The sequence below is a fragment of the Caulobacter sp. 05T431 genome (assembly GCF_056665975.1).
Window position 1 is genome coordinate 1 of the sequence record NZ_JBFTKU010000025.1, and the last position, 81,015, is coordinate 81,015.

Genomic DNA, 81,015 nt, shown 5'->3' on the forward strand with positions numbered 1-81,015 from the left:
ATCGCGGCGGGCGTCGCGGTCGGCGAGGGCGCGCTGGGCGGCTCGGTCGGCGTGGGCGGCGGCGGCGACGGCGGCGGCGACGCCGACATCGTCACCATCGACAGCGTGGGGACGATCCACACCGTCGGCGACCGTTCGGCGGGCGTGTTCGCCCAGAGCGTCGGCGGCGGCGGCGGCAATGGCGGCTGGAGCGGCTCGCTAGCCATCGCGGCCGGCCAGACGGCGGGCGCGGTCGGCGTCAGCGTCGGCGGCGCGGGCGCCATGGGCGGCGACGGCAAGCAGGTGACGGTCACCAGCACCGGCGGGATCTTCACCGAGGGCCACGACGCCGCAGGCGTGCTGGCCCAGTCGGTCGGCGGCGGCGGCGGCACGGGCGGCTTCTCGCTGGCGGCGGGCGTGGGCGCGGGCCAGACGGCCGGCGCGGCGACMGTCAGCGTCGGCGGCAACGGCGGCGCGGGCAACGACGCCGCGTTGGTCAAGGTCACCAGCACCGGCGTGATCAGCACCCGGGGCGACCGGTCCTACGGCGTCCAGGCCCAGAGCATCGGCGGCGGCGGCGGCAGCGGCGGCTTCACCGGCGCCCTGTCGGTGGGCGCGGGCCAGTCCACGGCGGCCATCGCGGTCGGCGTCGGCGGCTCGGGCGCGGGCGGCGGCAAGGGCGGCGATGTCGAGGTGGACGTMATCGACCTGATCCTGACCCTGGGCGACGACGCCACGGCGGTGCTGGCCCAGTCGATCGGCGGCGGCGGCGGCAGCGGCGGCTTCTCGCTGACCGGCTCGGCCGGCATCGGCCAGACCTCGGGCTCCGGCTCGCTCGGAATCGGCGGGTCCGGCGGGGCGGCGGGTAACGCCGGCGACCTGGTCACGGTGACCAGCCACGCGAACATCTCGACCACGGGCGACCGGGCCCATGGCGTCCAGGCCCAGAGCATCGGCGGCGGCGGCGGCGCGGGCGGCTGGACCGGCGCCCTGGCCATCGCCTCGGGCAACACCAGCGGCGCGGTCTCGGTCGGCGTCGGCGGCAGCGGGGCCGGCGGCGGCGACGGCAAGGAGGTCAAGGTCGACAGCTTCGGCCAGATCGAGACCCACGGCGACGACGCGGTCGGCATCCTGGCCCAGTCGGTGGGCGGCGGCGGCGGCAGCGGTGGCTTCTCGATCGCGGCGGGCGGCGCGGCCGGCCAGAGCACCGGCGCGGGCAGCTTGAGCATCGGCGGCGGTGGCGGGGTCGGCGGCGACGGCGGCGTCGTGACCGTCCACAGCCGCGACCTGATCGAGACCCACAACGACCRGGCCTACGGCGTCCAGGCCCAGAGCATCGGCGGCGGCGGCGGCGCGGGCGGCTTCTCGGCGGCGGTGACGGCGGCCCTGTCGTCCGGCGCGCCCAAGGGGATCAGCGCGGCGATCGGCGGTTCGGGCGGCGCGGGCGGCGACGCCGAGACCGTCACCGTGATCAGCGACGTCGGCGCGGTGACCCACGGCGAGGAGGCCCACGGCCTGATCGCGCAGAGCATCGGCGGGGGCGGCGGCAGCGGTGGCTTCTCGATCAGCGGCACCCTGACCCAAGGCACCAGCACCATCGGTCTGTCGGCCAGCATCGGCGGCGAGGGCGGCTCGGCCGGCGACGCCGGCGAGGTCCACGTGACCACCGACGGCGTGACCACCACCGGGGGCGATCGCGCCTACGGCGTGTTCGCCCAGAGCGTGGGCGGCGGCGGCGGCGACGGCGGCCTGGCCGGCGCCCTGACCGGCGGCCTCTCGTCGACGGACAACATCGCCATCGGCGTGTCGATCGGCGGCTCGGGCGGCTCGGCGGGCATCGGCCGCCTGGTCGAGGTGACCAACAACGGCAAGGTCGGCACCACCGGCGACGGGGCCACGGCCATCTTCGCCCAGAGCGTGGGCGGCGGCGGCGGTACGGGCGGCATGGCCGTCTCGGCGGCCCTGGGCGGCGCCAAGTCCAAGAACGTCTCGCTGGCGTTCGGCGGCTCGGGCGGCGGCGGCGGCAAGGGCGGCGACGTCAAGGTCACCTCCACCGACCTGGTGGTCACCGAGGGCGACGACGCCACGGCCATCTTCGCCCAGAGCGTGGGCGGCGGCGGCGGGGCCGGCGGCGCGGCCGGGGCCCTGGCGGTGTCGGGCGGCGAGTCGACCAACCTGTCGATGAACATGGGCGGCTCGGGCGCCACGGGCTCGATCGGCGGCGACGTCACGGTGCTCAACAGCGGCACGGTGGTCACCCACGGCGAGCAGTCGCACGGCATCTTCGCCGAGAGCATCGGCGGCGGCGGCGGCCACGGCGGCATGGCCGGCATCGACGAGAACCAGTGGTCCGACTACATGGCCGGCGGCGCCGGCACGGTCAGCCTGGGCTCCAAGAGCAACAACATCTCGGTCGCGCTTGGCGGCGACGGCGGCACGGGCAATGACGGCGGGATCGTCAGGGTCACCAACAGCGGCGTGGTGGCCACGACCGGCGAGTCCCAGGCTAACGCCATCTACGCCCAGAGCATCGGCGGCGGCGGCGGCGACGCGGGCGTGGCCACGGCGGCGTCCGGCAGCTTCGGCCAGGGGCAGAACGGCACCTACGCCATCGCCCTGGGCGGCACGGGCGGCGCGGCCGGCGACGGCAAGCTGGTCGACGTCAAGAACAGCGGCTCGCTGAGCACGGTCGGCGGCAATTCCAGCGGCATCGTCGCCCAGTCGGTGGGCGGCGGCGGCGGCTCGGGCGGCGACGCCCGCGGCTTCTCGTTGAGCTTCTCCAAGAAGCCGGCCGGCACCAGCAAGGCCACCTCGGTCAACGTCTCGATCGGCGGCCAGGGCGGTGCGGCGGGCGACGGCGGCGAGGTTTGGGTCGACAACAGCGGCCAGATCCTGACGCAGGGCAGCGACTCGCACGGCGTGTTCGCCCAGTCGGTGGGCGGCGGCGGCGGTCGCGGCGGCCTGATCTCGACCCAGGGCGAGGAGGTCGTCACCTTCCTCGACATGGCCAACAAGGGCGAGGCCAAGGGCGGCCAGATCGCCATCGGCGGCTCGGGCGCGGGCGGCGGCGACGGCTTCCTGGTCAAGGTGGTCAACAGCGGCCTGATCTGGACCAAGGGCAACGACTCGCACGGCGTGTTCGCCCAGAGCGTGGGCGGCGGGGGCGGCGACGGCGGCTCGGGTCTGGCCGGCGAGGTCAGCATCGGCGGCCAGGGCGGCGTGGCCGGCGACGGCGGCGAGGTCCGCGTCACCAACAACGGGACCATCGTCACCGAAGGGGCGCTGTCGCGCGGTGTCTTCGCCCAGAGCGTGGGCGGCGGCGGCGGCACGGGCGGCGCCACCGACTACGACGGCGACGACACCTATTCCTACAGCAAGGGCCTGTCGGACACGATGAAGGTGGTGGGCAACCTGACCGCCACCAAGGACCTGATCGACTCGTTCAGCGAGCCGGCCTGGGGGATCAGCATCGGCGGCACGGGCGGTTCGGCCGGCGACGGCGGGCTGGTCACGGTCACCAACAACGGCGCGATCTACACCTCGGGTCGCCTGTCGCACGGCATCATGGCGCAGAGCGTCGGCGGCGGCGGCGGCACGGGCGGCGAGGGGACGATCACGGCGGTCGGCCAGATCGTGTTCTCGGGCCTGGGCGGCACGGCCGGCGACGGCGGCGACGTCGTCGTCACCAACAACGGCCTGATCCAGACCTCGGGCTACGGCGCCTACGGCATCTTCGCCCAGAGCGTGGGCGGCGGCGGCGGCGTGGCCGGCGACACCTCGCTGGGCATCGCCTCGTGGGGTGACTTCGGCCCGTTCGGCGGCGAGGACTACAGCGACTACGGCAAGCTGAGCCTGAACCCGCTGGACGGCTACGGCGGCGACGGCGGCGATGTGAAGGTGGTCAACACCGGCGACATCATCCTGCTGGGCGACGGCGCGACCGGCATCTTCGCCCAGTCGGTGGGCGGCGGCGGCGGCCTGTTCGGCAGCGGCCTGGGCCTGTCGTTCGCCGGTTCGCTGGGCGGCGCGGGCGACGCGGGCACGGTCACCGTGATCCAGAACGGCAACATCTGGGCCGGCGGCAAGAACGGCGTCGGGGCCTTCTTCCAGAGCCAGGCGGGCGACGTCCCGGCGGCCGGTTCGCACAGCCTGTCGGCCTCGGCGGCGGCGACCCCGACCTATTCGGCGGCCGACATCAACGCCACCCTGAACGGCGACGTCCACGGCGGCGCGGTCTACGGCAAGGGCGTGTTGGTCGACGGCGGCAAGAACAACACCATCACCCTGAACGGCGTGGTGTCGGCGGACTCCAACCTGGCCATCCTGGCCACCACCGGCAACGACACGTTCATCAGCAACAAGGGCGTGATCGGCAACATCGACCTGGGCCGCGGCCTGAACGCCTTCCGCAACACGGCGACCTCGACCCTGGTGTCGCTGGACTATGTGAAGCTGAACGGCGGCCTGCTGACCAATGACGGGATCTTCACGCCCGGCGGCAACGGCCACGTCCAGACCACCAGCGTCGAGGGCGACTTCAAGCAGACCGCGACCGGCGTGTTCCTGACGGACCTGGACCTGGGCAAGACAGGCAAGGCCGGTGAGATCGATCGCCTGGACCTGACCGGTTCGCTGGACCTGAAGGGCAAGTTCGTCCTGCAGATCGCCGACCCGGGCCACATCCTGCCGGGCGACCACACGGCCACGATCCTGAACGGCTCGGGCACGGTGACCGCCTCGGGCGTGCAACTGGTGGCCCCGACCTCGTCGATCGCCACCTTCGAGCTGAAGACCACCAAGGACGACCTGAACCTGCACTATGTGGTCGACTTCTCGCCGGCCGGGTTCAACGTCAACCGCACCTCGGTGGGCGATCACATCAACAACATCCAGCTGGCCGGCAGCACCGACAAGTTCGCGCCGGTGGCGGCCGAGCTGTTCTGGGAGCCGTCGCAGACGGCCCTGGCCAACTACTACGACAGCTTCAGCGCCGAGACCTACGCCGACCAGGTGGCGGTGACCAACTTCGCCATCGCCGGCTTCACGGACTCGATGATGACCTGCCCGACGACGCCGGGCGGAGACGAGGCGGACGACTGCGTGTGGACCAAAGCCGGCGGGCGCGAACTGACGCTKGACGCCACCACGCAGGACATGGCCTACCGCGAACGCTCCGCCGGCCTGCAGGGCGGCTTCGAGCGCGCCGCGGGCCCGCACTGGCGGTTGGGCATGGCGCTGTCGGGCGAGAGCCTGCGCACCGGCGTGCCGACCCGCACCCAGGGCGACGGCGACCGCTATCAGCTGGGCGTCGTGGCCAAGGTGGTCGACGGTCCGGCCGCGTTCGCCATGGCCTTCACCGCAGGCACGAGCTCGGTCGACACCCGCCGCGCGGTCCTGCTGCCGTCGAGCCTGCGGATGGCCCAGGCCAAGCAGGAGCAGACCTTCCAGGCGATCACCGTCCGGACCGGCTATCGCTTCGGCACGGACAAGGCCTACGCCAAGCCGATCGCCGAGCTGAACTACGCCCGCATCCAGACCGACGCCTTCGCCGAAAAGGGCGCGGGGGCCCTGAACCTAGTCGCGCCCAAGCAGGTGGACCAATCCACCCGGGCCAGCGTCAAGCTGGAGGTGGGGGCTGAGTTCATGCAGGGCGTCACGGCCATCCGGCCCTACGCCCGCATCGGCGCCAGCCACATGCTGTCGGGCAGCGCCCCGCTGTTCCAGACCGCCTTCGAGGGCGCGCCGCCCGTGGCGGGCACGTACGGCGTGGCCTCGCGGCTGGACAAGACCACGGGCGACGCCGAGCTGGGCGTGTCCCTGGTCAACGCCAAGGGCGCCAGCGCCAAGCTCAACTGGTCGGGTCAGTTCGGCGACCGGGTCAGCAACCAGGCCCTGGCCGTGAAGTTCACCCTGCCGTTCTAGGGCGGGTCGCGCGAACGCGGGGAGGGGCGCGCTTGCGCGCCTCCCGCGAAACTTGATACTTCCAACCCTGAAACGACGGGGCGGGCTTGTTGGCTCGTCCCGTCGTCGCTATTTCGCGCTCTCAATTCCCCCCAGACTCTTCTCTTCCCCCAAGACAGACGAGACCCGCCCGTGGCGAAACCGGCCAAAGCCATCATCCTCAGCGMCGGCCAAGGCAAGCGCCTGTCGCCCCTGACCGACACCCGTCCCAAGTGCCTGGTCGAGCTTTCGGGCCGCACCGTGCTGCACTGGCAGCTCAAGCACCTAGCCGAGGCGGGGATCACCGAGGCGGTGGTGGTGACCGGCTTCGCCGCCGACACTGTTGAGAAAGAAGTCGCCGGGCTCGACATAGCGGGCCTGAAGGTCCGCACCCTGTTCAACCCGTTCTACGCCCTGACCGACAACCTGGCGACCTGCTGGCTGGCGCGTGGCGAGATGCAAGGTGACTTCCTGCTGCTGAACGGCGACACCCTGTTCGAGCGCGCGATCGCCGAGGCCCTGATCGGCGCGCCGTCGGCCCCGATCACCGTCACCATCGACCGCAAGGCCGCCGGCTACGACGCCGACGACATGAAAGTGCTGACGGAAGGTCTTTCGCTGCGGGCCATCGGCAAGACGATCGAGCAGTACGACGCCGAGTCGATCGGCTTCCTGCGCTTCGATCCCGAGGGCGCGGCCCTGTTCACCCGCATCGTCGAGCAGGCCCTGCGCACGCCGGAAGGCCTCAAGCGCTGGTACCTCAGCGTGATCAACCAGATCGCCCAGGAACACGACGTCGTGCGCACCCAGTCGATCGAGGGCCTGCAGTGGGCCGAGATGGACTTCCCCGAGGACGTGCCGAAGAACCGCGAACTGGCGGCGGCCTGGGTCGCGGCGGGCGAGTAGGGCGCCCCGGGGGGCCGTCGTCCCGACGAAAATCTGTGAACGGACGACTGCTCGCCGGTGTGGCATAGCCGCATCGGCGATGCGCGTTTCCGCGTCTCATCCACAAACAAAGTAAGCTGCTTCTTACTCTGTCATCGACCAGTCACAGGCGACTCCTATAGCCGGGTCCGCTCAACCTGGAACGGTGGCGACGCTTGTGGGGGACAGGGCCGAGGCCCGATACCTTCCGGCGTACCGATCGATACAAGGCCTGCACGGCCGGAAATGGGGATCTCATGCGGAAGTTCGGAATTCAGAAGGTCAGCCTGCTGACGGGCGCGGCCCTGTCGGCGCTGTCGTTCGCCACGGCGGCCCTGGCCCAGGAGGCCTCCTCGACCGCCCTCGACGAGATCGTGGTCACGGCCGAGCGCCGGTCGGAGAACCTGCAGAAGGTGCCGGTGTCGGTGGCCGTGGTCGGCGGCGACCAGCTGCGCGCCGTCAACGCCGACGGCAGCGACATCCTGGCCCTGTCGGGCAAGGTGCCCAGCTTCTACGCCGAGACCACCACGGGCCGGATCTTCCCGCGCTTCTACATCCGGGGCCTCGGCAACATCGACTTCTACCTGGGCGCCTCGCAGCCCGTGTCGATCATCCATGACGACGTGATCCTGGAGCACGTGGTCCTGAAGTCGAACCCGCTGTTCGACATCAAGCAGGTGGAAGTGCTGCGCGGCCCGCAAGGCTCGCTGTTCGGCCGCAACACCACCGCCGGCATCGTCAAGTTCGACACCAACAAGCCGACCCAGACCCTGGAAGGCCGCGCCAGCGCCTCGTACGGCACCTACGGCACGACCACCTTCGACGGCGGCATCGGCGGCCCGATCGTGGCCGACAAGCTGGCCTTCCGCGTCTCGGCGCTCTACCAGCACCGCGACGACTACGTCGACAACACCTTCGCCGGGACCAGCGCCGACGGCACCGTCACCCCGAAGAAGAACGCCATGGGCGGCTTCGACGAGAAAGACGTGCGGGTCCAGCTGCTGGCCACCCCGACCGACCAGCTGACGGTCCTGGCCTCGGCCCACGCCCGCAACTACGAGGGCACCTCGACCCTGTTCCTGCGCCAGGCGCTGAAGAAGGGCTCGAACAGCTCGTCGGCCCCGCGCGACAGCGTCGCCTTCGACGAAGCCAACAACAACCCGCAGGCCTACGACACCCAGGGCGCGTCGCTGAACATCGCCTACGACTTCGGTCCGGTGACCCTGACCTCGATCAGCGCCTATGAGACCACCAACGGCTACAGCCGCGGCGACACCGACGGCGGCGCGGCGGCCAACTATCCGGTCGCCGGCCTTCCGAACGGCTTCGGCCAGTCGATGGGCCAGATCCGCGACCTGGACCAGCTGACCCAGGAAATCCGCCTGGCCAGCAACGGCGACGACCGCCTGAAGTGGCAGATCGGCGCGCTGTACTTCGACTCGCGCGACACGACCGACTTCTACCAGCGCGGCTACTTCCTGCTGCCCACCTCGACCGGCTACAACCCCAACAACTGGGTGCGGCTGAACAACCTGAACACCTCGTGGGCGGTGTTCGGCCAGGTCAGCTACAAGCTGACCGACGCCCTGACGATCACCGGCGGCCTGCGCGACACCTACGACGCCAAGAAGACCGTGCTGGTCAAGACGTCCAACAATGCCGCCAACGTGTCGACCTATACCGGCCGCCGCTATGTGCGCCTGGCCGACGAGCAGGTCAGCTGGGACCTGTCGGCCAACTATGAGGTCAATCCCGACCTGAACCTCTACGCTCGCGTGGCCAAGGGCTTCCGCGGACCGACCATCCAGGGCCGTTCGGCGGTGTTCAACAGCGACTTCACCACCGCCAATTCGGAAACGATCCTGTCGTGGGAAGCGGGCCTGAAGAGCACGCTGCTGGACAACACCCTGCGCTTCAACGCCTCGGCCTTCACCTACGAGGTCAAGGACATCCAGCTGAACGGCAACGACTCCAACGGCAACGGCGTGCTGTTCAACGCCGACAAGGCCAAGGCCTACGGCCTGGAAGCCGACGCCGAGTGGCGTCCGGTCACCAACCTGACCCTGACGGCTGGCCTCAGCCTGCTGCACAGCGAGATCGACGACAAGCGCGTCTACGCCCAGGTCTGCGCCCTCAACGGCGTGGTGGTCTGCACGGTCAAGAACCCGACGATCAAGGTCGGCGCCAACACCTTCGCCCAGATCGACGGCCAGCCGCTGCCCAACGCGCCGAAGTACAACTTCAGCTTCACGGGCCGCTATGACCTGCCGGTCGGCGCCGACGGCAAGCTGTTCGTCGCCACGGACTGGAACCTGCAGGGCTATACGAACTTCGTGCTCTACAAGACCGACGAGTTCTACTCGAAGGACAACTTCGAAGGCGGCCTGAAGCTGGGCTACGAGGGCAACAACGGCGGTTATGAAGTGGCCCTGTTCGGCCGCAACATCACCAACGAGAAGAACCTCAAGGGCGTCATCGAGAACTACATGGCGGCCGTCTACAACGAGCCGCGCATCGTCGGGATCTCGGTCAGCGCCAAGCTGAAGTAACCGCCTCCCGCCTTTTCGAGGCCTCAAGCTCCCCGTCGTCGACGCCGCGCCCGCGGTGTTCGACGGCGGGGTTTTTCGTGCCCGCGCGCGATCGCCGCTCTACGGTTGCGCTTAAATGCATACTCTCTCGTCGATTGCGTTCGCGAGCGACTTCAGTCACGCTCGCGCGGGGCGTCTCGTGGATGACTCAGTATCGCGTCGGAAAGTCGCGACGTCGGCGTCCTGCTTCGAAGAACCGTTTTGAAGAGAAGAGGGAGCATCCATGTCACTGAGAGTTAACGGCCCGCCGCTGTCGCCGGGCGACAATCCACCTCCGCAGGACACCAACACCGACGGCTGGGCCTCGCGCCTTGCCAAGCTGATCCCCGCCGAGGCGTTGGGGACCTATGCCGCGGTCGTGGCGCTGATCCCGGCCTCGGTCTCGGGGACGGTCAGGTTGATCGGCCTGATCGTGGTCGCCCTGGCCTGTATCGCGATCCTGGTGGTGGTCCGTGTCAAGTCCACGTCGAAAGGCGGGGTCAAGCCGCAGGTGCTGGCGATCGTGATCTCGGCGATTTCGTTCGTCATCTGGACCGCGACGCTTGGGGCGAACTCGCCCATTCCGCTGCCGGAGGCCGCCGCATGGGTTCCCACGGCTCTGGCGGCGCTGTGGGTCGCGGGCGTCGGGGTGTTCTATCGCGGCGACGAAGGCAACGCGCCCGAGCCCGCGGCGACGAGCTGAGCCTAAGCCGGCGCGAGGGGGATCACCCCTCGACCAGGGACCGCACCAGGTCCAGGTCGGCCGGCTTGTCGACGTCCACCGCCGCCAAGCCGTGCCGCGCCCGGACGGCCGCCGCCCTGACCCCCGCCAGGCGGCCGATCCGCGCCACCATCTCGTCCAGGGTCATCAGGCCCAGCAGGTAGCGCACCAGCATGACCGGTCCGAACAGGGCCGCGATCTTCCACGGCTGCTTGCGGTGCTTCTCGACCGTGCGCCACAGGTCGATGGCCTTCAGCGAGGCCGGGGTCCTCAGGTAGAACAGGTTGCAGCCCGAATAGCGTCCGTCGCGGAACGCCAGATAGGTGCGCTTGGTCGTCGGGGCGGCGGCCTGCACCAGGTGCTCCTCGCCCAGCAGGATGGCGATGTCGGCGTCGGCCGGGGTGTCGGCCATGAAGTCGGTCACCCACTCCGGCTGGAGCAGGGCGTGGTCGACCGTGGTGACCAGCAGCGGCGTGCCCATGGCCTCCGCGCCCTCGTGGACGCTCTGGCTGGGCCCGGCGGCCGACGGCAGGTGCGACAGCGCCGCGCGCGTCTTCTCGGCCTCCAGGGCCGCCTGCAGGGCCGTATCGTTGGTCGAGACCGCGATGCGCTGGGCGCCGGCCTGGTCCAGGGCGGTCAGCACCCGGGTCAGCAACGTCTGGCCGCCCAGGACGATCAGGCCCTTCTGGCTGACGCCGGCGTATTCGGCGACGGGGTCGACCCCGCCGCGCGAACCGGCCAGCACCAGGGCCTGGAAGGGCTGGCTCACGCCTGCAGCGCCTTCTCGTAGATGCGGTAGGTCTTGTAGATCTCGGCGCCCATGGCCTCGGAGATCCGGCGCATCGGCGTGTTGTCCTCGAGGATCCACGAGAACTCGAACTTGTCGTAGCCCAGGGCGATGCCGGCGTCGCGGCCGGCGTTCATCAGGTGGAACGGCACGACCTGGCCGCGCAGGCTGTCGGCGAACTTCTTCTTCAGGCCCATCAGCGGGATGCGGATCGACTTGACCCGCTTGACCTTCAGCCGCCACAGCAGCTTGGCCCAGCCGAAGGGCAGCAGTTTGCCGTTCAGGCCCTCGATGGCCTCATTGACGTTGGGCAGCAGCACGATGAAGGCGGCGACCTCGCCGTCGATCTCGGCGAACAGCACCAGGCGCGGGTCCAGCACGTCCTTCAGGGCCTTGCCCAGCTGGGCGGTCTCGGCCTCGGTGGTCGGCACGAAGCCCCAGTTCTCCGACCAGGCGTCGTTGAGGATCGAGGTCAGGGCTTTGACCTCGTCGTCGTAACRCTTCATGTCCAGCTGGCGCAGAACCACGCCCTCGGGCAGGCCGCGCTTGACCCGGCGCACCACCACGGGGGGCAGGGCGGCGCGGGGATCGCAGACATAGGCGTAGACGTCCTTGGCCTTGGTGTAGCCCTGCTCCTCCACCCGCGCGGCGGTGTAGCGGGGGTCGTGGCCCATCATCACCATCGGCTTGGTGTCGAAGCCGTCGACCAGCAGGCCGACCTCCTCGTTGATCGACAGGTTGAACGGGCCCAGGGCGCGGGTGCAGCCGCGGGCCTTCAGCCAGTCCTCGGCGGTGCGGAACAGCACCTTGAAGATCGCCGGATCGTCCTCGGCGGCGATCATGCCGAAATTGCCGGTCTTGCCGGCGCCGACCTCGGTGGCCAGGTGGTCGATCGTGGCGCTGATCCTGCCCACGTCGCGGCCGCCGCGCACGGCCAGCCACAGCTGGACGTCGGCGTGCTGGAAGAACGGGTTGGTGGCGGGCGTCAGGGCGGCCATCCGCTCGTACATCAACGGCACGACCCAGTTGGGGTCCTTGGCGTTGAGGCGGTTGGCCAGGTCGATGAACCGCTTCAGTTCGGCCTTCGAGCTGACGGGGATGATCTCAAGACCGGATTCGGTGGTGTCGAACGGCATTCAGCCCTCCAGGACAACGAGCGCGTAGATCGCGAGGGCCGCGAAGATGACCGGACCGCCCCAGACGGCCAGGATGGGTGAGAGCGAGCCGCCTTCGCCGAGCGCCGACAGCATGCCGTTGACGACCAGGAAGATCAGGCCGGACGCCAGGCCGCCGGTCAGCAGCACCGCGCCCTGGCCGCTGCGGAAGTTGGCCAGGGCCACCGGCGCGCTGAGCAGCAGCATCACCAGGGACACCACGGGCCCGGCGAAGGCGCTGAGCAGGCGGGTCTCGTAGAACGAGGCCGGGCGGTCGCCGCCGCCGTTCAGCAGCGCGCGGCGCGCCGTGGCGGCGGTCGGGACGGGGCTGTCGGCGAACAGGGCCTGGACGTCCTGGCGGTGCAGGGGCGAGKGCCAGGTCATGCTGGCGGCGGGGGTGACGTTCACCTGCTCGCCGTTGAACCGCACGATCACCGGCTGGATCAGGGTCCAGCCCTTGGCGCGGGCGTAGGTCGCCGACGGCGCCTCGATGCGCTCGATCAGCCGGCCGGTCTTGTCGCGGCGATAGATCTTCACCGCGTTCAGGGTGCGGCCGTCGGCCGAGGCTCCCGCGGCGATCACCAGGTCGTCGCCGGCCCGGAAGCTGCGCGGACCCGGGACCTTGCGGTCGGCGACCGGCGTGGTGGCCTGCCACMAGTCGGCCAGCACCGGATCGGTGCGCGGCGCGATGACCTGGGCGCAGGTGAAGTCCAGCGCCATCACCAGGAACGCCACGGGCAGGGCCATGGCGACGATGCGATAGGCAGAGATGCCGGTGGCGCGCATGGCGATGATCGCGCTCTCGCGGGCCAGCTGCGAGAAGGCGAACAGCCCGCCGGCCAGGGTGGCGATCGGCGCCACCTGCTCGATCAGGCGCGGCGAGCGCAGGGCGGCGTAGTACAGCACCCCGGCCGTGCCCAGGCCCCGGTCCAGGATGTCGGTGGTCACTTCCAGCAGGTCGAGGATCTGCAGGATCGAGAACAGGATCAGGGCCGCGCCGAGCACGCGCGTGCCGACCGTGCGCAGGACGTAGAGCTGGATCTTCATGCGTCGGCCTGCTCGAACTTGTCGCGGAACATGCGCCGGAAGCGCTTGATGCCCACGCCGAACCGCCGGATCAGCTCGGTGACCGGGGTCTGGCCGGGCCGCTTGCGGCTGCCGATGAACATCCACAAGCTCAGGCCCGTGAAGATCAGCCATGGGACGCCGATGGCCGCCAGCGGCATGGCCTTGCCCGATTCCGCCAGGCTCTGGCCCAGCTGCAGGCTGTGCTGGAAGGCCAGCAGCAGCACGCCGGCGATGATCAGGCCGGGCGTGCGGTTGCCGCGCTTGGCGGCCAGGCCCAGCGGGAAGGCCAGCAGCGGCAGGAAGGGCAGGAAGGCGGCCCGGGCCAGGCGCCCGTACAGCTCGGCCAGCAGGGTGGGGCGGGGCACGACCGGATTGGGGCTGTCGGCCTGGCGGGCCAGCTCGCCCAGGGTCAGCTCGCGTTCGTCGCCGCCCCGGTCGCGCAGCAGGGCCGCCGCGCCGGCCAGGGGCACGTTGGTGGTGAACTGGTCGAAGACCAGGGTGCGATATTCGCCGCGGGCGTCGACAGCGATCCGCTGGCCCTTGCGCAGCAGCATGGTGACGTTCTTGCCGTCGGCGTCGGCCCGCAGATCGGCGGTGGCGGCGGTGATCACCTCTTCGCGGCCGGCGGCGTCCTGGCGGCGGATGAAGACCCGTGTCAGCTGCTGGCCGGCCGGGTCGGCGCCGTCGGCGGTCATCAGCAGCTTGGGCTGGTCGATGAAGGAGCCGCCGTTCAGCTTGCCGTTCCAGCCGGCGTTGATCGCCTCGTGCATGACGGCGCGATAGGCGTAGCGGCTGTAGGGCTGCATGTAGCCGAAGACGATCAGGCTGAAGACCATCAGGAACAGGCCGACATAGACGAACGGCGCGGCCACGCGGGTCAGGGACTGGCCGCTGGCCAGCAGGGCGTCGATCTCGGACCCGTCGCTGAGCTTGGTGATGACGATGAACAGCGCCACGAAGAACGCCACGGGCAGGGCCAGGCCCAGATAGTGCGGCACCAGGTTGGCGGCCAGCTGGGTGACGTAGCCGAAGCGGGCGCTGCTCTGCGACAGCACGTCTAGCAGGCGCAGGACGCGCTCCAGCAGCAGGGCGATCACGGTCACGCCCAGGCAGCCGATGATCGGCCAGGTCAGCAGGCGCAGCAGATAGGCGTCGATCAGCCGGAAACGCGACGTGCCGTGCGGCGTGGGGATGGGCTTCTTCACGCGGCCGACCAGACCTGGGCGAAGCTCTGGGCCAGGCGCTCGGCGGCGTCAGGGTCCAGGTCGACGGTCGAGCCCAGCGCCGGGACGGCGGGCCAGCCGGCGTCGGCGAAGGTGCGGCCCTCATGCTCGCGCGTCCCGGCGTAGCGCGGGATCACGTGGAAATGCACGTCCTTATCGACCATCATCAGCATCAGGTAGTTGATCTTCTCGTACGCCACGACCTTGCCCAGCAGGCGCTCGACGCCCTCGGTCGCCGTCTTGAGGTCGGCGAAGGCGGCGGGACTCAGCTGGGAGAAGGACTCGACCGATTCCTTGCATACCAGCACCAGCGATCCGAAGGTCGGCTGTTTGGGGCGCACCAGGACCAGCCAGCTGTCGGTTTCCGCTACCTTGGTGCGCGGATACCCGAAATTCTCTGCGGTGGGATTGGTCATGTCGGCCTCGCCTCGGGGCGTTCGCCGCCGTCGCATACAATAGGGACGCGGCCTTTTCCATGGAAGTCCGAACGGTACGGTTCGTCCCGGTTCCGGCCTTTTCGCGCTAGGCGTGTCCGGCGGGCGGTCGACCGGCCTGGAGCAGCACGTAGCGGCTCAGTTCGACAGGCTCACCGGTCTTGGGATCCAGGCCGCGCGCCACCACCCTGACCTCGACGCCGCCCTCGGCCTGGCGGTCGATTTCGACCCCGTGCCAGCGCGCCGCCGGATGGCCGCGTTCGCCCATGGCCGAGGCCGAGGGCACGCCCAGAACCGGGATCATCGCCCCGTCCGGCCCGGGGGCCGTCGCCACCATCGCCTCGTGGGCGTGGCCATGCAGGACCAGGTCGGCGCCGTGGCGGGCCAGCAGGGCGCGCAGGGCGTCCTGGTCCTCCAGGGCCTTGCGCTTGGCCACCGCCCCCGGGACGGGCGGATGGTGGATCAGCAGCACGCGGAAGGCGTCGCGATAGGCCGGGTCGGCCAGCAGGGCGTCCAGCCGCTCCAGCTGGGCCTTGCCCAGACGGCCCGTGGCCAGGTGCGGGGCGGTCGGCACGGCCGAGCACAGGTTGAACAGCGCCACTCCGTCGCGCACCCGCACCTGGGGGAAGGTTACTTCGTCGCCTTGACCCAGCCCTTCGTCGCCCAGCCAGGGCGTCCAGGAGGCGAACGGCCGGCCGCCCTTGGTCTCGACCAGGGCGTCGTGGTTGCCGGGGCTGACGGTGACGTCGCGGGCGGGGGCCAGGCCTTCCAGCCAAACGCGGGCCGCCTCGTACTCGGCCGGAGCGGCGTAGTTGGTCAGATCGCCGGTGATGGCGACGTGGTCGGGGGCGTGGGCCTTGAGGTCGGCGATGATCGCCGCCAGCACTTCGGGCCGATGTTCGCGATGCTTGCGCCGCCAGGCGATCCGGCTCAGCAGCCGCTTGGACAGCAGGTCCCGCCAGCCGAACGCCCCCTGTGGCGGCGGCAGGTGCGGGTCGGAGAGGTGGGCCAAGCGGAATATCGACAAAGTTTGGTTCACGGATTCTGGCGGAAGGGGCCGAAGCTGCTTATCAATCGCCCCAGGTTTCAAGGGGTTGTCTATCGTGAGCGTGGAAAATCGTCCAAATGACGCTGCCGGCCCGTCCGCCGTCACGGTCGGACAGGCGAAAACGCGCCTCTGGGGGATGACCTCGGCCGAGCGCCTCTCGCGCATCTATCGTCGCCTGGGCCTGGTCGAGGCCGGACACGAGACGGTCTTCGTCAGCGGCGATGTGGTGGTGGTCGACGCCGGCTGGGTGTTCGACGAGTCGCTGATCAAGGCCCTGGCCGGCCGTCCCGGCGTGGCCCTGGTCGACGACGCCGGCCGCATCGTCGCCGTCAACGTCCCCGCCGCCCGGGCCCGCGAGGCCATCGTGCGGCTGGATACCGGCGAGGACGTCACCGCCCTGGTCGAGACCCGCCTGACCGCCGTCGAGCTGGGCTCGGCCTACAACCACGCCCTGCGCAAGCGCGAGCCGCCGGTCCTGGAGCGCCTGACGCCCGAGACCCGCGTGGCGGTCGAGAAGCGCCTGTTCCAGGGCTCGTACAAGGGCGTCACCGACCTGGTGACCAAGCACGTGTGGCCCGTGCCCGCCCGGATCGTCACCCGCTGGTGCGCCCTGGCGAAGATGACGCCCAACCAGGTGACCCTGATCGGCTTCCTGCTGGTGCTGGCGGCCTTCTGGCTGTTCTGGAAGGGCGAATTCGGCTGGGGCCTGGTCTGCGCCTGGATCATGACCTTCCTCGACACCGTCGACGGCAAGCTGGCCCGGGTGACCCTGACCTCGTCCAAGTGGGGCAATGTCTTCGACCACGGTATCGACCTGGTCCACCCGCCGTTCTGGTGGTGGGCCTGGTACGTCGGCGTCGGCGCCCTGGGCTTCACCATGCCGCACGGCCATCTGGCCTTGGCGTTGATCCTGGCCGGCTACGTCCTGCAGCGGGTGGAGGAGGGGATCTTCCTGGCCCTGTTCAAGGTCGAGATGCACGCCTGGCGGCCGTTCGACAGCTTCTTCCGGCAGATCACCGCCCGTCGGAACCCGAACCTGATCCTGCTGACCCTTGCGGTTCTGGTCGGTCGTCCCGACATCGGGTTCCTCGCGGTGGCGGTCTGGACGGGCGTCTGCCTGGTCGTTCACGCCGTGCAAATCCTGCAAGCCCTGGCCGCCCCGAAAGGGGCCGTCGTTTCCTGGTTGTCGCGCTGATGCGAGTAGGCGTCGTCCGCAATCCGATGAGCCACGCCAATATCGGGCGCTCGGAGTCCGATGCGGGCGACGCGTCGACGACCGACGCGGTGCTGCTGGTCGAGCCGGCCACGCCCGAAGCCTTGGAGCAGGATCTGCAGGCCTTCGCCCAGTGCGGCGTGAAGATGCTGGTGATCGACGGCGGCGACGGCACGATCCGCGACGTCCTCAGCCGCGCGGCGACCATCTTCGGCGACGCCATGCCGCTGATCGCTCTGATCCCGTCCGGCAAGACCAACGTGCTGGCCATCGACCTGGGCGTGCCGCGCGACTGGACCCTGGCCAAGGCCCTGGCGGCCGCCAAGTCGCCCGACGCGGTGATCAAGCACCGCGCGCCGCTGGAGGTGCGCTGGGACGACGGGCGACCCAGCCTGCGCGGCTTCGTCTTCGGCCTGGGCGCCTTCGTGCGCGCCACCAGCCTGGCCCAGACCGTCCACAAGACCGGCGCCTTCCACAGCATCGCCGTGGCGATGAGCGTGCTGGGCGCCCTGGTCGGCACGGTCATGGGCGGCAAGCGCGACCAGTGGCGGGCCGGCGTGCCGCTGTGCCTGGCCATCGACGGCGAGGAGACCCGCACGGCCGACCGCTTCCTGGTGCTGGCCACCACGCTCAAGCGCCTGCCGTTCGGGGTCAAGCCGTTCGGCCCGCCGCGCGAGGGCCTGAAGTTCCTGGACGTCGACGCGCCGCCCCGCCGCCTGCCGGGCGCCTTCCCGGCCCTGCTGGCCGGCAAGGAGTCGGCCTGGTCGGGTCGCTACGGCTACCGGCGCGGCGACGCCGACAGGCTGCGGATCACCACCAACCAGCCGCTGGTGGTGGACGGCGACGTCTATGACGGCTCCGGCGGCCTGACCGTGGTCCTGGCCCCGACCCTGAAGTTCCTGGCGGCATGACCGGGTCCGTCGCAAGCCTGGTGGGCGAGGAGCTGCTGGCTCCCGCCCCGCCGCAGGCCGTGGCCCTGGCGGCCAGACTGCTGGACCGCTTCCAGACGCCGCTGGCGGTGCTGTTCTACGGTTCGATCCTGCGCACGGGCGACCTGGACGGGGTGCTGGATTTCTACGTGCTGACCGAGCGCGTCCGTCCGGGCCCGCGCGGCCTGGTCACGCGCCTGCTGTGGCCCGACGTCAGCTATCACGAGATCGCGCTGGACGGTCAGGTGCTGCGGGCCAAGGTGGCGACCATGACCCTGGCCCAGTTCCAGTCGGCGACGCGCGGGCGGGGGATCGACACCACCATCTGGGCCCGCTTCGTCCAGCCTGCCGGGCTGGTGTGGAGCGCCAGTCCGGCGGTCGCCGAGCAGGTGGTCGAGGCCGTGGCCGACGCCGCCCGCACCGCCGCCCGCTTCGCCGCCGCCCTGGGCCCCGCCGAAGGGCCGCCCGAGGCCTATTGGACGGCTCTGTTCAAGGAAACCTACGCGGCCGAGTTCCGGGTCGAGAAGGGCGGGCGCGAGCGCTCGATCCTGGGCTTTGACGTGGCCCGCTATGAGCGTCTGCTGCGCGCCGCCTGGCATGAGGAAGGCTTTCTGGACCTCGAGGCCGACGGCGTCGTGCAGCCCGCGCTGACCCCGGTAGGCCGGAAGCGCCTGCTGGCCGCCTGGCGCCTGCGCCGGCGGATGGGACGGCCGCTGAACTACGCCCGGCTGATCAAGGCGGCCTTCACCTTCGACGGGGCCGCGCGTTACGCCGCCTGGAAGATCGAGCGCCACACCGGCATGCCGGTCGAGGTGACGCCCTGGCGCGAACGCCATCCGGTGTTGGCCGCCCCGGGGGTGCTGTGGGGCCTGTGGCGGCGGCGACAAGCTCAGGACCGGGCGAAGGCGGGGAACGGGGCTTAGGTCCGGGCGATGCCGGGGACATGCCCTCGCGGCGTGTCCCCCAGACTTGGCTCCGTGGATGCTGATGGGGACACGCCGCAAGGGCATGTCCCCGACCCAAAAGAAAAGGCCCGAGGTTTCCCTCGGGCCTTTTGTCTTTCGGAAGCTGTCCGGCCTTAGGCCGAGACGCGCTTCAGCGGGCCTTCGATCAGGCCCATGGCGGCGCCCAGCTCGGCGAACACGGCCAGGACCTGGTCGATCTGCTCTTCGGTGTGGGCGGCGCTGACGCTGGTGCGCAGCAGCGGACGGCTGTCCGGCGTGGCGGGCGGCAGGGCCAGGTTCAGATAGACGCCGTTCTGCAGCAGGGCGTTCCACATGCCGATCGCACGCTCGGTGTCGGGCATGGTGATCGCCACGATCGGGCTGGAGGTCGGGCCGGTGACATAACCCATGCCCGACAGGCCGTCGTACAGGCGGCGGGCGTTGGCCATCAGCTTGTGGCGCAGCTCGGGCTGCTCTTCCAGGCGGCGTAGGGCGGTCACGGTCGAGGAGACCACGGCCGGCGGCAGCGAGGCGGTGAACATGTACGGACGGCAGGTGACGCGCATGACGTCGAAGTCGTCCATGTCCGAGACGCAGAAGCCGCCGATGGCGCCCAGGCTCTTGGAGAAGGTGCCGACCACGAAGTCGACGTCGGCCTCGACGCCGGCCAGTTCAGCCAGGCCGCGGCCGTGCTCGCCCAGGACGCCCATCGAGTGGGCTTCGTCGACCAGCAGGTAGCCGCCCAGCTCACGCTTCACGGCGGCGATTTCCTTGAGCGGCGCGGTGTCGCCGATCATCGAATAGATGCCTTCGACCACGATCAGGCGCTCGCCGGGCACGTCCTTCATGCGGCGCAGGCGCTTGTACAAGTCTTCCGGGTCGTTGTGGCGGAAGCGGATGACCTCGGCGTGGCCCAGGCGCGCGCCGTCGTAGATCGAGGCGTGGCTGTCGGCGTCCAGGATCAGGTGGTCGCCGCGGCCGACCAGGGTCGACAGCACGCCCAGATTGGCCTGGTAGCCGGTGGTGAACACCATGGCGTGCTTGCGCTTGTAGAACTTGGCCAGGGCTTCTTCGAGCTCGACGTGGGCTTCGAAGCTGCCATTGGCGATGCGGGAACCGGTGGTGCCGGTGCCGCGTTCCTGCACGGCCTTGACCGAGGAGGCGATCGCCTGCTCGTCGAAGGTCAGGCCCAGATAGTTGTTGGTGCCCAGCAGGATCGTGCGTTTGCCGTTGATCACGCCTTCAGTCGGCGAGACGACGGCGTCGAAGCGCACGCTGAAGGGATCGGCGCCGGCTTGCCGGATCGCATTGTAAGCGTCGCGATACGCGAGATGCTTGTCGAACAGCCCCATGGCTTAGGCCCTATTCCGAAGATCTTTAATCAGGGAGGCCAGGTCTCCGGCGGTTTCCACCGAAGCCAGGCGATCCAGAGGAATGGAGATGTCGAAGGTGTCTTCGAGCTCCATGATGATGTTCATGAGAGCCAGGGAGTCGACCGCCAGATCGCGGCCGATATGAGTATCGTTCGCCACATCGACCGAGCGCCCGAGCACCTTGCTCGTCGCTAGTCCGATTTCACGTAGAGTGAGATCCGTAACAGCTTCCATCGACCCGACAGTATCCCCGACCACAGTCTTACATAACCGAATTGTAACAGCAGTCCCGCCAGAAAATCGCCGTATTCGGCTATTTTCGAGACTTTTCTTCCTTCAACCAGCCTTCCGAACGATACCAGCGCACGCTTTGCGCGAATCCCGCTTCGAGAGGGTATCTCACTGGGGGAAAGTCCGGAATCGGATCGTTGCTAGATAGGGCCCAATCGCCGTGAAGCAACTCCCGAGCCTTGCCGGGTGTGAGAATTGTATCCTTCCCAGTTGCGGCGGACGCCCATTTTGACAACACCGCCAAAGCTTTGATCGCCCCCGAGGGGATACGCACCAGCCTTGGCGACGCGCCGACCGCTTTGGACGCGGTCCGCATGAGTTCGACCCAGCCATACCCCTCCGGACGGTTGTCGGACAAGCTGAGCAGCCCGGGGCGCGGCGTTTTGACCAAGTCGGCGATTCGGGCCGCGGCGTCGTCGACATGGATCCACGCCATGCGCGCTTTCGGGTCCAAAACGGGCAAAAAGACCGCTTTCGAGGCCATTTTGAACAGTCTGAGCGTCTCGACGTCGCCCGGTCCGTAGATCGCCGGAGGGCGGACGATGGTCAGATCACCGCCGAAAATCTCGCGGGCTGCGTCTTCTCCGCCACGTTTGCTGCCCGCGTAATCGGACAATTGCGGCTCGCGCGCGGCCAGGCTGGAGACCTGGATGAGTCGCGCGCCGGCCGCCTTGGCCGCCTGGGCGACCCGCCGCGTCCCGTCGACATTGCCGCGGTCGAAGGCCGCCCGGTCCCGCGCCTTGATCAGGCCGGCCACGTGGACGACCGCCTCGGCGCCGTCGCAGAGCGTGGCCAGGGCGGCGGTGTTAGCCAGGTCGCCGATCACCAGCTGGGGCTCAAGGCCGTGCCACGCCGGATCGGTGATGTCCCGGCGGGCCAGGATGCGGACGGTCCAGCCTTGGTCGGCCAGGACCTTGACCAGCCGGCGGCCCAGGAAGCCCGTGGCCCCGGTGACGGCGACCACGGGCCCCTTGGGGGCCTGCGTCATGTCAGGCGCGCTGGCCATAGGCGCCGGCCAGATAGGCGGCCTTGGCCTTGGAGCGGCTGAGCTTGCCCGACGAGGTCTGGGGCAGGGCGTGGGCGCCCACCAGCTGGACCTGGGTCTCGACCTGATGGCGCAGGCGCAGGACGCCCTGGATCTTCTCGATCAGGGCCGCGCGGGTGTCGGCGTCGCCGCCGCGCGCCTGGACCAGGATCACCACGACCTCTTCCTCGTCGCCGGGCACCGAGAAGGCCGCCACGTCGCCGCTGCGCAGGCCCTCGACCTCGGCCTCGGCGGTCCATTCCAGGTCCTGCGGCCAGATGTTGCGGCCGTTGAGGATGATCAGGTCCTTGCCGCGGCCGGTGATGACGATCTCGCCGTCGATCAGGTAGCCCAGGTCGCCGGTGTCCAGCCAGCCGTCGGCCGACAGCACGCGGGCGGTCTCCTGCGGCTGCTCGAAGTATTCGCGCATCAGGCTGGGGCCGCGGGCGTAGATGCGGCCGACGCCGCGCTCGGGCAGCACCGCGCCGTTCTCGTCGCGCACTTCCAGCTCGTGGTGGGGCAGGGCGGGGCCGTTGCGGGCGAATTCGCGCGAGCGGTCCAGGTCGTCGGTGAGCACGGCCTCGTGCTGCTCCAGGCGCTCGACGTCCAGGCGCTCGGTCTTCAGGCCGCCGCCCAGCGGGGCCATCGACAGGGCCAGGGTCGCTTCGGCCATGCCATAGCTGGCCACGAAGGCCTTGTCCGAGAAGCCGACGGAGGCGAACCGCTCGGCGAAGGCGCGCAGCGGGCCGGTGCGGATCATATCGCCGCCCAGGCCCGCGCTGCGCCACTTGCCGAGGTCCAGGTGCTCGATCGAGGCCACCTCGGCGCGACGGGCGCACAGCTCGTAGCCGAAGGTCGGGCTGTAGCTGATGGTGCCGCCGTTCTTGGTGATCAGGTCCAGCCACAGCAGCGGCCGGCGCACGAAGGCGCCGGTGGGCAAGAGGTCGACCGTCATCTGGCTGGTCATCGGCGACAGCAGGAAACCGATCAGGCCCATGTCGTGATAGAGCGGCAGCCAGGAGACGGCGCGGTCGGTCGGCAGCACCTGCAGGCCGTCGCGGGTGATGGCCACGGCGTTGGCCATCAGGGCCCGGTGGGTGACCAGCACCCCGGTCGGGAAGCGCGTGCTGCCCGACGAGAACTGCAGGTAGCAGGTGTTGTCCGGCTTCACCTCGGGCAGGGCGTCGCCCTTAGAGTCTGGAAGGTCCGCCAGGACGCCGGCGAAGTTCAGCGTGGTCTTGGCGGCGATCTCGACTACCCAGTCCTTCATGCCGGCCGGACCGATCAGCAGCTTGGCATGGGCCGAGTCCAGCATCCGCGCGATCTGCTCGACATAGGCCTCGCGGCCGCCCAGCGGCGCGGGCAGCGGCAGGGGCGCGGGGACCAGGCCGGCGTATTGGCAGGCGAAGAAGGCGCGCACGAAGTCGCCCTCGGTCTCGGCGATCAGGCCGACGCTGTCGCCCGGCTTGGCGCCGGTGGCCAGCAGGCGCGGGGCCAGGTCCAGGGCCTGCTCACGCAGCTTGGCGTAGGGCAGGGCCTCGACCAGCTCGCCGCGCAGCGAATAGAGGTTGATCCCGGTCTCGCCGGTCGCGGCGAAGTCGAGCGCGGCCGTCAGGGTGGGGAAATCGGCGAATCTCACGGTTCGCGAAGAGGACGTCGGAGTAATCATTGCGGAAGGCCTTTGGCGCCGTTTTGATCCTCGGCGCAAGTTTGTTCGTCTTTGGCGGGGGCCGTTTCCTGAGCCAGGCTACGCTTGAGCGCGATGTACATGCCGATGGCCAGGGCGGCGGCGACGCCCACCAGGGCCGCCCCGGCGCCGTCCAGGCCGGCGGCGCGGATCAGCGGGACCAGGCAGGCCAGGTAGATCGCGCAGACCACGGCCCGCACGCGCAGGGCCAGGCCAGCCTTGCCCAGCGAGACCAGCATCGGCTCCAGCGGCATGGCCAGGACGCCGATGGCGGCGGCGGCCACCTGCCAGTTCATGATGCTGGCGCCGGCCGCGAAGGCGGGACCCATCACCAGGGTCAGGATGTGGGCGCCGAACAGGATCGAGACCAGCAGCAGCAGGCCCGCCACGCCGCCGCCGATCAGGCCGATCTGGCGCGACAGCTTGCGCATGGCGGCCTCGCCGCCAGTGGCCCGCATCTTGGCCAGTTCGGGATAGAGGGCCGGCACCAGCAGCTTGGCTGGCTTGGCCATGCCGTCGGCCACCTGACGGCCCACGCGCCACATGGCCGCCTGGCCGGGGCCCAGCACCGAGCCGACCACCAGGGTGATCACCTGGCTGAAGGCGGTGTCGATCGTGCCGCTGAAATTGGTCGCCCAGGCGAAGCGCCAGATGCCCGGCAGGCCTTCGGACAGCGGGCCGCGGAAGGTGAAGCCCTTCAGCAGCTGGCGGCGGTTGAGGTCCCACAGGGCCACGCCGTTGACATAGATGAAGGCCGCGACCGTCCCGGCCGCCCAGGAGGCCAGATAGGCCTCGATCGGGGCGTGCAGGGTGAAGCACAGGGCGCAGCCGACCAGCCGGACCGCCGAGCTGACGGCCTGCTCGGCCGCCAGGAAGCGGAAGCGGTCGAACAATCGCAGCAGGCCGACCGAGGTGGCCGAGTCCATGACCGCGATCGACAGGGCGTAGCAGGCGGCGGCGGGCGACAACTCGGCCGGCCAGCCCAGGAAGTGGCCGAACAGCAGGGCGCCGACCACGCCCAGGGTCACGCCCACGGCGGCGCCCAGCGAGTCGAGCAGGATGGTGAAGCGCAGCACCTGCTGGAAGCGCGGCCGGTCGTTCTGCAGCAGGGCCGAGGCGCCGTACTGCAGCAGGGTCTGCCAGGACTGGAACTTGGCGACCTCGCCCAGGAACTGCGAGAAGGCGTTGATCAGCACGATCACGCCCATCAGATCCTTGCCCAGGCCGCGCGCGGTCAGGGCGATATAGGCCAGGCCGACCACGGCGTTGACCGTACGTCCTCCGAGCAGGGTCCCGGCATTGGCCAGGACCCGATGCAAGACCTTGGTTTCCTTGCTCATCGCGGACGTCGGCGTCCCGTTGGCAGGCGGTCGACGATCGCCTGGGCGGCGCGGACCGACGAGGGCGTCTCGCGCAGGTCGAAGCTTTCGGCGAAGCCTTTCCGCTGGGCCTCGACATAGTCGCCGTGCCCGCGCTGGGCCGAGGCGACGGCGTCGACCAGGCCCTCGACGTCATCCATCACCGGCCCGTACAGCCAGTGATGGAAGCTCTCGTCGCCGCGCCAGTCGGCGTGGGTGGGATTGAGGAACAGGCAGGGCTTGGGCGTGCGCAGGAACTCGTAGACCTGGCTGGAGACGTCGCCCAGGTAGATGTCGGCCGCGCGCGTGTAGGTCATGTCGATCGCCGCGGGCCCCCCCAGGTCGAGATGGATGCGCGGATGGTCGACGAACGGGGCCAGGGCCTCGATCGAGCGGGGATCCGCGCCTTCGAAGAGGCGGATATGGGGCGCGAAGATCAGATTGTAACGCTCGTCCGCCGCGAACCGCTCGAGAATCCGCCGGCCCCACTTGGGCCAGGAGCCCAGGGTCGGGTGGAAATGCGGGTTGTACAGCACCAGCGGCTTGGCTTGCGGGAACACCGGCAGGGGCGAGGGCGGCAGGGCGTCGATGATGTCGAACTTGGGATAGCCGACCATGGCGCAGGTCTTCGGCGTGACCCAGCCCTCGTCCAGCATGCGGTCGCGCTGCTTGKGGCCGGCGGCCATGACCAGGTCGAACTGCTTCAGGCGCGGCTCGAACGGGCCGCCCCGGTCGCCGGCGCCGTGCTGGGTGTAGACCAGCTTGGTGTCCTTGACCCCCAGCTTGCGCAGCAGGGCGGTGGTGCGTTCGGGCGTGACCACGGCGTCGTAGCGGGCCAGGCGGCGGACGTTGGCCGCCAGCATCAGGGCCTTGGGCGGCGTCGACGAGCCCTTCAGCCGCAGCTCGCGCAGCCAGGTCGGCGGCAGCAGCCGCATGGGGATCGGCGGGGCCTTCAGCGTCTCCAGCAGGTCGCGCACATAGTCCAGGTGCTCCTGGGCGGTGGCGGCGATGTGCACGTCGACGTCGGGCCAGCCCTTTGCGAGGGCGATGGCGATCGGCAGGCTGTGCAGGATCTGGTGCGTCTGGGCGATGTAGAGGAAGCAGACGCTGGGCCTGACTTCGCCGCCTTTTGGGCCGCCCTTCGGGTCGGTCGCGGTCACTGTTGCGGCGTGAGGCGCGTGCGCACCCGGCCCTTGAACACCACCCGATCGCCCTTGTCGCTGACCGAGTAGTTGTCGGCCCGGATCGAGCCGCTGTTCGGGCCGGCGCCCTCGACCGCGGCGCCGCCGACCAGGTCGCCGGTGTGGGTGTCGATCAGCGCCTTCTGCGAGGCGAACTGGTAGCCCTGCCCGTTGTCGATCTTGACGTCGCCGGTCAGCAGCAGCGAGCCCTTCTCCTCCTGGTAGGCCCCGTCCTTGGAGACCACGTGGGTGGGGGTGTCGGTGCCGTAGCCGCGGGTCAGCTGCGGGTTCTTCAGGAACACCTGGTCGGCGTTGCTGAGATCGCGCGTGGCCGAGGTGGCGGTGATCAGGAAGGCGCGGCCGTCCTTCAGCGTGCCGGTGAACCGCGGGTTCTCCATGCGCAGCGGCGCGGCGGACGCGGGGGCGGCGGGCTTGACGGCCATGGCGCGGATCACGCCCTGGCCGACGATCGCCACCGCCATGCCGACGGCGATCGTCGGCAGGATGGTCCGCAGGGCGCGCACCGGCTTGCGGTGGCGGTTGCGGTTCTTCTTGCGGACCGGCGCGGCGGCTGCGGGCGTGATGGCGATCATGGCTGTACGAACTGAATGCGGCTGCCGGAGGGGACAGGCGACCGGCTTAAGCCCACCGGCCCGATCCCCCAAGCGGTATTGCGAACCTGCCCCCGCCCGGGGTGGCGGTCAACGTCGGGTTTATCCGCCGGCGGGATGGATCAGGCCGGCCCGCTCGTCGGCGGTCAGGGGCCGCCAGCGCCCCTCGGGCAGGTCGCCCAGGACCAGGTCGCCGATGCGGATGCGCAGCAGGTCCGTCACCGTCAGCTCGACCAGCTCGCACATCCGGCGGATCTGGCGGTTGCGGCCTTCCTTGAGCACGAAGCGCAGCTGCTGGCGGCCCACGACCTCGACCTCGGCGGGGCGCAGCTGGCGCTCGTCCAGCTCCAGGCCGTGGCGCAGCAGGGCCAGCTTCTCGTCGGTGATCCAGCCGTCGACCCAGACGAGGTATTCCTTCTCCAGCTCCGAGGCCGGGCCGATCACCGCCTTGGCCACCACCCCGTCCTCCGACAGGATCAGCAGGCCGCGCGAATCCATGTCCAGCCGGCCCACGGGAGCCAGCTTGTTGTCGAAGCCGGGGATGACCGGGCTCTGGCCGACCAGGGCCTCGCGGGTCAGCAGGCGCACGGCCGGGACCTGGCCGGGATCGGGCTGGGACGACACGATGCCGACGGGCTTGTGGATCATCACCGTCAGCGCGCCMTCCAGCTTGGCCTGGGCGCGGTCGGACAGCACCAGGGTCTGGCCGGGCTCGATCTTGCGGCCGACGTCGTCCACGCGCTGGCCGTCTATCGACACTAGGCCCTGGCTGATCAGGGCCTCGGCCTCGCGGCGGGAGCAGACGCCGTTCTGGGCCAGCCAGCGATTGACGCGCTGCGGCTCGGCTTCGTCGTAGAGGCGGGTCCAGGCCATGGGATCGGGTCCGAAGAGGTGAGGGGCCTGTCTAGGGCCAGCCGGGGGCGCTCGGCAACCGTCGTGGCGGCCAAGCCGTTGGATCGGCAGTGCGAACCGCCTTGGAGACCTCCCATGACCGATCACGTCGACAACGACACCGCGCTCGAGGAGGTCCTGGAATTCCTGGCCGATCCCCCCGCGCCGGGCACGCCTGAAGACGCCCGCTTCGGGTCCCGCCTGCGCCAGGTGCTGTCGGCCTCGATCGTCGACGATCCGGTCGACGAGGACGACCCCACGCCCAAGCCCGAACTGGCGATCGACGACGACCTGCGCCGCAAGCTGGAAGCGGCGGCCAAGCGGCGGTCGTCCAACCCGTTCGGCGAGCATCCCGAGGGGATCGGGCCGACCCTGGGGATGGATCTGAGCAAGTCCTGAGGCTTGCCGTCGGGGACAGGCGCATGCGCCTGTCCCCAGCTTCAGCCGAGGCCTAGGCCCGCCCGCCGGGGCTGTTCTTGAACGTGTCGCCGATCTCGCGGGAATCGCCGCCATCGGGTCCGGCCGTGCGGCGTTCCTTCTGGCCGGTCTTCCTGGTGTCGGCGTCCGAAACCAGTCCCGGACGTTCGCCGGCGGGCAGGGCCTCGTTGGCCTCGCGGCCGGGGCTGTTGATCTTGTCGGTCATGAACGTTCCTAGTGATGAGCGTGATGTTCGGCGTTGCGCTTGCGCGTCGCAGCCGCTTTCTTGGCCGATGCCGAGCGTTCGGCCGCCGTGCGCGAGGCCGAGGCCTCGCCGCCCTTCTCGCCGCCTTTGTGGGCCGCCGGATGGCCGGTGGATTTGCCGCGCCCGGAGCCGCCGGGCTTCTTGCCGCCGCCGTCGTCCTTGTTGACGGTCGCCCAGGCCCGCCGCTCGGCCTCCTTCTCGGAGACGCCGCGCGCCTCGTAGCCTTCGGCGATGTGATCGGCCTTGCGTTCCTGCTTGTCGGTGTATTTCGACTTGTCGCCCTGGGGCATGGTCGTCCTCCATTTCTCGTGGAGGGAAAATCCGCCGTCGGCGCCTGAGGTTCCTACAGCCAACCTCCGGAACAAGCTGAACAATCCGGCCGTTCGTGAGGCATGGCGCGCAAGCTCAAGGTGTTCTCCTGGTCGGACGGGCTCCACGACTACACCGTGGCCGCGACCTCGCGCGCCAAGGCGCTGGAGGCGTGGGACGTCGGCCGCGACCTGTTCAAGGACGGCACGGCCCGTGAGGTCGCCGAAGGGCCGGCCCACGACGCCGCCCTGAAGGGGCCGGAAACCGTGGTCACCACACCCGCCGGCGGCCTGGGCGCGGCGCTGAAGGGACTGCCCGCCAAGGCGCGGCGCAAGCCGTCCAAGGCCGAGACGGCGCGGGCCGAGAAGCTGGCCGCCCTGAAGGCGCGGCTGGACGCCCTCGAGGACGAGGCCGAGGCCTCGGAGCTGGCCTTCGCCGAGCGCCGCGCGGCGCTGGACGCCGAGGAGGCGGCGGCGACGGAGGACCTCCAGGCGCGGCGGGCGGACCTGGAGAAGGCGATCAAGGCCGCGCGGAAATAGCCGCTACTTGCCCGCGCTCTCCTGGAACCGCAGCCGCGCGATGTCCGGATCGTCGACCAGCCGCGTCTCGGGCCCGATCAGCATCTTCTTCGGCGCGGCGGGGTCGTAGGGCCTCCAGGCCGGCAGGCCGGGGCCGTTCGGATCGCCCGAGCGCGCGAAATTGATCCAGTAGGACGACATCTGGTCGGCCACCCGGCGGTCGACCGCGTCGGTGGTCCAGGCCTTGAGGATTTCCGGATGGTCGAACACATAGACGATGTCGGCCGAGTGGAAGGCCCCGAAATCCTTGCCGCGATTGGCCGCGCCGAACCAGCCGTCCGGAATCTTCGGCGCATGGTCGAAACGGTAGACATAGACGGGCGACTTGCCGGCCTGGGTCTGGGCCACGGCCCAGCGCCAGGTGGGCAGGCCCATCCACAGGTCGCCGGCATAGGTCTGCTGCGAGGCGCGGGCCACGGCGGGCGGATCGGCGGGATAGAGGGCCAGGGCGTCGCCCACACGCGGACCGAAGCGTTCGGCCAGCACCGGTTGCAGCGCCCGGTCGCCGAAGACCGCGCCCTGGAACAGGCTGCCCTCGTCGCGGTTCCAGCCGACCAGCAGCGGCACGTCCGACTGCGCCCGCGCGGCGAAGGTCTGGGCGGCGGTGGCGGGCAGGATCCAGCCGTCCAGGTTCGGGCGGAAGGCGAAGCTGGCGTTCGGGGCCATGCTCGCCGCCAGGATCTCGGCCGAAGACCGTTCGCGCAGGCGCTTGAGATCGTCGCCGCCCAGCGACCGGGCGAAGGCCTGGCCCACCGCCTCGGCCTGGGCCAGGGTCTGGTCTTCGCCCATCATCGAGAAGGCCGAGCCGCTCTCGCCGATGGCGCGATGGAACAGGCCCTTGGCCTCGGGCGAGATCATCATCCGGCTGACCGCGTCCGAGCCGGCCGACTCGCCGACGATGGTGACGTTGTCCGGATCGCCGCCGAACGCCGCGACATTGGCCTTCACCCAGCGCAGGGCGGCGACCATGTCGGCCAGGGCCTGGTCGCCGCTGGCGTGGCGCGGGCTTTCGGCCGTCAGTTCGGGATGAGCCATGAAGCCGAAGACGCCCAGGCGATAGTTGATCGTCACCACCACCACGCCCTTGCGGGCCAGGGCCTGGCCGTCGTGGCGCGGTTCAGACCCCGAGCCGGCGCCGTAGCCGCCGCCGTGGATCCAGAAGAACACCGGCAGCTTCTCGGTCGGCTTGGCGGCCGTGGTGACGTTCAGATAGAGGCAGTCCTCGCTCATCGACGGGGTGAACGGGTCGATGTCGTCATAGCGCTTGGGCTGCAGGCAGTTGGGCGCGTAGGCGTCGACCGGGCGCACGCCGGGCCAGGGCTGGACGGGCTCGGGCGGCTTCCAGCGGCGCTCGCCCACCGGCGGGGCGGCGTAGGGCAGGCCCTTGTAGACCCGCACCCCATCKTCGGCGGCCGGGACGGCGGCGATCTCGCCGCCGGTGATCCTCAGGGTCTGGGCGGCGACGGGCGTCGCCAGAAGGGCCGCCGCGACGAGCGACAGGGCGAGGGCGCGAAGGGTCATGGGCGGGCTCCGACGATGCGGCGCCGATCATGGATGATTCAGCGCGGAGGTCACGCTGCGGCGCGGTAGGGGGCGGCCCTAAACCCGCTCCACCACCATCGCGATCCCCTGGCCCACGCCGATGCACATGGTGGCCAGGCCATAGCGGGCGCCGCGCCGGTGCAGTTCTTCGACCAGGGTCAGGCCCAGGCGCGCGCCGCTCATGCCCAGCGGGTGGCCCAGGGCGATGGCGCCGCCGTTGGGGTTCACGTGCGCGCCATCGTCGGGCAGGCCCAGGTCGCGCAGCACCGCCAGGCCCTGGGCGGCGAAGGCCTCGTTCAGCTCGACCACGTCGATGTCGCCGATCGACAGGCCTAGGCGCGCCAGCAGCTTCCGGGTGGCGGGGACCGGGCCGATCCCCATGACGCGCGGCGCGACCCCGGCGGCGGCCACGCCCAGGATGCGGGCGCGGGGCGTCAGGCCGTGGGCCTTGGCCGCCGCCTCGGAGGCGACGATCAGGGCCGCGGCCCCGTCGTTGACGCCCGAGGCGTTGCCGGCGGTGATCGTGCCGCCCTCCTGGACGATGGGCTTCAGCGCCGACAGGGCCTCGATCGTCGTGGCGCGCGGGTGCTCGTCCTTCGAAACAATGACCGGGTCGCCCTTGCGCTGGGGCAGGACGACCGGGACGATCTCGGCGTCGAACCGGCCGGAGGCCTGGGCCGCCGCCGCACGGGCCTGGCTGCGCAGGGCGAAGGCGTCCTGGTCGGCGCGGCTGACCTTCCAGTCGTCGGCGACGTTCTCGGCGGTCTCGGGCATGGAATCGACGCCGTAGGCCTTGCGCATGGACGGATTGACGAAGCGCCAGCCGATGGTGGTGTCGAAGATCTCGGCGTTGCGCGAGAAGGCGCTGTCGGCCTTGCCCATCACGAAGGGCGCGCGGCTCATGCTCTCGACGCCGCCGGCGACCATCAGCTGGGCTTCGCCGGCCTTGATGGCGCGGGCGGCCACGCCCAGGGCGTCCAGGCCCGAGCCGCACAGTCGGTTGACGGTCGAGCCCGAGGCGGTGGTCGGCAGGCCGGCCAGCAGGGCGGCCATGCGCGCGACGTTGCGGTTGTCCTCGCCGGCCTGGTTGGCGCAGCCCAGCACCACGTCGTCCAGCGCGCCCCAGTCGACGCCCGGGTTGCGTTCGGCCAGGGCCTTGATCGGGATCGCCGCCAGGTCGTCGGCCCGCACGCTGGACAGCGCCCCGCCGTAACGGCCGATCGGCGTGCGGATCGCGTCGCAGATGAAGGCGTCGGCCATGGCGCGGGTGTTCCCAAACGTTTGTTTGAGCGCAAACTAACGGTCCGGTCCCCGCGATCAAGGGCCGTTAGTTCTTGATGTCGATCGTCTCGATCCGCGACTGGGTGGCCTCGGCCTTGCGATGGCCGGGCACGGGCATCAGCAGGCCGACCAGGATGGCGGCCAGGACGGCGAGGGGAATGAAGGCCTTGAGGGCCATGACGCACACGAACTTGCTGTTGATCCGACACGGAAACAGCGTCCTGGGCGGCCGCCGGGTTCCAGAGTCGGGACCTCGACCCTGCCGGTCGCCCAGGGTTTCGCGGGCGTGGCGAAAGCGGGCTAGGCTGGCGAGATGAGCTTCGAGATCCACCAGACCGAGACGCCGTCGCTGGAGTCCTACCAGCAGGGCCTGGCCGTGCTGCGCGCCTTCACCGGCCAGGCCGTCGGCCCGCCCGACAATCGCGACTTCGCCCTGCTGATCCGGACGCCGGGCGAGGCCGCGGTGCAGGGCGGCCTGTGGGCGCAGTCGCGGTGGGGCGCCTTCTATGTCGACATGATCGTGGTGCCCGAGGCGCTGCGCGGGACGGGCGTGGGGACTGATCTGATGACCCGGGCCGAGGCCGAGGCCCGGGCGCGCGGCTGTCATCTGATGTGGCTGGACACCTACGCCTTCCAGGCCCGGCCGTTCTACGAGCGGCTGGGCTTCGAGGTTTTCGCCGAGATGGACGGCCCCGAGCCGTTCTATCCGCGCTGGTTCATGCGCAAGACCCTGGCCTAGAGCGCGACCGCCGCGACCGCTCGGGTGGCGGGGCAGGCGCGGGCGATCGCCGAGATCAGCGCGGCCGGCTGGATCGGCTTGGCCTGCACCGCGTCGAAGCCGCAGGCCAGCAGGTCGCCTTCGTCGCCGTGCATGACGTCGGCGGTCAGGGCGATGACGGGGATGTCGCCGGCCCCGGCCGCCCCGGCGCGGACCCGGCGCAGGGCTTCCAGCCCGTCCATGTCGGGCATGTGCACGTCCATCAGCACCGCGTCGTAGGCGTGCTCGCCCAGGCGCTGGAGGGCCTGGCGGCCGTTGTCGGCGACCTCGACCCGGGCGCCGGCGGCTTCCAGGATGGTGCGCGCCACCAGCTGATTGATGTGGTTGTCGTCGGCGACCAGCAGCCGAAGCCCGGCGATGCCCTCGCACGGCGCGCCCGGCGCGATCTGCGGCGCCGCGACGGCCGGCAGCGGGAGGGCYAGGGTGAAGGCCGAGCCCTGGCCCGGCGCGCTGCGCACCGTGATGGCCCCGCCCATCAGCTCGGTCAGCTGCTTGCAGATGGCCAGGCCCAGGCCCGTGCCGCCGAACCGCCGGGTGATCGAGGCGTCGGCCTGGGAGAAGGCCTGGAACAGCCGCGCCTGCTGCTCGGCCGACATGCCGATGCCGGTGTCGACGACCTGGATCTCCTGGAAGGCCGCGCCGGCCGGGCCGACGCGCAGGGTCACCGCGCCGCTGGCCGTGAACTTCAGGGCGTTGGAGATCAGGTTGGTCAGGACCTGGCGAAGCCGGGTCGGATCGCCGCTGACCCAGGTCGGGGCCAGCGGGTCCACCACGCTGGTCAGGCGCACGTCCTTGGCGGTCGCCGCCTCGGCCCACAGGCCCACGACCTCGTCGACCAGGTCGCGCAGGTCGAAGGCCAGGGTCTCCAGCTCCAGCTTGCCCGCCTCGATCTTGGAGACGTCCAGCACGTCGTTGAGGATGGTCATCAGGCCTTCGCCCGAGCGGATCAGCATGTCGACCTGGCGCGCCTGCTGGCGGTCCAGCGGGCCGGCGGTCAGGGCGCGGGCCATGCCCAGGACGCCGTTCATCGGCGTGCGCAGCTCGTGGCTCATGGTGGCCAGGAACACCGACTTGGCGGCGCTGGCCGACATGGCCGCGCGCTCGGCGGCCTCCAGGGCGGCGAGGCGGCGGGCGTTCAGGGTGGCGCTGGAGACGGTGTAGAGCAGGACCAGGGCCACGGCGATCAGCACCGTCAGGGTGGACCAGCCGCCGTAGCCGCCCAGCAGCAGCGGCATGCCGGCTAGGGCCAGGGCGGGAAGCCCGGCGTCGAAGGCGAACACCGTCGGCGAGCGGAAGGTCACCGCCTGGGCGTGGATCAGCTGTCCGGCGGTCAGGCAGACGGCGGCGAAGCGCAGGGCTGGGTGCTCGGACAGCCACAGCACCACGGCCAGGGAGGTCCAGACGCTGACCATCACCACCACGGCCGAGACATAGCCGGCGCGGCGGACCTTGGGCCCGGCGTCCCGTTTGGCGGCCAGGCGGGTGAYGGCCAGTCCGTACAGGTCGGCGAACAGCACCGCGGCCAGCCAGGCGAACGCGGTGCGGAAGCCCAGGTTGAACAGCAGGAAGCCGGTGATGCACACGGCCATGATCAGCCGTTGCGGACGCGCGCGCCGGCTGGCCGCGGCGACCTCGTCGACCCGCTCGTCCAGAATGCCGAGCCTGTTCGGCCCGGGCGAAGGCGCCTGCCGCGTCATGCCGCCGGTCTAGCGGAAAACCGTTAGGAATATGCTGCGCAGGGCCGCGCCTCGTCGGGCTGCGACATTTGGCCGTGGGCGGGACAMGCGCGAGAAGCGCGCGTGTCCCGGTCCGGTCTAGGCCGTGATGTAGCGGATCAGGGCGGCCATGTTCTCGATATAGGCGCCGGTCGAGATGCCCGGCTTGGGCACGTCGGCGATGTAGGGCGAGGTGTCGGTGGGGTCGCCGACGCGGGTCGCCGAGAATTCGCCCGGGGTCACCGTGGTGGAGCCGTCGCCGATATAGGGGTTGCTGACCGCCTTCATCGGGGTGGGCCACCAGCCCTCGGCGTTCAGGCCCGCCATCAGGCCCGCGACCTCGGCGTCGGTGGTCTTCTCGCTGGTCTTCAGGGCGCCGACGTTCAGGTCGGAGACCGAGATCGTCTTGGTGGTGAAGTAGCGGGGCAGGGGGCGGCTGCCGCCCTTCACCTTCAGCGGCGAGTCCTTGCTGACCACCTCGGGCGGCGTGGCCTTCAGCGCCGCGTAGCGCTTGCGCAACTTGTCGATGTTGACCGCCCGGAACGACGAGTAGTGGACGATCGTGTTCTCCCAGTGCTTGTCGATGAAGTACTCGCCGTTGAAGACGTTCGAGCCGCGACGGTGCACGTAGAGCGGCTCGTTCGTGCCGATCTCGATGAAGGTGGGATAGCGCGGGCGGCCGGGGGCGACGTTGTCGGGTAGCTTCAGGCTGGCCAGCCAGTCGATGGTCTCGGGAATGCGGTCCAGGTACTTCGGGTCGCCTGTCAGCTCGTAGTAGTCCATCAGGTTTTCGAGGTTGCCGGCTGTGGTGTGGCTGGCGAAGGCCTTGGGCTCGTAGGTGCGCGCGCCGGCCGGCTTGAGGTCGGCCACGGTGTGCTGCAGCCCCCAGCCGGGCTGCGGCATCGGCTGGTGGGCGGCGATGTAGACGTCCATGGCCCGCTTGATCGGGTCCAGCACGCGTTTGTCGCCCAGGGTCTGCCAGACCATGATCAGGAACTTGACGTTCTCGTCGACCACGCCGTCGTTGAAGGTGATGTAGCCGGTGTAGTCGGGGTGGCCCTTGTTCTCGAAGCCGCCCGACAGCGGGAAGCGCTGGGGCCAGCCGCCGACCGGATACTGGCTGTCGAGGACGAACTGGATGGCCTTGTCCAGCGCCGGCTTGAAGGCCTTGTCCTTCTTTTCCAGATAGATGCGCAGCATCAGCTGGCAGCTCTCGGCCGTGCCCTCGTCGTCGAAGGTGGCGTTGCCGTAGTAGTGCTGGAATTCCTCGAGCCGCCAGCCGTTCTTGCCGATGGTGTCGTACCACTTCTTCAGCGACTCCGGCCCGGCCAGGTCGCCCATGTAGTTCCAGCCGCCCGCGGGGTGCTGGATCTTGATCAGCGCTTGAGCGGCTTTGCGGGCCGCCTCGTAATAATATTCGTCGCCGGTGGCGTGATAGGCGTCGAGGAACAGGTGGCCCATGGTCGCCGTGCCCGGCGGCTGGACCCAGATCATGGTCGGGAAGGCTTCCATCTCGCCGAACCGGCGCGAGAAGTCGGGCAGGTAGCTCCAGACATAGCCGCCCTCGTACGCGGCCTTCTCGGCCATGAAGGTCGTGGCCTTCTTCATCGTCGCCAGGACCTGGTCCTTGGACGGGGCGGCGCCTTGGGCCAAGGCCTTCAGCGGGGCCATGGCCGCGGCGGCGGCGAAGCTGGCGGTGGTCGTCGCCAGCAGGCGGCGGCGGGTGAGGGGGCTAAGCGGCATGACGACGAGACTCTCCCTGGGACTTCACGTCCGGACCCCGCGACGCAAGGACGCGGCGCGGCGGCCGGGGGGAGAAGCGGGAGGGGCCTTACCACCCTCGCGTTCCTGGTCGTCCTCCCGATCGGTCCTTGCCAAAACCTTGTCGCCGTTGGGGCGGCGTGTGTTGGGCATAGGTATGATACCGGTGTCATGACTTGACCAGCGCCTTTTGGTAAAGCTTTGTTATGTGACGCTGGCGTCATTCTCCTGCGACAGGCCGTCACGTTGTGTGGGAACGGCCGTCGAGCGAGAACGGGGCATCGGTTTTTGAGGCGACGCCGCCGCGCCGGGTTTGGTAGCGCGCGACGCCGTCCTGTTGGGGAACAGGACGACGGCCCCGGGTCAGGAATGACTCGGGGCCGTTTTCAGTTCTGACACCGGTGTCCGCCATAAGCGCTTGATTTTACGTGATGTTACACCGTTCTGCGACCAGCGGTCACATGGATGGCGTCGTTCATCTCCCGTAAATGTTCAGCATGCCCAGCCAACTCGACCATTTGAACGAAGCCGAGCGTCTCGAGCGACAAGCCGAGCTCGCCGACAGCGATCACGCCCGCGAGGCGCTGCGCCGCATGGCCCAGACGTCACGTCTGTCGGCGGCCCTGGTCGGCATGCTGGAAGCCAGCCGTGAAGAACTGCCGGGCTGAGGTTGGATCGGTCGTTTCCCAAGAAGCTCGTCCCCAAAATACACGCATCGCTTGAATTGCTGCGCGGCTCGGTGAACATGGTCTTCAGCAAGGAGACCCTGGTGTCGGGCGAGGGATCGGACAAGACCGTTCTGGAAGGCGCCGGCGCGTACTTCCTCAGCGTCGTGGAGGCCAGCCGCGACTGCATCCGGGTGATCAGCCCCGAAGGCTTCGTCGAATACATGAACGCCCGCGGCCAGGCGCTGTTCGAGATTGAGGACTTCGCGGGCCGCAACCGCAACCGCTACTGKCCCGACATGTGGCCCGCCGAGAGCCGCGTGGCCGTCGAGCAGGCCTTGCAGACCGCCCTGGCCGGCGAGGCCTCGGCCTTCCGCGCCCAGTGCCCCACGGCCAGGGGCGAGCCGCGCTGGTGGGACACCACGGTGTCGCCGATCCTCGATGAAGGCCGGGTGATCCGGGTCCTGGCCACCTCGCGCGACGTGACCGGCGAGGTGCGCGCCGAGGCCCATCGCCAGCTGCTGGTCAACGAGCTGAACCACCGGGTGAAGAACACCCTGGCCACGATCCAGTCGATCGCCAGCCAGTCGCTGCGCAACGCCGGCGTCGACCTGGCCGTGCGCGGGGCGTTCGAGGGGCGGCTGATGGCGATCGCCGCCACCCACAACGTCCTGACCGACGAGAACTGGTCGGCCGCCAGCCTGCGCCAGATCATCGACGGTTCGGTCACGCCCTATCGCGCCAATCCCGGCCAGCTCACGATCAGCGGCCAGGACCTGATGGTCTCGCCCAAGCCCGCCGTGGTGTTGGCCCTGGCCTTCCACGAGCTGGCGATCAACGCCCTGAAGTACGGCGCCCTGTCGTCGGCTGGCGGCCATGTCGACATMGGCTGGTCGGTAGCGGACGGCGACCGGCTGGACATCACCTGGACCGAGCAGGGCGGCCCCCCGGTCCGACCGCCCGAGCGGCGCGGGTTCGGCTCGCGCATCGTCGAGCTGGCCCTGCCCAACGAACTGGGCGGCGAGGTCGACATCGACTACCGCCCCGAGGGCCTGCGCTGCCGCATCCATGCGCCGCTGGCCGCCCTGGACAAGATCGACGCCTTCATGCCGCTGGCCTAGGCGCCGCGCCGCCAACGTCCTGACACGGTGAACCCCGATCCTCCTGGGCCGTTGTGCAAGCTTGAGCGGCGTTGAGGTCGCGGAGGCGCGTCGCTGATGATCCCTGGGAGCGTGAAGGCAAGGCTGGCGTCCGCCTGGACGGTCTCGCGCGCCTTCGTCGTCCGTCATCGGCTGTGGTTCGGGGCGGGGATCGGGGCGCTGCTGCCGCTGGTGGTCCTGCTGGTCTGGCTGGGCGCCAGCCTGCCGATCTCTCGCGCCCTGGAGCCCTTGCCCAACCGGGCGCTGATCCTGCTGGACGACCAGGGCCGGCCGTTCGCCCGCCGCGGGGCCTACAAGGAGGCGCCGGTGGTCATCAAGGCGCTGCCCAAGCACGTCCCGGCCGCCTTCATCGCCATCGAGGACCGGCGGTTCTACCACCACCTGGGCGTCGACTTCGGGGGCATGGCCCGGGCCCTGGTGGTCAACGCCAAGGCCCACCGCACCGTGCAGGGCGGCAGCACCATTACCCAGCAACTGGCCAAGAACGCCTTCCTGAAGCCTGAGCGCAGCCTGCGCCGCAAGGGTCAGGAGGCGATGATCGCCGTTTGGCTGGAACTGCGGCTGTCCAAGGACGAGATCCTGTCGCGCTATCTCTCCAGCATCTATTTCGGCGACGGGGTCTACGGCCTGGGCGCGGCGGCGCGGCACTATTTCGGCAAGCCGCCCGAGCAGCTGTCGATCGGCGAGGCGGCGATGCTGGCGGGCATGGTGAAGGCCCCGGTCGATCTGGATCCCGTCGACCATCCCCAGGCGGCCGGGGCGCGGGCCCGGCTGGTGCTGGACGCCATGGTCGACACCAAGGCGATCACCCGCCAGCAGGCCGACGTGGCCGGCCACGTCGTCGTCACGACCACCCGGGCCGACCTGCCGGTGGGCGGCTATTTCGCCGACTGGATCTCGCCCCAGGTGAAGTCGGCCTTCGACGGGCCCGGCTACGGCGAGGTGCGCGTGCCCACCACCCTGGACAGCCGCCTGCAGCGCATCGTCGAGCGCGTCGTGGCCGCCGACTTGAAGGGCGCGGCCAAGCGCAAGGTCGGACAGGTGGCCGTGGTCGCCATGCGTCCGGACGGCCGGGTCGTGGCCATGCTGGGCGGGACCAACTACCGCCAGACCCCGTTCAACCGCGCCGTCCAGGCCCGGCGCCAGCCCGGCAGCGCCTTCAAGCTGTTCGTCTACCTGGCCGCCCTGCGCGACGGGGCCACGCCCGACAACCTGGTGATCGGCGACCCGGTGACGATCGGCGGCTGGACGCCGGCCAACTACGAGGGCGGGGGCGGGCGCGACCTGACGATCCGCGACGCCTTCGCCCAGTCCAACAACATCATCGCCGCGCGGGTCTATCAGCAGGCCGGCGGACCGGCGGTGGTCCAGGCGGCGCGGGACCTGGGGATCGTCTCGCCCCTGCGCCAGGACGACGCCACCCTGGCCCTGGGCACGGCCGAGACCAATCTGCTGGAACTGACGAGCGCCTATGCGGCCGTCGCGTCGGGCAAGACGCCGGTGCGGCCCTACGGGCGTCCGGACACGGCGGCCGCCTCGGTCCAGGACCTCAATCCCGACCAGCGCGCTGAACTCCTGGACCTGTTGGGGGCGGTGGTCGAGGAGGGGACGGGCCGCGCCGCCCGCCTGGGCCAGAAGGCCTATGGCAAAACCKGCACCACCCAGGACTATCGCGACGCCCTGTTCGTGGGCTTCACCGGCGACCTGGTGGTGGGGGTCTGGGTCGGCAACGACGACCATTCACCGATGAGCCGCATGGTCGGCGGCGACCTTCCGGCCCGCATCTGGCGCGACGTGATGACCGCCGGCCTGAAGGCGGGCCTGGTGGCGCGCGACGCCCCGCCCGAACCGCGCTACCGCCAGGTCGAGCCCGAGGCGGTCGAAGACGCGCCGCGTCCCAGACACGTGCCCAAGTGGCTGCGGCGGATCTTCGGCCTCTGACCTCCGGTTTGGTCCGGGCCTTGCTGCCAGACCAACGCCGCGACCCAGAATGGGACGCTTTTCGACCGCGTTCGGGGGAGCGGTCGGTGGGCGGCTGGGCGGCGTAGTCGGAAAGGCTTTTACGATGAACCCGAAGGCAGCGCTCCTGATCGGAGCCGCGACGATGACGCTCGCCGCGTTGGGACCGGCGGCCGCCGCCCTGGCGGACGGCTATCCGGCCCGCGCCACCCCCATCGTCCAGGCCGCGCCCAAGCCGGCGGCCAAGCCCGCTCCGAAACCTGTCGTCAGGACCCGGGTCAAGGTCGTCGAGCGCCCGGTCTATGTCGAGAAGGTCGTCAAGCAGCTGGTCTATGTCGATCACCCGGTGGACAGGGTCGTCGAGAAGCGGGTCGAGGTCCCGGTGATCGTCGAGAAGACCGTCGACCGCCCGGTGTATGTCGACCGCCCGGTGGACCGGATTGTCGAGAAGCGCGTGGAAGTGCCCGTCGAGCGTATCGTGGAGAAGCGTGTCGAGGTGCCGGTGGTCAGGATCGTGGAAAAGCCGGTCGACCGCATCGTCGAGAAGCGGGTCGAGGTGCCGGTCGAGAAGATCGTCCGCGTGCCCGTCTATGTCGAACATGACGAGCGTCGGGGCTGCGACTGCGACGACGACCGTCGCGGCTATCAGGAGCACGCCGACCAGGATCGCGGCTATCGCGAGCAGGGCCGCCAGGTCGAGCGGTCGGAAGAGACCTACGAGTCCGAAAGCTCGCGCTACAGCGAGGAAGGCCAAGGCTGGAGCTATCAGGGCAGCTACATGGCCGGCGACGGCTACGCCCAGTCGCTCGAAGGGGCGGCCGGCGGCGGCTACTACGGCTCGTCCACGGCCCGTTACGGCGTCGGCGGCGGATGGATCGGCGGCCAGGCCTATGGACGCTCGGGCTACGCTCGCGGCTGGTCGGGCGCGGCGGCGTCGTCCAGCGCCCAGGCCAGCTCCAGCGCCAGTTCCTCGGTCAGCGTGTCGGTGTCGCGCGGCGGCCGTTATGGCGGCGGCGGTGGCCACGGTGGCGGTTCCACGGGCGGCCACGCCGGTTGCTGCGGCCGTTAACCGCGTTCCAGCAGAAACCCGGGTGCACGGAGCGAAAACGCGCCGTTCTGCATAGTCTGGCCCTTGGAATCGGTCATCATTCGCCCCCTGGGGGATCACGCGCGACGCGAGTCGCCTGATCGGGAGCGGATCGTGGACTTGATCCTGGTGGTCACCAAGCCGTTCGACTGGTGTGTCGAACGCAAGGGGCAGACCCTGTCGCGCCATTCCAGCCAGGAAGCCGCCTACAAGGCCGCGCTCGACTACGCCAGCGCGCTGTTCGAGGAAGGCATCCGCACCCAGGTCACGATCAAGCCCGAAGCCCGCACCTTCGCCGGCGTCACGGCGGAGTGACCTCCGCACGAAAGCGCTCTAAGACCCGGGTCGGGTTCGACGTCCTGGGGAGCAKAAGCTCGTGCAGATCGCGGTTCTGACGTTCGACGGTTTCAACGAGCTGGACTCGTTCATCGCCGCGGCGATCCTCAACCGCATGAAGCCCCACGGCTGGAAGGCGCACATCACCGCGCCGACCGACGAGGTGACCTCGATGAACGGCGTGGTCGTGCGTCGCCAGAAGCCGCTGGCCTTCGCCGCCGAGGCCGACGCGGTGATCGTCGGCAGCGGCGTGAAGACGCGTGAAGTCGCCGCCGACGCCGGGCTGCTGTCCCAGATCGGCCTGGACCCGGCGCGCCAGCTGATCGCCGCCCAGTGCTCGGGCACGCTGCTGCTGGCCCGCCTGGGCCTGATCGACGGCGTCCCCGCCTGCACCGACCTGACGAGCAAGCCCTGGGTGGTCGAGGCCGGAGTCGACGTCATCGACGCGCCGTTCTTCGCCAGGGGCAATGTCGCCACGGCGGGCGGCTGCCTGGCCTCGCAGTACCTGGCCGCCTGGATGATCCTGCGCGGCGCCGGCCGCGAGGCGGCCGAGGCGGCGATCCACTATGTCGCGCCGGTGGGCGAGAAGGGCGCCTGGGTCACGCGGGCGATGGACGTGGTCGCCCCGTTCGCGGACGAGGCGATGGCCGCCGAATAGGTCCGGAGCCGTGCAATTCCCGCGGTTTCAAGCTATGAGGGAGTCGCTAGATTTCGCGGGGGCAGTCGTTCATGGAAGATCCGCCGAAGCGTTCCTTCATAACCGGCGAAATTGACGTCAAGGCCCTGATCGCCTTCGTGTTCGGCGCGATCTTCATCATCACGATCCTCGCGTTCGCGACGCTGGTGAAAGATCCCAGCTCGACCGCGATCTGGACCTATCGGGTGATCCTGGCCCTCGCCGCCGGCGGTGTCGCGGCCATCCTGCCCGGGTTCATCGACGTCAAGTACAAAAGCTTCGTCCAGGCCGGCGGCGCCATCGGCGTGTTCGTGCTGGTGCTGATGGCCTTTCCCACGCCGAGCCCGGCGCCCGAGAAGCCGGCCGCGCCCGAGAAGGCCGCCGAGGCGGCGTCGCAGGCGCCCGCTCCGGCGGCCTCCTCGCAGGAAATCGTCTGGCCGACCGAGGATCCAGACTTCGTGGCCCGCAAGTACGTCGAGCTGGTCGACAACGAGAAGTACCTGGAAGCCTACGAGCAGATCGACAAGTCGATCGGCATTCCGTGGGCCACCTTCGAGGCTACCTACAAGGCCGGTCACAAGCCCCTGGGCGCGGCGGAGGACCGGCGGCAGACCGGAGCCAAGCGCGAGATCGACCCGCCGGGCAAGGCCAAGGGCGCCTATGCGCTTATCACCTTCCAGACCAAGTTCGCCAAGGAGCCCAAGTGCCGGGAGGAGGTCGTCGAGCTGCGGGCGATGCCCGACAACAGCTGGCGCGTGGCCAAGCACGAAAGCTCGCCCCAGCTGGTCGATTGCATCGGCCTGTAGGGCCGCCGCTCAAACGGAGAGGCAGACCTCCACGCACCGCTTGGCCAGGGCTTCGGTGGCGTCGATGAAGGGCACGGTCAGGTCGGCCGCGCCCATCACCAGCGGCACCTCGGTGCAGCCGGCCACCACCACCTGGGCGCCCTTGCCGACCAGCCGGTGGGCGAGGGCGGCCATGGTCTCGCGGCTCTCCGGTCCCACGTCGCCGTGCTTGATGCGGTAGAGCAGGGCCATGAACTCGACCTGCTCGTGGTCGTCCAGGGTGACCGCCTCGATCCCCAGGTGCGAGAAGGTTCGGCGATAGAGGGCCAGGGCCCCGCCGGTGCCCAGCACGCCCACGCGTTCGGCGCCGTCCTTCTTCGCCGCCAGGCCGGCCGTCTCGATCAAGTCCACCAGCGGCAGGCCGCTGGCCCGGACCTGGTCGGCATAAGCGTGGGCGGTGTTGCAGGCGATGGCCAGCACCTGGGCGCCGGCCTCGCGCAGGCCCACGGCCATCTCGGCCAGGACAGGACCGGCCGCGTCATAGCTGTTGTTGCGGTCGGGGACCTTGGGGTTGATGTCGACCAGCACCCGCAGATGGTCCTGCTCGCGGCTGACCGGCGTGGCCGCCTGCAGCTTGGACAGGAAATCCAGGGTGGCGGCGGGCCCCATGCCGCCCAGGACGCCCAGAACCTTAGACAAGGGCGGCCTCCAGTTCGCTCTGATAGCCGAACAGGCCCTGGGCCCCGCCGGTGTGCAGGAACACCACCCGCTGTCCCTTGAACGCGCCCTTGCGGGCCTGGTCGATCAGGCCCTTCATCGCCTTGCCCGAATAGACCGGGTCCAGCAGCAGGCCTTCGGTGCGGGCCGCCAGGGTCAGGGCGTCGATCACCCCCTGGTCGACCAGCCCGTAGCCCGCGCCGACATAGTCGCAGTCGGCCACCACCATCTCGCGCTTCACGCGGCCGGCCGCGCCGATCGTCTCGGCCGTGGCGACGGCCAGGTTGAAGACGTTCTCCTCCTGCTTGGCCTTGGGCGCGCGGACGCCGAAGCCGAGGATCGGGATGTCGACGCTGAGGGCGGCGAAGCCGGCGACCAGGCCCGCATGGGTGCCGGCGCTGCCGGTGGCGGTGACCAGGCGGTCGATCTTCAGGTCCAGGGCGTCGGCCTGGACCACCAACTCGCGGGCGCAGTCGACATAGCCCAGGGCCCCGACCGTGTTCGAGCCGCCGCCGGGGATCACATACGGCTTGCCGCCGCGCTGGCGCACCGCCGCGGCCGAGGCCTCCAGTTCGGCGACCATGTCGGTCCCGCCCGGCACGAAGCGGATCGACGCGCCCATCAACCGGTCCAGCAGGACGTTGCCGTTGCCGACATAGTCGCTGGCCTTCGAGCCCGTACGCTCCTCCAGGATGATCTCGCTCTTCAGCCCGAACCGGGCGCCGGCGGCGATGGTCTGGCGCACGTGGTTGGACTGCACCGCGCCCTGGGTGACCAGGGTGTCGGCGCCTTGGGCGAGGGCCTCGCCCAGCAGGAACTCCAGCTTGCGGGTCTTGTTGCCGCCGCCGGCCAGGCCGGTGCAGTCGTCGCGCTTGACCCACAGGTCGATCCCGAGCTCGGCGCCCAGGCGGGGCAGGGGCTCGAGCGGCGTCGGCAGGTGGGCGAAACGGGCGCGGGGGAAGCGGGCCAGATGCATCGGGCGTCTCTCGGTACTGGAGGGCGGACGTTCGCCGATTCCCTACAGGCTCGGGCGCGGTCGTGCTATGGTGACGGTCAGAAAAGCACGACCCGGCGCGTTCTCCGCGCGACTGCCTCAGCCGCGCCGCGTCGCCAAGAGCCGCGTCCTCAAAAGTCGCGTGGCTGGCCGCGCTGGGGAGAGGCGCATGGCTTCGATCAGGATCATCCTCTGCGCGGCGGCGGGGCTGCTGCTGTGCGGCGCGCCGGCCGGGGCCTCGACGCTGATCATCGGCGGCGGGGCGGCCAAGGAGTGCGCCGACGCGGCGCTGGACGGGCGCTCCGACAACGCCTCGATCACCACCTGCACCCTGGCCCTGGAGACCGAGATCCTGAACTTCCGCGACCAGGCCCGCACCTACGTCAATCGCGGCGTCCTGCACCTGCGGCAGCACGATTTCGACGGGGCGATCAGCGATTTCGACCAGGCCTCGAAGATCGATCCCAGCCTGGGCGAGGCCTATGTCAATCGCGGCGCGGCCTATGTCGGGTCCAGCCGCTACGGCGAGGGCCTGGCCCAGATCGACCAGGGCCTGGCCCTGGGCGTCAAGGATCCGCAGAAGGCCTATTTCAACCGCGCCATCGCCCACGAGAACCTCGGCGACGTGAAGGCGGCCTATCTCGACTTCAGCAAGGCGGCCGAACTGGATCCCGATTGGCAGGCCCCCAAACAGGAGCTCACGCGTTTCACCGTCAAGCGGCCCTGAACGCGACGCATTGGACGCGTATCCAGGGGCCATGAAACGGAGCCCTGACGGCATGAGCACGGTTCGGACGATGATCGCGGCGACGGGGCTGGCCCTGGCCTTCGCCGCCTCGGCCTCCGCCCAGGTCGACCCGCGCGCCCAGCGCGAGCGCAACGCCTTCTACCTGCAGCAGGACACGGCCCGCCAGAACGCCCTGGCGGCCCAGCGCGAGCTGTCGGCGGCCCAGAGCCGCTACAACACCCAGCTGACTCTGCGGTCGCTGGACGAGGCGGCGCATCCGCCCACCCAGCCGACCTTGCGCACGACCCCGTCGCCGGTCCCGCCGCGCGGCGCGGGCGCCGAGGCCATGGCGTCCGACATCGAGCGGATGGAGCGGCTGACCGACGAGGCGCTGGCCGCCAGCAACGCGCGCCTGCGCAGCATCAAGCCGGCGTCCTGACGCCCTTTCCGGACAAAACCAGGAGACCAAACGCATGGAGTGGGGTGGCGGACGCCGCGAGGGCAATATCGAGGACCGTCGCGGCATGGGCCCGGTGGGGCTGGCCGGCGGCGGCATCGGGGCGGTGGTGCTGGCCGCGATCGGCTATTTCGTCTTCGGCATCAGTCCCGACACCACGATGAGCGTCGTCAACGGCGCTCAGCAGCCCGCCGCCCAGGAGGGCGCGCGCGGTTCGGTGAGCGATCGCGAAGGCCAGTTCATCGACGTGATCGAGACCTCCAACACCGACGTCTGGGGTCCGCTGCTGGCCAAGCACGGCGTCACCTATCGACCGCCCGCGGCGGTGGTGCTGTACACCCAGGCCACCGGCACCGGCTGCGGCACGGGCCAATCGGCCATGGGCCCGTTCTATTGCCCGGCCGACAACAAGGTCTATCTGGACACCAGCTTCTGGAGCGAACTGGAGACCCGGTTCGGGGCCAAGGGCGAGTTCGCCCGCGCCTATGTGATCAGCCACGAGATCGGCCACCACATCCAGAGCCTGACCGGCGCGGCCGACGAGGCCCGGCGGCTGGGCGCGCGCGGGGCCGAGAGCGGCTCGGTGCGCCTGGAGCTGCAGGCCGACTGCTACGCCGGCGTCTGGGCCCGCCACGCGCCCGAGGCCTCGAACGGCGGCATCCAGATCACCAAGGCCGACATCCAGGACGGCCTGGGCGCGGCCTCGGCGGTCGGCGACGACGCCATCCAGGAACAGGCCCAGGGCCGCGTCATGCCCGACAGCTTCACCCACGGCACCAGCGCCCAGCGCATGCGCTGGTTCGGCAAGGGCTACGACGCCGGCGATCCCGGCGCCTGCGACACGTTCGGGGCGCGGACGCTCTAGCCGCCCGCCCATCTCTAATCGCTTGATCGGGCGGCGCGTTCGATCAGGTCGGCGATCGCCTGCGGGTGCGAGATCATCGAGACGTGGCTGGACGGCAGCTCGATGGTCGTCGCCTTCATCCGCTGGGCCAGGAACGGCTCCAGGTCCGGCGCGATGGTCTCGTCATGGGCCGAGACGGCGTAATAGCTGGGCTTGTCGCGCCAGGCCGCGACCGTGGTCTTGCCGGCGAACAGGGTCGAGGCGATCGGTTGCTGGGCGGCGTACAGCGCTCGCGCCCGGGCGGCGGGCACGTCGCCCGCGAAGTGCTTGAGGAAGGCGTCTTCGGTCAGCCGCGAATAGCCGTCGGCCGCCACCACCCCGGCGCGGGCCGGCGTGGTCGGGTAGCGCGCGGCCAGGGTGGCGACGGTCTCGCCCGCGTCGGGCGCGTGGGCGGCCACATAGACCAGGGCCGTGACCTTGGGGTCGAGGCCCGCCTCGGTGATGACCACCCCGCCCCAGGAATGGCCGACCAGCACGGTCGGGCCGTTCTGCAGGGCCAGGGCGCGGCGCGTGGCGGCGACGTCATCGACCAGCGAGGTCAGGGGGTTCTGGACGGCCGTGACGTTGTACCCGGCCGCCTGCAGGCGAAAAACGACGTCGGTCCAGCATGAACCGTCGGCCCAGGCGCCGTGGACCAGCACCACGTTGCGGACAGGTGCGCGGGCCAAGGCGCGGGTCGCGCCGACGGTGGCGACGGCCGCTCCGAGCACGGCGCGACGAGTGGCGGCTGAGCCGCCTTCGGGCTTTGAGGGCATGTGGGATCCTCCAGGTGATGGAGCCTAGCACGCCGCCCGAGCGGGTGGAGGCGAACCCTACGCCKCCGATCCGAACGGCGGGCGATTGCTCAGATATTCGGCCGGGTTCACCGCCGTCGGGGGCGCGATTGAGCTGGAGGCCCGTGACGTCCTGGCGGCGCTGGACCGGCTGGAGGCGGCGCTCGACCGGTCGTCGATCCTGGAGCGGAGTCGGCGCATCCTGGACGCCGCCGCGCTCAACGCACTCGCCCTTGACCCGCGCGTCAGTCGGTCTAGGGTCGCCCCGTTCACCGGGGGGCCGCTTCGCGCGGCTGAGATTGGGCTTGGCCCTGACCCGTCGAACCTGATCCGGGTCATGCCGGCGAAGGGAGGGAACGCGGTCGGAACGCTGAAACCCCGTCCGTAAACCGACTTAAGCGCGACACGTCCGGGTCTCCTTGAAGCTGAAGGAGCGCCCGAAATGAACATCCAGTCCACCATCAAGGCCGTGGCCGAGACCCTGTCGACGGGGCCGATCCCCGGCTCGCGCAAGGTCTATCAGGCCGGCGAACTGTTCCCCGACATCCGCGTGCCGTTCCGCGAGGTGGCCGTCCACCCGTCGGCCAACGAGCCGCCGGTGACGATCTACGATCCGTCCGGTCCCTACAGCGATCCGTCGGTGGCCATCGACATCGAGAAGGGCCTGCCGCGCTCGCGCGAGGCCTGGGTCGTGGCGCGCGGCGACGTCGAGCTGGTCACCGATCCCCGCCAGGTGAAGCCCGAGGACAACGGCTTCGCCGCCGGCAAGCACCTGGCGCCGGAATTCCCCGACGCCTCGCGCAAGATCTACCGCTCCAAGCCCGGCAAGCTGGTCACCCAGCTGGAATACGCCCGGGCCGGGATCATCACCGCCGAGATGGAATATGTCGCCATCCGCGAGAACCTGCGCCGCGAGCAGACGCGGCCCTGCGTGCGCGACGGCGAGGACTTCGGCGCCTCGATCCCCGACTTCGTGACGCCCGAGTTCGTCCGCCAGGAAGTGGCGCGCGGCCGGGCCATCATCCCGGCCAACATCAACCACGGCGAGCTGGAGCCGATGGCGATCGGCCGCAACTTCCTGGTCAAGATCAACGCCAACATCGGCAACTCCGCCGTGCTGGGCACGGTGGCCGACGAGGTCGACAAGCTGGTCTGGGCCACGCGCTGGGGCGCCGATACGGTCATGGACCTGTCCACCGGCCGCAACATCCACAACATCCGCGACTGGATCATCCGCAACAGCAGCGTTCCGATCGGCACGGTGCCGATCTATCAAGCGCTGGAGAAGGTCAACGGCGTGGCCGAGGACCTGAACTGGGAGGTCTTCCGCGACACCCTGATCGAGCAGTGCGAGCAGGGCGTCGACTATTTCACGATCCACGCGGGCGTGCGGCTTCCCTTCGTGCCGATGACGGCCAAGCGCGTGACCGGCATCGTCTCGCGCGGCGGCTCGATCATGGCCAAGTGGTGCCTGGCGCACCACAAGGAGAACTTCCTCTACGAGCGGTTCGAGGACATCTGCGAGATCATGCGCGCCTACGACGTGTCGTTCTCGCTGGGCGACGGCCTGCGTCCGGGMTCGACCGCCGACGCCAACGACGAGGCCCAGTTCAGCGAACTGCGCACCCTGGGCGAGCTGACCAAGGTGGCCTGGAACCATGGAGTCCAGGTGATGATCGAGGGGCCCGGCCACGTGGCCATGCACAAGATCAAGGCCAACATGGACGAGCAGCTGAAGCACTGCCACGAGGCCCCGTTCTACACCCTCGGCCCGTTGACCACCGACATCGCGCCTGGCTACGACCACATCACCTCGGCGATCGGYGCGGCSAWKATCGGCTGGWTYGGCACGGCCATGCTSTGCTACGTCACGCCCAAGGAACACCTGGGCCTGCCGGACCGCGACGACGTCAAGACCGGCGTCATCACCTACAAGCTGGCCGCCCACGCCGCCGACCTGGCCAAGGGCCATCCCGGCGCGGCCATGTGGGACGACGCCATCAGCCGGGCGCGGTTCGAGTTCCGCTGGGAGGACCAGTTCAACCTGGGCCTCGATCCGGAGACGGCCCGCAAGTTCCACGACGAGACCCTGCCCAAGGAGGCGCACAAGACCGCGCACTTCTGCTCGATGTGCGGCCCCAAGTTCTGCTCGATGAAGATCAGCCAGGAGGTCCGCGATTTCGCGGCCGGCAAGGCGCCGAACAACGCCGAGCTGGGCATGGCCGAGATGAGCGAGAAGTTCCGCGAGCAGGGGTCTGAGATCTATCTGAAGACGGAGTAGCCGGAATGGGGGACACACGCTCGCGGTAGAGGTCTTGCCAGGTCGGCCAGGGCGTGTGAGCGAGTGTGTGTCCCCGCCTTCGGGCGTGAACGGAGAACCCGAGCGTGCTGTCCCTGATCCTGGCCGCGACCCTGCAGGCCGCCGCGCCGACCGCCATGGCCGATCCGCTAGGCCCCGCCCGCATCGGCGACCTGCAGTGCTATCGGCCCGATCCGGTGCGTAAGACCTGCCGGTCGATGGCCGGCTACGCCTTCGCGGCCGACGGCAAGATCACGAACAGGGCCGAGGTGCTGCTGCAGGACTCGCCGCCGGTGACTATGACCACGGTCACGCCGGTGACGGTGAGGGACGGGGCGGTCTGCGGGCCGATCTCGGGGATCGACAAGGCCCAGATCGCCTTCCGCGGCCGCCGCGTCCCGGAGGCGGACGCGGTCTCGATCCGCGCCCAGATCCAGGAGTCGATGGCCTCGGTCCTGGGCCAGGAGGTCTGCACCACCTATCGCCGCAGCGGCGACTGGTGGATCGCCGAGGTCAAGCTGAACGGCGTGGCGCGGCCGGACATGGGCGACACCCTGATGTGGGTGCCGGCCGCCGCCGGCTACACGGTCCAGCCCTAGCTGCTGGCGAACCGGGCGCGCATCGCCTCGTCCTTCTGCTCGCGCCAGTAGAAGTACAGCAGCACGGCCATGGCGCCCGACAGGGTGTGCCACAACAGGCCGTGCGGCTGGAACTTGCTGGTCGCGCTGCACATCGGTCCGCCGGTCTGCGACAGGATCTGGAACATGGTGGCCAGGCCGAAACAGCCCGCGCCGACCCACCAGAAGATCGTCGCGCGCTTGGACCAGCCGTCGTCCCAGTCGGCCTTGACCTGGTTCTTCCAGGCCGTCCAGCAGCCCAGGCGGACCATGTCGTAAATCTGCAGCGCCAGTTCGGTCAGGAAGTAGAGGCCGACCAGCGAGGCGATCAGCTTCATCGAGATCAGGTGCACGTCGTCCAGGATGCGGCTCAGCATGGTGAAGAGGATCACCAGCACCGCATAGGCGCAGTAGAAGAACACCCCGATGTTGAACCGCCGCCTGACCGTGATGACCGGCAGGAACGAGGCGAAGACGTACATCGACATGCCGTCGAACCAACTGACCGTGCTGGACAGCGAGGCGTGGAACCACATGCTGCCCAGCCCCAGGAACAGCACGGCGAAGACCCACACCTCGGGGACCCAGCTGTCGGAACTGTAGAAGACGTTCCTGACGTCGGACTCGCCTTCCAGGGCCTTCTTGCGGTCCCAGCGGATGAAGAACACCACGGCCAGCGAGGTGAACAGCGCGTAGTAGTTGCTGTTGGTGTTGATCGGCTGGCGAATGCCCGGCGCGCCGTGGGCGACCTGGTCGACGTCGAAATGCTCGCAATAGCAGCTGTCGGGATGGTCCACGTCGGGCGTGGTGGTGCCCTCGATGAAGGGAATGACCTGTACGCCCGCCGCATTGATGTTGGTGCAGGAGTCCGGGTGGGCCGGCCAGCCCGCCAGCGCGAAGATGTAGAACGGGATMAGGACCAGCAGCGCGCCGCCGCCCCACACGAAGAAACCTCTGATCGGCGCCATGGCCTGCCTCCGGGTTCTCGACCGTGGAGCGTCCGTCGTAAGGCGACGCTCCGATCGGTTGAGGAGAATGACACGGTCGCGCTTAAGTGCAATGACGTTGGTCGGCGATCCGACCGAAGGGCGATCGTGGTCCGATCCGGAGCGAAGGCGCGGGCGGCGACGATTTTTCCGGCGTCATGTCGGAACGCCGCGCCGTCGCGCGTCCTTTGGGAGGCAAGCAACCCAGGGAGGACGTCATGTCCTATGTCGATGGTTTCGTGATCGCGGTCCCCAAGGACAAGGTCGAGGACTACAAGGCGATGGCCCGGCTCGGGGGCGAGGTCTGGATGGAGTTCGGCGCGCTGTCCTACGTCGAATGCCTGGCCGACGACGTGCCCTACGGCGAACTCACCTCGTTCCCGCGCGCCGTCCAGGCCAAGGACGACGAGATCGTGGTGTTCTCGTGGATCACCTACAAGGACAAGGCCTCGCGCGACGAGATCATGGCCAAGGTCATGGCCGATCCGCGCCTGAAGCAGGACCCCAAGGACATGCCCTTCGACGCCAAGCGCATGATCTTCGGCGGGTTCGCGCCGTTCCTGGAACATTGAAAACCCTCTCCCATGGGAGAGGGAGGGGCCCAGGCGAAGCTTGGGAGGGTGAGGGCGTAAGACGTCAGCCGGCGCGCCGGCAGGGCGTTTGCATGACGAGCGGGTGAGGGCGTAACCCCTCACCCTCCCACCGCTACGCGGCGGGTCCCTCCCTCTCCCTCAGGGAGAGGGTTTCACCCTCAATAGAAGAACCGCTCCTCGGCGATCTTGCCGTCGCGGATCGTATAGAGGCCGACCTCGTCCAGGGTTGTGCGCTCGCCCGTGGCCTTGGGCGTCACGTCCATCTTGAAGCCGACCACGAACTGGTCGCCGTTGACGAACGGGCCGGTGATCGTGAAGCCGTGGACCTCGTTGTTGGCGGCCCACCATTCGCCCTTGCCGCGCACGGCGGCCTTGCCGGCGATGCGGGCCATGTCGCCTGGCATGGCCTCGATGCTGACGACGTCGTCGGCCCAGTATTTCTCGCCGGATTCGTCGAACTTGCCTTGCTTGCACAGGGCGACGAGGTCGTCGGCGATCTCTTGAACGGTCATGATGGTGCTCCGGGGTGAGGGCGTTTGCGGCGGGACCATCGACCCACGCGGCGGCCCGCGCAATCGCGGCGGCGCCGGTTGATGACAGGGGGTGTCAGCAGACAGCCGGCGGGCTTTCGGTCTAGCCTCGCGCCATGACTCGCACGCCCTTTTCCGGCTTCGCCGCCGCCGACCTGGCCTTCCTGACCGGCCTGGCCGCCCACAATGACCGCGAGTGGTTCACCGCCCACCGCGCCGTCTATGACGACCGCCTGAAGCCCACCCTGTCCGCCCTGATCGACGCCCTGAACGGGGCGCTGGCGGCGCGCGACCTGCCGCTGGCGGGCGATCCGAAGAAGAGCGTGTTCCGCATCCACCGCGACGTGCGCTTCTCCAAGGACAAGCGGCCCTACAAGACCCACGTCTCGGCCACCCTGACCCGCGACGGCCAGAAGCTGTCGCCGGGCTTGGTCTATGTGCACATCGAGCCCGAGGGCGGGCCGGCGCCGGCCTTCGATCCCGAGACCATCGACCCGCTGGACCCCTCGACCCTGCCGTCGGCCCAGGAGGAGCAGGCGGGCTACGCCGGGAACGGGCCGTTCGCGGCGGCGGGCTTCTACCTGTCGGAACGCCCGCACATCGACGCCTTCCGCCGGGCCATTGTCGCCGATCCGAAGGCCTGGCTGGCGGTCGAGAAGCATCTGGCCGCCAAGGGGCTGCCGCTGGAGCCCGGCGAGCCGACCAAGCGCATGCCCAAGGGCTTCGAGGACCATGCGGGCATGACGCTGGAGGCGGGCCTGAAGCGCACGCGCTGGCTGGTCCGCCGGCCGTTCACTGGAGCCGAGATCGGCGACGACGAATTGCCCGAGCTGATCGCCGACTTCGTGGCCGACGCCCGGCCGCTGCTGGCGTTCGGTTGGAAGGCCCTGCACGGCGTGAGGACGGATTAGGCGGGTTCGGCCCGGAAGCGACGCCGCGTCGGCTGGGCGGCCGCCTGGCGTCCGGCCAGGCGCGCTATGCCGCGGAAGCGCGGGCAGTCCATCAGGCTGGGCGCGGTGCAGGCCACGGCGTGCAGCAGGCCGTCGCGCAGGCGGGCCAGGTCGTCGATGCGCCGGTCCAGCTCAGCGGCCTTGGCCCGCAGCTGGCCCTTGTCGATGGCCGGGCCGTCGCTGAGCATCACCGCGATCTCGTCCAGCGAGAAGCCGGAGGCCCGGCCCAGGGCGATCAGCGACAGGCGCTCCACCGTCGAGGGGGCGAACAATCGCTTCAGGCCATGGCGGCCGGTCGAGACGATCAGGCCCTTCTCTTCGTAGTATCGCAGGGCCGAGGCCCGCACGCCGGTCCGGCGCGCCAGTTCGGCGATGTCGATATCGAACATGCTTGACCTCAAGTCGGCTTGAACTTGCAGGATGCGTCCACGACCTCGAAACCGCAACGATCGGAAGACCCGCATGACCGCTCAAAATCCGCCCGGAACGATGACCGCCGAATTCTGGAACGCCGAGGGCGGCGAGGTCTGGGTGCGCCAGCAGGACCTGCTGGACCGCCTGAACGCCCCCATCGGCGAGGCCGTGGTCGCCCGGGCCGATCCGGGGCCGGGCCGGCGGGCGCTGGATGTCGGCTGCGGGGCGGGGGCCACCACCCTGGACATGGCCCGTCGCCTGGGCCCGGACGGGTGCTGCGTCGGGGTGGACGTCTCGGGCCCGCTGCTGGACCTGGCGCGCGAGCGGGCTCGGGGCGAGACCTTCGGCCGGGCGGAATTCGTCCAGGCCGACGCCCAGGACCACGCCTTCGCGCCGGGCGCGTTCGACGTGATCCTGTCGCGGTTCGGGGTGATGTTCTTCACCGACCCGGACGCGGCCTTCGCCAACCTGCGGCGGGCGCTGAAGCCCGGCGGCGCGCTGGTCTTCGCCTGCTGGCGGGGCCCGGCCGACAATCCGCTGTCCCAGGTCCCGCTGGAGGCGGCCGCGCCCCTGCTGTCGCAACCGCTTCCGCCGCCGCGTGAAGGTCCGGGCCGTTTCGCCTTCGCCGACCCGGCCCATGTCCGGGGTATCCTGGCGCGCAGCGGCTGGCGCGACGTCGAGATCGCGCCTCTGGACGCGCCCATGCCCGCCAGCCTCGACGAGATGATGGCCCTGAGCCTGGAGCTGGGGCCGCTGGGCCAGATCCTGCGCCGCGAGGACGCGGCGACCCGGGCCAAGGTCACCGAGGCGGTGGCCGCCCGCCTGCGCCAGGAGATGCGCGACGGCGTCGTGCCGCTGAGCGCGGCCTGCTGGCTGGTGACGGCGAAGGGGTAGGGCCTTAGTCCTTGCGGGCCTTGGCCTTGTCGCCCGTATAGACGTCCACGGCCTGCTTGGCGCCGCCCGCCTTCAACTTGCGGATATAGGCCAGCTCGGCCTTGGCGCCGCCGTGGTCGGGCTCCAGTTCCAGCGACTTCAGATAGGCGGCCTCGGCCTCGTCCAGGCGGTTGAGCTCGGTCAGGCAGAAGCCCCGGCTGCGCTCGATCCGCGCCTCGCCGTCGGGATTGGCCAGGTTGTCCAGCAGGTCCATCGGCGGCCGGGCGTCGTAGAAGGCCAGGGCCTCGGCGAAGCGGTGCTGCAGGATCAAGGCCGAGCCCTTCTCGGTGACCAGCATCAGGTTGTCGGGCTGGAAGCCCAGGCCGCGATCCAGCCAGACCAGGGCCTCCTCGGGCTGGCGATGCTCCACCGCCAGGGTGCCCAGCAGGAAGGCGGCCGTGCCATAGGTGTTGAACACCGCGACCACCTGGCTCGGCCCCTGGCCCGCTTTGCCGGCGGCGCCCGCCGCGGCCACCGTGGCGATGAGGGCGGCTTGGGAGTCGTTGACGCGGATCGTGGTCACGCCGGGCTGGCGGTCGACCACCGGCCAGCGGGCCGGCGCGTTGGCCACTACCTTTTGCAAGTCCGCGACCATCGGCTCCAGCTCGGCGAAGGAGGTCACGTGCAGGGCCTTCTCGACCACCTTGCGGTCCTTGGCCTCCTGCTTGACGAACGCCTTCTGGTCCACGGCCGGCGGCGAAGCGGCGGCCTGCGCCAGCGCTTGAGCTAGGACCGGGGCCGGCAGGGCGGCCGACGACAGAAGGGCGGCGGCGATGATCGCCTTCAAGGTGGTCACGCGCATGCGTCGTCTCCAGCGAAGCTTGTCACGACATTGAAGTACAGTTGTAATAAGTCAAGCCTTTACGATCGGTCGGCCGGTGACGGCGAAGGGGCAGGGGGCTAGTCCTCTCCTTGACCCCGAAGAAGTCGCGCCCTTCGCGAAAGGAAAGAGCCGTATGCCCTTTAGCGAAAACCGCGGCGTGCTGAACGACGAGCAGGTCCAGGACTTCATGGAGCGGGGCTTTGTCCGCCTGGACGAGGCCTTTCCTCGCGCGCTCGCCGACGAAGCGCGCGACATCCTCTGGCGGGACACGGGCTGCGATCCCGCTGACCCGACGACGTGGACCAAGCCGGTCGTCCGCCTGGGGATGTACAGCCAGCGGCCCTTGGTGGAGGCCGCGAACACCGGGGTCCTTCGCGCGGCCTTCGATCAGCTGGTGGGCGCGGGGCGCTGGCTGCCGTGCGGGGCGATGGGCACGTTTCCCGTCCGCTTCCCTTCGGCCGAGGACACGGGCGATACGGGCTGGCACGTGGACGCCAGTTTCGGCTGGGAGGAGCCGGATTTCATGGACTGGCGCGTGAACGTCAGCTCGAAGGGGCGGGCGTTGCTGATGCTGTTCCTGTTCTCCGACGTCGGTCCCGATGACGCGCCCACGCGCATCGCGGCGGGCTCCCATCGCCCCGTGGCGCGCGGGCTCGCCAAGGCGGGCGAGGCCGGGATGACGCTCAGACAGCTGGTCCCGGTGATCGAGGCCGTCGATCCTCGCCCGGACGTCCTGGCGACCGGCGCGGCCGGGACGGTCTATCTCTGCCATCCGTTCCTGGTCCACGCGGCCCAGCCGCACCTCGGCCGCCTGCCGCGCTTCATGGCCCAGCCGCCGTTGCTGCCCAGGCTGGACCTGCCGCTGGAGCGCGACGACGGCGCCTATTCCGTCGTCGAGCGGGCGACACGGCGGGCCCTGGGCTTGGCGGAATAGGCGGGCGGGGAACGGTGGACGGCCCGAGGGCATTCCACCGCCATGCTCGCGCTCATCCTCGACCTCTGCAACATCCTCGGCGGCTTCCTGTTGGCGATCGGCCTGCTGGCCCTGATCCCCAACGCCGGCGACAACCTGGCGCGGTTCGCCGAGCGGCTGGGGCCGTTCCGCTGGATCGTCGGGGTGATCGCCCTGGTCTGTGGCGGCTTCTTCCTGATCGTCCACCTGGTCAGCGGGCCGCGCGTCTTCCACTTCGAGATCGTGGGGATCGCGGTGGGCGTGCTGCTGCTGTGGGACCGGCTGCGGGCCKGGCGGTTGGCCAATCGCGACCTGCCGGCCAGCGGGACGCAGGGGCCGGGCCTGGTGCTGGCGGTGTTCGGGATCATCGCCATGATCGTGGGGCTGCAGGGACTCTTCACCCCCRATTGACCACGCCGACGCTTCTCAATCGGCCGTTAAGGCGGCGGGCGCAGAGTCCTTCGCAACCCGCCAGCAGGGCGGGATCAGGGAAGACCGTCATGTCCTCGACCGTGACATCCAGCTTTCGCCGCGGCCACGACCATTTCGAGCCGCAGGACACCGATCCCCAGACCCAGCGCCGCCTGCGCGGCCAGCTGGAGCAGATCGACTACACGGCCTTCGCCTCCAACACCGCCGTGATCTCGCAGGTGGTCGGCAAGAGCGACGCCGGCAAGTTCCAGCGCCTGGCGGTGGCCGCGGCCATGGCCCGGGCCCGCTGGGTGGCCGAAGCCGTGGCCATGACCGAGGGCGGATCGGCGATCTCGCCCGACCAGACGGCGCGCCTGGCGACCCTGCGCGCCGCCTACGAGGAACTGGCCGAGGTCTACGAGGCCATGCGGCGCATGGTGGAGCGAGGCTACCTGACCTACAGCAATCCGATGGTCACAGAGGGCGGCAACGTGGTGGCGCGCTAAGGCCGCGCCCGGAGGCTCGCGCCCCCAGGCGGGCCTTGCCGTCAGCGCGAGCCGAACACCAGTTTCCAGCTCACGCCGGGCGGCGCGAAATAGCGGTACTGCAGGTAGTTCGAGCCGGAGACCGGAGTGACCTGGTTGTTGACCAGGCGCGTCCAGTTGGAGCCGGTGAACGAATATTCCGCATAGGTCGCGCCCGGGTCGCCCTGGCCCAGGGACAGCAGCAGCACGGCCGAGCCGGTGTACAGCGTGCCTTCGCCGCCGCCGGACACCGCCGGGCCGATCTGGAATTGCCAGTTGACGCCCGCATTGGCCGCTTCCGCGCCCAGGCTGGCGGCGACGTCTTCGTTGCTCATCTGCAGTCCTCCGACGTCCGGCTCCACGATTGGAACCGGAGCGGAGGGACCTTGGTGCCCTACCGTMGCGAGTTCAATACAAAAAGTTGTATTTCTGAGTCGCTCAATCCTTGATCGCATCGCCGCGATGGAGCGGATCGGGCAGGGGATCGCCGGCCTTCACGAACTGCAGCGACACCGAATTGATGCAGTAGCGCAGCCGCGTCGGGGCGGGGCCGTCGGGGAAGACGTGGCCCTGGTGGCTGTCGCAGCGCGCGCAGCGGGTCTCGATGCGGAGCATGCCGTACGAGGTGTCGCGCACCTCCTTGACGTGCGCCTCGTCGAACGGGGCGTAGAAGCTGGGCCAGCCCGTGCCGCTCTCGAACTTGGTGCGGTACTCGAACAAGGGCAGGCCGCACTCGCGGCAGCAATAGACGCCGGGGCTCTTCTCGCCCAGCAGGCCGCCGCAGAACGGGGCCTCGGTGCCGTGATGCAGCAGGACGCGGGCTTCCTCGGCCGTCAGGTCGGCCTCGAGGCGCAGGCGCTCGGGCTCGGTCGGCGGGGTCAGGTCGAAACCGGTCGCGGAGAGATGGGCTGTGTCGGTCATGACCGGCAATATGGGCGCTCGAAGCCTTTTGCGGTAGGGGGCGCGCGCCTGCTGACAAGAGGCGGGGCGACGGCGCATAAGGTCGGTTCCAAACCGCCGAAAGGACCCCGCCATGACCGTCGCCGTCGCTTTCCTGCAACCGGGCTGGGCCGACTGGGAGGCCGGGTCGGTGCTGTCCTACCTGCGCGAATACTGCGGGGTGCAGGTCGAGATCGCCACGCCGGACGGCGAGCCGCAGACCTCGATCGGCGGGGTGCTGGCGGCCTCGGACTACAAGTTCACCGACCCGGTGCTGTCGGACGCCGACGTCTTCCTGCTGATCGGCTCGGACGCCTGGCCCGGTTATCGCGACGAGGCCTTCGACGGCCTGCTGCGCCAGGTCCATGCCGACGGCAAGATCGTGGGCGCGATCTGCGGCGCGACGGTCGCCGTGGCCCGCGCCGGCCTGCTGGCGGGCAAGGCCCACACCTCGAATGGGGCCGAATGGCTGGCCGGCCATGCGCCGGACTATGCGGGGATCGAGGGCTATGTCGACACGCCCAAGGCGGTGACCGACGGCAGGATCGTCACGGCCTCGGGCCTGGCCCCGGTCACCTTCAGCGCCGCGATCGGCCGCCTGGTCGCGCCGGAAGCCGGTGACAAACACGACGAATACCTGGCGCTGTTCGCGCGGGAGTTCGCGGCCTAGATTTGATCCGCTCATCCCGGCGTTCGCCGGGATGAGCGGAGTTTGGGGTTATTTCAGCGCCGCCGCCCCGGCGCGAGCCACCTGGCCGTCCTGGGCGCCGGAGCCGCCCGAGACGCCGACGGCGCCGGCGATCTTGCCGTCGACGATCAGCAGCTCGCCGCCCTCGACGGCCAGGGCGCCGGTGAAGATCGAATTGAGCGTGCCGCCCTTCACCGCCTCCTGGAAGTAGGAGGTGGGACGGCGGAAGCTGGCGCTGGTCTCGGCCTTGCGGCGGGCCACGTCGTTGGAGCCGTACTGCGTGCCGTCCATTTTCTCGCTCATCACCAGGGCGCCGTTGGGCTCGACCACCACGATCACCATCGTCCAGCCCTGCTTGCGGGCCTCGGCCTCGGCGGCGGCGACCACGGTCTTGGCCTCGGCCAGGGTGATCGTGCGGCCGTACTGCGGGGTCGGGGTCGGGGTCGGGGCGGGGGCAGGGGCGGGGGCGGGGGCCGTCTGGGCCAACACCGGCCCGGCGGTCAGGACGGCGGCCAGGGTCAGCAAGGCGAAGGCGGGACGGAGCATCGACGGTTTCCTCTCAAGCGGCGCGGACGGGCGCTGGAACCTTGCGCGCCGCCCGTCGCTCATCGTTACGGTCTCTCGCGGAAACCGGTGTCATGAACAATGTCACGCTGCGGCGCCGTTGCAAACCTCTGGCGGCCTGCTAGTGCCTGTCCAACGAGACAATTAGAAACGCGTAGGGAAGACCCGGATGTTCAAGAAGCTGCTGATCGCCAACCGGGGCGAAATCGCGGTCCGCGTGATCAAGACCTGCCGCCGCTTGGGCATCAAGACCGTGGTCGTCTATTCCGACGCCGACGCCGACAGCCTGGCCGTCGAGATGGCCGACGAGACCGTGCACATCGGCCCCGCGCCCGCCGCCCAGTCGTATCTGGTGGCCGACAAGATCATCGCGGCCTGCAAGCAGACCGGCGCGGAAGCCGTGCATCCGGGTTTCGGCTTCCTGTCCGAGAACGCCGGCTTCGCCCAGCGCTGCGCCGACGAGGGGGTGGTGTTCATCGGTCCCAATCCCGGCGCCATCCAGGCCATGGGCGACAAGATCGAGAGCAAGAAGTTCGCCCAGGCCGCCGGCGTCTCCTGCGTGCCCGGCCACATCGGCGAGATCGACGACACCGCCCACGCCGTGAAGATCTCCGAGCAGATCGGCTATCCGGTCATGATCAAGGCCAGCGCCGGCGGCGGCGGCAAGGGCATCCGCGTGGCCTGGAGCCGGCAGGACGTCGAGGAGGGCTTCCCGGCCGTCCGCGCCGAGGCCAAGGCCAGCTTCGGCGACGACCGCATCTTCATCGAGAAGTTCATCGAAAGCCCGCGCCACATCGAGATCCAGGTGCTGGGCGACAAGCACGGCAACGTCGTCCACCTGTTCGAGCGCGAATGCTCGATCCAGCGCCGCAACCAGAAGGTCATCGAGGAAGCCCCGTCGCCGCTGCTGGACGAGGCGACCCGCGCGGCCATGGGCGCCCAGGCCGTGGCGCTGGCCAAGGCCGTGAACTACGACAGCGCCGGCACGGTCGAGTTCGTGGCCGGCCAGGACAAGAGCTTCTTCTTCCTGGAGATGAACACCCGTCTGCAGGTCGAGCACCCGGTCACCGAACTGATCACCGGCCTGGACCTGGTGGAGCAGATGATCCGCTCGGCCTGGGGCGAGACGCTGGCCTTCAAGCAGGACGACCTGAAGATCAACGGCTGGGCCATCGAGAGCCGCATCTACGCCGAGGACCCGTACCGCAAGTTCCTGCCCAGCATCGGCCGCCTGGTCCGCTACGACCCGCCGACCGAGGGCCAACAGGACGGCTACACCGTCCGCAACGACGCCGGCGTCCGCGAGGGCGACGAGATCTCGATGTACTACGACCCGATGATCTCCAAGCTCTGCACCTGGGCCCCGACACGCCTGGAGGCGATCGACGGCATGGGCCGGGCGCTGGAGGACTTCCACATCGAGGGCCTGGGCCAGAACATCCCGTTCCTGGCCGCGGTGATGGACCAGGAGCGCTACCGCTCGGGCAAGATCTCGACCAACTACATCAAGGACGAGTTCGCCGACGGCTTCAAAGGCGTGGACCCCACGCCCGCGCAGGTCGACCTGCTGACCGCCGTGGGCGCGGCCATGCAGCGGGTCTACGCCGCCCGGTCCAGGACGACCGACGCCGGGCTGAGCAATCCGATCCGCACTGAATGGGTCGTGGCCGTCGGCAAGGCCAAGCGCCGGGTCAAGCTGTCGGGCGGCTATCCGCTGGACGACGGTCCGCTGAAGGTCGACCTGCTCGACGAAGGCCGGACCCTGGTGCTGGAGATCGTCGACTGGCGTCCGGGCAAGCCGGTGTTCCTGGGCAAGCTGGACGGCAAGGCCTTCACCGTTCAGGTCACGCCGGCCGCCGAGGGCTTCACGATCCGCCACCGCGCGGCCAAGACCAAGGTGCTGGTCCTGACCCCGCGCTCGGCCGAGCTGCACGACAAGCTGCCCGAGAAGCAGGCCGCCGACACCTCCAAGCTGGTGCTCTCGCCGATGCCGGGCCTGGTGGTCAGCATGGATGTTGTCACCGGCCAGCAGGTCCGCGAGGGCGAGGTGGTCTGCGTGCTGGAGGCCATGAAGATGCAGAACATCATCCGCGCCGAGCGCGACGGCGTGGTCAAGGCCGTCAACGCCAAGGGCGGGGACCCGGTGGCCGCCGACGAGGTGCTGGTCGAGTTCGCCTAGACGTGGTTTCGTCGCCCCAAGGTAGAGCTTGGGGGATTCGATGACGTTCGTGCAGAAGCTGTTCTCGTTCCAGGGCCGCCTGCGTCGTCGCGACTACTGGCTGTGCAACCTGGCGCTGGGCGTGGCGATCGCGGTGATCGCCGGGCCGCTGGTCGTCGCCTTGAACATCCAGCCCGACGATCCGCGCTTCCAGGCGGCGACCATGGTCTTCCTGTGGCCGTCGATCGCCATCCTGGTGAAGCGCATCCACGACCGCGACAAGACCGGCTGGATGGCGGCGAACTACTGGGTCCCGTCCCTGGTCTCAATGGGGTTGAGCTTCCTCTCCGATCCCGAGTTCGCCATGTGGAAGGTATTCGTCGACATCGGAACCGGCATGGTCGGGCTATGGTACCTGGTCGAGTTCGGCTTCATGGACGGCACCCAGGGCAAGAACGCCTACGGCCCGTCGCCCAAGGGCGTGGAGGCGACCGAGAAAGTGGCCGAGGTCTTCTCCTAGCAGAGGCCTTCCGCTGAAACGCGGCGCGGCCTAGGTTCGGCGTATCGGAGTCGCTGGGGCCGGACGGAATGAACGATCGCGCGGAATGGTGGGACCTGTTCCTGTCGGCCTCGGGCCGGACCGCGCGCGGGCCGTTCCTGATGGCGTCGGCGGCGCTGTTCGGGTTCGCGGTCGTCTACGAGGCGGTGGCCGGTACGGTCATTCACGTGCTGACCGGCTGGCTGGTCTATCCGCCGCTGCTGTTCTTCGCCACCTGCGTGCTGTCCAAGCGATTGCATGATCGGGGACGATCGGGCTGGTGGGCGGCCCTGGTCCTGCTGTCGCTGATCGCGATCTGGCCGACGCCCAAGCACTTCCTGGATTTCCTGTTCGCCGGCGTCGTCGTGTGGTCGATCGTCGAGCTGGGCGTGATGCCGGGCGAGCAGGGGGCCAATCGCTATGGACCGAACCCGCTGAAGCCGGCCGCTGCGGTCTAGACCACCTATATCCCGCTCATCCCGGCGAATGCCGGGACCCAGATGGAATAGCTTTGAGGCTGACGCCAAAAGCGCTGAGTCCCTCCAGTCATCCACACCGCCATGGGATCTGGGTCCCGGCATTCGCCGGGATGAGCGGATAAAGGTCTAGACCGGCGCCTCGGCGGTCTCGATCGGCCCGAACACCCGCTGGAACGACGCGCGCAGCGCCTCGTCGGCCTCGTCCATCGTCACCGGCAGGCCCAGGTCCACCAGGCTGGTGACGCCGTGCTCGGTCTGGCCGCAGGGCACGATCCCGGAGAAATGCTCCAGGTCCGGCTCCACGTTCAGGCTGATCCCGTGGAAGCTGACCCATTTGCGCAGCTTGACGCCGATGGCGGCGATCTTGTCCTCGCGCGACCAGCCCGGGCCCTTGCGCTCGACCCAGACCCCGACCCGGCCCTCGCGCATCTCGCCCACCACGTTGAAGGCGGCCAGGGCGTCGATGATCCAGGTCTCCAGCGCCGCCACGAAGGCCCGCACGTCGCGTCCGCGCCTGGTGAGGTCCAGCATCACATAGGCCACCCGCTGGCCGGGGCCGTGATAGGTGAACTGGCCGCCGCGCCCGCTCTCGAACACCGGGAAGCGGTCGGGCGCGATCAGGTCGGTGGGCTTGGACGAGACGCCGGCGGTGTAGAGCGGCGGATGCTCCAGCAGCCAGACCAGCTCGCCCGCCGTCCCGTCGGCGATGGCGGCCGCGCGGGCCTCCATGGCGGCAACGGCTGCCGGGTAGGGCACGTACCCGGTCGAAACCGCCCACCCCACGGGCGCGCCGTCCGGCGCTCCCAAGGACGGAAGTGTCGAGTTTTCAAGGTTTAACGGGCGATCAAGCATACGGCCTTAGTCTTGCATCGGGTGGCGCGCGATCGAACGTGGTCGCGTGTGAAATCCAGGGACTTACTTCGTGAGCCAGGTCAACGCCGTCAATGTCGAGATCTCCGTTCTTCTGGGACGGTCGATCCTGCCGATGCAGCAGCTGCTGCGCATGGGCCGCGGCGCGGTGATCCCGTTGGACGCCAAGACCAACGACGAGGTCTGGATCCTGGCCAACAACCACCCCATCGCCCGGGGCGAGATCCAGATCAGCGACGACCGCATCGCCATCCAGGTGACCCGCGCCGCCGACGTCTACGACTACATGGCGGGCGGGTCCTAACGGCCAACAGAGCGCGGTTCGGGATTTCCGAACTTCGCGCTTTCCAAATCGAACTCAGTTTGCTACCTGCCGCGCCTCACCACGAGCGGTCGTGGCGGAATTGGTAGACGCGCAGCGTTGAGGTCGCTGTGGGGCAACCCGTGGAAGTTCGAGTCTTCTCGACCGCACCAAGGTGACAACGGATAGAGCGCTTCCGGCGAATTCGGTTTCCGACTCGCCGGGGGCGCTCTAACCATTTCCGGGGAAGGGCTTGGCCCTTCGCAGCATTCAGGTCACGCGCAGGACGCACGTCTTACGAGTTCAGGAGGTCCCAATGTCCCGGGAAACAACCGACCTGACAGACGATCCGCGCCACAACCTGGTCATCCCCGAGCCCGATACGATCGAGGACCTCGAAGACCTCGCGCTGGGCGACGACTACGCCCTCAATCCCGACTACGTAGAGATGGTCATCGACGCGGCCGACCGCGGCGACACCGCGCGTCTGCGCGAGCTGGTCCACGCGCTGGAGCCCGCCGACGTCGCCGACCTGATGGGCTTCCTGTCGGCCGGCTACCGCGAAGAGGTGATCCCGGTCCTGGATCCCGAATGGCTGGGCGAGATCATCGCCGAGCTGGACGACAACCTGCGCGAGGAAGTGCTGGAGGCGACGCCCTCGCACACCCTGGCCAAGGCGTTGGAGGAGCTGGACTCCGACGACGCCGCCGACGTCATCGACGACCTGGACGAGGGTAAGCGCGCCCAGGTCCTGGCCGCCATGGACGAGGGCGATCGCGCGGCGATCGAGACGACCCTGTCGTACGAGGACGAGACGGCCGGCCGCCTGATGCAGCGCGAGTTCCTGGCCGCGCCGCAGTTCTGGACCGTGGGCCAGACCATCGACCACGTCCGCGAGAACGGCGACAACCTGCCGGAGCTGTTCTTCGACGTCTATGTGGTCGATCCGGCCTACACGCCCGTCGGCGCGCTGCCGATCAGCCAGCTGCTGACCCACAAGCGCGAGACGCCCCTGGCCGAGATCATGGAGCCGGTGACCGAGATCACCGTCGACATGGACCAGGAAGAGGTCGCCTACATCTTCGACAAGTACCACCTGATCAGCGCCCCGGTCGTCGAGGCCGGCGGCCGCCTGGTGGGCCAGATCACCGTCGACGATATCGTCGGCGTCATCCGCGAAGAGGCGGAAGAGGACATCCTGGCCCTGGCCGGGGTGAGCGACGCCGGCCGCGACGCCAATGTCGTGGACATCGTCAAGTCGCGCCTGCCGTGGCTGCTGCTCAACCTGGTCACCGCCACCATCGCCGTCAGCGGCGTGGCCGTGTTCCAGGGCGAGATCGCCCAGCTGGTGGCCCTGGCCATCTTGATGCCGATCGTCTCGTCCCTGGGCGGCAACGCCGGCACCCAGACCCTGGCCGTGGCCGTGCGCGCCCTGGCCAGCAAGGAGCTGACCACGGCCAACGCCCGCCGGATCATCCTGCGCGAGCTGTCGGTGGGCATCGTCAACGGCTGCACCCTGGCCCTGGTCATGGGCGGGGCGACCTATCTGTTCTTCGGCCCGGCCGACCATCACGGCAAGCTGGCGATCATCGTCGGCCTGGCCCTGATCACCAACATCTTCACCGCGGCGGTCGGCGGCATCCTGGCGCCGCTGGCCCTGGCCAAGATGGGACGCGATCCGGCGGTCTCGTCGTCGATCTTCGTGACCTTCCTGACCGACTTCACGGGCTTCTTCGCCGTCCTGCTGATCGCGGCCCTGCTGTTGCACTGAATCGGTCGAAGACGCCGTCCGGCTGGACGGCGCGGCGCGAATCCGCCACGGGCGGCGTTCATTTCATGAAAGAGGGGTCGAAGGCCCCTGCGGAACGCCAGAACGGCGCCCATCTTGCGCGGTGCASCCTGAACGCATCCGCGTCTGTCTCAAACTGGGTCATTCTAGGCGATGAAACCGCGCTATCAGGTCTCCCGCGCCGCCGTCGAGCTCATCAAGAGGTTCGAAGGGTACCGGATGAAAGCCGCTCAGCTGCCCGACGGGCGCTGGACGCTGGGCTATGGCCATACCCTGACCGCGCGGGCCGGGGCGTCTGTCTCGGAACAGGACGCTGAAGCTCTTCTGCTCTACGACCTGATCACCGTGGCCCACGCGGTCAACGAGAATGTCTACGCGCCGCTGAACCAGAACCAGTTCGACGCCCTGGTCTGCTTCGCCTTCAACATCGGCACCGAGAACTTCATCCGCTCGGCCGTCCTGCGCCGCCTGAACGAGGGCTCGCCGCTGCTGGCCGCCTGCGAGATGGAGATGTGGCGCAAGGCCGACTTCGAGGGCGAGCGGATCGTCGTCGACGCCCTGGTGCGCCGCCGTTCGGCCGAGAAGACCCTGTTCCTGACGCCGGCCGACGGCGGCTGGGTGGCCGCGCCCAGCTCGGTGCTGCGGCCCAAGATCGACTACGACGCCGGCAAGCTGGTGCCCAGCCAGGCGCCGGCCGCCATCACCACCGCGCTGAACGGCGACAAGGCCGTGGCCCTGCGCACGGACGGCGGGGCGACCGCGGCCCTGACGGGCGCCGGGCCCAGCGCCAGCGAAGTGGCCTCCGCCGCCGTCAGCGCGCGCCTCGAGGCGATCCTGCCCGACGAAGCCGCCGCGTCGGTCCGGCTGACGCCGCCGCAGCAGGACCTGGTCCTGCCCGAGCCGCCGCCGGTCCTGGCCGCGACGGCCGCTGCTGCTCCGTCGCCGTTCATCTACGCCAATCCCGAGCCGCCGGGCCCGATCATCGCGCCGTTCCAGCTGACGCCGGACGAGCCGGTCGCCGAGTCGGCCTTCGCGCCGCCGGCCGCCGCGCCGGCCGCCGAGCCCGCCGTGGAACCCGAGCCCGAGCTGTTCGAGGCCGCCCGGGCCCCGGCMGAGGCCTCGCTGTTCAATCTGGGCGGCTTCTCGACCAGCGGCCCGGCCGACCTGGCCGCCCAGGACGTGGCCCTGGCCCCGGTCCAGCCGCACGCCTTCGGCGGGATCAGCCTGCTGGTCAGCCTGGGCCTGCTGGGCCTGGCCCTGTTCGGCGGCGGCATCCTGTGGAACCTCAGCGTGGGCGCCAACGAGGGCCTGTCGCCGATCCGCATGTTCGGCTGGGGCGCCAGCGTGATCGGCATGATCTGCTTCGCCACCTCGGCCTACCTGCTGATGCGCCGGCTGGGCGATCCCGACATCCAGGACGAAGAATAGGCAGGACGAAGACTAGACCTCGATCCTCGATGTCGAGAGCATGAACGCCCGCGGGTCTGCTTGATCCGCGGGCGTTTGTGCTATGGAGTCGCGCATGACGAACCAAACCGCACCCTCGATGGACTTCGCGCTGGGCGAGACGGCCGACGCGATCCGTGACACCACCGCGCGCTTCGCCGCCGACCGCATCGCGCCGATCGCCGCCAGGATCGACGAGACCAACGAATTTCCCCGCGACCTGTGGGTCCCGATGGGCGACCTGGGCCTGCACGGCATCACGGTCGAGGAGGAGTTCGGCGGCCTGGGCCTGGGCTATCTCGAGCACGTTATCGCCATGGAGGAGGTGAGCCGCGCCTCGGCCTCGGTGGGCCTCAGCTACGGCGCCCACTCCAACCTCTGCGTCAACCAGATCCGCCGCTGGGCGACCCCGGAGCAGAAGCAGCGCTACCTGCCCAAGCTGATCAGCGGCGAGCACGTCGGCTCGCTGGCCATGAGCGAGGCCGGTTCGGGCTCGGACGTGGTGTCGATGAAGCTGAAGGCGGAAGCCGTCGGCGACCGCTACGTGCTGAACGGCACGAAGTTCTGGATCACCAACGCCCCGCACGCCGACACCCTGGTGGTCTACGCCAAGACCGATGAGCGCCGGATCACGGCCTTCCTGATCGAGAAGGGCATGAAGGGTTTCAGCGTCAGCAAGAAGCTCGACAAGATGGGCATGCGCGGGTCCGACACGGCCGAGCTGGTGTTCGAGGACTGCGAAGTCCCCGAAGAGAACGTGCTGGGCCCGGTGGGCGGCGGCGTCGGTGTGCTGATGAGCGGCCTGGACTACGAGCGCGCCGTGCTGTCGGCCGGCCCGCTGGGCATCATGCAGGCCTGCCTGGACGTGGTGCTGCCCTATGTCCGCGAGCGCAAGCAGTTCGGCCACGCCATCGGCTCGTTCCAGCTGATGCAGGGCAAGATCGCCGACATGTACGTCGCCCTGAACTCGGCCCGGGCCTATGTCTACGCCGTGGCGCGGGCCTGCGACGCGGGCAAGACCACGCGGTTCGACGCGGCCGGGGCGATCCTGATGGCCTCGGAGAACGCGGTGAAAGTGTCGCTGGAGGCCATCCAGGCCCTGGGCGGCGCGGGCTACACCAAGGAATGGCCGGTCGAACGCTTCCTGCGCGACGCCAAGCTCTACGACATCGGCGCGGGGACCAACGAGATTCGCCGCTTCTTGATCGGACGGGAGCTGGTGGGCGGCTGATACTTGCCCCCACCTGACCGCTTCGCGGTCTGTCCGCCCCCGTAGGGGGCGGAGGCTTCAAGCGCGGTGCGGCTCTTCCCCCTCTGGGGGAAGACGATCGCGAAGCGATCCGTAGGGGGCAAGTGATCGCCGCCGCAGCCCCCTCAGTCGGCTTCGCCGACAGCTCCCCCGGAGGGGGGAGCATCAAAATGCAAGGGCCGCCCCGATCGCTCGGGACGGCCCTACATCGTCGTAGCCGCGTCGCGGCGTGACTTTGAACCTTAGGCGTTCAACGCCTTCAGTTGGAAACCTCGTTCTTCAGGCTCCAGGTCACTCGCGACCTCGGTTGGAGACAATGAGACACTGGTCACCTCCTTTCAGTTGTTGAACAACACAAGAGGAATATGGGCGCCGATCGGCCGTTGTGCAAAGGGGCAAAGTCGCGACGCGACGTCGCGGGCGCCGATTGCTTGATCGGAAGGCGGAGGACGCGTGGCGTCGGGGAGGGCACTCCCGGGTCGCGCAAAGGGGGGACATGCGCGACCCGGGGCCGCATCATCCTGGTCGGGCTAGAGGGCGCGCACGACCAGGATGATGAGGGTCCAAAGACCGAGGTTGAGGCCCAGCATGCCCAGGCGATGCACGTTCACGGCCGGGGACTTGGCGGCGACAGCGACAGCGGGGGCGACGGCGGAGCGGTTCACTTCGGTTTCCATCCTGCGGCGCGGTGGATCAGCGCCTTAACCAAAAGATAGGGAAGGGCGGCCTCTGCTCCCATGCGACAAAGTCGACGGATCGGTGCAAATGAGCGGACCGATTGTCGCAGTTCTTGCACGGAGGGCCGGATGCCGGTCTGGGATCCCGACGTCTATCAGCGCTACAAGGCCTATCGCGACCGGCCGGCCCTGGACCTGATGCTGCAGATCCCGCGCGACCTGGAGCCGCGCGAGATCTGGGACCTGGGTTGCGGCACCGGCGAGCACGCGGCCCTGCTGAAGGCCCGCCATCCACAGGCCCAGGTGCACGGCCTGGACTCCAGCCCCGAGATGCTGGCGCGGGGCCGGGCGATGCGGGCCGACATCGACTGGGTGCTGGGCGACATCGCCGCCTTCGCGCCAGAGGTCCCGCCCGACCTGATCTTCACCAACGCCGCCCTGCAATGGGTGGACGGGCACGAGACCCTGTTCCCGCGCCTGATGGGCCTGCTGGCGCCCGGCGGCGTGTTCGCTTGCCAAATCCCCGTGGTGGCCGACGACGGCTGGCGGCGCAGCCTGCGCGAGACGGCGCTGGACGGGCCGTGGGCGTCACGCCTGGCCGACATCGAGCGCGTCCGCTCCGGCGTCGACCCGCGGCCCTATCACGACTGGCTGTCGCCCCTGAGCGAAGACCTCGACGTCTGGGTGACCACCTATGTCCACGCCCTGGGCGGCGACGATCCGATCGTCGACTGGACCTCGGGCACCAGCCTGCGGCCGTATCTGGAGGCCCTGGACGACCCGGCCGAACGCGCGGCCTTCCTGGCGGCCTGGCGCGAGCGGCTGGCGGTCGACTATCCGCGCCGCGAGGACGGGGTGACCCTGTTCCCGTTCACCCGCCTGTTCGTGGTCGCCCGGCGCTGGTAGGCAGCGCGAGCGGCTATTTCGAAGTTCCGAAACGGGTGTAGGGCGGCCCTCGGAACCCCTCTCTCATAGAGAGAGGGAGGGGCCCGCCGCGAAGCGGTGGGAGGGTGAGTGGTTTCACCGCCGGCCGGCAAATCCCAAGACGTTCAACTTCGTTTTCGAGGCGTCAAAAACAGCGCACCACATCGACCGTCTTAGATCCGATTCACTCGAAGGCCTCCCGAACGACCGCGCCCCATTCGGTGAGAGTGTAACCACTCACCCTCCCATGGCTTCGCCATGGGCCCCTCCCTCTCTCAAAGAGAGAGGGGTTTGGTGGGCCGCCCCTGTGTCTCCGAGAGCTCCCTCAAACTCGGCCGCCGCCTCAGCTCGGTCACCGGCTTGCCCAGGCTGTCGACGGCCAGGGCGGCGGCGGCGCGCCCGGCCGCGACGGCGGGCGCGAAGGCCTTCCAGTCGCGGATGTCGATCTCGTTGAGCTTGGGCGTGATGAGGACGTCGGTGGCCTCGCGGCTGGCCGCCAGGTCCCGCCCGGTCGACACCGTGGCCGCCCGCATCAGCAGGGCCACGATCGGCGGCCCCTTGCGCCACTCGCCCGACCAGAACCAGGTCCACAGCGAGGCGGGGCGGTCGACGTCCTCGGCGGTGATGCTGCGGCCGCGCGTGACGTCCACCCCGACGATCGGCCCCAGCTGGAAGGCGCGCATCACGTCGGCGGGGAAGTTCTTCATCACCGCCCCGTCGACCAGCACCGAATTGCCGTCGGCCACGGGCGGCAGCACGCCGGGCAGCGAGATCGAGGCGCGCAGGGCGTCCTTCAGCACGCCCTGGCGGTGCAGGTGATAGGCGCCCGAGGTCAGGTTCGACGACACGCAGAAGAACGGCAGCCACAGGTCGGCGATCTCGATGTCGTCGAAGTGCTCGTCCAGCCGCGCCTTGACCTTCAGGCCCTGGGTCATGGCCACCAGGGGGAAGGCGATGTCGTCCAGCGGGCTGGTCTCGACGAAGGCCTTGCGGATGCGGGTCTCCATCTCGCCGTCGTCCCAGCCCATGGCGAGGCCGGCGGCCACGACCGCGCCCATCGAGGCGCCGCCCACGAAGTCGATCGGCACGCCGCGCTCGCGCAGGGCCTGGATGGCGCCGACATGGGCGTAGGCCCGCGCCCCGCCGCCCGACAGCACCAGGCCCACCGACTGGCCGGTCAGCACCCGCGCCATCCGCTCGACGTCGGCCATGCCGTTCTCGCGCAGATGGAAGAGGCGAGCGGCCTGGGTGGCGTTCAGCCATTCGCCCGAGCCCTTGGGATGGGTCACGTTGGCCGGCTGCAGCAGGATCAGGTCGACCAGCCGCTGGTCCTGCAGCGGACCGGAGGCGTAGGACGGGATGATCGACGGCGGGCGGTGGTCGCCCAGGCCGACGCGGAACAGCCGGTCCACCTGGCGGCCGACCACGTGCTTCCAGGCGGTCTCCTCGGCCTCGGCCACGTAGAGGACGAAGTCGTGCCGGCGCTCGACGCCGCTGAACCACTCGGTCGGGGCCAGCAGGGATTCGGCGCCCTCGACGGTGACTGAATAGCCCAGGCCCGAAATGGCGTGGGCGATCCGCTCCACGACCGGCCGGATCGCCTTGCCGGGCTCCACCGCGATGAAGCCGTAGACCGACGGGTCGCCGATCGAGGCGTGGGCGCCGGCGTTGCGGGCTCGGCGGATCATCAGCCGCGACAGCTCGATCATCACGTCCGGATCGCGCTCGACCGCCTCGAAGAAGGCGGCGCGGGGCAGGGCCAGGATTTCCGAATCGCGCAGGGCCACCAGGTTGGCCGAGTGGGGCGCGCCCGCGATCATCGCCATCTCGCCCGCCGGCTCGCCGGGACGGATCACCCCCAGGAACTGCGGCTCCTGGCCTTCCTCGCGCCGAAAGGCCCCCAGCCGGCCGGTGCGCAGGAAGTAGAGGTAGTCGGCCGCTTCGCCGGGCGCATAGAGTGTCGCGCCGCCCGGCAACGAGAACCAGGCGGCGTCGCCGTCGCGGTGCTCTTGCGCGAACAGGCGGGCCAGGGCCGTATCGGCCATGAAGTCGGGCAGGGTGACCACGACCCGACGCTAACTTGAACCGCGGACCTTGACCATCGAAGGTCAAAAACTGCGGCTTTCGGTGGGAAACGGAAAAGGCTATGCCTCGATAATGCCGAAGATGAACACGGGTATCGACAAGAACGGCGAGACCTTCGCCAAAAACGCCGCGCACAACCGCGGTCTGGTGGAGGCGCTGCGCGAAAGGGTCGCGCAGGCGGCCCTGGGCGGTCCGGAGAGCGCCCGCACCCGCCACACGTCGCGCGGCAAGCTGCTGCCGCGCGAGCGGGTCGAGCGCCTGCTGGATCCCGGTTCGCCGTTCCTCGAGATCGGCCAGCTGGCGGCCTGCGACCTCTATAACGGCGAGGCGCCCGGGGCGGGCGTGATCACCGGAATCGGCCGGGTGTCGGGCCGCGAGGTGATGATCGTCGCCAACGACGCCACCGTGAAGGGCGGCGCCTATTTCCCGATGACGGTGAAGAAGCACCTGCGCGCCCAGGAGATCGCCCAGCAGAACCGCCTGCCGTGCGTCTATCTGGTCGACAGCGGCGGGGCGAACCTGCCGCACCAGGCCGAGGTCTTCCCCGACCGCGACCACTTCGGCCGCATCTTCTTCAACCAGGCCCGGATGAGCGCCCAGGGCATCGCCCAGATCGCCTGCGTCATGGGCTCGTGCACCGCCGGCGGCGCCTATGTGCCGGCCATGAGCGACGAGACGGTCATTGTCCGCGACCAGGKCACGATCTTCCTGGCCGGTCCGCCGCTGGTGAAGGCCGCCACGGGCGAGGTCATCTCGGCCGAGGAACTGGGCGGGGCCGACACCCACGGGCGCCGCTCGGGCGTGGTCGACCACGTGGCCAATGACGACGAGCACGCGCTGGAGATCGTCCGCTCGATCGTCGCCAACCTGAACACCACCAAGCGGGTCGAGACCGAGATCCGCGACGCCCGGCCGCCGGTCCACGATCCAGCCGAGCTGTACGGCATCGTGCCCACCGACGTGCGCGCGCCCTACGACGTGCGCGAGGTCATCGCCCGTATCGTCGACGGCAGCGAGTTCGACGAGTTCAAGGCCCTGTACGGCACGACCCTGGTCTGCGGCTTCGCCCGCATCTGGGGCCAGCCGGTGGCGATCCTGGCCAACAACGGCGTGCTGTTCAGCGAGAGCGCCGTGAAGGGCGCGCACTTCATCGAGCTGGCCTGCAAGCGCAAGATCCCGCTGGTGTTCCTGCAGAACATCTCGGGCTTCATGGTGGGCGGCAAGTACGAGGCCGGCGGCATCGCCAAGGACGGCGCCAAGCTGGTCACGGCCGTCGCCAGCGCCGAGGTGCCCAAGTTCACCGTGCTGATCGGCGGCAGCTTCGGGGCCGGCAACTACGGCATGTGCGGCCGCGCCTACAGCCCGCGCTTCCTGTTCACCTGGCCCAACTCGCGCATTTCGGTGATGGGCGGCGAGCAGGCGGCCAGCGTGCTGTCGACCATCAAGCGCGACGGCATGGAGGCCAAGGGCGAGACCTGGGCGGCCGAGGACGAGGAGGCCTTCAAGGCCCCGATCCGCGCCCGCTACGAGGCCGAGGGCGACCCCTACCACGCCACCGCGCGCCTCTGGGACGACGGGATCATCGACCCGGCCCAGACCCGCGACGTGCTGGGCCTGGCCATCAGCGCCAGCCTGAACGCCCCGATCCCCGAGACGACCTTCGGCGTCTTCCGGATGTAGGCCGAGAAAAGGGAAGGGAGGACACCATGACCAATCCGATCGCCGACCCCATCGTCGAGGTCCTGAACACCGACGCCATGACGCCGCTGGTCCATCTGGAGTCCACGCCGAGCGGCGCGGTCACCGTCTGGATCAACCGTCCGGCCAAGAAGAACGCCTTCGACGCGGCCACCATCGCCGCCCTGCACGAGGCCTTCCAGACCCTGCACGGCGCCGAGGGCGTGCGGATCGTCTTCCTGCGCGGGGTGGGCGGGGCGTTCAGCGCCGGGGCCGACCTGGAATGGATGAAGGCGGCCGCCGACTGGAGCGAGGACGACAACCGCGAGGACGCCCTGGGCCTGGCCCAGATGCTGAAGGCCCTGCACGACATCCCGGCCCTGACCGTGGCCCTGGTCGAGGGGCCGGCCTTCGGCGGCGGGGCGGGGCTCGTCGCCGCCTGCGACCACGCCCTGGCCACGGCCGACGCCCGTTTCGCCTTCTCCGAGGTCAAGCTGGGCCTGACCCCGGCCACCATCAGCCCCTATGTGATCGCCGCCCTGGGGCCGCGCACCGCCAAGCTGCTGTTCGCCACCGGCCGGGTGTTCGACGCCGACCAGGCCTGGAGCTACGGCCTGGTGGACGAGGTGTTCGACGACGCGGCCGGCCTGGTCGCCGCCCAGGACGCCCTGATCGAGGAGGTGGCCGTCTGCGCCCCCGGCGCGATCGGCGACGCCAAGGCCCTGGTCAACGACTTCGCGGGTCAAAAGATCGACCGCGGCCTGCTCGACGAGACGGCAAAACGCATCGCCCGCCGCCGCGTGTCGGACGAAGGCCAAGAAGGCGTGCGCGCGTTCCTCGAACGCCGTAAACCCAGCTGGACCATCTAGAGTCGAGCAGGGGATGACATGACGGCGGCGGATCTCGAGACAGCGGCGGCGGACTCGGCGGCAAGCTTCTTCCTGCCAAGGAAGAAGCCGTTCACCCATCAGGGCGAGCCCTGCAAGAACTGCGGCACCGATCTGGAGGGCTGGTACTGCTATTCGTGCGGCCAGAACGCCGACACGCATCACCGCTCGATCTGGCACCTGATCTGGGAGGCCATCGAGGGGATGTTCCACCTCGACGGGCGCCTGGCCAACACTCTGCCGCTGCTGTTCTTCAGGCCCGGCGTGCTGGCCAAGGACTACATGGAAGGGCGCATCGTGCGGCACGTGCCGCCGTTCCGCACCTTCCTGGTGGCCCTGCTGCTGTTCATCTTCGCGGCCGAGCACGCCATCCACTCGGCGCAGCATCATTCGGAGGAAGAACGGCACAAGCGCGCCGAGCTCCTGGCCACGCCGCAGGGGCGCGCCGCCGAGGCCGCCCGCATGCGGACCGAAGCCGTCAACGACCGCGACGAGCGCCTCAAGGGGGCGATCACCGACCGCGACGAGACCCTTGCCGAGGCCGCCAAGTCCCGCGACGCCGACCTGAAGGATCCCGACGAGGATCGCGCCAAGGTCCTGAAGGACTACGGGGACGAGGTCGCCAAGGCCCAGGCCGGCTACCAGAAGGAGGTGGCCGACGCCCAGGCCCACTACGCCAAGGACATCGCCGAGGCCGACCACCTGCAGAACAATCCGCTGGCGGGGCGGGAAGCCCTCGCGGCCGAGGAGAACCTGCGCAAGTCGGCGGCCGAGAAGGTCCGCTCGGCCGAGGTCCCCAACGTCTTCGACGCCGACAAGGTCGAGGCCCAGGCCAATGCGATCGCCGAGAACTCGACCGAGACCGCGACGATCGGCGGCGTCCACATCAGGACGCCGAACCTGTCCTCGTCGACCGGCGGAGAAGCCGCGCATGAGGCGCCCGCCGCCGGCGCCGATCACGGCAAGGCGCGTTGGCCCAAGGCGGGCCTGGCCAAGGCGCTGGAGAACCCCGAATACTACATGGTCGTGATGTTCGGCTGGGGGCACCGCCTGGCGGTGCTGCTGCTGCCGATGTTGGGCCTGAGCCTGGCGCTGGTCTACCTCAACAAGCGCCAGTACTTCATCTACGACCACCTGCTGACGGCCACCAACCTGCTGTCGTTCGCGTTCCTGACCAACGCGCTGGGCCTGGTGCTGCCCGACCCCGTGCGCGGCTGGTGGTTCGTGCTGCTGATGGTCTGGACGCCGATCAACCTGTTCCAGACCCTGCGCGGGGGCTACGGCTCCAGCATCCCCGGGGCGGTCATCAAGACCCTGATCGTCTGGTGGTCCACCGTCTTCTCGTTCGTTCTGCTGCTGGGGTTCCTGATGGTCTTCACCCTGGCCCAGATCTAGGAAAATCGCCTTGCTCTCTTCCGTCCTCATCGCCAATCGCGGCGAAATCGCCCGTCGCATCATCCGCACCGCCCGCGAGCTGGGCGTGCGGACGATCGCGGTCTATTCCGAGGCGGACGCCGAGGCCCCGTTCGTGATGGAGGCCGACGTCGCCATCCTGATCGGCCCGGCCCCGGCGCGCGAGAGCTACCTGGTCCCGGAGAAGATCCTGGCCGCCGCCTGCCAGACCGGCGCCGAGGCGATCCATCCGGGCTACGGCTTCCTGTCCGAGAACGCCGACTTCGCCCAGGCGGTGATCGACGCCGGCCTGGTCTGGATCGGCCCGCCGCCCTCGGCGATCCGCGCCATGGGCCTGAAGGACGCCGCCAAGAAGGTGATGATCGAGGCCGGCGTGCCCACCACGCCCGGCTATCTGGGCGAGGACCAGTCGGTCGAGCGTCTGGCGTCGGAAGCCGCCAAGATCGGCTTCCCCGTGCTGATCAAGGCCGTGGCCGGCGGCGGCGGCAAGGGCATGCGCAAGGTCGACAAGGCCGAGGACTTCGCCGCCCTGCTGGCCTCGTGCCAGCGCGAGGCCAGCGCCAGCTTCGGCGACGACCGGGTGCTGTTGGAAAAGTACGTCACCCGCCCGCGCCACATCGAGGTGCAGGTGTTCGGCGACACCCACGGCAATGTCGTCCACCTGTTCGAGCGCGACTGCTCGCTGCAGCGCCGCCACCAGAAGGTCATCGAGGAGGCTCCGGCCCCGGGCATGGACGAGGCGACCCGCGCGGCCGTCTGCGGGGCGGCGGTCAAGGCGGCCCAGGCCGTGGGCTATGTCGGGGCCGGCACGGTGGAGTTCATCGCTGACGCCTCCGATGGCCTGCGCGCCGATCGCATCTGGTTCATGGAGATGAACACCCGCCTGCAGGTCGAGCATCCGGTCACCGAGATGGTCACCGGCCAGGACCTGGTCGAGTGGCAGCTGCTGGTGGCTTCGGGCGAGCCCCTGCCGTTGGCCCAGGACGAGATCACGTTGGACGGCTGGGCCATGGAGGCCCGCCTCTACGCCGAGAACCCGGCCACCGGCTTCCTGCCCTCGACCGGCCTGCTGACCCACTTCCGTCTGCCCGAGGGCGACGTGCGGGTGGACAGCGCGGTGGAGGAGGGCGGCGAGGTCACCCCGTTCTACGACCCGATGATCGCCAAGCTGATCGCCCATGGCGTCGACCGCGAGGACGCCGCCGCGCGACTGGCCGAGGCCTGCCGCCTGGTCGAGGTGTGGCCGGTCAAGACCAACGCCGCCTTCCTGGCCCGCTGCGMCAGCGATCCGGACTTCGTCGATGGCGCGGTGGACACCGGCTTCATCGAGGCGCGGCTGGACGACCTGATCGCCCGCGACTTCTCCGACGCCCCGACCCTGGCGGCCATCGGCCAGCGCCTGGAGGCCTTCATGGAGGCCGACCAGCCCAAGGCCGACGTCTGGGCCAGCGCGCCCTCGCGCCTGTTGGGCTTCCGGATGAACGCCCCGCGCGCCGCGATGAACCTGCCGCTGTCGGTGGACGGCAAGCCGATGCCGCTCCGCGTGGCCTTGGCTGGCGGAAGCGGCGATGACTGGTCGTGGGACATCACGGTCGAGGACGGCCGGGCGCTGGACGACGTGGACGTGCTGCCCGGGACCTTCGGCGGCGATCCGCTGTACGTGTTCGAGGGCGGCGACGTCCGCGAGTTCGACTTCACCTACCAGGGCGGCGGCGCCCACGCGGCCGCGTCGGACGGAGCGATCCTGTCGCCCATGCCGGGCAAGATCGTCTCCGTCGCCGTCGAGGCCGGCCAGACGGTCGTCAAGGGCCAGACCCTGCTGACCCTGGAGGCCATGAAGATGGAGCACGCCCTGGCCGCGCCGTTCGACGGCGTGGTCGCCGAACTGTCGGCCACGGCCGGCGGCCAGGTCAGCGAAGGCGTGGTGCTGGCGAAGCTGGAGCCGGTCCACTGATGTTTTGCGCGCGACGGGCGCCGAAACCGCTCACACTTTCGGCTGTCGCGCTCTAAGTACGCCGCCATGCCCCTGCACATCATCAAGCTCGTCGTCGGTTGCGACAACATCGAGGAACTGGTCGCCTGGCACGCCGAGGCCGACCGGCCGTGGATCATGCACACCCGCATGACGCCCAAGCGCATCGACGAGGTGCTGGACGGCGGCTCGCTGTACCGGGTGATGAAGGGCCAAATCCTCTGCCGCCAGACGATCCTGAAGATCGACACGGTGGGCGAGGGGCAGGCGTCGCGCTGCGAGGTGACGGTCGACCCGACCATCGTCCGCGTGGCCCCCACGCCCCGGCGTCCGTTCCAGGGCTGGCGCTATCTGAAGCACGAGGACGTGCCGCCCGACCTGACCGAAGCCGAGGCCGCCGAAATGCCGGCCGAGTTGGCGCGGCAGCTGCGGGAACTGGGGGCTTGGTAGGGCTCTAGGACGAGGTGGGCTCCGGTCCGCTTTCGGCCCGTTGCGGACGTTGAAGAACGCCCACCGAACCCCTCTCTCTTAGAGAGAGGGAGGGGCCCATGGCGAAGCCATGGGAGGGTGAGTGGTTACACCCTCACCGAATGAAACGCGGTCGTTCGGCAGGCCTTCGATTGTTCGCCAATATCCACGACGGGTAGGCGTGGCGCGCTTCCTCTGACACCTCGAAAACGAGGTTGAACGTCTTGGGTTTGCCGGCCGGCGGTGAAACCACTCACCCTCCCACCGCTTCGCGGCGGGCCCCTCCCTCTCTCTATGAGAGAGGGGTTTGCACGGCGCCCTCGGTCTAGGCTCTGGCCAACGCGCTGGCCGCCTTGCCGTCATACTGGCCGCCGAAGTTGGCCTTCAGGTGGGCCATGATCGCGCCGACATTGGCGTCGGGGTTCTGGACCCGGAAGTCGTTGATGGCCTCGCGCAATTCCGCTTCCGTCATCTGCTTCGGGCCATAGGAGGATAGAATCGCCAGTTCGGTTTCAGCCGCCTTGGTCCGCTCGTCCACCTTCGATACATCGCCGTCGGCTTCGACCAGTCGCGCGCGTTCGGCCGCGAGGTTTTCCAGCGTCAACTTCGTGTTCTTCAAGAACTTCGCGACGGTTGCGACGACCTTCTCGTCAGTGACTTCGGTCACGCCGCGCTTGAACTCTTCGGTCGTGATCTGCGTCGCTTCGCCGATCAGCGTGGTGAGCAGGTCGGCCTTCAGGCGGTCGCTCACCTTGCGCGCCGCCAGTTGGTCAGCCTTCAGCTCGTCGAGCAAAGCCATGTCGCCGTCCTTTCAAGTCACTCTGTTCGGTCGTGCTGTAGTGGGGGGAGAGAGCTAGCCGTTCAAGAGCGCAGTCGCGCGTTCGGGCGGTTTCTGGCGTCGCCGGGACCGGTTCAATCCGAAGGGCCGCCTTCGACCCTAGTCGGACTTAACCGCCTTGCCGTTCCGCAGCCTCACAGGCGTGAAGCGCTTTAAGAGCCGCGTTATCCAAGAAACTATCGCCAGATGGTTCGGCGAAAGCACTTAAGTCACTGACCAGGGACGGGTGAGCAACTAGGACCGCGGCCTCGAAAATCGCATGAGGTACGGATGGACCCGAAAGTTCTCTTTGAAGTAGCGGAAGGGCCAACGCCTTGTCACGCTGGGCCAATCCGAGAATCGCCTCGGCGCGAACAAGTTCGCTCTCGTCCTCAGCAGCGCGGAGGAGCGCCGCCCGGACCTGTGGCGTGTCAACTTCTTGCTGAGAAAGAAGCAGGGTGGCCCAGTCACGATTTACGGGGTCATTGTCTTCGATCAGGTTTATCAGGCGGAGAAGGTTTACTTCGGCGTCGTCGCCTTTAGTCAAAGGCTCATCAGTGTCGATGAACGTTCGTAGAAAGCTGGACGACGGCAGGTATCTTTCAGTCATACCAGCATCCTAGCGCGACCATGTCCGCAAACCACCCCGAACAGACCTTCGTCCCCTCCGCTTTCCGGCACGGCGCCCTAGGTCCGGTTTCAGGCGCGGGCGTCGTTTCTCCACCCGACCCATGGCGGACGTCGAAGGACTCCCAGTGAACCCCTCTCTCTTTGAGAGAGGGAGGGGCCCATGGCGAAGCCATGGGAGGGTGAGTGGTTACACTCTCTCCGAATGGGGTGCGGTTGTTCAGCAGGCCTTCGGTTGATCGCTGGGTCCATGACCGGCAGCGTGGCGCGCCTTTTCTGACACCTCGAAAGCGAGGTTGAACGTTTTGGGGTTTGCCGGCCGGCGGTGAAACCACTCACCCTCCCACCGCTTCGCGGCGGGCCCCTCCCTCTCTCTCAGAGAGAGGGGTTCCGAGGGCCGCTCCCCACCGCTAGCTGACCTTCAGAATGTCCGCTTGGCGTAGGTCTCCATCCGCCCCGGATGGGCTTTTGACGGGGCAGGGCCTTCTTCCATTTTAGAACCGTCATCCTCGGACTTGTTCCGAGGACCCCTCTGTCGGCGGGGTTGTCGGTTGGGGGTAGGCCGCGATCTCGCCGCTCCACGGATCGTCCTTCTTCGTGGCTGAAGCAGGGGTCCTCGGAACAAGTCCGAGGATGACGGACGGTGGAGCGAACCCGGGCCGGGGACATGCCCTTGCGGCGTGTCCCCAAGACGGGGCTCGGTGCGTCCGATGGGGACACGCCACGAGGGCATGTCCCCAAGACGGGGATCGAGCGCTCTCCATCCCCGCCAGCGGCGAGAAGAACCCCAGCAATTCCAATGCCCTGCAGAAAAATCAGCGTCACAAACGCGCCAGGGTTTGAACCGCCCACATACTGAACCCGTCACCATCACGGGGAGGGCTCTTGGTACCGGCCCAAGCAGGCGATGGGGATGGAACCGAGCGGGGCCGAGCCGGCCCGGCGATCGGATCGTTGCGGGAAGCGGGGCTCAGAAGGTCCCAAGGCCCGGAACGGGCGAGCGCTGGACGGCAAGGGTCGACGGGGCCGGGAGGTTCAAACCGGCCTGTTCCAGGATCAGTCGGAGTCGCCGACGGCCCCTTCCGGGCGACTTTGATCCTGCCCGCCCGAGGGGGAACGTCGACCGGGATGAAACAGGCMCTCAGTCGCCGTCCCTTGAGAAGAACGGTTYCGCGGAGCGGT

The 81,015-nt window shown here is 69.4% G+C and carries 78 protein-coding genes, 1 tRNA gene, 1 pseudogene and 1 riboswitch; of the genes and pseudogenes, 44 read left to right on the forward strand and 36 right to left on the reverse strand.

Annotated elements, in window-relative coordinates; genetic code table 11:
• The 4 genes from AC1U89_RS20155 to AC1U89_RS20170 form a co-directional block, all read left to right on the forward strand.
• Positions 1-5,901: hypothetical protein (locus AC1U89_RS20155; protein WP_479901428.1), on the forward strand; the 5,901-nt coding region annotated here is incomplete at its 5' end.
• A gap of 171 nt (positions 5,902-6,072) precedes the next feature.
• Complete coding sequence (locus tag AC1U89_RS20160; RefSeq protein WP_479901429.1) at positions 6,073-6,825, forward strand: phosphocholine cytidylyltransferase family protein; 753 nt, start codon at positions 6,073-6,075, stop codon at positions 6,823-6,825.
• A 275-nt stretch (positions 6,826-7,100) separates the two neighbouring features.
• Positions 7,101-9,392: a TonB-dependent receptor gene (locus tag AC1U89_RS20165; RefSeq protein WP_479901430.1), complete on the forward strand. Its 2,292-nt coding sequence runs from the start codon at positions 7,101-7,103 to the stop codon at positions 9,390-9,392.
• Positions 9,393-9,654: 262 nt separating this feature from the next.
• Positions 9,655-10,113: a hypothetical protein gene (locus tag AC1U89_RS20170; protein ID WP_479901431.1), complete on the forward strand. Its 459-nt coding sequence runs from the start codon at positions 9,655-9,657 to the stop codon at positions 10,111-10,113.
• 22 nt (positions 10,114-10,135) lie between these two features.
• Here AC1U89_RS20170 and AC1U89_RS20175 read toward each other — a convergent pair whose 3' ends face one another.
• The 6 genes from AC1U89_RS20175 to AC1U89_RS20200 form a co-directional block, all read right to left on the reverse strand.
• Positions 10,136-10,900 (reverse strand): nucleotidyltransferase family protein, encoded by a 765-nt coding sequence (locus tag AC1U89_RS20175; RefSeq protein WP_479901432.1) that lies wholly within the window; start codon positions 10,898-10,900, stop codon positions 10,136-10,138.
• Positions 10,897-12,054 (reverse strand): dATP pyrophosphohydrolase, encoded by a 1,158-nt coding sequence (locus tag AC1U89_RS20180; RefSeq protein ID WP_479901433.1) that lies wholly within the window; start codon positions 12,052-12,054, stop codon positions 10,897-10,899. The genes AC1U89_RS20175 and AC1U89_RS20180 overlap by 4 nt, the downstream gene beginning before the upstream one ends.
• Positions 12,055-13,119 (reverse strand): LptF/LptG family permease, encoded by a 1,065-nt coding sequence (locus tag AC1U89_RS20185; RefSeq protein WP_479901434.1) that lies wholly within the window; start codon positions 13,117-13,119, stop codon positions 12,055-12,057. It lies immediately after the preceding gene.
• Positions 13,116-14,345 (reverse strand): LptF/LptG family permease, encoded by a 1,230-nt coding sequence (locus tag AC1U89_RS20190; RefSeq protein ID WP_479901435.1) that lies wholly within the window; start codon positions 14,343-14,345, stop codon positions 13,116-13,118. The genes AC1U89_RS20185 and AC1U89_RS20190 overlap by 4 nt, the downstream gene beginning before the upstream one ends.
• Positions 14,342-14,779: an HIT family protein gene (locus tag AC1U89_RS20195; RefSeq protein WP_479901436.1), complete on the reverse strand. Its 438-nt coding sequence runs from the start codon at positions 14,777-14,779 to the stop codon at positions 14,342-14,344. The genes AC1U89_RS20190 and AC1U89_RS20195 overlap by 4 nt, the downstream gene beginning before the upstream one ends.
• A 106-nt stretch (positions 14,780-14,885) precedes the next feature.
• Positions 14,886-15,824, reverse strand: coding sequence for a metallophosphoesterase family protein (locus tag AC1U89_RS20200; protein ID WP_479901437.1), 939 nt, complete (start codon positions 15,822-15,824; stop codon positions 14,886-14,888).
• A 157-nt stretch (positions 15,825-15,981) separates the two neighbouring features.
• On the opposite strand from AC1U89_RS20200, the gene AC1U89_RS20205 reads away from it, so the two are divergent.
• The 3 genes from AC1U89_RS20205 to AC1U89_RS20215 are packed head-to-tail and all read left to right on the forward strand — an operon-like array spanning position 15,982 to position 18,910.
• Complete coding sequence (locus AC1U89_RS20205; RefSeq protein ID WP_479901438.1) at positions 15,982-17,040, forward strand: CDP-alcohol phosphatidyltransferase family protein; 1,059 nt, start codon at positions 15,982-15,984, stop codon at positions 17,038-17,040.
• Positions 17,040-17,969, forward strand: coding sequence for a diacylglycerol/lipid kinase family protein (locus AC1U89_RS20210; protein ID WP_479901439.1), 930 nt, complete (start codon positions 17,040-17,042; stop codon positions 17,967-17,969). Before AC1U89_RS20205 ends, AC1U89_RS20210 begins: the two co-directional genes overlap by 1 nt.
• Positions 17,966-18,910, forward strand: a complete 945-nt coding sequence (locus tag AC1U89_RS20215; RefSeq protein WP_479901440.1) for a hypothetical protein — start codon at positions 17,966-17,968, stop codon at positions 18,908-18,910. Before AC1U89_RS20210 ends, AC1U89_RS20215 begins: the two co-directional genes overlap by 4 nt.
• A gap of 155 nt (positions 18,911-19,065) precedes the next feature.
• Here the strand turns inward: AC1U89_RS20215 and spt are convergent, their stop codons facing one another.
• The 8 genes from spt to AC1U89_RS20255 form a co-directional block, all read right to left on the reverse strand.
• Entirely contained in the window at positions 19,066-20,283 is a 1,218-nt protein-coding gene (gene spt, locus AC1U89_RS20220) for a serine palmitoyltransferase (protein WP_479901441.1), read from the reverse strand.
• 3 nt (positions 20,284-20,286) lie between these two features.
• Positions 20,287-20,538, reverse strand: coding sequence for an acyl carrier protein (locus AC1U89_RS20225; RefSeq protein ID WP_026176593.1), 252 nt, complete (start codon positions 20,536-20,538; stop codon positions 20,287-20,289).
• 79 nt (positions 20,539-20,617) lie between these two features.
• Positions 20,618-21,583, reverse strand: a complete 966-nt coding sequence (locus AC1U89_RS20230) for an NAD-dependent epimerase/dehydratase family protein (protein WP_479901442.1) — start codon at positions 21,581-21,583, stop codon at positions 20,618-20,620.
• A gap of 1 nt (position 21,584) precedes the next feature.
• Positions 21,585-23,288 (reverse strand): fatty acyl-AMP ligase, encoded by a 1,704-nt coding sequence (locus AC1U89_RS20235; protein WP_479901443.1) that lies wholly within the window; start codon positions 23,286-23,288, stop codon positions 21,585-21,587.
• Positions 23,285-24,646 carry a lipopolysaccharide biosynthesis protein gene (locus AC1U89_RS20240; protein ID WP_479901444.1) on the reverse strand — a complete coding sequence of 454 codons (1,362 nt, stop codon included), beginning with the start codon at positions 24,644-24,646 and terminating at the stop codon, positions 23,285-23,287. The genes AC1U89_RS20235 and AC1U89_RS20240 overlap by 4 nt, the downstream gene beginning before the upstream one ends.
• Entirely contained in the window at positions 24,643-25,824 is a 1,182-nt protein-coding gene (locus tag AC1U89_RS20245) for a glycerophosphotransferase (protein ID WP_479901445.1), read from the reverse strand. Before AC1U89_RS20245 ends, AC1U89_RS20240 begins: the two co-directional genes overlap by 4 nt.
• A complete protein-coding gene (lptC, locus tag AC1U89_RS20250) occupies positions 25,821-26,438 on the reverse strand; it encodes an LPS export ABC transporter periplasmic protein LptC (RefSeq protein WP_479901446.1) in 618 nt (205 codons plus the stop codon). Before lptC ends, AC1U89_RS20245 begins: the two co-directional genes overlap by 4 nt.
• Positions 26,439-26,558: 120 nt before the next feature.
• Positions 26,559-27,329, reverse strand: a complete 771-nt coding sequence (locus AC1U89_RS20255) for a pseudouridine synthase (protein ID WP_479901447.1) — start codon at positions 27,327-27,329, stop codon at positions 26,559-26,561.
• A 114-nt stretch (positions 27,330-27,443) separates the two neighbouring features.
• Here AC1U89_RS20255 and AC1U89_RS20260 point away from each other — a divergent pair, with 114 nt between their 5' ends.
• Positions 27,444-27,746: a hypothetical protein gene (locus AC1U89_RS20260; protein WP_479901448.1), complete on the forward strand. Its 303-nt coding sequence runs from the start codon at positions 27,444-27,446 to the stop codon at positions 27,744-27,746.
• Between the two features lie 52 nt (positions 27,747-27,798).
• Here the strand turns inward: AC1U89_RS20260 and AC1U89_RS20265 are convergent, their stop codons facing one another.
• On the reverse strand, positions 27,799-27,990 hold the full coding sequence (locus AC1U89_RS20265) for a hypothetical protein (RefSeq protein WP_029916726.1): 192 nt from the start codon (positions 27,988-27,990) through the stop codon (positions 27,799-27,801).
• 8 nt (positions 27,991-27,998) lie between these two features.
• A complete protein-coding gene (locus AC1U89_RS20270; protein ID WP_479901449.1) occupies positions 27,999-28,319 on the reverse strand; it encodes a plasmid stabilization protein in 321 nt (106 codons plus the stop codon).
• Between the two features lie 102 nt (positions 28,320-28,421).
• On the opposite strand from AC1U89_RS20270, the gene AC1U89_RS20275 reads away from it, so the two are divergent.
• Positions 28,422-28,877 carry a hypothetical protein gene (locus AC1U89_RS20275; RefSeq protein WP_479901450.1) on the forward strand — a complete coding sequence of 152 codons (456 nt, stop codon included), beginning with the start codon at positions 28,422-28,424 and terminating at the stop codon, positions 28,875-28,877.
• Between the two features lie 3 nt (positions 28,878-28,880).
• Here the strand turns inward: AC1U89_RS20275 and AC1U89_RS20280 are convergent, their stop codons facing one another.
• The 3 genes from AC1U89_RS20280 to AC1U89_RS20290 all read right to left on the reverse strand — a co-directional run bounded on the left by AC1U89_RS20280 (position 28,881) and on the right by AC1U89_RS20290 (position 31,917).
• Positions 28,881-30,437, reverse strand: a complete 1,557-nt coding sequence (locus tag AC1U89_RS20280) for a carboxylesterase/lipase family protein (RefSeq protein ID WP_479901451.1) — start codon at positions 30,435-30,437, stop codon at positions 28,881-28,883.
• Between the two features lie 78 nt (positions 30,438-30,515).
• On the reverse strand, positions 30,516-31,718 hold the full coding sequence (gene pcaF / locus AC1U89_RS20285; protein WP_479901452.1) for a 3-oxoadipyl-CoA thiolase: 1,203 nt from the start codon (positions 31,716-31,718) through the stop codon (positions 30,516-30,518).
• Between the two features lie 67 nt (positions 31,719-31,785).
• Positions 31,786-31,917, reverse strand: coding sequence for a hypothetical protein (locus AC1U89_RS20290; protein ID WP_479901453.1), 132 nt, complete (start codon positions 31,915-31,917; stop codon positions 31,786-31,788).
• A gap of 135 nt (positions 31,918-32,052) precedes the next feature.
• On the opposite strand from AC1U89_RS20290, the gene AC1U89_RS20295 reads away from it, so the two are divergent.
• Entirely contained in the window at positions 32,053-32,478 is a 426-nt protein-coding gene (locus tag AC1U89_RS20295) for a GNAT family N-acetyltransferase (RefSeq protein WP_479901454.1), read from the forward strand.
• Here the strand turns inward: AC1U89_RS20295 and AC1U89_RS20300 are convergent.
• Together AC1U89_RS20300 and AC1U89_RS20305 are read right to left on the reverse strand one after the other, a co-directional pair.
• Positions 32,475-34,214, reverse strand: coding sequence for an ATP-binding protein (locus AC1U89_RS20300; RefSeq protein WP_479901455.1), 1,740 nt, complete (start codon positions 34,212-34,214; stop codon positions 32,475-32,477). The genes AC1U89_RS20295 and AC1U89_RS20300 overlap by 4 nt on opposite strands.
• A 117-nt stretch (positions 34,215-34,331) precedes the next feature.
• Positions 34,332-35,975, reverse strand: coding sequence for a pectate lyase (locus AC1U89_RS20305; RefSeq protein ID WP_479901456.1), 1,644 nt, complete (start codon positions 35,973-35,975; stop codon positions 34,332-34,334).
• Positions 35,976-36,490: 515 nt separating this feature from the next.
• Between AC1U89_RS20305 and AC1U89_RS20310 the strand changes: the two genes are divergently transcribed.
• The 7 genes from AC1U89_RS20310 (at position 36,491) to AC1U89_RS20340 (ending at position 42,682) form a co-directional block, all read left to right on the forward strand.
• Complete coding sequence (locus tag AC1U89_RS20310; protein WP_197026752.1) at positions 36,491-36,661, forward strand: hypothetical protein; 171 nt, start codon at positions 36,491-36,493, stop codon at positions 36,659-36,661.
• Between the two features lie 101 nt (positions 36,662-36,762).
• Positions 36,763-37,779: a sensor histidine kinase gene (locus AC1U89_RS20315; RefSeq protein WP_479901499.1), complete on the forward strand. Its 1,017-nt coding sequence runs from the start codon at positions 36,763-36,765 to the stop codon at positions 37,777-37,779.
• A 96-nt stretch (positions 37,780-37,875) separates the two neighbouring features.
• A complete protein-coding gene (locus AC1U89_RS20320) occupies positions 37,876-39,759 on the forward strand; it encodes a transglycosylase domain-containing protein (protein WP_479901457.1) in 1,884 nt (627 codons plus the stop codon).
• 163 nt (positions 39,760-39,922) lie between these two features.
• Positions 39,923-40,846, forward strand: coding sequence for an IMCp domain-containing protein (locus AC1U89_RS20325; RefSeq protein WP_479901458.1), 924 nt, complete (start codon positions 39,923-39,925; stop codon positions 40,844-40,846).
• A 132-nt stretch (positions 40,847-40,978) separates the two neighbouring features.
• Positions 40,979-41,179, forward strand: coding sequence for a hypothetical protein (locus tag AC1U89_RS20330; protein WP_029916704.1), 201 nt, complete (start codon positions 40,979-40,981; stop codon positions 41,177-41,179).
• Between the two features lie 61 nt (positions 41,180-41,240).
• Complete coding sequence (locus AC1U89_RS20335; protein WP_479901459.1) at positions 41,241-41,858, forward strand: DJ-1/PfpI family protein; 618 nt, start codon at positions 41,241-41,243, stop codon at positions 41,856-41,858.
• Positions 41,859-41,929: 71 nt separating this feature from the next.
• Positions 41,930-42,682, forward strand: coding sequence for a DUF4019 domain-containing protein (locus AC1U89_RS20340; protein ID WP_479901460.1), 753 nt, complete (start codon positions 41,930-41,932; stop codon positions 42,680-42,682).
• A 9-nt stretch (positions 42,683-42,691) separates the two neighbouring features.
• Here the strand turns inward: AC1U89_RS20340 and cuyB are convergent, their stop codons facing one another.
• Both cuyB and cuyA read right to left on the reverse strand, forming a co-directional pair.
• On the reverse strand, positions 42,692-43,360 hold the full coding sequence (gene cuyB / locus AC1U89_RS20345) for a cysteate racemase (RefSeq protein WP_479901461.1): 669 nt from the start codon (positions 43,358-43,360) through the stop codon (positions 42,692-42,694).
• Positions 43,353-44,354 carry a D-cysteate sulfo-lyase gene (gene cuyA, locus AC1U89_RS20350; RefSeq protein WP_479901462.1) on the reverse strand — a complete coding sequence of 334 codons (1,002 nt, stop codon included), beginning with the start codon at positions 44,352-44,354 and terminating at the stop codon, positions 43,353-43,355. The genes cuyB and cuyA overlap by 8 nt, the downstream gene beginning before the upstream one ends.
• A gap of 187 nt (positions 44,355-44,541) precedes the next feature.
• Here cuyA and AC1U89_RS20355 point away from each other — a divergent pair, with 187 nt between their 5' ends.
• The 3 genes from AC1U89_RS20355 to ypfJ are packed head-to-tail and all read left to right on the forward strand — an operon-like array spanning position 44,542 to position 46,421.
• Positions 44,542-45,099, forward strand: a complete 558-nt coding sequence (locus AC1U89_RS20355; RefSeq protein ID WP_479901463.1) for a tetratricopeptide repeat protein — start codon at positions 44,542-44,544, stop codon at positions 45,097-45,099.
• 52 nt (positions 45,100-45,151) lie between these two features.
• Positions 45,152-45,538 (forward strand): hypothetical protein, encoded by a 387-nt coding sequence (locus tag AC1U89_RS20360; protein WP_479901464.1) that lies wholly within the window; start codon positions 45,152-45,154, stop codon positions 45,536-45,538.
• 34 nt (positions 45,539-45,572) lie between these two features.
• Positions 45,573-46,421, forward strand: coding sequence for a KPN_02809 family neutral zinc metallopeptidase (gene ypfJ, locus AC1U89_RS20365; RefSeq protein WP_479901465.1), 849 nt, complete (start codon positions 45,573-45,575; stop codon positions 46,419-46,421).
• Between the two features lie 14 nt (positions 46,422-46,435).
• Here the strand turns inward: ypfJ and AC1U89_RS20370 are convergent, their stop codons facing one another.
• Positions 46,436-47,215 carry an alpha/beta fold hydrolase gene (locus tag AC1U89_RS20370; protein WP_479901466.1) on the reverse strand — a complete coding sequence of 260 codons (780 nt, stop codon included), beginning with the start codon at positions 47,213-47,215 and terminating at the stop codon, positions 46,436-46,438.
• A 281-nt stretch (positions 47,216-47,496) separates the two neighbouring features.
• Positions 47,497-47,602: riboswitch (TPP riboswitch) on the forward strand.
• 73 nt (positions 47,603-47,675) lie between these two features.
• Between AC1U89_RS20370 and thiC the strand changes: the two genes are divergently transcribed.
• The gene (gene thiC / locus AC1U89_RS20375; RefSeq protein WP_479901467.1) at positions 47,676-49,514 is read left to right on the forward strand and encodes a phosphomethylpyrimidine synthase ThiC; all 1,839 of its coding nucleotides are present in this window, start codon (positions 47,676-47,678) and stop codon (positions 49,512-49,514) included.
• A gap of 104 nt (positions 49,515-49,618) precedes the next feature.
• Positions 49,619-50,131, forward strand: coding sequence for a hypothetical protein (locus AC1U89_RS20380; protein ID WP_479901468.1), 513 nt, complete (start codon positions 49,619-49,621; stop codon positions 50,129-50,131).
• Here the strand turns inward: AC1U89_RS20380 and AC1U89_RS20385 are convergent.
• Entirely contained in the window at positions 50,128-51,117 is a 990-nt protein-coding gene (locus AC1U89_RS20385; protein ID WP_479901469.1) for a hypothetical protein, read from the reverse strand. The genes AC1U89_RS20380 and AC1U89_RS20385 overlap by 4 nt on opposite strands.
• A 236-nt stretch (positions 51,118-51,353) precedes the next feature.
• On the opposite strand from AC1U89_RS20385, the gene AC1U89_RS20390 reads away from it, so the two are divergent.
• Complete coding sequence (locus tag AC1U89_RS20390; protein ID WP_479901470.1) at positions 51,354-51,707, forward strand: DUF1428 domain-containing protein; 354 nt, start codon at positions 51,354-51,356, stop codon at positions 51,705-51,707.
• 179 nt (positions 51,708-51,886) lie between these two features.
• Here the strand turns inward: AC1U89_RS20390 and AC1U89_RS20395 are convergent, their stop codons facing one another.
• Entirely contained in the window at positions 51,887-52,240 is a 354-nt protein-coding gene (locus AC1U89_RS20395; RefSeq protein ID WP_479901471.1) for a SnoaL-like domain-containing protein, read from the reverse strand.
• Positions 52,241-52,374: 134 nt separating this feature from the next.
• Between AC1U89_RS20395 and AC1U89_RS20400 the strand changes: the two genes are divergently transcribed.
• Positions 52,375-53,169, forward strand: coding sequence for a DUF2461 domain-containing protein (locus AC1U89_RS20400; protein WP_479901472.1), 795 nt, complete (start codon positions 52,375-52,377; stop codon positions 53,167-53,169).
• Here AC1U89_RS20400 and AC1U89_RS20405 read toward each other — a convergent pair.
• The gene (locus AC1U89_RS20405) at positions 53,166-53,597 is read right to left on the reverse strand and encodes a helix-turn-helix domain-containing protein (RefSeq protein WP_479901473.1); all 432 of its coding nucleotides are present in this window, start codon (positions 53,595-53,597) and stop codon (positions 53,166-53,168) included. The two genes, AC1U89_RS20400 and AC1U89_RS20405, sit on opposite strands and share 4 nt — an antisense overlap.
• Before the next feature lie 73 nt (positions 53,598-53,670).
• On the opposite strand from AC1U89_RS20405, the gene AC1U89_RS20410 reads away from it, so the two are divergent.
• A complete protein-coding gene (locus tag AC1U89_RS20410) occupies positions 53,671-54,516 on the forward strand; it encodes a class I SAM-dependent methyltransferase (protein WP_479901474.1) in 846 nt (281 codons plus the stop codon).
• A 4-nt stretch (positions 54,517-54,520) separates the two neighbouring features.
• Here AC1U89_RS20410 and AC1U89_RS20415 read toward each other — a convergent pair whose 3' ends face one another.
• The gene (locus AC1U89_RS20415) at positions 54,521-55,357 is read right to left on the reverse strand and encodes a hypothetical protein (RefSeq protein ID WP_479901475.1); all 837 of its coding nucleotides are present in this window, start codon (positions 55,355-55,357) and stop codon (positions 54,521-54,523) included.
• 154 nt (positions 55,358-55,511) lie between these two features.
• Between AC1U89_RS20415 and AC1U89_RS20420 the strand changes: the two genes are divergently transcribed.
• The 3 genes from AC1U89_RS20420 (at position 55,512) to AC1U89_RS20430 (ending at position 57,247) form a co-directional block, all read left to right on the forward strand.
• On the forward strand, positions 55,512-56,312 hold the full coding sequence (locus AC1U89_RS20420) for a phytanoyl-CoA dioxygenase family protein (protein ID WP_479901476.1): 801 nt from the start codon (positions 55,512-55,514) through the stop codon (positions 56,310-56,312).
• A 42-nt stretch (positions 56,313-56,354) separates the two neighbouring features.
• Positions 56,355-56,741: a hypothetical protein gene (locus AC1U89_RS20425; protein WP_479901477.1), complete on the forward strand. Its 387-nt coding sequence runs from the start codon at positions 56,355-56,357 to the stop codon at positions 56,739-56,741.
• 89 nt (positions 56,742-56,830) lie between these two features.
• Positions 56,831-57,247, forward strand: coding sequence for a hypothetical protein (locus AC1U89_RS20430; RefSeq protein ID WP_479901478.1), 417 nt, complete (start codon positions 56,831-56,833; stop codon positions 57,245-57,247).
• Positions 57,248-57,288: 41 nt separating this feature from the next.
• Here the strand turns inward: AC1U89_RS20430 and AC1U89_RS20435 are convergent, their stop codons facing one another.
• The gene (locus tag AC1U89_RS20435; RefSeq protein WP_479901479.1) at positions 57,289-57,600 is read right to left on the reverse strand and encodes a hypothetical protein; all 312 of its coding nucleotides are present in this window, start codon (positions 57,598-57,600) and stop codon (positions 57,289-57,291) included.
• 103 nt (positions 57,601-57,703) lie between these two features.
• A complete protein-coding gene (gene msrB, locus AC1U89_RS20440; RefSeq protein WP_479901480.1) occupies positions 57,704-58,186 on the reverse strand; it encodes a peptide-methionine (R)-S-oxide reductase MsrB in 483 nt (160 codons plus the stop codon).
• A 112-nt stretch (positions 58,187-58,298) separates the two neighbouring features.
• On the opposite strand from msrB, the gene AC1U89_RS20445 reads away from it, so the two are divergent.
• The gene (locus tag AC1U89_RS20445) at positions 58,299-58,874 is read left to right on the forward strand and encodes a DJ-1/PfpI family protein (protein ID WP_479901481.1); all 576 of its coding nucleotides are present in this window, start codon (positions 58,299-58,301) and stop codon (positions 58,872-58,874) included.
• A gap of 48 nt (positions 58,875-58,922) precedes the next feature.
• Here the strand turns inward: AC1U89_RS20445 and AC1U89_RS20450 are convergent, their stop codons facing one another.
• On the reverse strand, positions 58,923-59,438 hold the full coding sequence (locus AC1U89_RS20450; protein ID WP_479901482.1) for a GlcG/HbpS family heme-binding protein: 516 nt from the start codon (positions 59,436-59,438) through the stop codon (positions 58,923-58,925).
• A gap of 187 nt (positions 59,439-59,625) precedes the next feature.
• On the opposite strand from AC1U89_RS20450, the gene AC1U89_RS20455 reads away from it, so the two are divergent.
• From AC1U89_RS20455 to AC1U89_RS20465, 3 genes are all read left to right on the forward strand, one after another.
• Positions 59,626-61,635, forward strand: coding sequence for an acetyl-CoA carboxylase biotin carboxylase subunit (locus AC1U89_RS20455; protein WP_479901483.1), 2,010 nt, complete (start codon positions 59,626-59,628; stop codon positions 61,633-61,635).
• 40 nt (positions 61,636-61,675) lie between these two features.
• Positions 61,676-62,134 (forward strand): DUF805 domain-containing protein, encoded by a 459-nt coding sequence (locus AC1U89_RS20460; RefSeq protein ID WP_479901484.1) that lies wholly within the window; start codon positions 61,676-61,678, stop codon positions 62,132-62,134.
• Positions 62,135-62,202: 68 nt separating this feature from the next.
• On the forward strand, positions 62,203-62,610 hold the full coding sequence (locus AC1U89_RS20465) for a DUF805 domain-containing protein (RefSeq protein WP_479901485.1): 408 nt from the start codon (positions 62,203-62,205) through the stop codon (positions 62,608-62,610).
• A 147-nt stretch (positions 62,611-62,757) separates the two neighbouring features.
• On the opposite strand, the gene lipB is transcribed toward AC1U89_RS20465, so the two are convergent.
• Complete coding sequence (lipB, locus tag AC1U89_RS20470) at positions 62,758-63,483, reverse strand: lipoyl(octanoyl) transferase LipB (protein ID WP_479901486.1); 726 nt, start codon at positions 63,481-63,483, stop codon at positions 62,758-62,760.
• A 70-nt stretch (positions 63,484-63,553) separates the two neighbouring features.
• Here lipB and AC1U89_RS20475 point away from each other — a divergent pair, with 70 nt between their 5' ends.
• The 5 genes from AC1U89_RS20475 to AC1U89_RS20495 all read left to right on the forward strand — a co-directional run bounded on the left by AC1U89_RS20475 (position 63,554) and on the right by AC1U89_RS20495 (position 68,268).
• Positions 63,554-63,805, forward strand: coding sequence for a FliM/FliN family flagellar motor switch protein (locus tag AC1U89_RS20475; RefSeq protein WP_012287186.1), 252 nt, complete (start codon positions 63,554-63,556; stop codon positions 63,803-63,805).
• Positions 63,806-63,890: 85 nt separating this feature from the next.
• Positions 63,891-63,975 (forward strand) — tRNA-Leu (locus AC1U89_RS20480).
• Between the two features lie 143 nt (positions 63,976-64,118).
• Positions 64,119-65,573, forward strand: coding sequence for a magnesium transporter (mgtE, locus tag AC1U89_RS20485; protein ID WP_479901487.1), 1,455 nt, complete (start codon positions 64,119-64,121; stop codon positions 65,571-65,573).
• A gap of 171 nt (positions 65,574-65,744) precedes the next feature.
• On the forward strand, positions 65,745-67,019 hold the full coding sequence (spmX, locus tag AC1U89_RS20490) for a lysozyme-family localization factor SpmX (RefSeq protein ID WP_479901488.1): 1,275 nt from the start codon (positions 65,745-65,747) through the stop codon (positions 67,017-67,019).
• A 94-nt stretch (positions 67,020-67,113) separates the two neighbouring features.
• Complete coding sequence (locus AC1U89_RS20495; protein WP_479901489.1) at positions 67,114-68,268, forward strand: isovaleryl-CoA dehydrogenase; 1,155 nt, start codon at positions 67,114-67,116, stop codon at positions 68,266-68,268.
• Positions 68,269-68,816: 548 nt separating this feature from the next.
• Here the strand turns inward: AC1U89_RS20495 and AC1U89_RS20500 are convergent.
• Positions 68,817-68,951 (reverse strand): hypothetical protein, encoded by a 135-nt coding sequence (locus tag AC1U89_RS20500; protein WP_479901490.1) that lies wholly within the window; start codon positions 68,949-68,951, stop codon positions 68,817-68,819.
• Positions 68,952-69,092: 141 nt separating this feature from the next.
• Here AC1U89_RS20500 and AC1U89_RS20505 point away from each other — a divergent pair, with 141 nt between their 5' ends.
• Entirely contained in the window at positions 69,093-69,869 is a 777-nt protein-coding gene (locus AC1U89_RS20505) for a methyltransferase domain-containing protein (protein ID WP_479901491.1), read from the forward strand.
• A 293-nt stretch (positions 69,870-70,162) separates the two neighbouring features.
• Here AC1U89_RS20505 and AC1U89_RS20510 read toward each other — a convergent pair whose 3' ends face one another.
• The gene (locus tag AC1U89_RS20510) at positions 70,163-71,932 is read right to left on the reverse strand and encodes a patatin-like phospholipase family protein (protein ID WP_479901500.1); all 1,770 of its coding nucleotides are present in this window, start codon (positions 71,930-71,932) and stop codon (positions 70,163-70,165) included.
• Positions 71,933-72,044: 112 nt separating this feature from the next.
• Here AC1U89_RS20510 and AC1U89_RS20515 point away from each other — a divergent pair, with 112 nt between their 5' ends.
• The 6 genes and pseudogenes from AC1U89_RS20515 to AC1U89_RS20540 form a co-directional block, all read left to right on the forward strand.
• Positions 72,045-73,652 carry a carboxyl transferase domain-containing protein gene (locus AC1U89_RS20515; RefSeq protein ID WP_479901492.1) on the forward strand — a complete coding sequence of 536 codons (1,608 nt, stop codon included), beginning with the start codon at positions 72,045-72,047 and terminating at the stop codon, positions 73,650-73,652.
• A 26-nt stretch (positions 73,653-73,678) separates the two neighbouring features.
• The gene (locus AC1U89_RS20520) at positions 73,679-74,518 is read left to right on the forward strand and encodes an enoyl-CoA hydratase-related protein (RefSeq protein WP_479901493.1); all 840 of its coding nucleotides are present in this window, start codon (positions 73,679-73,681) and stop codon (positions 74,516-74,518) included.
• Positions 74,519-74,536: 18 nt separating this feature from the next.
• On the forward strand, positions 74,537-75,931 hold the full coding sequence (locus tag AC1U89_RS20525) for a DUF3667 domain-containing protein (RefSeq protein WP_479901494.1): 1,395 nt from the start codon (positions 74,537-74,539) through the stop codon (positions 75,929-75,931).
• A gap of 10 nt (positions 75,932-75,941) precedes the next feature.
• Positions 75,942-77,903 (forward strand): acetyl/propionyl/methylcrotonyl-CoA carboxylase subunit alpha, encoded by a 1,962-nt coding sequence (locus AC1U89_RS20530; RefSeq protein WP_479901495.1) that lies wholly within the window; start codon positions 75,942-75,944, stop codon positions 77,901-77,903.
• Positions 77,904-77,969: 66 nt separating this feature from the next.
• Entirely contained in the window at positions 77,970-78,371 is a 402-nt protein-coding gene (locus AC1U89_RS20535; protein ID WP_479901496.1) for a DUF1489 domain-containing protein, read from the forward strand.
• Between the two features lie 263 nt (positions 78,372-78,634).
• Positions 78,635-78,712: pseudogene (locus AC1U89_RS20540) on the forward strand (hypothetical protein); the annotation flags it as partial.
• 2 nt (positions 78,713-78,714) lie between these two features.
• Here AC1U89_RS20540 and AC1U89_RS20545 read toward each other — a convergent pair.
• The gene (locus AC1U89_RS20545) at positions 78,715-79,188 is read right to left on the reverse strand and encodes a GatB/YqeY domain-containing protein (protein ID WP_479901497.1); all 474 of its coding nucleotides are present in this window, start codon (positions 79,186-79,188) and stop codon (positions 78,715-78,717) included.
• A gap of 148 nt (positions 79,189-79,336) precedes the next feature.
• On the reverse strand, positions 79,337-79,816 hold the full coding sequence (locus AC1U89_RS20550) for a HEAT repeat domain-containing protein (RefSeq protein ID WP_479901498.1): 480 nt from the start codon (positions 79,814-79,816) through the stop codon (positions 79,337-79,339).
• Positions 79,817-81,015: the final 1,199 nt, after the last annotated feature.

Bases quoted from the DNA above. Each gene is read 5' to 3' on its own strand.
- AC1U89_RS20355 (WP_479901463.1), top strand. From the start codon at position 44,542: ATGGCTTCGATCAGGATCATCCTCTGCGCGGCGGCGGGGCTGCTGCTG.
- AC1U89_RS20260 (WP_479901448.1), top strand. From the start codon at position 27,444: ATGACCGATCACGTCGACAACGACACCGCGCTCGAGGAGGTCCTGGAA.
- AC1U89_RS20210 (WP_479901439.1), top strand. From the start codon at position 17,040: ATGCGAGTAGGCGTCGTCCGCAATCCGATGAGCCACGCCAATATCGGG.
- AC1U89_RS20460 (WP_479901484.1), top strand. From the start codon at position 61,676: ATGACGTTCGTGCAGAAGCTGTTCTCGTTCCAGGGCCGCCTGCGTCGT.
- AC1U89_RS20545 (WP_479901497.1), bottom strand. From the start codon at position 79,188: ATGGCTTTGCTCGACGAGCTGAAGGCTGACCAACTGGCGGCGCGCAAG.
- AC1U89_RS20520 (WP_479901493.1), top strand. From the start codon at position 73,679: ATGACCAATCCGATCGCCGACCCCATCGTCGAGGTCCTGAACACCGAC.
- AC1U89_RS20310 (WP_197026752.1), top strand. From the start codon at position 36,491: ATGCCCAGCCAACTCGACCATTTGAACGAAGCCGAGCGTCTCGAGCGA.
- AC1U89_RS20505 (WP_479901491.1), top strand. From the start codon at position 69,093: ATGCCGGTCTGGGATCCCGACGTCTATCAGCGCTACAAGGCCTATCGC.
- ypfJ (WP_479901465.1), top strand. From the start codon at position 45,573: ATGGAGTGGGGTGGCGGACGCCGCGAGGGCAATATCGAGGACCGTCGC.
- AC1U89_RS20455 (WP_479901483.1), top strand. From the start codon at position 59,626: ATGTTCAAGAAGCTGCTGATCGCCAACCGGGGCGAAATCGCGGTCCGC.
- AC1U89_RS20170 (WP_479901431.1), top strand. From the start codon at position 9,655: ATGTCACTGAGAGTTAACGGCCCGCCGCTGTCGCCGGGCGACAATCCA.
- AC1U89_RS20230 (WP_479901442.1), bottom strand. From the start codon at position 21,583: ATGACGCAGGCCCCCAAGGGGCCCGTGGTCGCCGTCACCGGGGCCACG.
- AC1U89_RS20205 (WP_479901438.1), top strand. From the start codon at position 15,982: ATGACCTCGGCCGAGCGCCTCTCGCGCATCTATCGTCGCCTGGGCCTG.
- msrB (WP_479901480.1), bottom strand. From the start codon at position 58,186: ATGACCGACACAGCCCATCTCTCCGCGACCGGTTTCGACCTGACCCCG.
- AC1U89_RS20235 (WP_479901443.1), bottom strand. From the start codon at position 23,288: ATGATTACTCCGACGTCCTCTTCGCGAACCGTGAGATTCGCCGATTTC.
- AC1U89_RS20420 (WP_479901476.1), top strand. From the start codon at position 55,512: ATGCCCTTTAGCGAAAACCGCGGCGTGCTGAACGACGAGCAGGTCCAG.
- lipB (WP_479901486.1), bottom strand. From the start codon at position 63,483: ATGCTTGATCGCCCGTTAAACCTTGAAAACTCGACACTTCCGTCCTTG.
- AC1U89_RS20225 (WP_026176593.1), bottom strand. From the start codon at position 20,538: ATGGAAGCTGTTACGGATCTCACTCTACGTGAAATCGGACTAGCGACG.
- AC1U89_RS20400 (WP_479901472.1), top strand. From the start codon at position 52,375: ATGACTCGCACGCCCTTTTCCGGCTTCGCCGCCGCCGACCTGGCCTTC.
- AC1U89_RS20535 (WP_479901496.1), top strand. From the start codon at position 77,970: ATGCCCCTGCACATCATCAAGCTCGTCGTCGGTTGCGACAACATCGAG.
- AC1U89_RS20410 (WP_479901474.1), top strand. From the start codon at position 53,671: ATGACCGCTCAAAATCCGCCCGGAACGATGACCGCCGAATTCTGGAAC.
- AC1U89_RS20405 (WP_479901473.1), bottom strand. From the start codon at position 53,597: ATGTTCGATATCGACATCGCCGAACTGGCGCGCCGGACCGGCGTGCGG.
- AC1U89_RS20510 (WP_479901500.1), bottom strand. From the start codon at position 71,932: ATGGCCGATACGGCCCTGGCCCGCCTGTTCGCGCAAGAGCACCGCGAC.
- AC1U89_RS20270 (WP_479901449.1), bottom strand. From the start codon at position 28,319: ATGCCCCAGGGCGACAAGTCGAAATACACCGACAAGCAGGAACGCAAG.
- spt (WP_479901441.1), bottom strand. From the start codon at position 20,283: ATGGGGCTGTTCGACAAGCATCTCGCGTATCGCGACGCTTACAATGCG.
- lptC (WP_479901446.1), bottom strand. From the start codon at position 26,438: ATGATCGCCATCACGCCCGCAGCCGCCGCGCCGGTCCGCAAGAAGAAC.
- AC1U89_RS20265 (WP_029916726.1), bottom strand. From the start codon at position 27,990: ATGACCGACAAGATCAACAGCCCCGGCCGCGAGGCCAACGAGGCCCTG.
- AC1U89_RS20495 (WP_479901489.1), top strand. From the start codon at position 67,114: ATGACGAACCAAACCGCACCCTCGATGGACTTCGCGCTGGGCGAGACG.
- pcaF (WP_479901452.1), bottom strand. From the start codon at position 31,718: ATGGCCGACGCCTTCATCTGCGACGCGATCCGCACGCCGATCGGCCGT.
- AC1U89_RS20165 (WP_479901430.1), top strand. From the start codon at position 7,101: ATGCGGAAGTTCGGAATTCAGAAGGTCAGCCTGCTGACGGGCGCGGCC.
- AC1U89_RS20215 (WP_479901440.1), top strand. From the start codon at position 17,966: ATGACCGGGTCCGTCGCAAGCCTGGTGGGCGAGGAGCTGCTGGCTCCC.
- AC1U89_RS20360 (WP_479901464.1), top strand. From the start codon at position 45,152: ATGAGCACGGTTCGGACGATGATCGCGGCGACGGGGCTGGCCCTGGCC.
- AC1U89_RS20415 (WP_479901475.1), bottom strand. From the start codon at position 55,357: ATGCGCGTGACCACCTTGAAGGCGATCATCGCCGCCGCCCTTCTGTCG.
- AC1U89_RS20465 (WP_479901485.1), top strand. From the start codon at position 62,203: ATGAACGATCGCGCGGAATGGTGGGACCTGTTCCTGTCGGCCTCGGGC.
- AC1U89_RS20445 (WP_479901481.1), top strand. From the start codon at position 58,299: ATGACCGTCGCCGTCGCTTTCCTGCAACCGGGCTGGGCCGACTGGGAG.
- mgtE (WP_479901487.1), top strand. From the start codon at position 64,119: ATGTCCCGGGAAACAACCGACCTGACAGACGATCCGCGCCACAACCTG.
- AC1U89_RS20435 (WP_479901479.1), bottom strand. From the start codon at position 57,600: ATGAGCAACGAAGACGTCGCCGCCAGCCTGGGCGCGGAAGCGGCCAAT.
- AC1U89_RS20370 (WP_479901466.1), bottom strand. From the start codon at position 47,215: ATGCCCTCAAAGCCCGAAGGCGGCTCAGCCGCCACTCGTCGCGCCGTG.
- AC1U89_RS20340 (WP_479901460.1), top strand. From the start codon at position 41,930: ATGGAAGATCCGCCGAAGCGTTCCTTCATAACCGGCGAAATTGACGTC.
- AC1U89_RS20325 (WP_479901458.1), top strand. From the start codon at position 39,923: ATGACGCTCGCCGCGTTGGGACCGGCGGCCGCCGCCCTGGCGGACGGC.
- AC1U89_RS20275 (WP_479901450.1), top strand. From the start codon at position 28,422: ATGGCGCGCAAGCTCAAGGTGTTCTCCTGGTCGGACGGGCTCCACGAC.
- AC1U89_RS20290 (WP_479901453.1), bottom strand. From the start codon at position 31,917: ATGGCCCTCAAGGCCTTCATTCCCCTCGCCGTCCTGGCCGCCATCCTG.
- AC1U89_RS20295 (WP_479901454.1), top strand. From the start codon at position 32,053: ATGAGCTTCGAGATCCACCAGACCGAGACGCCGTCGCTGGAGTCCTAC.
- AC1U89_RS20525 (WP_479901494.1), top strand. From the start codon at position 74,537: ATGACGGCGGCGGATCTCGAGACAGCGGCGGCGGACTCGGCGGCAAGC.
- AC1U89_RS20240 (WP_479901444.1), bottom strand. From the start codon at position 24,646: ATGAGCAAGGAAACCAAGGTCTTGCATCGGGTCCTGGCCAATGCCGGG.
- AC1U89_RS20550 (WP_479901498.1), bottom strand. From the start codon at position 79,816: ATGACTGAAAGATACCTGCCGTCGTCCAGCTTTCTACGAACGTTCATC.
- AC1U89_RS20390 (WP_479901470.1), top strand. From the start codon at position 51,354: ATGTCCTATGTCGATGGTTTCGTGATCGCGGTCCCCAAGGACAAGGTC.
- AC1U89_RS20395 (WP_479901471.1), bottom strand. From the start codon at position 52,240: ATGACCGTTCAAGAGATCGCCGACGACCTCGTCGCCCTGTGCAAGCAA.
- AC1U89_RS20305 (WP_479901456.1), bottom strand. From the start codon at position 35,975: ATGCCGCTTAGCCCCCTCACCCGCCGCCGCCTGCTGGCGACGACCACC.
- AC1U89_RS20195 (WP_479901436.1), bottom strand. From the start codon at position 14,779: ATGACCAATCCCACCGCAGAGAATTTCGGGTATCCGCGCACCAAGGTA.
- AC1U89_RS20430 (WP_479901478.1), top strand. From the start codon at position 56,831: ATGTCCTCGACCGTGACATCCAGCTTTCGCCGCGGCCACGACCATTTC.
- cuyA (WP_479901462.1), bottom strand. From the start codon at position 44,354: ATGCATCTGGCCCGCTTCCCCCGCGCCCGTTTCGCCCACCTGCCGACG.
- AC1U89_RS20450 (WP_479901482.1), bottom strand. From the start codon at position 59,438: ATGCTCCGTCCCGCCTTCGCCTTGCTGACCCTGGCCGCCGTCCTGACC.